Raw genomic sequence first — 114020 nt, forward strand, 5'->3', positions numbered from 1 at the left:
TTGCGACGCGCACTTCACGCATGCCTGCGCCCGGCGAGTAGGAGATGTACGTGGAAGAGTCCCGGAGCCCGATACCCCCGATGGTGAATGAACCCGTCGACCCCGACGTCGATCTCCACAGTCCCGCGCAACACAGAGAACTCCGGCTGCGCCAGGGCCCCGTGGTGGCCGCTGTCGCGCTCGGCGGCGGGGTGGGGGCGGCCGCACGGTACGGGGCCTCGCTCCTGTGGCCCACCGCGGCCGATGCCTTCCCGTGGACGACCTTGGCCGTCAACACCATCGGCTGCGCCATCATCGGCGTCTTCATGGTCGTGATCACCGACGTCTGGGCGGCCCACCGGCTCGTACGACCCTTCTTCGGCACCGGTGTCCTCGGCGGCTTCACCACCTTCTCCACCTACGCCGCCGACATCCAACGCCTCGTGGACGGGCGCGAAGCACGCACGGGCCTGGCGTACCTGGCCCTCACGCTGCTCGCCGCCCTGGCCTCCGTGTGGATCGCGGTCACCGTGACGCGACGTGTCATCGAATGGAGGCAGCCATGAGGCTCACCGGTTCCGCGCTGCGCGTCACCATCTTCATCGGCGAGAACGACATGTGGCACCACAAGCCCGTGTTCACCGAGATCGTCCACCGGGCCCGCAGGGCCGGTCTGGCCGGCGCCTCCGTCTTTCGCGGTATCGAAGGCTTCGGCGCCTCCTCCCTGATCCATACAACGCGGTTGCTGTCCCTGAGCGAGGACCTGCCGGTCGCCATCGTGATCGTCGACACCGATGACCGGATCCGGGCCTTCCTGCCGCAACTGGACGAACTCGTCACCGAGGGGCTCGTCGTCCTCGATGACTGCGAAGTCATCCGCTGCACGGGACGGCACGGCCGCGCCGAGGAGGGGCAGTGAACTGGCTGCTCGTCATCGCGGGCGCCATGGTCGGAGCCCCCCTGCGCTACCTGACCGACCGCACGGTCCAGTCCCGGCACGACAGCCTCTTCCCGTGGGGAACTTTCACGGTCAACGTCGTCGGCTGCCTGGTCCTCGGGCTGCTCACCGGCATGGTCACGGCCAAAGCCGTCTCCTCCGAAGTACAACTGCTTGTCGGCCCCGGCCTGTGCGGGGCGCTCTCGACGTACTCCACCTTCTCCTACGAAACGCTGCGCCTGGCGGAGGACGGAGCCCGGTTCTACGCCGCGGCGAACATCGCGGCGAGTGTGGTGGCCGGGCTCGGAGCCACGTTCACCGGTACGGCGCTCGCCCAGGCCGTCTGGGGATAGCCGCTCCTCTGGCAGGACCCTGCTGCGGGGCAGAAGCGCCCGCCGCCGGAGGAGACCGGAGAGGTACGTGAACGCGAATGCTCCGGTGGCGTGGGTGCTCCGGGGCCGCGCCCGGTCCGGGTGTGTCAGGCGCGGGTACGGAGGGTGCCCCTGGTGAGGCCGAGCAGGCGTTCGGCCGTTGTGATGGCCATGTCTTCGAGCACCGGATGGTCCACCTGTGTGTCGTCGTCGGCGTACGCGCCAAGACCGTCGACGGTGACCAGGAGCCTCACGGGCCACCTCGTGACAGGGGACGGTGAGCCGCCGGTGACCTGCCTGCCCGACCTGGACAAACCGCTCGGCCGACGCTGGGCGAGCCTCGCGGCCGTCGCCCTCGAACCAGCGTCGCGCACCGCCGGAATCCTCGACGGCACACCCGTCGACATCGGCGCGCGCGACTGGCGCATCCTCACCGCCGGCTGATCCGGACGCGGGCCGCCCGTGGACGGCATGGGCAGGCTGCGCAAACCCGCGCGCACCCAGTTCTGGTCAAGGTCCGCCAGGCGCTGTGCGGCGAGGTCGCCGGCCCGGTTCCTGGCGTGATCTCGTGGCCCGCGAGGGCGGGAACGGCGGTCGGCGCGGCCGGCCCGTCCGGGCCCGTGAAGGGACCTGTCAGGGCCGGTGCCGTTGTGCCCCAGGGCACGTCGCCGCTTCCACCAGGTCGGTTCACCTGAATTGCGACGTGGTCTTGCTGACCCACTGGGCCAGTGTGATCTGCGTCGTCGGGGCGGCCCCGCCCGACCCGGGGTAACGGGAGGACCCGTGGCCGCGTTCGGCCCGGGTGGCCGCGCACGCCCGCCTGTTCCGGCCCTGGCCGCAAGCCAGGGCGTCGCGCAGCAGGGTCAGGTGTGCGGGCACCGCCGCACGGCGGTCGCGCTCGTCCCGGCACGTGTCGCAGGTCGCCAGGTGAGCCGCCACGGCGCTCGCCTCATCGGGTGCGAGGAACTCGAGTGCGTTTTTGGCCAGTAGTCCACGGATCCTGCGGCATTCCTCGACGACGGGCTTCTCGCCGGACATCTTGGTCGAGCAGTGGGCTTCGATCATGGCGAAACCTCCGTTTCTTGGTCTCACCTTCGCCCATCGGCGGCCCCTGGCGCGTCGTCCCCACACGGTGATTCCCGACTACCACGGCTGCGGTATCCGGTACGTCGGACTACTGCTGGGACCCCACGCGGAACAGCGTGTGGACGATCACGCGGGCACCTCCGGGGGATTCGGCTCGGCAGCCGGACTGACCAGCCCGCACTGATAGGCGACGACCACGAGCTGGGCGCGGTCACGAGCCGCCAGCTTGGTCATCGCCCGGTTGACGTGGGTCTTGGCGGTCAGCGGGCTGACGAACAGACGATCGGCGATCTCGTCGTTCGACAGGCCCAGTGCTACGAGGATCATGACGTCGCGCTCCCGCGGCGTCAGGCACTCCAGCCGCTCGTGCACGGCCACTGGACACGGATCCGGCTGGGACAGAAACCGAGTGATCAACGCCCGTGTCGCCGTCGGCGACAGCAACGCCTCGCCGCCCGCGACCGTGCGGACGGCTTCGAGAAGCTCCTCCGGTCGCGCCCCCTTGCCGAGAAAGCCGCTCGCACCCGCGCGCAGCGCCTCGGCGACGTGCACGTCGTTCTCGAAGGTGGTCAGGATGAGTACCTTCACACCTGCGAGGTCCTCGGACTCGCTGATGAGCTGTGTCGCCTCCAGGCCGTCCATCTCCGGCATGCGGATGTCCATCAGGACCACGTCCGGGCGCTGTGCGCCGGCCAGCTCGACCGCCTCGCGTCCGTTGGACGCCTCCGCCACGGTCTCCATGTCGTCCGTGGCGTCGAACAGCATTCTGAAGGTGCCCCGTAGCAGGGCCTGATCATCGGCAAGCAGTACGCGAATCGTCATGCCCATCTCTCCGATCCCATGCCGGACCGGGGCGGCTGGGGCGCAGCGGTAGTTCGGCCGTCACGGTGAATCCGCCCTCGGGACGTGGTCCCGCGTGCAGCCTGCCCCCGATCGTGGCAGCCCGCTCACGCATGCCGATCAGCCCGTGACCGACCCCTGGCTGAGGAGGGTGCGCTCCGGCGGACCCGTCGTCCTCGACGGTGATCGTAAGCCGTTCACGGTGGTAGTGCAGGAACAGCCGCGCATGGTCGGCTCCGGCGTGCTTGCGCACATTGGTCAGGGACTCCTGCACGATGCGGTACGCGGCCAGGTCGACCGCCGGCTCCAGCGGTTCGGTGTCGCCGCACCGGGTGTGGCTCACGGCGAGCCCGGCGCGTTCGAACGACGCCAGCAGGGCCGGTATCTGCGCAAGGCCCGGCATCGGATCGCGCAGCGCCACCGGGTCGTCGGACTGCCGGAGCAGGCCCACGGTCACCCGTAGTTCGTCCAGGGCGGAGCGGCTGGTGTCCCTGATGTCCTCCAGAGCCTTGAGGATCTGTTCCGGTCGCTGGTCCACCAGATGGACGGCGACGCCCGCCTGCGCGTTGATCAAGGCGATGTGATGCGCGACGATGTCGTGCAGTTCGCGTGCGATCCGGACACGTTCGGCCGCCACTCGCTGCCGTGCCTCCTGCTCTCGGGTGCGCTCCGCGTGCTCCGCCCGTTCCTCCACGGCCGCCACATAGGCGCGGCGTGAGCGCACCCCGTCCCCGACGGCGGCCGGCAGTGCCGTCCAGGCCAGCATCGCGACCGTGTCCGGCTCCAGCCACGACTTCCCGGTGAACACCGTGGCGGCGCTGATCAGGGTGGCGGCCGAGACGCATGCCGCGGTCCAGGCGGTACGCCGGTCGGTCCGCACAGCCACGTTGTAGACGGACACCAGAACCGGACTTGCGACCAGCGGGCTGTCCCGAATCCCGAGTACCTGAAAGGCCACCCCGCAGCTAATAGTGACGACCAGTACGCCGAACGGGTGACGGTGCCGCCACACCAGCGCGGAGCAGCCGACGGCTGCCACCAGCACTGCGGGCCAGCGCAACAAGAATTGATGCTGGTGCGGTACGACCGAGGCAGCCACGACCGACAGCACGAACAGCACCGCCGCGCCCACCGCGTCCACCACGCGGATCCGGGCTTGCGCTCCCGGCCTCCAACCATTGATCACCGCCATGTCCCCACCGTAGGGTCGACCGCCGAATCAGGCATCGTCGCGCCACGGCAGGGGCTCGCCGAACAGGGAACGGCTTGGCCTCTTCCCCCACCTTGAGGGCATCGTCGGACACGCCCTTGGGACCCGTCGAGCCCTGAGGCGTACGTCCGGCCCGGATGACGCGGCAGGATCCGGGAACTACATGGTCACGGTGCAGTCCTTCGTCGGTTTCGGGGAACAGCAGCCGTCCGGACCGAAGGCTGCCCCGCTGTTCCCCGGATGTTCCCCGAAACCGTGTTCAGGGTGCAGCATCATGTCGCCGGCCCCCCGGACACCGTCGAGCCGACGGAGGGATTCTCCCGCGGCATGCGCGGTGTCGAACACCTCGGGACCCTCGCGCCGGACTGCGCCAGGAGGCGCTGGAGCCAGCGGGTACGGGCGTTGCGTGCGTCCTGGCTGAGGGCCGCCCGCGGTGCCAAGCCGTCGAAGCCGTGGTAGGCACCGGGCCATACATGCAGTTCGGCCTCGCCGCCGGCCTGCCAGATCGCGTTCGCGTAGGCCACGTCCTCGTCCCGGAGCATCTCGGCCGACCCGACGTCGATATAGGCCGGGGGGAGTCCGGAAAGATCCCTGGCGCGGGCGGGAGCCGCGTAGGGCGGCAGGTCCGCGGCACCGTAGCGGTCACCCAGCAGTGCCTTCCACGCGGTCGTATTGGAGGTGAGGTCCCACACGTCGAGGCCCGTCATCTGATGGCTGGAGAAGGTGCTGCCGCGGTCGTCGAGCATCGGGCACAGCAGCAGTTGCCCCAGTGCCCCGGGACCGCCGCGGTCACGGACCAGCAGGGCGAGGGCCGCGGCGAGTCCGCCGCCGTCGGCGCTCTTCCCTCCGATGACGACGCGGTCCACGTCGATGTCCAGTTCGGCCGCGTGCCCGGCCGCCCAGACGAGTCCTGCGTAGCAGTCCTCCAGCGGTCCCGGGTACTGCGCCCGCGGCGCCAGCCGGTACTCGACCGAGATGACGGCCAGTCCCAGCGGGAGCGCCCACTCGCGCAGAATCCGCGGAAGCACGGACCACGCGTTGCCCATGACCATCGCACCTCCGTGCATGTAGTACAGGAGAGGCAGCGGCCCGACGAGCCCGGCCGGCCGTGCGCTCACGAGCGTGACGTCCGGCCCGCCCGGCGGTCCCGGCACGCAGAACTCCGCCACGTCGAAACGGCCGTCGGCGCGAAGGCCCTCGGCCGTCGGCCTGGGCCGGCTCGCGGCATCCCGCTCTTGGCGGGCCTCAAGATTGCCCGGGGTGAGCGGCTCCCTCGACTCCTTACCCAACGCAGCCAGCGCAACGCTCAGTTCGGGGTCGAACGGAGGCACTGCCTTCGGTGTCGGGACACGGCGGGCCTCCGACGGCGTACGGCGGACACTCATCGCCTGCCCTCCCCGGTCGAACGGCGGGATGCCGTCGGGCAGTCCCGCGGAAACTGTTCGGCTGCGCACACACGCACCCCGGGAACACTCGCCTGAGACCCATACGGCGTAGCCAATCACGTCGTCGGGCGACACCGCTGCCCGGACCACGGGCCGAGGCCGTGGCCCCATCGATCCGGGCATCAAGCTGTCGACGTCGCGGGGCACGGATCTTGTTCAGGACGGGCGGCCCACGGATCTCTGGGGCACTCTCGGCCTTGCCGTCGTGTGCACTCCAACCCCCAGTGTGCTCAGGCATGGAGAACAGGACGCCGGGAAACAGCGGGATCGAGGTCAGTGCGCTGGGATTCGGGTGCTGGGCGATCGGCGGTGAGTGGCAGGACGCCGACGGAAACCCTCTCGGATGGGGCACGGTCGATGACGAGGAGTCCGTCGCGGCGATCCGGCGGGCGATGGAGCTCGGGGTTGCTTTCTTCGACACTGCGGACGTGTACGGCACCGGCCACAGCGAGCGGGTACTGGGGCGGGCGCTCGCGGGCCGGCGGGACGAGGTGGTCATCGCCACCAAGTGGGGCAATGTCTTCAACGAGGAAACGCGCACGCTGATCGGTGAGGACACGACGGCCGCCTACGCGCGCCGGGCGCTGACCGCGTCATTGCGGCGACTGGGCACCGATTGGATTGACGTGTACCAGCTGCACCTGAGCGACGCACCATGGGGCGCGGCGGCTGAACTAAGCGACGTATGTGAGGAGTTCGTACGAGAGGGGCTCATCCGCGCGTACGCCTGGAGTACCGATGATCCCGGCCGAGCCGCGCTCTTCGCTCAGGGGGAACACTGCGCGGGCGTCCAGCACGCGTGCAATGTGCTGGTGGACGCGCCCGAGACGCTGGCGTTGTGCGAGCAACGTGGACTCGCGTCCATCATTCGCAGCCCGCTCGCCATGGGCCTGCTCACCGGAAAGCAGGGATCTCCCGGCCGCGGTTCAGCGGGCGACATCCGATCGCTGCCGCCCGCGTGGCTGCGCTGGTTCGACGAAGGTAGCGTGCCCGCACCCCAATGGAGGGCGCGCGTCGATGCGGTACGGGACGTCCTCACCGCCGACGGCCGCACGCTTGCACAGGGTGCCCTCGCGTGGCTGTGGGCACGCAGCCCGCGGACGGTACCGATCCCCGGTTTCCGTAGCGTCGCCCAGGCCGAGGAGAATGCCATGGCCCTCCAGCGCGGCCCCCCTTTCCGACGCCCAGCTCTCCGAGGTCGCCGAGCTGCTGCGGTGAGAGGTCCGGCCGTGGCCGAGCTCCGTGCCGCTCGCGCCGCCCGGCCAAGTGACCGAACTTCCCGCCGACTTGTGGCCCTGACCCGTGGTGCCGGAACGGTCGGATCGGGGCACCGTCAGGGCGGGCGGCGCGGGTGCTGAGTCCTCGTCCCGGAAGGGGAAGTCGGTCAGGTACTCAGCAGTGATGGAGCACGCCTGGGGCAGGTATCCGTCCTCGTCACTGGTAGGCGGCGAGGAGGAAGAGCCAGATCTCGCTGACGGTCGGGAAGCAGGCGATCGCGTGCCTGAGCCGCTTGAGCGGGACCTCGCCGACAACAGCGACGGTCGCCGAGTGCAGCAGTTCGCCGACTCCGGGACCGACGAAGGTCACCCCGAGCAGGACTTCCCGGTCGAGGTCGATCACCATCCGTGCGTGGCCGCGGTAGTTGTCGGCGTAGAGGTTGGCGCCCTGAACAGTGTCGAAGTCGAGGTCGACGGTCTTGATGCGGTGGCCGGCCCGGGCCGCCTGTTCGGCGGTCAGGCCCACTGCGGCCGCCTCGGGGTCGGTGAAGAAGACCTGTGGTACGGCGTGCTGGTCGGCGGTGGTGGCGTGGTCGCCCCACGGGCCATCGTCCACGGGGAGGCCTGCTGCGCGGGCAGCGATGGCATCGCCGGCGGTCCGCGCCTGGTACTTGCCCTGGTGGGTGAGCAGGGCCCGGTGGTTGACGTCGCCGACGGCGTACAACCACGTGCCGTCGACCCTGCGGACCAGACAGGTGGTGTCCACGTCCAGCCATGCGCCGGAGGTGAGGCCGACCGTGTCCAGGCCGATGTCGTCGGTCGCGGGGGTCCGGCCGGTGGCGAACATGACCTCGTCGGCCTGCAGGTCGCTGCCGTCGTCGAGGGTGAGGGTGACAGGCCCCGTGGGGTCCGGGCGGCGCGCTGCGGTGACCTGGGTGCCGATCCGTACGTCCGCGCCCGCCTCGGTGAGGCTGCGTGCGACGAGCTCGCCCGCGAAGGGTTCCATGCGCGGGATCAGGCGGCGGCGGGTGAGCAGGGTGACCTGGGAGCCGAGACCCTGCCAGAGGGTTGCCATCTCGACGCCGACTCCGCCGCCACCGACGATGGCGAGGCGGCCGGGCACAGTACTGGAGTCGGTGCCGTGCCGGTTCGTCCAGGGCCGGGCCTCAAGGATGCCGGGGATGTCGGGCAGGAGCGGCCGGCTGCCGGTGGCGACGGCCACCGCGTGACGGGCGATGAGACCGTGGCGTGCGCCGTCGTCCCTGGTGACCGTAATGCGGCGGGGGCCGTCGATGCGGCCGTGGCCGCGGTACAGGTCGGCGCCTGTGGACTTCACCCACTCGGCCTGTCCGGTGTCGTCCCAGTCGGTGACGTAGTGGTCTCGGCGGGCGAAGACCCGATCGTCGTCGAGCCGGCCGGTGACGGCCTGCCGGGCGCCGTCCACCCGGCGGGCGTCGGCGACCGCGATGACCGGCCGCAGCAGCGCCTTACTGGGGACACAGGCCCAGTAGGAGCATTCGCCGCCGACCAGTTCACGTTCCACGACGGCGACGGCGAGGCCGGCGGCGCGGGCGCGGTCGGCGACGTTCTGGCCGACCGGTCCGGCGCCCAGCACGACCACGTCGTAGGTGCCGTTCGCCTGATTCTCGCGTGCTTCGCTCATTGCTCCCTCGCATCTCATCGGGGCTGACGGGGCCGCATCACCGGCTCATGTAACCGCGTGATGCGCGTCGGCGGTCATACCCTGGCCGTACGGGTCACCGAGAGCGGCCGTCCGTGCCGCTTATGGCCGCATGCGGACCGTGGCCGGCCTCGGGTGGTCCGGTGCCTCCCGCGAGGGCCGCCGCCGTCCAGAACACCCCCGCGCGGGGTGCGGGTCAACGCCGTGCGCTCCGGCCCGGCACGCACGGAGGGCACGCAGGGCATGGGCGAGGACCTCGACGCCCTGGCCGCCCGGGCCCCGGCCGGCCGACCGGCCGAGCCGGCGGAGATCGCCGAGGCGATCGCCTACCTGGCCAGCGACGCGGCGAGCTTCGTCCACGGCGCCGTGCTGCCCGTGGACGGTGGCCGTACAGCGGTCTGACCCGTCGGCGGCGTGCCGGGCCTTCCCTGCCGCACAACACCGGACGGGGCGCCCGGCAGGACACCTGCATTACCGTCGATGCGCCGTAGCTTCAAGGCTGGGAAGCCAGGAGCGCCCAGCCCGGCGGGAAAGGCATGTACGCCGAATGGGTGTCTGCGGACACTGTGCGGCCAGTCGGTGGGCGGTGGGGCTGGACCGCGGTTCAGATGAGGAACGGGGATACCCGGAGTGGACGCGGAAGCAAGGCGGTGGCGATGGCGGAGGACCGGCAGGAACCGGGCGGCCGGGATGACGACGCCCCGCAGGACCAGGACGCCGCACGGGGGGAGACACCGGCGGGGGCGTCCTACATGTCGCTGCTGAACCTGCCGCTCAGCTCGGACCTCGACCGCATCGGCGAACAACTGCACGCCCTGGCTCGCGCTCAGGGCACACTCCAGGGGTTGCTTCAGGCGGTGCTGAGCATCACCGGCGAACTGGAACTGGCCGCCGTCCTGCGCCGCATCGTCAGCACCGCGATGGAACTGGCGGGTGCCCGCTACGGAGCCATGGGAGTGCTCGACGAGGAGGGCAGGTTCCTGGCCGAGTTCATCCCGCTGGGACTCACCGCGAAGGAGCTGGCACATCTGGAAGGAGTCGAGCTCCCCCGCGGACGGGGCCTGCTGGGCCACCTGATCCACCACCCTGAGCCGCTGCGGGTGAAGAACATCGCCACGCACCCGGAATCGGCCGGTTTCCCGCCCGGCCACCCTCCCATGCACTCCCTGCTCGGCGTCGCCATCAGCGTCCGCGGACGGATCTACGGCAACCTCTACCTCTCCGAACGCAAGGACGGACGGCCCTTCGACCGGCACGACGAGGGCGTGATCCTGGCACTCGCCGGCACAGCCGGGGTGGCCATCGAGAACGCCCGTCTCTACCAGCAGGTCCGCCACAGCGCCGAGCAGTTCCAGCGGCTGCTGCTGCCCCGTCTGCCGGACCTGCACCCCTTCACGGCGGGAGCTGTCTACCGCCCCGCCAGTGCCCCCGCCGCACTGGGCGGGGACTGGTACGACGCCATGCTGCTGCCCGACGGCGCCTGCGTGGCGCTGATCGGGGATGTGGTCGGGCACGACATGATGGCCGCGGCCAACATGTCGCAGATCCGCAGCATGCTGCGGGCCCTGTGCCACGACGGGCGCACCGCGCCCAGCACCGTCCTCACCCGGCTGGACCGCATTCTGGCCTCCCTGGGCGAGGTCCCCTTCACCACCGTCCTGGTAGCCCGCCTGGAGCCGGTCGGCGGCGGCTGGCAGCTGCACTGGAGCAGCGCCGGGCACCCGTCGCCGCTGTTGCTGCTGCCCGACGGCCGCGTGCGCTACCTGGAGACCGATCCCGGGGTTCCCCTCGGGGTCGCGCCCGAGCTGCCTCGTCCCGACCACTGCCAGGTGCTGCCCGTCGACAGCACCGTCGTCCTCTACACCGACGGCCTGGTGGAATTCCCCGGCCGGCCGCTGGACCAGGGCCTGGACGCGCTGGCGGTCACCGCCTCCCAGCACGCGGGCCGGCCCCCGGAGGAGCTGTGCCGGGCACTGGCCGACCACCACCCCAGCGACGGCCACGACGACCTGGCGGTCATCGCCCTGCGCACCCCGCCCCTCACCGGCTACGCCCGCTCCTGACACGCGGTCCACTTCGCCCCGGGCGCCCGCACCGCCTGGCACTCCCACGGCCTGGGCCAGACCCGCTACGTCGTCGAGGGCATCGCGCTGATCAAGTCCCGCGGCGGCGAGGTCCTCGAAGCCCGCCCCGGGGACGTGATCTGGCCCCCGGCCGGTGAGGAGCACTGGCACGGGGCCGCCGCCGACCACTTCATGACCCACATCGCCCGGTGGGAGACCGACGAGGCCGACTGGCGCGAGCACGTCACGGACGCCGAGTACGACGGCACCCGCCGCAGCACCCGCACCACCTGATGCCCCGGCACCACTTGAAGGAAGTCGTCATCCTGAGCGGAGCCGTCGTTCACGCTTCCGGGGACGCGCGCTTCGAGGAGCGCGCAGACTCGGAGATCGTCAACCCCACCGACGCCGTCATCCGCACCGAGGCAACGGCCTTACTCACCTTGCCCGGCAGTGGAAAGTAAATGCGTCGACAGTGCCGTGCCGCGCCCGGCAGAATGACCGCCCATGACGAGCAGCGAGCTGTGGACCCGTGCGACCGCCGACCGCTACGACGCCGAGGAGAGCGACAAGTCCTCGGCGACGTTTCTCGGACCGGCTCTCGACTTCCTCGCGGGACTTGCCGGAGACGGCCGGGCACTGGAATTCGCCATCGGAACCGGACGCGTGGGTATCCCGCTCCGGGAACGCGGCGTGCCAGTGACGGGCATCGAACTGTCCGAACACATGGCAGCGGTCCTGCGGCGCAAGATCGACGAGGACGCACTCCCGGTCGCCATCGGGGACATGGCGACGACCGCCGTCCCCGGCACGTTCGCCCTGGTGTATCTCGTCTACAACACCATCACGAATCTGCTCACGCAGGACGAGCAGGTCGAGTGCTTCCGCAACGCCGCGCGTCACCTGGCGCCCGGCGGCCGATTCGTCATCGAACTGGGCGTGCCGCCGCTGCGGTTCCTGCCGCCCGGGCAGGTCGCGGTGCCGTTCGACGTCTCCGAGCGGCATCTCGGCTTCGACACCTTCGACCTGGTCGAGCAGATCCTCGTCTCGCACCACTTCGCCCGCGACGGCGACGACGGCCACTACCACCGCACCAACTCCCGGCACCGGTACGCCTGGCCGGCGGAGCTCGACCTCATGGCACGGATCGCGGGGCTGGAGCTCGAACTGCGCGTCGCGGACTGGGACAGGGCGCCCTTCACCCAGGACTCCGCGAAGCACATCTCCGTGTGGCGCAAGCCGGCCTGATGCGGCCGCGCCCATGGGCCCGGCCGGGAACATCTGTCCGGCGGTTCGGCGGCGGGGGTCAGGTCAGCAGCCACACCGCCGTGTCCTGCGGGAGGCGGCCCCCTTCGTCCAGGGAACCGCCGGCGAGCAGGACGTCTGTGTGGGCCGGGAGCTCTGCGGGCTCCACGTCGAGGTTGACGACACAGGTCGGGCCAGGGCCCCGGCCGGAGGCGATGACCCCCGTCGCAGACGGCAGCCAGGTCAGCGACTCGTCCCCGAAGCCGGCGACGGTCCGTCGCAGCCGCAGCGCCTCGCGGTACAACGTCAGCATCGAGGCGGGGTCGGTGCTCTGCGGGTCGGCGGCGTAGGCCGGCCAGTCCTCCGGTTGTGACAGCCAGGGTTCGCCCCGCGCACCGAAACCGCAGTTCGGCGCGTCGGTGACCCACGCGACCCCGTCCGATGCGGGAGGCTCGGGTCCGTGGCCTGCACGCGGCCACTCCCGGACAGGCGCCGAAGAGGCCTGGTCGCAACGGGCACGGCGAGTCCGTCTTCGCCTTCGATGACAAGATCTGCCACAGCTGCCGATGACAGGGCGGACGTTGCCTGTCGGGGCACTGGTGACCTGGGGCAGAGATTCGCCGTCCGGGCTGCTCAGCCGGAGCGGGCGTGGCGCACCAGGGTATCGAACAGGTTCTGCTGGAGGGGGTCTTGGTGCGCCGTGTCCTCCGGGTGCCACTGCACCGCCACGAACCAGCCTCCTGCGGAGGGCAGTTCGAGGGCTTCGATGGTGCCGTCGCCGGCTGTGGCGGTCGCGGTCAGACCGTCGCCCAGGCGGTCGGCCCGTTGGTGGTGGTAGCAAGACGCCTCGAGCTTGTCGGCGCCCAGCGCACGCGCCGTCCGCGTTCCGGGGCGGATCGCCACCGGGTGCAGCAGATGGCAGTGCTCGTGGCCGGGGCCGCCCATGTCCTGCTGGAGGCTGCCGCCGAGGGCGACGTTGACGACCTGCAGGCCGCGGCAGATCGCCAACAGCGGCATCCCCGACTGCAGAGCTCGCCGGGCTACTTCAATGTCAAAGACGTCCTGGAGGCCGTCGACGTCGTAGACGCTGTCGTGGGTGTCGGCGGCGCCGTAGCGGTACGGGGCGATGTCGCCACCGCCGGGGAGCAGTACGGCGTCGAAGCGGGCGAGTCGGGCGGCGACGTCCTCTTCGGCCGGGTCGGCCGGATGAACGCTCGCCGGTTCGCCGCCGGCCCGCCAGACGGCCTCGACGAGCGCGCGGGCGTTGACCTCGGCGGCGTACCGCAGCGCGGAGGTGGTGGCGGAGAAGCGGGCCGGGATGGCTATCAACGGGCGCGTCACAGCTGAATCCAGGTGGTCTTGAGGTCGGTGTACTTCTCCAGGGCGTGGACGGACTTGTCCCGACCGTTACCGGACTGCTTCATTCCGCCGAAGGGCACCGTCAGGTCGCCCTCCTCGTCACAGTTGACCCAGACCGTCCCGGCCCTCAGCGCGCGCGAGACCTGGTGGGCGGTGGACAGGTCGGAGGTCCACAGGCCGGCGGCGAGGTCGTACTCGGTCGCGTTGGCGAGGCGTACGGCCTCGTCGAGGCCGTCGAAGGCGAGTACGGACAGGACGGGGCCGAAGATCTCCTCGCGGGCCAGCCGCATGTCCGGGTCGACACGGTCGAAGACGGTGGGCTGGAGAAAGCTGCCGCCGGTGGCGTTCATGGTGCGGTCCCCGCCAGTGAGCAGGCGGGCGCCCTCCGCCCGGCCGGTGGCGATGTGGTCGAGGACGCGCTCCAGGTGGGTTTCCGAGACCAGGGCGCCCATCTCCGTCGCCGGGTCCAGCGGGTCGCCGACCTTCAGTTCCCGCGCCCGCCGGATGACGGCCTCGGTGACCTGCTCGGCGATGGAGGAGTGCACGAGGAGCCGGGAGGGGGCGGTGCACATCTCGCCCTGGTTGAAGAAGATGCCCCAGGCGGCGGTGGCGGCGGCGGCCTTCTCCAGGTCGGGCGCGTCGGGCAGGATGATGTTGGGTGACTTGCCGCCCAGCTCCAGCCAGACCCGCTTGAGGTTCGAGTCGGCGGCGTAGTGCAGGAAGTGGCGGCCGACGGCGGTGCAGCCGGTGAAGGCCAGCACGTCGACGTCCGTGTGCAGGCCGATCGCACGGCCGGCGGCCGGGCCGTCACCGGTGACGACGTTGAGGACGCCCGGGGGCAGTCCGGCCTCGGTGCCGATGCGGCCCAGCAGCAGAGCCGACAGCGGGGACGACTCGGACGGTTTCGGTACGACGGTGCAGCCCGCGGCAAGGGCCGGGGCGACTTTCCAACTCGCCAGCGTGAGAGGGAAGTTCCATGGCACGACCGCACCGACCACGCCGGCCGGCTCCCGTGTTACGAGGGCGAGGGCGTCGGGGGCGGTGTGCGGGGAGGAGTCGGCAAGCTTGTCGGCCAGCTGCCCGTACCAGCGGAACGTGCTGATGACGGCACGCAGTTCGATGTCGTACGCGTCGGTGATGGGCTTGCCCATCTCCAGGCTGACCGTGAGCGCCAGTTCCTCCCGTCGCTCTTCGAGGAGTTCGGCGATCCGCAGCAGGGTCCGGCCGCGTTCGACGGGGGCCAGGCGTGGCCAGGGGCCGGAGTCGAAGGCGCGGCGTGCGGCCGCGACCGCGAGATCGGCATCGGCCTCACCCGCGTCGGCCACGTGGGTGAGAATCCGCCCGTTGCGGGGTGCGACGACGGCGAACGTTGCGCCACTGCCGCTTTCGGCCCGGCTGTCGATGTGGTGCCGGGTGGGCGGGCCGAGCTCCTCGGCCCGGGTCAGCAGTTCCTCATGGGTGACGTTGCGCATGGGTGTCTCCGGCTGCCCCGTCACTCGGCGCCGGAGGTGCCGGACTCCAGAAGCCGCCCCCCGTCCCAGACCACGCCGACCTGGCGGTAGTACGCGGCGATCGGCTCGCGGATCTCCAGGCGGGCCAGCTCCTCGGTGGGCGAGGCGAACAGTTCCAGGTCGGCGTCGCCGACCCAGGGCTGACCGCCCTCGAAGGAGGCGGCGCCGGACTCGATCAGTTCGTCCAGCGCGAGCCCCTTGCCGTTCTCGATGGACGGCAGCCAGCGGTGGTGGGCCATCGGATGGGCGTTGACGAATCCGTTCGTCTCCGACGGCTCGCGCAGGGTCACCACGGCCTGCGCCAGACGCCGGTCGGCGGCGGCGAGGGTCGCACCGAACCGTGCCCCGGCCTGGATCCGGGGCGCCGGCCCGTAGGGGTGCGGGCGGGTCTGGTGGATGGAGCCGAGCTTCTTCGGGTAGCCCTGGTGCAGTCCGCGGGCGATCGCGAAGTCCTTGTCGACCCAGATGTACACGCAGCGGGTGTAGGTCCGGCCCCGGTACTTGCAGCGGACGACGGCGAACGCCTCCTTGTACTGTGCGAGCACCGGGTCCAGAAGTTCCTCCCCCGACGCCGAGCAGGACTGCCAGTCGGCCCAGATCAGCGCGACGGCACCGGGGGCCTCGTCGGCGAGCTCCAGCGGCTCGGGCAGCAGTTCACGCACCCGGGCGGGTTCGGTGCGGTACTCGACGGTGAGCAGGTCACCGGAGTAGCGCCACGGCGGGGAGGGGATCAGCGACGAGGCGCCCGTCGCCGTCTTGGGGTGGAAGTAGCCACGGACACTGGCCATGTCGTCACGCTCCAGAGAGATCAGCAGGGGCGGGCACGCCTCCTGCGCGGGACGCGGCGGCCGGGGGAAGGGGTGCGCCACCGTGTGAGATTCGGGTCGGATGCCGGGCTTCCGGCTCACCGTCGGCCGGGCCGTGGTGAGCCGGAAGCACCCGGGACGGTCATGAGCGGACGAGCCGCTCCAGCCGCTGGTGCAGGTCCTCGACATACGTCTCGGATTCGGGCTTCATCAGCACGCTGCGCAGGATCCGTGCGCCATCGGCGTCGGCGGTGATCTTCGGGTGGCGGGCAGTGAAGCGCTCGGCGCCGACGCGGAGGGTGCTGAGGAAGACCGGATCCTGGCTGTCGGTCATCCCTTCCCGCATGATCCGGTCGCTGGCCGCGTCGATCTTCGACAGACTGGTGCCTTCGGTCAGCGGGAAGTAGCTGACGATGTCGAGTTGCGGGGGCTGGTAGAGCTCCAGGTGTTCGGAGCCCTCGATCAGTTCCGCCCAGCGCAGTGCGGCGCGTCGGCCGGCCGCCAGCACCTGGCCCAGCCCCTCGCGGGTGGGCGGCAGCATCTGGAAGGTGAGCCACAGCGCGGCAGCCGCCGCACCCGCCCGGGAGCACTCCAGGCTGATCTCGCCCAGATGCAGTTCCTCGGAGGTGAAGTAGGTGTACGGCGAGTCGTGCAGGTAGAACCGGCCGACCGAGGGGTCGCGGAAGAGGACGGCTCCGCAGCCGTACGGCTGGAGACCGTGCTTGTGCGGGTCCACCACGATGGAGTCGGCCTCGGCGATCGCCCGCCAGGGCTCGGCCGGCAGGCCCTCGGGGCCGTCCGCGTCGGCCAGCAGCGTGAAGAATCCGCCATAGGCGGCGTCGACGTGGATCCGCACGCCGTACCGTTCACGCAGTGCCAGCGCCTCGTGGACCGGCTCGATCGCGCCGAGGCCGGTGGTACCGGCAGTGAGCACCACCGTGCCGACCCGCCCGCCGCGCAGCAGTTCCTCCAGCGCGTCGAGGTCCATGCGGCCGAGGTCGTCGGTGGGGACGGGGAAGCCTTCCACACCGAGAACGCCGCACATGCGGCCGTGGGTGTAATGGGCCTCGGTGCTGTAGGCGATGCCCTTCCCGGGGTGCAGTTCGCGGGCCACGAAGAGGGCTTCGAGGTTGGCGATGGTGCCGCTGGTGGTCAGGTGCCCCAGGTGGGTTCCGTAGCCGAACATGGTGGCCAGCTGCTGGACGACCTCACGCTCCATGTCGGCGGTGGCCGGCCCGCCGTCCAGGGCGTGGTTGTTCGGGTTGATCAGCATGGCGGTCAGGTAGCCCACCACGGCCGCCGGGTGGGGCGGCTTGAGCATCTGGCCCGCGTAACGGGGGTGGAAGAAGGGGTAGTTGTCCTTCAGCCGCTCGGTGAAGGTCTCGAACGCGGCGGCGAACCGGTTGTCGTCGACGGCCAGCGCCGGGTGCGGGTCGAAGGGGCCGAAGGCCTTCGCCCACTCGGCGTTCGATTGGACGGCCGCGGCCAGCCACTTGGTCAGGTCCATTCGGTCGCTCTCCTTGATCTGGTGCGTTGTTGTGGTTCGGGATCAGCGCTTGGGCGGGCGGACACCGCGGAACTCCCAGTCGCCACCGAGCGCGGTGGACAGCACTTCCTCGGACTCGGTGGGCTGGGCTCCGACGTCGGTGCGGATGGGGGTGGGGCCGGTGACGATGTGGTTGGTGAGGCGTCCAAGGCCTTCAACCTCGACCTCGACGACGTCGCCCGGCTGGACGGGGCGCGAGTTGGCCGGGGTGCCGGAGAGGAGAACATCGCCGGGGAAGAGGGTGATGGTGCGGGCGATGTCGGCGACGAGGTAGTGCATGTCCCACGTCATCTCGTCCGTCGAGCCGTCCTGGACGACCTGGCCGTTGACGTACGTGCGCAGCCGCTTGCCGTGGAAGTCCCAGTCGGTGACCAGGCCGGGGCCGAGCGGGCAGAGGGTGTCGGAGCCCTTGACGCGGAGCATGGAGCCGGCGTCGGTGTCGCGGAAGTCGTGCAGGCCGTAGTCGTTGGCGATGGTGTAGCCGGCGATGCACTCCCCCGCCTCGGCCGGGGAGACGTTCCGTGCCGTCCTGCCGATGACGATGGCGACCTCGCCCTCGTAGTTGAGCCACTTGCAGCCCTCGGGGCGCACGATCGCGCCTTTGTGGGAGTTCAGGGCCGAGGTCGGCTTGTGGAAGTACGTGGGGGTGTCGGGCAGGCCGATCTGGAACTCCTCGACCCGGCTGCGGTGGTTGAGGTGGACTGCGATGACCTTGGACGGGACGGCTGGAGGCAGGTGCTGCGCCTGCTCGGTCTTCACGCGGCGGCCGTCCGCGGCGACCAGTTCGTCCCCATCGACGGTGACCTGGACGGCCGCGCCGTCCAGCAGAATGCGGCGGTACTCAGGCATGACGGACTCCTAGATGGGGCTGCGCGAAGAGTGTGCGGACGGGGAGGCGGGCAGGTCGGTGCCGGTCCAGCCGTTGGCCGGGCGGTCGAACCAGAGGTGGGCCTGACCGGTACCGACGGAGTTCTCGTACTCGCCGTACTGGCGGGCCTTCGCCATGCACGCCTGCTCGCCGAGCGCGCCGGCCATCATCAGATAGTGGAAGAACTTCGCCTCCGGCTTGTACTTCCAGAACTCGTCCATGGTTTCGAGTACCCTGTCGTGCCGGCCCTCCTTGAACCAGGCGATCCGCTCCTCGTCGGCCGCCCGTGCCTCGGGCGTGAAGATGTGAACGGGATCGCTGGCCTCGTGATCACGAAGCTCGCGCAGCGGCCAGAAAGTGTGCGACAGCGCGCCGGAGGCGATCAGCATCACCCGGCGGCCCGGGGTGGCGGCGATACCGTCCGCGAGCGCGCGGCCCAGGCGCAGATGGTCCTCCATGTCGCCGGTCTGACAGACCCCGATGGTCACCCACCGCTTGTCGGGCAGACCCTCACCGAGAAACTTCCACAGGTTGATGGTGGCGTAGTAGACCGGCAGGTACGCGTCGTCGATCGGCGTGATGAACGTACCGTGCTTGTCGGCGAACGAGGCGATGTTGTGGGCGAGTTCGGGGTCGCCGGGAAAGTCGTACGGCATGCGGCACATGCCGCGCGGCAGCTCCTCGGAGGTGAACAGGCCCGCCCGCCGGTCCTGCGCGGCGACGACGAACTCGACGGTGGTCGCCCAGTGAGAGTCCAGGACGACGACGGTGTCGTAGTCGTCGCGCTCGAAGACGTCCCGGCGCAGCTGCTCCAGGCCGGTGACGAGGGTGATCTCCTTGCCCTCGTTCAGCTCCAGCCGCTCCTCCTCGGGGAGCACGATGGTGGGGACGTGGGCGAGCAGGCCCGCCCCGACGATCTCACCCATGGTTCTTCCATCCCTGCGGGGCGGCGACGGTGTTCTTCACGTCGCAGTAGAAGTCGAAGCTCCAGGTGCCGCCTTCTCGGCCGACCCCGGACTGGCGGGAGCCGCCGAACGGGGCCTGGAGGTCGCGCACGAAGAAGCAGTTGACCCACACGGTGCCCGCGACGAGCTGTCCGCTGACGCGTTCGGCGCGCTCCGGGTCGCCGGTGGCGACGGTGGCGGCCAGCCCGAAGCGGGTGTCGTCGGCCAGACGGACGGCTTCCGCCTCGGTGGTGAAGGTCTGCAGGGTCAGTACCGGGCCGAAGACCTCCTCCTGCACGATCTCCGAGTTCTGGGCAACGTCCGTGAGGAGGGTCGGCGCGTAGTACCGGCCCTCTTTGCGGTGACCGCCGATGACCGCGCGGGCCCCCGCCTCGACGGCCCGCTCCACGAAGCCGTCGATCTTCTCCAGTTGCCGGACGTGGATGTTGGGGCCGATGTCGGTGGCCTCGTCGCGCGGGTCGCCCTGTTTCAGCGCGCTCGCCTTCTGCACGAAGCGACGGGTGAACTCCTCCGCGACGGACTCCTCGACCAGCAGTCGAGTGGCCGCCAGGCACACCTGGCCGGCGTTGTCGAACTGCTCCACCGCCAGGCCCACGGCCAGGTCCAGGTCCGCATCGGCGAACACCAGCAGCGGTGATTTGCCGCCGAGTTCGAGGCTGAGCGGGGTGAGGTTGGCGGCGGCCGACGCGGCGATCCGCCGGGCCGTCGGCACGGAGCCCGTGAAGCTGATCCGCCGCACGTCCGGATGCGAGGTCAGCGCGTCGCCGATCTCGGCGCCGTAGCCCTGGACGACGTTGAGGACACCGGCGGGCAGTCCTGCCTCGGCGGCGATGTCCGCGAGCAGCGAGGCGGTCAGCGGGGACCACTCGGCGGGCTTGAGGACCACTGTGTTGCCGGCGGCCAGGGCCGGGGCGACCTTCCAGGTGGCCAGCATCAGCGGGGCGTTCCACGGGGTGATCAGTACGCAGGGGCCGGCGGGGTCCCAGCTGACGTGGTTGGTATGGCCCCGGGTCTCGAAGTCCTCGTGGCCCAGCTTCAGCAGCCGGTCCGCGAAGAAGCGGAAGTTGTGCGCGACCCGGGGCATCACGCCGCGCCGGTGGGAGCGGAGCAGGGCGCCATTGTCGGCGGTCTCAACGATCGCCAGGTCCTCGATGCGCTTCTCCACACCGTCGGCGATCGCGTGCAGGATCCGGGCGCGTTCGGCGCGCGGGGTGGCGGCCCAGCCGGGGAAGGCGGCCTTCGCGGCAGCCATCGCGGCCGCCGCCTCCCTCGTGGTGCCCCGGGAGATCTCACCCAGAACGCCGCCGTCGATCGGTGAGATGTCGGTGAACGTCTCGGCGGAGGCAACGCGTTCGCCTCCGATCCAGTGCCGGGTGTCTACCGGCACCCCGGCGACGACAGCTGCTTGGGGCTCGCGGGTCATGTCCCAACCTCCAGTTCGTTTGAGTCCAAATAACCAGCCCACTCGCCGGAGCGTCAAGGGATTCCGCACTTTATTTGGGGTCAAACGTTTTCCCCGGATTGCCGTGCCTCCGGGAGACAGCGGACCCGACGGAGTGCGGGTACCACCGTCTCCGGTCATGAGCGCGATGCCCGGCGGACACACCGACGGGAGCCCGGGCCCCGACGGTCCGGCTACGGGCGCGGGCGGCGGCCCGAGCGACGCGGGGCGAGCTTCTCGCCGTCGAGCAGTTCCCGCCTGCGCTGCTCGCCGTGCTCCTCGAGACGGCTGACGATGGCGCGCAGACTGTCGGCGAGCTGGAGGCACTCCTGGGCACTGAGCGGGGCGGCGACGAACGCCTCTTCCGCGTTGAACGCCGGGAACAGCCCCTCCATGAGCTTCTCCCCCTGAGGGGTCAGCGAGAGGAGGACCCGGCGGCGGTCCTCGTGGTGAGCGGAACGGGAAACGAGGCCGCGCGATTCGAGGGTGCGGGAGATGCCGGTCAGCGTGCCCTTGGAGATGCCCGCCTCCTCGGCCACCGACCAGGTCTCCGCCTCGCCCCAGATCCACAGCACCCACAGCACCACGAAGCCGGTCCACGTCAGTTCGTGCGGACGCAGCACCGAGTTCTCCAGATGCTGACGGACGGCCGCGGCGGCCCGGTGGATGTTGCCCACCGCGGCCATGGCCTCGTGCTGCAACGCGAGACCGCCCAGCCGCCGCCGCACGGCCTGCTCGGTCTCGGTGATGGATCGGCGGGGCCCGGACACAGGCTTCTCCTCAACTGTCGGGGGCGGCAAGGACCGCCGATGCATTCGTTCGCGGCCAAAGGTATCTCCGCAGCCCCTGGACCCGACGGCCTCCGACCCGTACGGGGATACACAAATTCTCCTCGACCCCCTTGTGGGCACCGCACCCGACTCTTATCGTTTGGCATCAAATGATTGCCCTGGCCCAAGCCGGCCGGCCCACAGACCGCATCATCGCCGCGCGGGCAAATCGAACCGTATGCACGTCTCGCCGCACCCCTGGAGTATCCCTTGAGCGCCCATACCGACGCCCAGGTCCGACAGATGATGGAGACGCTCGACGCCGAGGGGATCGATGTCCTCCGCGTCACCTACCCGGACCTGATGGGGTCCGACCGCAGCCGGGACATCATGCTGCACCATCTGCTGCACGCGGCCGGACACGGCCTCGCCTTCAGCCGCGCCGTCTATCACACCGGCGCCCTGGGCGATCACTCCGACATCGCCGGCGGCCTCGAAGCCGGCATGCCCGACGTCCTGGTGCGCCCGGACCTGGACACCGTCGTCCCGCTGCCGTGGGAGCCGAACGCGGCCTGGTGCATCGGCGACGTACGGGACCCGGCTACCGGCCGGAGCGTGCCCGAATCCCCCAGGGACCTGCTGCGCCAGGTCCTCACCCACCTCAACGACGCGGGCCTGACCGCGCTCGTCGGCCCGGAACTGGAATACGTCCTGCTCGAGCCGGACGCCGTTGCACTCACCGGGTGGCGGCGCTACGCCCCCGCCCCGGGCAACGTCTACACCACCGGCCGCCGCGCCGACCCGGACGGCCACCTCCTGCGCACCATGCGCGCCCTGCACAAACTCGGTCTGGACGTCAGCGGCGGCAACCGCGAGTTCGACGGCGGGCAGTTCGAGATCAACCTCAACCACTCCGAAGCACTCCACGCCGCGGACCGTGCCTTCCGGTTCAAGGTCGCGGTCAAGGAACTCGCCCGTGCCGAGGGCCGGCTGGCGACGTTCATGGCCAAGCCGTCCAACGACGGCGGCGGATCGGGTTTCCACCTGCACGTCTCCCTGATCGACGCGGACGGAACCAATGTCTTCGACGCCCCCCACGAGGCCCACGGACTCTCAGCCACGGCCCGCCACGCCCTGGCCGGCGTCCTCGCACACGCGCCCGCGCTGTCCGCCCTGCTCAACCCCACCGTCAACTCCTACAAGCGGTTCGGCCCCGACACCACCGCCCCGTGGCTGATCAACTGGGGCCTGGACAACCGCAACGCCATGGTGCGCATCCCGCCGGAGCGCGGTGCCGCCTCCCGGCTGGAGGTCCGCCTCGGCGACGCCACGGCCAACTCGTACCTCGCCACCGCCGGCCTCCTGGCCGCCGTCCACCTCGGCATCACCGCCGCCGCCGAGCCCCCCGCACCGGCGACCGGCCACGCCGCCGACACCGGCGCCGCCGACCGGCTGCCCACCGACCTCGGCCAGGCCCTGGACGCCCTCGAGGCCGACGCCCAGCTCACCGGCGTCCTCGGCAAGGCGTTCGTCGACGCCTTCCTGACCTTCAAGCGGGACGAACTCGCCCGGTTCCACAAGTACGTCACCGACTGGGAGTTCCGCGAGTACGCCCAGATCAACTGAGACCGCCCACTCCCCGCTTCCGTTCACCCGACTCAACCACCTGCTCGGCGCCTCACCGCGTTTCCACCCGACCCCGCACGGCGCCCCACCCCGCCTCCGCCTGGTCCAGCACGGCGCCCCACCCTCTCCGCCTGATCCAGCACGGCGCCTCGCCCCCTCCGTCTGATCCAGCACGGCGCCCACCCCGCCTCCGCCGCCTGGTCCAGCACGGCGCCCCACCCTTCCTCCGCCGCTTCCCGCAGGCCGGCCGTCGCCGCAGCGCTGCCACCACATTCCTTCCGCAGCCTCGCCCTGCCCCGCCACCATCCGCGCGGGCCGGGTCCTCGCTCATACCCCCGCCGGAGCGAGGTGCCGCGTCCGTACGTCAGCCCACTCCTTTGCGAGGGACCTCCCGATGGCATTTCGCACGTCGAACGACACCAGGACGTCCCGCCCGGCAGACCCACAGGCAGAAAGCTGCCCCCAGCCCGGCGCCCCCGCCCTGGGCGCCGGCCTCAAGCGACGCCACGTCACCATGCTGGCCATCAGCGGCGCCATCGGAGCCGGCCTCTTCCTCGGCGCCGGGGCAGGCATCCACACCGCCGGACCCGGCATCCTCATTTCCTATACGCTGGCCGGCCTGCTCATGGTCCTCGCCATGCGCATGCTCGCGGAAATGGCCGTCGCCCAGCCCAACAGCGGCTCCTTCTCCGTCTACGCCGAAAAGGCCTTCGGCCGCTGGGCCGGCTTCACCGTCGGCTGGCTGTACTGGTGGCTCCTGGCCGTCGTCGTAGCGGCCGAGGCCACTGGAGCGGCCGCCATCGCCCACAGCTGGCTGCCGCCATTCCCCAGTGGGCCTTCGTCCTCGCCTTCATGGCAGCCCTCACCGGCGTCAACCTCTTCAGCGTCGGCCGCTTCGGCGAGTTCGAGTTCTGGTTCGGCGCCATCAAGGTCACCGCGGTCGTCGCCTTCCTCGTCCTCGGCTCCCTCGCCGTCTTCGGCCTGCTGCCCGGAGCCCAGGCGGTGGGGATGACCAACCTGACCGACCACGGCGTCTTTCTCCCGCACGGCGTGAACGGCGTACTGACTGGGCTGCTCGCGGTCGTCTTCTCCTTCGGCGGCATGGAACTCGTCACCATCGCCGCCGCCGAGTCCCCGACCCCTCCCAGGCAGTCGCCAAGACCACCCGCACCGTCATCGTCCGCCTGCTGATCTTCTACATCGGCTCCGTCGCCCTCATGGTGCTGCTGCCCTGGAGTTCCGCCTCCGCCGCCACCAGCCCGTTCGTCAGCGTCCTGCGGCAGATCGGCATCCCGGCCTCCGCGGCGCTGATGAACGTCATCGTTCTCACGTCCCTGCTCTCGGCCCTGAACTCCAACCTTTACGGCGCCTCCCGCATGGCCTTCTCCCTGGCCCAGCGCCGCGAGGCACCCCAGGTCCTGCTTCCGACCTGGTTCGCCACCTCGGCCACGGAGCCCGGCTGCTCAGCTCCCTGCTGTCCCGGCCTGCGGCCTGGCGTTGGACGGCCTGGCCTGGTCACCGCCGCCATGCTCACGATGGGCCGGCTGCTGCCGGCCGGCGCCCGACCGCCCCGCGTTCCGCACCGCTTTGCGCTCGTCGAGCTCCATCGCCCCCGGGGGCGCGCATCATCGAAGGAGGGGAGAGACCAACGACGAGGAGTGGCGATGAGGTTGTCGTTCCTTGAACCCCTCTACGCGGAGCCGGGCCCGTTCGCCTCCGTATACCTGGACACCTCCCGAGACGTCGAGCATCCCGAGCGGACGATCGCGCTGCGCTGGCGGCGGCTGCGCGAGAGCCTGTCCCGTCAGGGCTCGGACCGGGCGCTGCTGAACGCACTGGAGGAGGCGGTCGGTACCGACACGGGGGTTCCGGGGGTGCACGGTCAGGCCATCTTCGCCGCCCACGGCACACTCGTCCTGGACGGGGAGCTGCCCAGGCCGCCCGAGCGCGACTCCGCGCGCTACAGCACCCTGCCGGACACGATGCCCCTGGTCACCCAGTACGTTCCGGAGATCCCCTACATGGCCGTGGTCGTCCACTACCGCGGCCTTCCGACCGCCGAGACCCACGGCTGGGTAACTCTGGAGGCGGAGACCGGCACCTGGCCCGCGTCCACCGTCACCCCGGGTGAGCGGCTGCACCGCAGGGTCGAGGTGGCGACCTGGCACCGCACCTCCCTCCGGCTCGGCCACCGGCTGGACGAACGGGCGCGGCGCGCCCATGCCGACGCCGTCGTCGTGGGCGGGGACGAGTGGGCGTGCAACGTACTGATCCGCCGCCTGCCGCACACCCTGCGGGACAAGGTCGTACGCGTGGGCGGCCGGACCCCCACCGACACCGGACGCGCCCTGTTGGAGCCGCAGCTCGACGGCGTCTTCCGCGGCCGCATGGCCGCGCACGACCGGGAACTCGTGGACATCTTCATCGGCCGGCGTGCCCTGGACGGACCCATGACGGAGGGGCTGGCCGCGACCGTCGCCGCCCTCCAGCGCGGCCAGGTCGCGGCACTGCTGCTGAACCGGCCGCCAGGATCTTCACTGCAGCTCTGGGCGGGCTCCCAGCCCACTCACCTCGCCCTGACCGAGGCGGAGCTGATGTCCTTCGGCGTTCGGGCCCCGCGCGAGGAACGTGCCGACGAGGCCCTCGTCCGGGCCCTCGTCGGCACCGGTGCCGAGCTGGTCGTCGTACCGGAGAACGAGCTGAGGCTGTACGAGGGCGTGGGCGCCCTGCTGCGGTACACCGACCCGGGGACCCCGTCCTGACGCCGGCGCGCTGCGCCTCCCGGTTCACGGGTCGCCCCTTGCGCCCGACCGCCCCGGATCGCGCCGCGCGCGGAACGTGCCGACACTGGGCTGGAGCGGCAGCGCGGCGGATGAGCGACGGATGGGGCACATGGACAGGAGCAGGAGCGGCACGGAGGAGACGGACGTCTCGATCACCCCGCCCAAGAGCCGGGCGGTAGCGTTGCCGACGGTGGCCCACGCGCTGGGGTACTCCCTGAGACAGACGACGGTCCGCCGTACGGCGCCGACGCTGATCGACCTCAACCACGCCAAGGGCGTCGACTGCCCGGGCTGCGCCCGGCCGGAACCGGACCCCGCTCAGCGGTGCCGGCACCGGCACCGCAACGAGTATTGCGAGAACGGCGCCGAGCACATGAGCGACGAGGCGACGTCACGACGGATCACGGCCGGGTTCTTCCGGAAGCCCCCGGTCTCCGAGCCGGCCGAACGATCCGCCCGGTGGCTCAACCAGCAGGGCCGGCTCACCGAGCCGATGGTCGAGCGGCCCGGCTCGGACCACTACGAACCCATCGGCTGTGACGCGGCCCCGCAGTCCGATGACCCATGAAGGAACCCCCGAGGACCTGGTCCGCGCGGCCCACGCCGCGGGCGTGACCGACGACCGTCTCCTGGAGGCCGTACGGAGCATCCCCCGGGCGGAATTCGTCCCCGCGGCCGAGGTGGCATCCGCGTACCGGGACACGCCCGTGCCGCTCCCCCACGGGCAGGTGACCACCCAGCCCTCGCTGATCGCCATGATGGTCTCCGCTTTCGGCCTCACCGGAGACGAACAGGTCCTGGAGGTCGGGACCGGATACGGCTGGCAGACCGCGCTGCTGGCCCGATTGGCCGCGTACGTCGTCAGCGTCGAGCGCTGGCCCGACCTGGTCGACGAGGCCCGCTTGCGGCTGGCCGGGCAGGGCGTCGGCAATGCCGAGGTCGTACTCGGCGACGGGACCCTCGGGATGCCGGCCCGTGCCCCGTACGACGCCGTCATCGTCTGCGCGGCCTTCCCGCGAGTGCCTGAGCCGCTCGTGGATCAGCTCCGCACCGGTGGCCGGCTCGTCCAGCCGATCGGGCAGGGCGGGCAGGAGCGCGTCGAGCTGTACGAGCGGCGGGCCCGCGGCCTGGTGCAACGCAGGACGGTCACCGCGGCCCGGTTCGTCCGGCTGTACGGCGCCCATGGCTACAACCAGCGGTGACGCGCTCAGCGCTGATAGGTCCCGACCAGAGTGCCGGAGGCCAGCTCCCTGCCCTTCAGGGCACGGTGCACGTCCTCGGCGCCCGGGTGGTCGTGCAGCGGCAGCGGCTCGGACAGGGCGTACAGGCGGAAGAAGTAGCGGTGCGGCCCGTGCCCCGGTGGAGGCATCGGCCCTCCCCAGCCCACGCGGCCGAAGCCATTGGGCCACGGCAGGCCCCCCTGGGGCTTCTGACCCTCCGCCGCCCCGGTGGCCCTCGGATCGATGCCGGTCACCAGCCAGTGCAGGAAGGTCGTCCCCGGCGCGTCCGGGTCCTCGCACAGGAGCACCAGCTCCGTGGTCTCGTTAGGCACCCCCGACCAGGTCAGGGGCGGTGAGATGTTCTCACCCTCGCCACTGTACCGACGGGGGATCACTGTTTTGTCGTCGAACGCGGTGCTGCTGAGTTCAATTCCGCTCATGCGCGCCGCCATACCCGCAACGGCGGCACCGGCACCGGTTCGCACCCCAAATCCCCCGTTCGGCCGAGCCCACCCGGGCCGCTTCCGAAAGCGGGAGCGAAGATGGCAGTGTGCCGACAAGGATCCTGCTCGAGGGCCGCCCTGGCGCGGGCAAGACGACCGCCCTCCGCCGGCTGGCCGCGCTGCTGCCCACTCACGCGGCCACCGGCTTCACCACGGAGGAGATCCGGCAATCCGGCGCCCGCGTCGGATTCGCCCTGGAGACCCTGGCAGGCCGGCGGGAGGTGCTCGCCCATGTGGATCTGCCTGGTCCGCCACTGGTAGGGAAATACGGCGTCGACCTGGGCGTCATGGAAGGACTGGCGCTGCCATCGCTTCGGCCGGCAGCAACCGAGGAGGCAACAGGGCGGCTGGTGCTCATCGACGAGCTGGGGCGGATGGAACTGGCGTGCACGGCGTTCCGGCACGCGGTCGGCGCGCTGTTCGTCGCAGAGGTCGACGTCGTCGCCACGGTCCACACGCACCGCGATCCGTTCACCGACGCCCTCAAGCGGCGCGCCGACATCGAGGTCGTCCAGCTCACTCCGGCAAACCGGGACGTCCTGCCGGAGGAGCTCGCGGCCCGGCTGCAGCAGCCCCGGACGCACGGGAGGCCTCCCTCTCACGGATGAGAGACCGGTCTCCGACCCCCTCCTCGGTCGTGCGGATCCATGGTGGCCTGGTACTCGGCGACGCGCTCGACGAGACGAAGAGGGCTGCGGGATCGTTTCCGGCGTGACTGCTCCGGTAGTCGCGGGGGCGGGGACGCTGTCGGGTGTCCCGGTCGCGGGTACGTCGGCCAGTGCGACTGTGATCCGTGCGAGGAGGGTCTCCCGGGGGCTCATTTCGCCGCTCCTTCTCGGGTGCGGCGCCACCTGGCCCGGAAGGACTCGCGGGGCTGTACGGGTGTGTCACGGGTGTCCGGCCAACGGCTCAGGGGGCCTGGCAGCCGGCCGCTGGTGCCGCCCGCGCCCAGCCGGCCGTGGCTGGTGCGTCGCGCCGGCAGCCCGAGAGCCTGGCCGGACGCCCGATCAGGAGTCGTAGCGCTCGGTTACCACCATCGTCGTCCCCGCGAGCGCCGTTCCCACCGGTGTAGTCGCCTTCGACGGCCGGCTCACCGCCGGACGCCGATAGAAGAAACCAACCGAGTCCCACCGTCCGCCGGTCCGCCGTACACACCCTGCCACCGCTGCGGTTCCTGCCGCCCGGGCAGGTCGCGGTGCCGTTCGACGTCTCCGAGCGGCGTCTCGGCTTCGACACCTTCGACCTGCTCGAACAGATCCTCGTCTCGCGCCAACTCACCCGCGACGGCGACGACGGCCACTACCACCGCACGAACTCCCGGCACCGGTACGCCTGGCCGACCAAGCTCGACCTCGTGGCACGGGTCGCAGGGCTCGAGCCGGAACGGCGCGTCGCGGACTGGGACGGGGCGCCGTTCACCCAGGCTCCGCGAAGCACATCTCCGTGTGGCGCAAGTCGGCTTGAGTCACGCACACAGCGTGCGAGGGCACCGTTGCCGAGCTATGCGCCACGACGGACCCGGGCGGCCATGCGGGCCTCGGCGATCTGGCGGGCCTCAGCAGACCGGCGAGACTCGCCACCGCCGCCGGCCCGCCCCGGGCGGGTGCCCAGACCGCGGAAGGGGGCGCCGCCGCGCTTCGGGCTCTCCGTGACCGGCCCGCTGCCGCCGACGGGGACACCGGAGGGAGCCTGGGCGCCAGTGATGCGGCTCAGCTCGGCCTCGCCGGAGCGGACCTGCGTGATCTGCGGCCTGATGCCCGCGTCGGACATGAGACGGGCCATGTCCCGGCGCTGGCCGGGGAGGACCAGTGTGACGACACTGCCGGACGCGCCGGCGCGGGCTGTACGGCCGCCGCGGTGCAGGTAGTCCTTGTGGTCGCCGGGCGGGTCGACGTTGACGACGAGATCGAGGTCGTCGATGTGGATGCCCCGAGCCGCGACGTTGGTGGCCACGAGGGCCGTGACGTCGCCGGTCTTGAACTGTGCCAGGGTGCGGGTGCGCTGGGGCTGCGACTTGCCGCCGTGCAGCGCCGCGGCCTTCACGCCGCTGCTCAGCAGGTGCTTGGTGAACTGGTCGACAGCATGCTTGGTGTCCAGGAACATGATCACGCGCCCGTCGCGGGCCGCGATCTCGGTGGCGGTGGCGTACTTGTCGGCGCCGTGCACCTGCAGCACGTGATGCTCCATCGTGGTGACCGCACCCGCCGACGGGTCGACCGAATGGACCACCGGGTCATGGAGGTAACGACGGACAAGAAGGTCGATGTTACGGTCCAGCGTGGCCGAGAACAGCATGCGCTGGCCGTCGGGACGTACCTGGTCCAGCAATTCGGTGACCTGCGGCATGAAGCCCATGTCCGCCATCTGGTCGGCCTCGTCCAGGACGGTGATGTTCACCCGGTCCAGGCGGCAGCTCTTGCGCTCGATGAGATCCGCGAGGCGGCCAGGAGTCGCAACGACCACCTCGGCCCCGGTACGCAGTGCGCCGGCCTGCCTGCCGATCGACATGCCGCCGACCACAGTGGCCAGCCGCAGCTTCAGCAACCGGGCGTACGGGGCGAGCACATCGGTGACCTGCTGGGCCAGCTCGCGCGTGGGGACGAGGATCAGGGCCAGTGGCTTCCGCGACTCCGCACGCTGCCCGGCCGTCCGCACCAGGAGCGCCAGACCGAAGGCGAGCGTCTTGCCCGATCCGGTGCGCCCGCGGCCCAGGACGTCACGCCCTGCGAGGGAGTTCGGCAACGTGGCGGCCTGGATCGGGAACGGCTCGTTCAGGCCGAGGCTGGTGAGCATCTTCAGCAACTCGACTGGCATGTCCAGTTCACCGAAGGTCGCGGCCGCAGAGAGGGCCGGGGTGACGGTGACCGGCAGCGCGAACTCCCCCTGTGGTGCGGAGGAGCGGCGCCCGGTATCGCCTGGACTGACGCCAGGGCGCCTCTGGTCCTGTGGGCGGAAACGGTCGTTCGTGCGAGCTGAACGGCTCATGGAGAACCTTCCTCGACAGGGCGCGCATCGAGGAATTTCCGACAGGATGAGCCGGATGAATTGCAAGAACGAGCCGAATGTGAGACTAAAAGAATTCCGCCGGAATACAGGAAGCAGAAAGCCAGGGCCCCAACGCAAGGCGGAGCCCCGGCTACTTCATACGCTTCGGCGTCAGGCGGGAGTAATGTTCTCCGCCTGCGGACCCTTCTGGCCCTGCACGACGTCGAAATTCACCTTCTGGCCTTCCTGAAGCTCACGGAAGCCCTGCGTGGCGATGTTCGAGTAGTGGGCGAAGACATCCGGGCCGCCACCGTCCTGCTCTATGAAGCCGAAGCCCTTTTCCGAGTTGAACCACTTGACGGTGCCAGTAGCCATGTCACATCTCCTTGGGGGCAGTGCCCGCGGGCCCACACCGTGTGAACCCCTGCGTTGCCACAATGAACCCCGTCCGGATAAGCACCGGAGATACAAAAATGCCCAACGACATACAACCGCCAGAGCATTTGAAGTTTCGGGAACCACAACTGCAACTACGACTTAAGTCTAGCACGGCAGAGACATCCGAACTACTTTCAACCGCGACGTAAAGCCTCAGCCTCGCGGCAGTATCTGATCGATATGCCGACCGGCGCCAACTCGAGTACATACGGAAGGTGAATTTTCAGATTACTCAAGGTGTGACCCATGAGAAATCATCCTATCCAGCGACGAGCACCTGACCTCCACGATCCTTTCCTTGTGCGAGCAAAGCCAATCGCACCTCTCGACTCGGATTATCTCGATTCATTTACACAGAAGAAAGGCCCGGAATTATTCGGTGTCGAGCTGCTCCCCCCGCTCTGGCGTGACACCCGAGCTGGCGGCGCGGGGTCTGCTGTCGACCGTACCGGCGTCGCCGCGGCTCGGCGTGGCTGCCGCGACGGGCCGGCCCGCGTCCGCGCCCGGCGGGGCTCCGCTGCTCGTCGCGGGCGGTCGCTGAGCTCCCGAGCTCCGAGAGCCTGTGCGTCTGTGCGTCTGTGCGCGAGCTTCACGGCCGATCGCGGGAAGATCCGCACCCTCGAAGAAGTTAGTAGAAGCGTGAACAACTTTGGGGTGGCCGCAGCGCGCACGGTCGAAGTCGTCGTGGTAGGCGCCGGACAGGCGGGACTGTCCGGCGCCTACCATCTGGGGCGCGCCGGTCTGGAGCCCGACCGTGACTTCGTCGTGCTCGACCACGCTCCGCGTCCCGGCGGCGCCTGGCAGTTCCGCTGGCCCTCACTGACGTACGGCAAGGTGCACGGCATGCACGCGCTACCCGGCATGGAACTCACCGGAGCGGACGACAGCCGGCCCTCCTCCGAGGTGATCGGCGCGTACTTCGACACGTACGAGCGCACCTTCGACCTGCGGGTTCACCGGCCGGTCGAGGTGCACGCCGTGCGCGAGGGCGATGACGGACGACTGCTCGTCGAAACGTCCGAGGGTACGTACGCCACCCGCGCCCTGATCAACGCCACCGGCACCTGGGACCGGCCGTTCTGGCCGCGTTACCCGGGTCAGGAGAGCTTCCGGGGGCGGCAGCTGCACACCGCGAACTACCCGGGGCCCGCGGAGTTCGCCGGGCAGCGCGTGGTGGTGGTCGGTGGCGGTGCCTCCGGTACGCAGCATCTGATGGAGATCGCCGAGGTGGCGGCCGAGACGTACTGGGTGACCCGTCGGCCGCCGGTCTTCCGGGAGGGGCCGTTCGACGCGGACCGGGGACGAGCCGCCGTGGCAATGGTGGAGGAGCGAGTACGACGGGGGCTGCCGCCGCAGAGTGTGGTGAGCGTGACGGGGCTGCCGCTCACCGACACGGTCCGGCTCGCCCGCGAGGAAGGCGTGCTCGACCGGCTGCCGATGTTCGAGCGGATCACGCCGACCGGGGTCGCCTGGGGCGACGGCCGGACGGTCGAGGCGGACGTCATCCTGTGGGCGACCGGATTCCGGGCCGCCATCGATCATCTCGCCCCGCTGAAGCTGCGCGAGCCGGGCGGCGGCATTCGCGTCGACGGCACCCGGGCCGTACGGGACGGACGCATCCATCTCGTCGGCTACGGACCGTCCGCCAGCACGATCGGGGCCAACCGGGCCGGGCGGGCCGCAGTGCGTGCGATCACGCGCCTGCTGCACGAGACCGGGACCGCGGCCGGAACCGCGACCGATGTGGAGGCAGAAGCAGAGACGGGGGCGGAGGCCGAAGCAGAGGCGGGAACGGGGGCCGGGGCGGGGGCGGACGCGACGCTCGCGTCCGCCGCGGTGTGATCGGGCGGGTGCTCAGCCACCGGACGCGCTGCGGCGCCTGCGGTTGAACTCCTCCACATTCCTCTGCTGTTCCGTATAGCTGGTGGTGAAGCGGGTGTCCCCCGGCGCGACCGTGACGAAGTACAGCCATGGTCCGGGCGTGGGCGTGATCGCCGCCACCATCGCCTGCTCCCCCGGGTTCCCGATGGGCGTCGGCGGCAGGCCCTTGCGCTCATAGCTGTTGTAGGGGCTGTCGATCTTCGTGTCACCGGTGGTGGTGTGCAGGGTGCTGCGGTTCAGCGCGTAGTTGAGCGTGGAGTCCATCTGGAGCGGCATGCCCCGGTAGAGGCGGTTGTAGATGACTCGGGCGACCTTGCCCATGTCGCGCTCGGTGTCCGCTTCCGCCTGCACGATGCTCGCGATCGTCACCGTCTGGTACCCCGAGACGCCGTTGCGCCGCGCGCCCGCGGTGATGTGGTCCGCGCCGAATCGCTCGACCGCCGTGTCGGCCATGTACCTGAGCAGGCTCTGCGGGGTGGTGTCGGACGTGATGGGGTACGTCGCCGGGAAGAGGTAGCCCTCGGGATTCCCCTTCGCCGCGGCCGGGAGCGGCAGATCCGCCGTGCCGACGGCCTTCTCGGTGGTGCCGGGTGCGACGGCCAGGGTCTTGTCCACCGCGGCGTACACCTGAGACGCCCGCCGGCCCTCGGGGACCACCAAGGGGTGAACCCGTTCGATCTTCGGCCCCCGCAGGAGCAGTGGTACGAGGACGGCGGCCGCCACGGCAAGGACGAGGACGAAGCCGATGAGCAGCACCAGACGGCTGCGCCGGCTCGGGCGGAGAGCGCGGCCAGGCGGGGTGTCCGGGGACTGGTTCACCATGCGGGCACGCTATCCCGCTGTCCAGAACGCCCACCTGGACGACACGAACCGGACTCACGAACAGAACACACGAACAGGGGATCGGATGTTCGCTCGAACGTGTGATCGTTTCGCCATTCGTTGCTCAACTCCCCTGCGACGGATGATGATTACAGGGCGCAAGCGACGGGCTGCAGACCGCGACTGCGTTGTCCCACAGATGCACCATGTACAAGGAGAATCACCGAATGAACCTCATCACCAACCTGCTCGCCGGCATCGTCCACTTCGTGGGTTGGCTCGTCTGACCATCGCTTCGCCCGGCGCCGTCGCTCCCCGTCCCACGGGAGCGGCGGCGTCGCCGCATGTACGGCCTCGGCGGGGCACGCCCGAACCCGCCGATCAGCCTGTCGTGGGCTCCAGTTGGGTGTCCCGACGGACCAGGGCGGCGTAGCGCCCGGCCTGGTTGAGAAGTTCGTCATGGCTGCCGCGCTCCGCGGTGCGACCGCCGTCCAGGACGACGATCTGGTCTGCGTCGCGGACGGTGGAGAGACGGTGCGCGATGGTGATAGTGGTGCGTCCCGCGGAGAGCGCGTCGATCGCTTCCTGCACGGCGAATTCCGTATGGGTGTCGAGGGCGCTCGTCGCCTCGTCGAGCACGAGGACGGGCGGGTCGCGCAGGATCGTACGGGCGATGGCCAGGCGCTGTTTCTCGCCGCCCGAGAAGCGGTAGCCGCGTTCACCGACCAGGGTGTCGTACGCGTCGGGCAGTGAGGCGATGTGGTCGTGGATCTGCGCCGCGCGGGCAGCCGCCTCTATTTGGGCGTCGGTCGCGTCCGGCTTGGCGAAGCGCAGGTTGTCGGCGACCGAGGCGTGGAAGAGGTAGGTCTCCTGGGAGACCACGCCCACGGCCCGGGCCAGGGTGTCGAAGTCCAGATCGCGTACGTCGACGCCGTCGAGCGTGACCCGGCCGCCGGTGACGTCGTAGAGCCTGGGCACCAGATAGCTGAGCGTGGACTTGCCGGACCCGGTGGGGCCGACGACCGCCAGGCTGCCGCCGGCCGGAACGGTCACATCGATGCCGCTCAGGGTCGGACCGCTCTTCTCGTCGTAGCTGAAGTCGACGTCCTCGAAGCGGATCTCTCCGCGGATCTCGTCCAGCCGGACGGGGTCCTCGGGCTCGGCGATGTCCACTTCGAGGTCGAGGTACTCGAAGATCCGCTGGAAGAGCGCGAGGGACGTCTGCATCTGCACGCCGGTGGAGAGCAGGCTCACCGCGGGCCGGAAGAGGCCCTGCTGGAGGGAGACGAAGGCGACGAGTGTGCCGATGGAGACGGCGGGGCCGCCGGACTGCAGGGCGAGGCCCGCTGCCCAGTAGATGACGGCGGGCATGGCCGCCATGACGATGCCGATCGTCGACATCCGCCACCGCCCGGCCATGCTGGAGCGCACTTCGAGATCGGCCAGCTTCTCGGACTCTTCGGCGAAACCCTGGGTGAGGGAGTCCGCCCGGCCCATCGTCCGGCCCAGCAGGATGCCGCTGACGGAGAGCGATTCGGTGACCGTGGCCGCCATGGCCGCCATCTGCTTCTGCCGCCGGGTGGTGATCTTCTTGCGCTCGCGGCCGACCCGACGGCTGATCCAGACGAAGACCGGCAGCAGGAGGAGCGAGACGAGGGTGAGCCGCCAGTCGAGCGCCAGCATGGCGACGACCGTGGCGATGACCGCGGTGAGGTTGGAGACCAGTGACGTCGCGGTGGAGGTGACGGTCGCCTGCATGCCGCCGATGTCATTGGCTATACGGGACTGCACCTCGCCGGTACGGGTCCTGGTGAAGAAGGCGAGCGGCATCCGCTGCAGCTGGGCGTAGACGGCGGTGCGCAGATCATGCATGACGCGCTGGCCGACCGTGGTGGAGATCAGGGTCTGCAGGACGCCGAAGACGCTGTTCATCACGGCGGTGAGGATCATGCCGAGGGCGAGCAGCGACAGCAGTCCCGTACGCCCCTGCGGGATGGCGGTGTCCAGGATTTCGCGCAGCAGGAACGGCGAGGCGACCGAAACCAGCGATGAGGCGCCGACGAGCAGTCCGACCAGGGCCAGGCGGCCTCGGTAGGGGTGGAAGAGGCGCAGGATGCGGCGCAGCTCGGGGGGTGGGACGCTTTTGTCCCGGGGCGGGGGCGTCCAGGTGATTTCGTCGGGTTTCATGGGCTCCTTCGTCAGACGTGCGTCGGGCATGCGGCAACTCGTCCCGCATCCGGGAACTGGAAGTCCGGGACTCGAGGTCCGGGGACTCGAAGCCTTTGAGAGCATAGCTCATTGTTACCTATACTCACAATGCACAAGGTCCTGATACTGTTCGACCATGGACTCCTCCGACGCCGATGGCGTGCTCGCCGAGCAGTTGCTGCGGGTGACCCGCAGACTCCAGCGGATCCAGAGCCGCCAGTTGGAGCCGATCGGCATCACTCCCGCACAGTTCCGACTGCTCCGCACCGTCGCGCATTACGACGGCCCTCCCCGGATGGCCGATCTCGCGCAGCGGCTGGACGTCGTCCCGCGCGCCGTGACCAGCCTGGTCGACGGCCTGGAGGCCAGTGGCCGGGTGCGCCGCGCCCCCGATCCGGACAGCCGGCGGGTGGTCCGGATCGAGATCACCGAGGAGGGTCTCGCCACCCTCCGGTCGCTGCGCGACGCGCGCCGGGCCGCAGCAGAGGAGATCCTGGCTCCATTGACTGCGGATCAGCGCGAGGTGCTCGGCGGGCTGTTGTCCGCCCTGGTCAACGGAATGCCGGAGCGCCGCTGCTGAACCGGCGGGGACGCGCGTTCGCCCGATGGGTGCCGCGTACTTGCCATCGCTGTCCGGAACCGCACCGTACAAGCGCAAACCACACAGGCACACACAAGTACAGAACAGAACCGCCGAGGAGAGCGCCATGCCGCTGTTGGAGCCGAAGCCGGAAGCACTCCGCCCCACCGAGGTGCGCGCCCCGTCCGTGGACCGGGTCCCCGACCGGCAGGCTCCGGGGACGCCCGAACCGCTGCGCGGCGACCTGATCGACCTACTGGGCCCGGAGAAGGTGCTGTGGAAGGTCTCCGACCTGGTGAAGTACGCCTCCGACGCCAGTCCCTACCGGTTCGTCCCCCAGGTCGTCGTGGTCCCGGAGGACATCGACGACATCTCGGCGATCCTGTCGTACGCGCACGGCAAGGGCCGCGAGGTCGTCTTCCGCGCGGCCGGCACCAGCCTGAACGGCCAGGCCCAGGGCGAGGACATCCTCGTCGACGTACGCCACCACTGGGCGGGCATCGAGGTCCTGGACGGCGGCGCGCGGGCCCGCATCCGGCCCGGGACGACGATCCTGCGCGCCAACGCCACCCTCGCCCGGCACGGCCGGCTGCTGGGCCCCGACCCGGCCAGCGCCATCGCGTGCACCATCGGCGGAGTCGTCGCCAACAACGCCTCCGGTATGACCGCGGGGACGACGCGCAATTCGTACCGCACCGTCTCCTCCCTCACCTTCGTGCTGCCGAGCGGCACGGTCGTCGACACCGGGGACCCCGCGGCGGACGAGGACCTGGCCCGTGCCGAGCCGCGGCTGTGCGAGGGGCTGCTGGCGCTGAAGGCGGAGATCGAGGCGGATGCCGGGCTCACCGCCCGGATCCGCGCCAAGTACGAGATCAAGAACACCAACGGCTACCGGCTCGACGCCTTCCTGGACGGCTCGACGCCCGTGCAGATCCTGCGCGGTCTGATGGTCGGCTCCGAGGGGACCTTCGGCTTCATCTCCGAGGTCGTCTTCGACACCCTGCCGCTGGACCGCCGCGTCTCCACCGCCCTGCTGTTCTTCCCCTCGCTGACCGCGGCGGCGGCCGCCGTGCCCGGCTTCAACGAGGCGGGGGCGATCGCCGTCGAGCTGATGGACGGCAATACGCTGCGCGCGTCGGTGAGCGTCCAGGGCGTGCCCGCCGACTGGGCCGAGCTGCCCAAGGAGACCACGGCGCTGCTGGTGGAGTTCCGAGCTCCGGACGAGACGGGCCAGGAGGCCTACGAGCGGGCGGCTGCAGCGGTCGTCGAAGAACTCGACCTGGTGGCCCCCGTGGCGTCGGTGACCAATGAGTTCACCCGCGACGCCAAGGTCATCGCGGGCTACTGGAAGGCCCGCAAGGCATTCGTCACCGCGGTCGGCGGCTCCCGGCCCTCGGGTACGACGCTGATCACCGAGGACTTCGCGGTGCCGCCCTCCCGGCTGGCCGACGCCTGCGAGGCCCTGCTCGGACTTCAGGCGGAGCACGGCTTCGACGCCGCCGTCGCCGGTCACGCGGCGCACGGCAATCTGCACTTCCTGCTCGCATTCGACGCGGCGAAGCCGTCCGACGTCGACCGCTACGCCGCGTTCATGGACGACTTCTGCCGGCTGACGGTGGACCGCTTCGACGGCTCCCTGAAGGCGGAGCACGCCACCGGCCGTAATATCGCCCCCTTCCTGGAGCTGGAGTGGGGTCCGAAGGCCACCGGACTGATGTGGCGCACGAAGCAGATCATCGACCCCGACGGGGTGCTGGCACCCCGCATCGTCCTCGACCGCGACCCGAAGGCCCACCTGCGCGGGCTGAAGACCATCCCCGAGGTCGAGCCGATCGCCGATCCCTGCATCGAGTGCGGCTTCTGCGAACCCACCTGTCCCAGCCATGACCTGACCACCTCGCCGCGCCAACGGATCGTGCTGCGCCGGGAGATGATGCGGCAGCCCGGCGGCTCCCCGGTGGAGGCACAACTGCTCGACGCGTACGGCTACGACGCCGTCGATACGTGCGCGGGCGACTCGACCTGCAAGCTGGCCTGTCCGGTCGGCATCGACACCGGCGCCATGATGAAGGACTTCCGCCACCAGCGGCACTCGCCGCGCGAGGAGCGCATCGCGGCACTCACGGCGAAGAACTTCAAGGCGGTGGAGGCGGCGGCCCGGATCGCGGTCGCCGCGGCCGACCGGATCGGCGACCGGCTCGGCGACGGGCCGCTGGAGACCATCACCGCGCTCGCCCGCAAGGCCGTACGCCCCGATCTGGTGCCCGAGTGGCTGCCCGAGATCCCCGGTGCCGCCGCCCGGAAGCTGCCCCGCACCTCCCGTGTCGGGGCGAGCGCCGTCTATTACCCGGCGTGTGTGAACCGTATCTTCGGCGAGCCCGAGGGCCATCGTGGCCCGTCGCTGCCGCAGGCGGTCGTCGCCGTCTCCGCCCGCGCCGGAAAGCCGGTATGGATCCCGGACGATGTCGCGGGCACGTGCTGCGCGACGATCTGGCACTCCAAGGGGTACGACGAGGGCAATGCAGTGATGGCCAACCGCATCGTGGCGGCGGCCTGGGGCTGGACCGCGGGCGGAAAGCTGCCGCTGGTCGTCGACGCCTCGTCGTGCACGCTGGGCATCGCCCATGAGGTGGAGCCGTATCTCACCGACGAAAACCGGGAGTTGCACGGGGAGCTGACCATTGTCGACTCCCTCGTCTGGGCGGCCGACGAACTGCTTCCCGAGCTGTCCATCCTCCGGAAGGTCGGTTCGGCGGTCCTGCATCCGACGTGTTCCATGCAACATCTGGACGACGTGGAGCAGTTGCGCGCGGTCGCGGAGGCCTGCGCGGAGGAGGTCGTGATCCCCGACGACGCCGGGTGCTGCGCCTTCGCCGGCGACCGCGGCATGCTGCACAAGGAGTTGACGGCCTCCGCGACGGCGAAGGAGGCCGCCGAGGTGAACACGCGGGAGTACGACGCGTATCTCTCGGCCAACCGGATGTGCGAGATCGGAATGGACCGGGCCACGGGACACTCGTACTACTCGGTGCTGATGGAGCTGGAGCGTGCGACGCGCCCGGGGGCCGTAGTGCGCTGATCTCGGGCCGTCCGGTGACCGCCCGTCCTCGGTCGCCTGACGGTACAGATCGTCCTGACCCGGACTGACAAGGCCTGCCACCGGCTGCCTCGGGCCGCCCCGAACCACCGCTTTCTTCCCTGGACCATCGGCCGCTGTACCCAATCGCCGGGCGTGCTCGGAATCCGAGCACGCCCGGCTTCTGCGTGCCCACAAAAGTCCATGGTTTCGGCGCAGGAGTCCAATCACTCCCCTTGCGCATCAGCAATACCAACTACCAGGGTCTTTAACGAGGTTCACTCAACAGCCGCGCACGTCAGACCCCTCTCCTGGAGGATCGATGAACGACGCAGCACAGCAGAACGACGACGGTACGCGGGACGGCGAAGACGGCTCGGTGAGCCGCCGCTCGGTCCTGTGGACGACCGCCACGGTGGCCGGTGCCGGGATCGGACTCGGCGGTCTCGGAAGCAGCACCGCGGCCGCCGCCATCCCCGGCCGGAGTCCGGAGACCGCTGCCGCGGCACAGCCGGATCAGGCGGCCGCCCCGAAGCGCCAGGGACGCACCATGGTGGGGGTGCCGTTCGACCGGCGTTCCACCGTACGGGTCGGCCTGGTCGGCCTCGGCAACCGCGGTGGCAGCATGATCGACCTCTTTCTCGCCGTCGGCGGCGTGCAGGTCGTCGCCGTCTGCGACCCGGTCAAGGCCAAGGCGGAACGGGCGGCTGCGAAGGTGACCGCCGCAGGGCAGCCGGCCCCCGCCGTCTACACCAATGGCGAGGACGACTACGAGAACCTCTGCAAGCGCGGGGACATCGACTTCGTCTATGTGGCGACGCCCTGGGACTTCCACTTCGAGATGGCGAAGACCGCCCTGCTGAACGGCAAGCATGTCGGCGTGGAGTGTCCCATCGCTCTCCAGCTCGACCAGCTGTGGGAGTTGGTCGATCTCTCGGAGCGCACCAGACGCCACTGCATGCAGCTGGAGAACTGCTGTTACGGACGCAACGAGATGCGGGTACTGCGCATGGCGCATGCCGGGCTCTTCGGTGATCTGTTGCATGGCGCGGGCGCGTACAACCACGATCTGCGTGGCCTGATGTTCGATCCGGGGTACTACGAAGGGCCCTGGCGCAGGCTGTGGCACACCCGGTTGCGTGGCGATCTCTACCCCAACCACGGCTTCGGTCCGGTCGCCAACTACATGGACATCAACCGTGGTGACCGTGCGGTGAGCATCACCAGTGTGGGCTCACCGTCCCTGGGGCTCGCCGAGTACCGCGAGAAACACATGCCGGCCGGTGATCCGAGCTGGAAGGAGACCTATATCGAGAGCGACCGGACGATCAGTCTCGTCCAGACCGCCAAGGGACGGGTCATCCGGCTGGAGCACGATGTGTCCACTCCGCATCCGTACTCGCGGATCAACAGCCTCGGCGGTACGAAGGGTGTCTTCGAGGACTATCCGGCCCGTATCTACATCGAGCCCGACCACACCGACGACAACTGGGGCGACTTCTCGAAGTACACGCAGTGGGACCACTGGCTGTGGAAGGAGCATGCCAACCCGCCCGGCGGTCACGGCGGCATGGACTACATGCTGGTGTTCCGGCTGATGCAGTGCATGCGGCTCGGTCTCGTCCCCGACTTCGATGTGTACGACGCGGCGACATGGACGTCGCCCGTGCCCCTCAGCCATCTGTCCATCAAGGCGAAGGGCGCGCCGCAGCAGATTCCGGACTTCACGCGCGGTGAGTGGAAGAAGGCCCGCTCCGGCATGGATTCGAAGGATCCGGAAGGTCCGGGGAAGGCCTGACCGTCCGACGCGAGGGATGAGAGGAAGTGTGGGGTCCGGGCCGGCTCGGTTGAGCCGGCCCGGACCCCGCAGTGCTTCCCCCCTCCCGCCCGCCCACTCGCGACCATGGCGTGAAAGGTGCCGTTCGTGGAGAAATTCGATTGCTCCGACGGGCCTTCCGGGGTGAACCTTGCACGGTTTGAGTCATTCACCGAACAAACCGGCACACACCGACCCATGGGACGTCATGCAGATTCGCGATCTTCCGTACTCGGATCCTGGCGATCCCGATGTCCGGTCGGGCCCACGCTTCCTGATCTGGCTCGGCCGCAATCAGCTCCGCGGTCAGCTCAAGGCCCTTTCCTGGGGGCTGTTGCACCAGTGTTCCCTGGCCGGACTGCCACCTGCCGTCGGCTTCGCCGTGCAGGCCGTCGTCGACCGTTCCGGCAGCCGCCTCGCGTGGGCGGGCGGACTGATCGCGGTCCTGGGTGTGCTGATCGCGCTGGGCGACACCATGCTTCACCGGAGCGCCATCACCAACTGGATCACCGCCGCCGCGCGCGTGCAGCAACTGCTGGCCCGTAAGACCGCGGAGCTCGGCTCGGCGCTGACCCGCCGGGTCGCCGCGGGCGAGGTCGTCGCGGTCTCCACCGGTGACGTGGAGAAGATCGGCTGGTTCGTCGAGGCACTCTCCCGCTTCGCCGCGGCCGCTGCCGCCCTCGTGCTGATCTGCGCGGGGCTCGTCCTCTATCTGCCCTCGCTGGGCATCCTGGTGACACTCGCCATGCCGTTGCTGGCCCTGGCCGTGCTGCCGCTGCTCCCCCGGGCCACCCGGCGCGCCGACCTCCAGCGCGAGAAGGCGGGCAAGGCCACCGAGCTGGCCTCGGACACCGTCGCCGGGCTGCGGGTACTGCGCGGCATCGGCGGCGAGGAGCTGTTCCTCGGCCGCTACCGGCGCGCCTCGCAGGAGGTCCGCAAGGCCGCGGTGCGCAGTGCGCGGATGTGGTCCCTGATCTCGGCCATCCAGGTGCTCCTGCCCGGCGTGCTGCTCATCTCGCTGGTCGTGCACGGGGCGACGCTGGCCCGCGACGGCCGGATCGAGGTCGGTCAGCTGGTCACGGTGTACAGCGCGGCGACGCTGTTGCTGTTCCCGCTGCGCCACTTCGAGGAGATCGCGATGGCGTACTCCTTCTCACGGCCCTCCGCCAGGCGTGCGGTCCGGGTGCTGTCGCTGCACCGCACGGACCGGCCCTCGACCGTCGACGCCGTGCCGACCGGCGATCTGTACGACCCGGTCACCGGGCTGATGGCCCCGGAGGGTCTGTTCACCGCGGTGGTCTGCGGCGACCCGGACGAGGCGGGCCGGCTGGCCGAACGGCTCGGCGGACACGCGCACGTGGACAAGGACAAGGACAAGGACAAGGACACGACCGGAATCCGGAACGAGGACGGGAACGAGGACGGGAACGCGTCGAAGTACCCGACGCGCGGGACGGACCACAACAGGCCGGAGAACGGCGGGCGGGCCGCCACGGACGGCGTCACGACGGAGCCGATGCATCTGTCCGTCCTGCTCGGTGGCGTACCGCTGGACGAACTCCCGCTGGACTCTGCCCGGACCGCGGTTCTGGTCCAGGACAAGGACCCGGTCCTGCTCTCCGGCACGCTGCGCGAGCTGCTCGATGTTCCGGCCTCGGAGCGGGTGTCCGCCGAGGACGCGCTGTCCGCCGCCCAGTGCGGTGACGTACTGGACTCGTTGGCGCAGGCGTCCGTCGCCACGGACGGCGACCCCATGACGACGCGCATCACCGAACGCGGGCGTTCGCTCTCCGGTGGCCAACGCCAGCGACTCGCCCTGGCCCGCTCCTTGGTGACCGACCCGGAGGTGCTGGTTCTCGACGAGCCGACCTCCGCCGTCGACTCGCACACCGAGGCCCGGGTCGCCGCCGGAATCAAGGGGCTGCGTCAGGGCCGTACAACCGTGGCGTTCGCCTCGTCGCCGCTGCTGCTCGACCTGGCGGACCGGGTGGTGCTGGTGCACGGCGGCACGGTCGTCGCGGTCGGCGCACACCGTGAACTACTGCGTACGGACCTCCGTTACCGGGCGGTCGTGACACGCGAGACGGACGACGAGACCGCCGTCACGGCCGCTCAAGGCACACTCAGGACCACCGAGGAAATCGAGGAACGGGCATGATCGGCGTCGCAGAACCGGCGTACGACCCGGCCGCACCGGAGTCGGCGACGACCCTGCCGGTCGGCACCTCCGCCACCGTACGGAGTTATGTACGGGAGCTGCTGCGGCGCCACCGCAGGCCGTTCGCCGTGCTCATCACGTTCAACGCCATCGCGGTGATCGCCTCGATCACCGGACCGTATCTGCTGGGCGGGCTGGTCGAGGATCTCTCCGACGGCGTCACCGACCTCCATCTGGAGCGCACCGCCGGGGTGTTCGCGCTCGCACTGATCGTGCAGACAGTCTTCACCCGGTCGATGCGTCTGCGCAGCGCGATGCTCGGTGAGGAGATGCTGGCCGATCTGCGCGAGGACTTCCTCGTGCGGTCGGTCGGGCTGCCGCCGGGCGTGCTGGAGCGGGCCGGGACGGGTGATCTGCTCTCCAGGATCACCACGGACATCGACCGGCTGGCCAACGCGATGCGCGAGGCCGTGCCGCAGCTGGCGATCGGTGTGGTGTGGGCGGGGCTGTTGCTGGCCGCGCTCACCGCGACGGCTCCGCCGCTGGCGCTCTCGGTGCTGATCGCCCTGCCCGTCCTGCTCATCGGCTGCCGCTGGTACTTCAAGCGGGCTCCGTCCGCGTACCGTTCGGAAGCCGCCGGATACGCCGCGGTCGCGGCGATGCTCGCGGAGACCGTGGATGCCGGGCGGACCGTGGAAGCGCACCGGCTGGGTGCGCGCCGGGTGGCGCTGTCGGACACGCGCATCCGGCAATGGACCGCGTGGGAGCGGTACACACTCTTCCTGCGTTCCGTGCTCTTCCCCGTCATCAACGCCACCTACGTGACGATTCTCGGCGCGGTCCTGATGCTCGGCGGCTGGTTCGTCATCGAGGGCTGGCTGACCGTGGGACAGCTGACGACGGGGGCGCTGCTGGCGCAGATGATGGTCGATCCGATCGGGCTGATCCTGCGCTGGTACGACGAGCTGCAGATCGCTCAGGTGTCGCTGGCCCGGCTGGTGGGCGTCCGGGACATCGAACCGGACGCCGGCGACGCGGAGGTGGTCCCGGACGGCCGGGACGTACGCGCCGAGGAGGTCCGCTTCGGCTACCGCGCCGGGCTGGATGTCCTGCACCGGGTGTCGTTGGACGTCGCGCCGGGTACGCGCCTGGCGCTGGTCGGCCCGTCCGGGGCCGGAAAGTCCACGCTGGGCCGGCTCCTTGCCGGGATCTACGCGCCGCGCACGGGTGAAGTGACGCTCGGTGGTGCGGAGTTGTCGCGGATGAAGGCGGAGCAGGTACGTACGCATGTGGCGCTGGTCAACCAGGAGCACCATGTGTTCGTGGGTTCGCTGCGGGACAACCTCCTGCTGGCCCGCGCCGGTGCCGGGGACGCCGAGCTGTGGGCGTCGCTCGCGGCGGTCGACGCGGACGGCTGGGCGAGGGGCCTGGCGGAGGGGCTGGACTCCGAGGTCGGCTCCGGCGGTCTGGCGCTGACCCCCGCTCAGGCCCAGCAGATCGCCCTGGCCCGGCTGGTCCTGGCCGATCCGCACACGTTGGTGCTGGACGAGGCGACGTCCTTGCTGGACCCGCGGGCCGCCCGGCATCTGGAGCGGTCGCTGGCCCGGGTGCTGGACGGCCGTACGGTCGTGGCGATCGCCCACCGGCTGCACACCGCACACGACGCGGATGTGATCGCGGTCGTCGAGAGCGGCCGGATCAGTGAACTGGGCAGCCATGACGATCTGGTGGCGGCGGACGGCGCCTACGCGGCGCTGTGGCGGTCCTGGCACGGCTGAGGAGCGAGGGGCCCGCCGGTCGGGCCAGGCAAGAAGTGCGCGCGACGCGTACAACGTCGCCGTCATCACGACTGCCCTTGAACACCCCGACTGCGAGGAACTGTTCACCCGGCTTCACCACACTTCCGGGCGGCCCGTTTCCATTCCGCGCGAGCACCCCACCTCGAACCGGTGCTGCAGCAGAAGGACATCGGGGAGCTCGCCGGACGCAGCCCCGGGGGCATCCGCTACTCCTTGGAACAGGCTCGCGTCCCCCTGTGAGTGCGGCGCGGCGCGACGAGGCAGGAATCGATGTCGTACAGGGCGTCATAAACCTTCACGGAGGTGCTTCAGACTCCCGTCGACACCGGCCTCTCGAAGAACGTCTCCAGGGCCACCGTCGCCTGAGTGCCACTGACGCCTTCGATCTCGTACAACCGCCTTAGTACGTCCTGAAGTTGCTCGGTCGTCCCGGTCCTGACCTTGACCAGGACCGATGCGCTGCCCGCGATGATGTGGGCCTCCTGCAGTTCGGGGATCGCGGCGAAGCGCTTGCCGGAGTCGCCCATCCAGGCCGACGAGTCGACCATGACGAAGGCCAGCACCCCGCCGCCTACGGCGGCGGGGTCCACCTCGACCGTCGTGCGGCGGATCACCCCCGACTCGCGCAGCTTGCGCACCCGCTCATGGGCCGCGCCCGCCGAGAGCCCGACGGCCTTGCCCAGGGCGGTGTACGCCTGCGTGGCGTCCTCCTGCAGCAGGTTCAGCAGCTTCCGGTCCACATCATCCATAACACTCTCCTCCGAACCGGCTCCAGCAAATGGCTTCGCCCACCATATGACATCCTGCAATACTCACTTTCGGCAGGATGCTGTTCACAACTTAGATGCTGTTCATAACTTGGAACGCAGGACTACTGAAGGAGAACGGACATGGCCACCGGCCGCTCCGCGCTGCACGAAGTGCTCGACGACAGGTTCCGTACGGAGAAGTGCACCGTGGGTGATGGGCAACTGGAGACGCTCCACGTGGGCTCCCGCTGGGCGGAGGGGCCGCTGTACATACCGGCCTGGCGCCAGCTGATCTGGAGTGACATCCCGAACGACCGGATGCTGCGCTGGGACGAGATGACCGGGGCCGTCAGCGTCTTCCGCTCACCCGCGGGGCACTCCAACGGCAACACCTTGGACCGGGAGGGCCGTCTGATCACGTGTGAGCAGGGCAACCGCCGGGTCACCCGCACCGAGCACGACGGCTCGGTCACCGTGCTCGCCGACCGCTACCGGGGCAAGCGGCTCAACAGCCCGAACGACGCGGCCGTGAAGTCCGATGGCTCGATCTGGTTCTCGGATCCGGACTTCGGGATCACCAGCGACTACGAGGGCCACCGCGCCGAGAGCGAGATCGGCTCCAACAACGTCTACCGAATCGCCCCGGACACCGGCGAGGTGCGGCTCGCGGCCGACGGCTTCGGCGCCCCCAACGGCCTTGTCTTCTCAGCCGACGAGAGCGAGCTGTACGTCTCCGACACCCGGGCCAACCGGATCCGCGTCTTCGAGGTACGCGCGGACGGCACCCTCTCCGAGGGCAAGGTTTTCGCCGACGGGACCAAGGAGGGCCGCTTCGACAATATCCGCTTCGACGACCGGGGCCATCTCTGGGCCGCGGCCATGGACGACGGAGTGCACTGCTACGCCCTGGACGGGACCCTGCTCGGCCGCATCCTGGTGCCCAACACGGTCTCCAATATCCGCTTCGGCGGCCCGAAGAGGAACCGCCTCTTCATCACGGCGAACGACACGCTCTATTCGCTGCTCATGGGGGTCACGGCGGCACCGAGGGCGGTTTGAACCCCAGTTCTCGGAACTGCCCCCCATTACCTAATGGGCGGTGAAGCCGGTGGATCGCTACCCGTTACCCGGCCCATGAGGTCTACAAAAAGAGTGCGACCTCCGGCTTCACCTCGTGTTCGTGGTGGTGGTGGCGGTCGGTGCCGGGGAAGTCGTCAGGCACCCCCGGGATCCGATCCCTTGGTCAAGAGCCGACCTCCGGTCCCGTCCGCTGCCACCACGGCGACCACGCCGCATCCAGTCCGATGATCGGATCGTTGAAGTTCTTGGTCCGAGCCGTTCGCAGGGGTCACCTCTCAAAGAGCCAGGAGCCGTACGAGCTCCCTCACAGACCGAGGGCCCTGTGGATCGCTGGGGTCACGAACGGCTAATCGGATGCAGGGCCATCGAGCCCTTCCATTAGGGAGACGCGTGCCCCCGCACGGCTGCGACCAGCAGCAACCCGCCCCGACCGAGAGGACCTCAACCACACGATGAAAGTGTTCTGCGGCATCGACTGGGCCAGCGACCACCACGACGTCGCCTTGGTCGACCACGAAGGAACCCTGTTAGGCCGGGCCCGAATCGACGACGATGCCACGGGCCTGCAACAGCTCCTCGACCTGCTCACCACACACGGCGACACCGCGGAAACACCGATCCCGGTGGCCATCGAGACCTCCCGCGGGCTGCTGGTCTCCTGCCTCCGGGCAACCGGACGGCCCGTCTACGCCATCAACCCGATGGCCGCAGCACGGTATCGAGAACGTTACGCGGTCGCCCGCAAGAAGTCCGACCACCTCGACGCCATGGTCCTGGCGAACATCCTGCGCACGGACAAGGCCGCCCACCGGCCGCTGCCCGCCGACAGCGAACTCGTCCAGTCCATCGCCATCCTCGCCCGCGCCCAGCAGGACGCGGTCTGGGACCGGATCCAGGCCGCCAACAAGCTCCGCTCACACCTGCGGGAGTACTTCCCCGGATTCCTCGCCGCCTTCGCAAACGCCCGCGAAGGACTATGCCTTCCGCTCGCCCGGACCGTCCTGACCGCGGCACCCACCCCGGCCCAGGCCGCCAGACTCACCCGCAGCCAGCTGCGGTCCCTGGTGAAGAAGGCCGGCCGCAAGCGCGGTATCGACGCCGAAGCGGACCGCCTCCGCGAAGCCTTCCGCACCCCGCAGATGAGACACCTGCCCCAGGTCGAGCAAGCGATGGGCCTGCGAACCGTCGCGCTGCTGCGGCAACTCGCGGCTACCTGCGAGAGCGTCGAGGAACTCACCACCGCGACGGTGGAGTCTTTTGAGACGCACCCGGACGCCGAGATCATCATCAGCTTCCCAGGGCTCGGATCTCTCACCGGCGCCCGGGTGCTCGCCGAGATCGGCGACGACCGATCCCGCTTCACCGACGCCAAGGGCCTCAAGGCCTTCGCCGGGGCCGCACCAGTCACCCGGGCGTCAGGCAAGAGCCTGTCCGTCATGGCCCGCCGGGTCAAGAACCAACGACTCGCCGCAGCCGGCTACCTCTGGGCCTTCTCCGCCCTCTCATCACCCGGCGCACGAGCCCACTACGACCGCCGACGCGAAGCCGGAGAACGGCACACCGCCGCCCAACGCAACCTGTTCAACCGCCTGCTCGGCTGCCTCCACCACTGCCTCACCAACAACGTCCCCTACGACGAGACCACCGCCTTCCCACCCCCACAGATCCCCGTCATGGCCGTGGCCGCTTGACGGAAAACTGCATCGGATGTCTTCTTGGCGGCCATTACCTTCTTGGCGGCCCCGCAATGGGGCGCCACCTCGGCACAGTGATCGGGTTCTCGGTCCCAGCCGTTTCAGTACGGGTGCTTGTCGGGCTTGTTCACCCATGCCTCGTAGGAAGTGGCCCCCAGCTCGGGAAGGAGCTGTTCGAGAGTGATGCTCCGCCGGTCCGGGGGTTTCTCGAAGTCGCGGCACCGGGGGCGACGGCGAGGTGGTGTCCGGCGAGGGCGCCGGGCCGAGGCACGAGGCGGACCGGAGCAGGTCATCGCCGTAGACGGTGGTGACGCCCGGTGTAGCCGATGCTGCGCGGCCTGCTCGACGGGAACGGTCCAGGGGCGGCCGGGGAGATCGTTCCGGCTCAGCGTCCGGTGCAGCGCGACTCTGCCTGGTCGGCCGTTCCCCGTCCCGGCCGTCGGGCCCGGCTTGTCGGCACCGGCCATCGGTACCGACGGTCAGATGAAGTTCAGCGCCACTGCCCCGCTCAGTCCCCCGAGCACCATGAACACCGGCATCAGCACCTTCAGCTCCACCCAGCTCCCGGCCCGGAACCGCATGCCCTTCGGCGGCCCGATCGGGTACCAGCGCTTGCGTCCCAGCGGTATGGGCCACAGGATCGGGCAGCCGGAGACGGTCAGTGCGTCGCCGATGTCGTGGACGAGCGCACCGAGCACGATCGGCAGCCCCAGCCACAGGTACTCCTGCCCGGGGGCGCTGAACAGCCAGTCCGAGCCGTTGCCCGGCTTGTCCAGGACGCCGGCCAGTATCCAGGCGCTCGTCGCGCCGAGCAGCCACACCAGGACGTCACTGGACATCCGGGCCGCCCGCCACAGCAGTCCTTCGACGGCGAGCACCAGGTGGACGAAGAGGATCGCCAGGACCGCCCACCGGCCGCCGGTGATCGCCGCGGCGGAGGCGCCGGCGCCGATCAGGACCGCCCAGAGCCAGGTGTGCGTCAGGGTCCGGTGGCCGCCGTTGCGGTGCGAGTCGCCACGCATCCTGGTCGCCTTGTAGACGGCGTGCGAGAGCTTGTCGACGATCTCGCAGAGACCCCGGGAGACCGGACCGAAGGCGCGCGAGATGGTCGCGGACTTGTGGTCGAGGTCCGGGGCCAGCGCGGCTCCGGCGGTGATCAGCGCGCCGACGACCAGGACGGGCCACGGCATCGCGTGGCCGGCGGCCGCCGCCGCCGCGCCCACCCCCAGCCAGGCCGCTGCCCCTGACAGAGAGTGTGCCGGTCCCATCATGGTTCTTCCCGCCCCCAAAATCGCATCGCTGCCATTGCCGCCCAGGCACGGCCGAGTTGAGTGGGCAGCGTATCGCCCGTGATCTTCATACAGTCGTCCGGTTCCCTCATCCGGGCGGAAGGCAGGCAAGATGGGGGCGTGACCCTTATCGATCAGCTGCCCCCGACCGACGACCCCGACACCCTCTTCGAGGCTTTCTCGTCATGGACGAAGACGCAGGGCATCACCCTCTATCCCGCTCAGGAGGAGGCGCTGATCGAGGTGGTCTCCGGCGCGAATGTGATCCTTTCCACCCCGACCGGCTCCGGAAAGAGCCTGGTCGCGGCGGCCGCGCACTTCACGGCGCTGGCCCAGGACAAGGTCACCTTCTACACGGCGCCGATCAAGGCACTGGTCTCGGAGAAGTTCTTCGACCTGTGCAAGCTGTTCGGTACGGAGAACGTCGGCATGCTCACCGGCGACGCCTCCGTCAACGCGGACGCCCCGGTGATCTGCTGCACGGCCGAGGTGCTGGCGTCCATCGCGCTGCGTGACGGGAAGTACGCCGACATCGGCCAGGTCGTGATGGACGAGTTCCACTTCTACGCCGAGTCGGACCGCGGCTGGGCCTGGCAGATCCCGCTCCTGGAGCTGCCGCAGGCCCAGTTCGTCCTGATGTCGGCCACGCTCGGTGACGTCAGGATGTTCGAGGAGGACCTGACCCGTCGCACCGGCCGCCCCACGTCCGTGGTGCGCTCCGCGACCCGGCCGGTGCCGCTCAGTTACGAGTACCGGCTGACCCCGATCACCGAGACCCTCACCGAACTCCTGGAGACCAGGCAGTCGCCGGTGTACATCGTGCACTTCACCCAGGCCGCGGCCGTCGAGCGGGCGCAGTCGCTGATGAGCATCAACATGTGCACCAAGGAGGAGAAGGAGAAGATCGCCGATCTGATCGGCAACTTCCGCTTCACCACCAAGTTCGGCCAGAACCTCTCCCGCTATGTGCGCCACGGCATCGGGGTGCATCACGCGGGCATGCTCCCGAAGTACCGGCGCCTGGTGGAGAAGCTCGCCCAGGCCGGTCTCCTGAAGGTGATCTGCGGTACGGACACCCTCGGCGTCGGCGTCAACGTACCCATCCGCACGGTGCTGTTCACGGCGCTCACCAAGTACGACGGCACCCGCGTTCGTACGCTGCGCGCCCGTGAGTTCCACCAGATCGCGGGCCGGGCGGGCCGGGCCGGATTCGACACGGCGGGCTTCGTCGTGGCACAGGCGCCCGAGCACGTCATCGAGAACGAGAAGGCCGTCAAGAAGGCGGGCGACGACCCGAAGAAGAAGCGCAAGGTGGTCCGCAAGAAGGCCCCCGAGGGCTTCGTCGCCTGGTCGGAGACCACCTTCGACAAGCTGATCCAGTCCGATCCGGAGCCACTGACCTCCCGCTTCCGGGTCACGCACACGATGCTGCTGTCCGTGATCGCGCGTCCCGGCAACGCCTTCGAGGCGATGCGGCATCTGCTGGAGGACAACCACGAGCCGCGCAGGGCACAGCTGCGGCACATCCGCCGCGCCATCGCGATCTACCGCTCGCTGCTGGACGGCGGTGTCGTGGAGCAGCTCGACAAGCCGGACGCGGAGGGCCGTATCGTCCGGCTCACCGTCGATCTCCAGCAGGACTTCGCCCTCAACCAGCCGCTGTCCACCTTCGCGTTGGCCGCGTTCGACCTGCTGGACCCCGACTCCCCTTCGTACGCGCTGGACATGGTCTCCGTCGTCGAGTCGACGCTCGACGACCCGCGGCAGATCCTCGCCGCGCAGCAGAACAAGGCGCGCGGCGAAGCGGTCGGGCAGATGAAGGCGGACGGTGTCGAGTACGAGGAGCGGATGGAACTGCTCCAGGACGTCACGTATCCGAAACCGCTGAGCGAGCTGCTGTGGCACGCGTACGACGTGTACCGCAGGAGCCACCCGTGGGTGGGCGACCACCCGGTGTCACCGAAGTCCGTGATCCGTGACATGTACGAACGCGCCATGACGTTCACGGAGTTCACCTCGAACTACGAGCTGGCCCGCACCGAGGGCATCGTGCTGCGCTATCTGGCGGGTGCGTACAAGGCTCTTGAGCACACCATCCCGGACGACATCAAGTCCGAGGACCTTCAGGACCTGATCGCCTGGCTCGGCGAGATGGTCCGCCAGGTGGACTCCAGTCTCCTCGACGAGTGGGAGCAGCTCGCCAACCCGGAGGTGGAGACCGCCGAGGAGGCTCAGGAGCGGGCCGACGAGGTGAAGCCGGTCACGGCCAACGCCCGTGCCTTCCGGGTGCTGGTGCGCAACGCGTTGTTCCGCCGGGTGGAGCTGGCCGCGCTGGACAAGGTCCACGAGCTCGGTGAGCTGGACGGCGACACGGGCTGGGACGAGGACGCGTGGGGCGACGCCATGGACGCCTACTGGGACGAGTACGACGATCTGGGCACCGGTCCGGACGCGCGCGGGCCGAAGCTGCTGAAGATCGACGAGGACGCCGCGCACGGTCTGTGGCGGGCGCGGCAGACCTTCGCCGACCCGAACGGCGACCACGACTGGGGCTTCAGCGCGGAGATCGACCTGGCGGCCTCCGACGAGGAGGGCCGGGCGGTCGTCAGGGTCACCTCGGTCGGCCAGCTGTGACCGCGCTCATACCCACGGCACCCCCGCGAGAGTGGAGACGAACCGCATGACGAACCCTGCCGAGCGGCTGGTCGATCTGCTCGACCTGGAGCGGATCGAGGTCAACATCTTCCGTGGGCGCAGCCCCCAGGAGTCCCTGCAGCGGGTCTTCGGCGGGCAGGTCGCCGGACAGGCCCTGGTGGCGGCCGGCCGTACCACCGACGGGGACCGGCCGGTCCATTCGCTGCACGCCTACTTCCTGCGTCCGGGGCGTCCGGGTGTGCCGATCGTCTACGACGTCGAGCGCATCCGCGACGGCCGGTCGTTCACCACCCGCCGGGTCACGGCCGTCCAGCAGGGCCGGACGATCTTCAATCTGACGGCGTCGTTCCACCGGCCGGAGGAGTCGGGCTTCGAGCACCAGCTGCCGCCCGCCCGTGAGGTCCCCGATCCCGAGGAGCTGCCGACCGTCGCCGAGGAGGTGCGCGAGCACCTGGGGGTGCTTCCGGAGGCGCTGGAGCGGATGGCCCGTCGGCAGCCGTTCGACATCAGATACGTGGACCGGCTGCGCTGGACGCGGGACGAGGTCAAGGGCGCGGACCCGCGCAGCGCGGTCTGGATGCGCGCGGTCGGCCCGCTGGGCGACGACCCGCTGGTGCACACCTGCGCGCTGACGTACGCCAGCGACATGACGCTGCTCGACGCGGTCCGTATCCCGGTGGAGCCGCTGTGGGGTCCGCGTGGTTTCGACATGGCGTCGCTGGACCACGCGATGTGGTTCCACCGGCCGTTCCGGGCGGACGAATGGTTCCTCTACGACCAGGAGTCACCGATCGCCACCGGCGGACGGGGGCTGGCGCGCGGCCGGATCTACGACCGCGGGGGCAACCTGCTGGTGTCCGTGGTGCAGGAGGGGCTGTTCCGCCGCCTGGGCGAGTAGCCGTGCCCGGGCTCAGATGCCGAAAAGCGGGTCCTGTTCGACCTCGTGGCGGCGGGTGCGGATATCCGGGCCCGCGGGGTGCAGTTTGGCGTCGCAGGCGGGGCCGAGTCCGGTGCGGCGGGACTCCGTACCGGTGAGTGGCCGGCCGCACATGCGGCAGCGCACCACCCGCCGCCGGGCGGACGGGCCGCCCGGACCGTCCTCGGGCGAGGGCTCGGGCAGTGGCTCGGGAAGACCGGACTCGGGCAGGCGTTCGCGGAGCGGTTCGGCGGAGTCCACGGATCGATCTTCTCAGGGCGCCCGTCCACCCTGCGACTTCGCATGTCGAACAGCACACGACGGAGGTGTTCGCGCGACCCGGGTACGACCCCGACCGCGTGTCCCGACCGGTCAGGAGGCGAGGATTCTGGCCTTCTGTGCCTCGAACTCGCTGTCGCTCAGCACTCCTTGGCTCCTGAGGTCACCGAGCTCCTTGAGCTGGGCGATCTTGTTGCTCATCTCTTCCTCCGGCGCCAGGGCGGTGGGAGCGGGAGCCGGCTGGGCCCGGGTGGCTTCCTGCTGTGCCCAGCGGCCCGCCTGCCGCCGGGAGACCCGGTTGGAGACCGAGGTGGCGGTGCCGGCGATCACCGCCGTGCGGGCGACGCCGCGAAGAAGGCCTGGCATGTTGCATCTCCTTTGACTGGCTCTGCGGGAACGGGCGGCCCGACGGGACCGCGAACGGGTTCGGACCCGGGACTCGGCCGCGTCGTCAGGCCCTGGACTCGGCCACGTCGAGCGAGGCCAGAACCTCGTGGACCGGGATCCGCCCGTTGGCGACGAGGCGTCCGCCGGAGCGGCGCAGGGCTGCCGCGAACGGTGCCGCCCACACGTTCTCGTAGACGAGGATTCCGGCAGCGCTGCCGGGTTCGAGGATCGCGCTCGCCTCATCGATGTCGTCCTGGCCGATCAGGCCCGAGGACACCCCCTCGAACACGGCGAGGTCCACGCCTCCGTCCCCGGTCAGCTCGGAGAGTTCCACGCCGTCGACGGTGCCGTCGCGATTCTTCCTGACGAAGGTCAGATCCAGGATCCGGATGATGCCCCGGTCGACCAGGTCGACCAGCAGGAGCAGTCCTTGTCCCGTGATCCGGCTTCCCGCCGGAAACTCGACCACCAGGTAGTCGATCGGTCCTGTCTCGTCGCTCTCGACGCTCACGTCAGCTCCTTCCGACATCTCGACTGCCCCGGTTCCGTCGAGGCCACGTCCTTCGCCATTGCAGCAGCGGTGGGACCGGAACGCATCTCGGCCACGGCCCCGGGAGGACCCGGTCCCGTTACGCCATTGGACTGACAGCCGTCCACTCCCCCGGCCGGCCGGTGAGAGCCGTACCCCTGTGGTCCCCCGCCGCCACGGATGATGGTCGCGCTCTGGCCTGCGAGCGTCAGGTCCACTCATCCTGCTGCGGACCCGCGCAGAGTGCCCAGAGGATGAAGACGTCGATGGCGATGAGCACGATGGACCAGAACGGGTAGAAGGGCAGCCACAGGAAGTGGGCGAGTGCACCCAGGCCCACGAGCACGATACCCACGACGCGCGCCCAGGTGGCTCCGCTGATCAGCAGCGCACAGCCGGCGAGGACGATGACGATGCCCAGGATGAGGTGGATCCAGCCCCAGCCCACGAGGCTGAACCGGTACACGTAGTTGTCGCTTGCGACGAACACGATGTCCCTGGTGATGGCCGCGATCCCCTCGAAGGTCGCCATCGCGCCTCCGAAGATCATCAGAACCGCGGCGAAGGTGGTCCACCCGTACCGGAAGGGATGACGTGCAGCCGGGGTGGTGTCACGCGCCACACTCGGCCCGTTGCTGGCACTGGCCATGTCGGCCTCCTCCGGTAGCAGAGCGACCCGGCGGACCCGAGTGGGCTCGCCGGGATTTCGCCGAACCAGCGTGGCACGACGACTCCCGGTCAGCAGAAGAACGACGTCCCGGCCATGGCTTCCCAGAATTTCTCGCAACAGGGATATCATCCCCGATGTGAGAGATTCCGAACGGGCGGAGCCGGGCTCCATCGCCGCCCGGCTCGCCGCGCGGCTGGGCGAACTGCGTACCGGACGCGGCTGGTCGCTGGACGAACTGTCCCGGCGCAGCGGGGTGAGCCGCTCCACGCTGTCCCGGCTGGAGCGGGGCGAGCTGAGCCCGACCACCGCCCTGCTCGGCACGTTGTGCACGGTCTACGGGCGGACGATGTCGCGACTGCTGATGGAGGTCGAGGCGGAAGCACCGCAACTGGTGCCCGCCGCGCGGCAATCGGTGTGGCGGGACGAGGCGTCGGGCTTCGTACGCCGCTCGGTCTCGCCGCCCCACACCGGCCTGCGCGCGGAGGTTGTCGAGGGCACCCTCGACGCGGGGGCCGCCGTCGCGTACGAGAGCGCGCCGGTGCCCGGCGTGGAGCAGCACGTCTGGGTGCTGGAGGGGACGGTCGAGATCACCGTCGACGGCGCCGTGCACACCGTGGGCAGTGGAGACTGCCTGCGTTTCCTGCTGCACGGCCCCTCGCACTTCCGCTGTCCGGGGCCGGAGCAGGTCCGCTACGTGCTGGTGGTCGTCCTGCCGTGAATGACGCGAAGACCACCACGAAGACCGCGAGAGCCAGTGACAGCCGTGACAGCCGTGACAGCCGTGAAAGGACCTGCTTCATGATCGGGACCGTTGCGGTCTCCGGACCCGAACTGGTCACCTACGCCGATGAGTTGGCCGCGCTCCTGGTGGAGACCGTGAACGGCGGATCGTCGGTGGGTTTCCTCGCTCCGCTGGACCGCGGCGCGGCTGCCGACTGGTGGCGGAAGAGAGCCGGCGCCGTCGACGCCGGAGACCTCCGGGTCTGGATCGCCCGGGACGCGGAACGGGTGGCCGGGACCATCGGCCTGGTCCGGTCTCCGCTGCCGAATGCCCGTCATCGCGCGGAGATCGCCAAGCTGATGGTCCGTCCGTCGTGCCGCGGCCAGGGGCTCGGGCGGTCGCTGCTGGCCGCCGCCGAGCGGTCGGCCGCCGAGGCGGGGATCACGCTGCTGGTGCTGGACACCGAGAGCGACAGCCCCGCCGAACGGCTCTACCGTTCGGCGGGCTGGACGGAGTGCGGCTCGATTCCGGAGTACGCCGCCGACCCGGCCGGGACCCTGAAACCGACGACGCTCTACTACAAGGCGATCAGCGCCGCGCCGGAGTCGTCGGATCGGGCGGTGAGCCCGTCCACGTCCTCGTAGGCCACGCCGTCGGCGCGTCGTTGATCCCCGTTGTTCGGACGTCGGCCGTTCGAGTTCGTGACGATCAGCCAGTGGGCACGACAATGGCGGTGGAAGCCACCCTCACAAGGAGAGCCTCATGACGCTGTACGACATCCCCCTGCGCACACTCACCGGCGAGCCCGCATCCCTGGCCGACTACCGCGGCCGGGCGGTCCTGTTGGTGAACGTCGCGTCGAAGTGCGGGCTCACCCCGCAGTACGCGGGCCTGGAACGGCTCCAGAACGCGTACGGGGACCGCGGCTTCACCGTGCTCGGTGTGCCGTGCAACCAGTTCGCCGGCCAGGAGCCGGGGAGCGCGGAGGAGATCCGGTCCTTCTGCTCGACGACGTACGGTGTCAGCTTCCCGCTGCTGGAGAAGACCGACGTGAACGGCGAGGGCCGCCACCCGCTCTACGCCGAGCTGACCGCTCTCGCGGACGAGGACGGCGAGGCCGGTGACGTCCAGTGGAACTTCGAGAAGTTCCTCATCTCACCGGCGGGCGAGCCGGTCGCGCGCCTCCGCCCGCGCACGGAGCCGGAGGCCCCGGAGCTCATCGCCGCGATCGAGGCCCAGCTGCCCGCCTGACCGGTTCCGTCGTCGATACCGGACAGCCGAAGCGGGGGGGCGGGCCGCACGGGCGTGAACCGTGCACACCACCACCCCCGCCCCGCGCTAGCGGATCGGCATGCCCGAGAGGGTGCGGGCGATCACCAGGCGCTGGATCTCGCTCGTGCCCTCGAAGATCGTGTAGATCGCCGCGTCCCGGTGCATCCGCTCCACCGGGTACTCACGGGTGAAGCCGTTGCCGCCGAGGATCTGGACGGCCTGCGCGGTGACCTTCTTCGCCGTCTCGCTCGCGTACAGCTTGGACATGGAGCCCTCGGCCGAGGTGAACGGCTTGCCGGTGGCCGCCATCCAGGAAGCGCGCCAGACCAGCAGCCGGGCCGCGTCGATCTGCGTACGCATGTCGGCGAGCTGGAAGGCGACGCCCTGGTTGTCGATGATCGGCCGGCCGAACTGGGTGCGGGTCTTCGCGTACTCCAGCGCGACCTCGTACGCGGCACGGGCGGTGCCGACCGCCATGGCGCCGACCGCGGGGCGGGAGGCCTCGAAGGTGGCCATCGCCGCGTTCTTCACCCGCTCCCCGCCGGACGCGGCGCGCTCACGGGCCCGGGCCAGGCGCTGGTCGAGCTTCTCCTTGCCGCCGAGCAGGCAGTGGCCGGGGACGCGGACGTCCTCCAGCACGACCTCGGCGGTGTGCGAGGCACGGATGCCGTGCTTCTTGAACTTCTGGCCCTGGGAGAGGCCGGGGGTGTCCGGCGGCACGATGAACGAGGCGTGCCCCTTGGAACCGAGCTCCGGGTCGACCACGGCGACGACGACATGGACGCCCGCGATGCCGCCGTTGGTCGCCCAGGTCTTGGTGCCGTTCAGCACCCACTCGTCCTTGGCCTGGTCGTACACCGCGCGGGTGCGCATCGAGGCGACGTCGGAACCCGCGTCCGGCTCGGAGGAGCAGAAGGCCGCGACCTTGACGTCGTCGGCGTCGCCGTACATCTGCGGGATCCAGGTGCCGATCTGCTCCTCGGTGCCGTTGGCGAGGACGCCCACGGCCGCCAGGCCCGTACCGACGATCGAGAGGGCTATGCCCGCGTCCCCCCAGAAGAGCTCCTCCATCGCCATCGGGATGCCGAGGCCCGTCGGGTCGAAGAACTGCTGGGCATAGAAGTCGAGGGAGTAGATGCCGACCTTGGCCGCCTCCTGAATGACGGGCCAGGGCGTTTCCTCGCGCTCGTCCCACTCGGAAGCCGCCGGACGGATCACGTCCGCGGCGAAGCCGTGAAGCCAGTCACGCACCTGCTTCTGGTCGTCGTTGAGTTCGAGCGTGAACTCCGCCATGTTCCCCTCCACGTACTGCCCTGAAAAATCCACTGGTTACTTGCGGTAACCGCAGTCTGTTACCGGCAAGTAGCCTCTGTCAACCGCCCAGGTGCCGATCCACACGCCGCGGGACAGGGTGTTACGTTGCGCAGGCAGGACGCAATGTGCATGGCCAGGGCGGGGAGACGCGACATGGAGACCACACAACAGGCCGAGCGGCAGCGGACAGCGGCCGAGAGCCGCCGCCGCGAGCTGCTCGAAGCCGCCGACCGCGTGGTGCTCAGGGACGGGCCGGGCGCCTCGATGAACGCCATCGCGGCGGAGGCCGGAATCACCAAGCCCATCCTCTACCGGCACTTCGGTGACAAGGGCGGCCTCTACCGCGCCCTCGCCAAGCGCCACACCGACGCCCTGCTGATCGCTCTGCGGACGGCGCTGGACGCACCGGCCGAGCGCCGTCGGCGCGTGGAGTCGACGCTCGACACGTATCTCGCGGCGATCGAGGCCCGCCCGCAGGTCTACCGCTTCCTGATGCACCCGTCCGACGACTCCGCGCCCTCGACGGAGCAGGGTTTCGACGTCGGGCGGCACTCCGCGCCACTGCTGCGCAGGCTCGGCGAGGAACTCGCCCTGGTCATCGCCGAGCGGGTCGACCTGGGCCCCGACAGCGAGGCCATGGCCCGCATCTGGGGCCACGGCATCGTCGGCATGATGCATGCCGCGGGCGACTGGTGGCTCGGCGAACGCCCTTGCTCCCGCGAGCAGTTGGTGCGCAGCCTGGCAGATCTGCTGTGGGGCAGGCTGGCCGACGCGGGCGACCGGCCCGGCGGCCCGGGGTTCTGAGGCGCGCGCGGTCAGCCGCCCCGCGCCCAGGGCGCCCGGCGGGCCGCGCGCAGCGCCCTCGACCGGCGCAACCCGGTCAGCCGGTCCGTGTAGACCGTGCCTTCGAGATGATCGCACTCGTGCTGCAGGCAACGGGCGAAGAAGCCGGTCCCGGTGACCCGTACCGGCTCGCCCTCGACGGTCACGCCCTCGACGACGGCCCGGTCGAAGCGCGGGGTGCCCGCCTCGATGCCGGGGAGCGAGAGGCAGCCCTCCGGGCCGCGTACGGTGATGCCGTCCGCCTCGACCAGCTTCGGGTTGACGAGATGTCCGAGGTGTCGGACATCGTCGTCGTCCGGACAGTCGTAGACGAACACCCGCAGCGGAACGCCGACCTGATTGGCCGCGAGCCCGACGCCCTGGGCCGCGTACATGGTGGCGTACATGTCCTCGACGAGGCGGGCGAGCGAGGGGCCGAAGTCCGTGACGGGTTCGCAGGCGCCGTGCAGCACCGGATCACCGAGCAGACTCATGGCACGAATCAGTCCGGAACTGCCGGGGATCGGGCGGTTTCGCATGGCGGCAATCGTACGTTCCACGTGACCTCCGCCTCCCCGGCGGTGCCGCGGTGCGGTCGCCGCGCCGGACATCGATAGGCTGGGCGTGGACCGATGCAAGGAGGATCTAGGACGATGGCAGGCAACACGGAGCCGCTGTCGCCGCGGGCCAAGCTGGCCGTGACGGCGGGTAAGGCCGCGGCGGCGGTGTCGCGCGCTGCGGGGCGCGGCAGCGGATCGGTGATCGGCGGCCGGGTGGCACTCAAGCTCGACCCCGACCTGCTGGGGCGGCTGGCGCAGCACCTGGACGTGATCCTCGTGTCGGCGACGAACGGCAAGACGACGACGACCCGGCTGATCGCCGAGGCGCTGCGGGCCGCGGGCCCGGTCGTGTCGAACGCTCTCGGCGCGAACATGCCGGCGGGCATCACCTCGGCACTGGCGGGCGGCTCGGACTCGAAGTACGGCGTCATAGAGGTCGACGAGAAGTACCTCGCCGGGGTCGCGCGCGATACGACGCCCAAGGTGATCGCACTCCTCAATCTCTCCCGCGACCAGCTGGACCGCGCCGCGGAGACCCGGATGCTCGCGGAGAAGTGGCGTGAGGGGCTGTCCGGTTCGAAGGCTGTGATCGTTGCGAACGCCGACGACCCGCTGATCGTCTGGGCGGCGTCCTCGTCCCCCAATGTGGTGTGGGTCGCGGCCGGCCAGGCGTGGAAGGACGACGCCTGGTCCTGCCCGTCCTGCGGCGGTGTGATGCAGCGCCCGGGCGACGACTGGTTCTGCGGCGAGTGCGGTTTCCGCCGCCCCGCGCCGAGCTGGGTGCTGCACGGCGACTACGTCCTGGACCCGCACGGTTCGGCGTGGCCGATCCACCTCCAGCTGCCCGGCCGCGCCAACAAGGCCAACGCCACCAGCTCCGCCGCCGTGGCCGCCGTCTTCGGTGTGCCGCCGCAGGTCGCGCTGGAGCGCATGTACCAGGTGCAGGCCGTCGCGGGCCGCTACGACGTGGTCGGCTTCCTCGGCCGTGAGCTGCGGCTGCTGCTGGCGAAGAATCCCGCGGGCTGGCTGGAGACGTTCTCCCTGATCGACCCGCCGCCCACCCCGGTGATCCTCTCCGTCAACGCCCGGGGCGCGGACGGCACGGACACCTCCTGGCTGTGGGACGTCGACTACACCCAGCTCGCCGGTCACCCGATCTTCGTGCTCGGCGACCGCAAGCTGGACCTCGCGGTCCGTCTCGAAGTGGCCGGTCTCGACTTCCGGGTCTGCGAGAACCTCGACGAGGCCGTGCAGCAGGCCCCGCCCGGCCGCATCGAGGTCATCGCCAACTACACCGCCTTCCAGGATCTGCGCCGTCGTGTCGGCAACTGACCCCGGCCCCGGCCACCTCCGGAGAGGACGAAGCATGAGCAACAACGGTCTGCGTCTGGTCTGGGTCTACCCCGACCTCCTCAGCACCTACGGCGACCAGGGCAACGCGCTCGTGGTGGAGCGCCGGGCCCGGCAGCGCGGTCTCGAGGTGCAGCGCGTCGACGTCCGCAGCGACCAGCCGGTGCCGACGTCCGGTGACATCTATCTGATCGGCGGCGGTGAGGACCGGCCGCAGCGGCTCGCCGCGGAGCGGCTGCGCCGCGACGGCGGGCTCAGCCGGGCCGCGTCCAACGGCGCGATCATCTTCTCGGTCTGCGCCGGGTACCAGATCCTCGGCCATGAGTTCATCAACGACCTCGGTGAGCGCGAGGCCGGTCTCGGGCTGCTCGACGTGGTCTCCACCCGCGGCGAGGGGGCCCGGTGCGTCGGAGACGTACTGGCCGACATCGACCCGCGCCTCGGCCTGCCGCCGCTGACCGGTTTCGAGAACCACCAGGGCATCACCCATCTCGGCCCGACGGCACGGCCGTTCGCCCGGGTGCAGTTCGGCCGGGGCAACGGCACCGGCGACGGCACGGAGGGTGCGTACAACGACACCGTCTTCGGTACGTACATGCACGGCCCCGTCATGGCACGCAACCCGCTGATCGCGGATCTGCTGCTGAAGCTGGCCCTCGATGTCAACGCCCTGCCGCCGACGGACGACCGCTGGTACGAGGCGCTGCGCGCCGAGCGCATCGCCTCGGCGACCCAGCCCGCCTGATGAGGCACATCCGGCTCAGCTGAGCGGCGTCCAGCAGGCGGACGTCCGGTTCGGTCCCGCCACCCTGCGCCGGTAGGGTGGCGGGATCCAACCGGACGACGTGGTCCGGTCGTCGGCCCACGTTGTAAAGGTTTCCCGGGCAATGCGAATTGGTGTGCTCACCTCCGGCGGCGACTGCCCCGGCCTGAACGCCGTCATCCGTTCCGTCGTACATCGCGCGGTGGTCGACCACGGCGACGAGGTCATCGGCTTCCACGACGGATGGAAGGGTCTCCTCGAGTGCGACTACCGCAAGCTCGACCTCGACGCGGTCGGTGGCATTCTCGCCCGCGGCGGTACGATCCTCGGCTCCTCCCGGGTCCAGCCCGCTCATCTGCGGGGCGGCGTCGAGCAGGCCAGGGGCCATGTCGCCGAGCTCGGTCTCGACGTGATCATCCCGATCGGCGGCGAGGGCACGCTGAAGGCGGCCCATCTGCTCTCCGAGGCGGGCCTGCCGATCGTCGGCGTACCGAAGACGATCGACAACGACATCGCCTCCACCGACGTGACCTTCGGCTTCGACACCGCCGTCGGTGTCGCGACGGAGGCGCTGGACCGGCTGAAGACGACCGCCGAATCGCACCAGCGGGTGCTGATCGTCGAGGTCATGGGCCGCCACACCGGCTGGATCGCCCTGCACTCGGGCATGGCGGCCGGCGCGCACGCCATCGTCGTGCCGGAGCGCCCCTTCGACATCGACGAGCTGACCGAGGTGGTCGGCAGGCGTTTCTCGGCCGGCAAGAAGTTCGCGATCGTCGTCGTCGCCGAGGGCGCCAAGCCCCGCGAGGGCTCGTCCATGGAGATCGAGCAGGGCACCAAGGACATCTACGGGCACGAGCGGTTCGCCGGCATGGCCACGCAGCTCTCCACCGAGCTGGAGCAGCGCCTCGGCAAGGAGGCCCGACCGGTGATTCTCGGCCATGTGCAGCGCGGCGGAACGCCGACCGCGTACGACCGGGTGCTCGCCACCCGTTTCGGCTGGCACGCGGTGGAGGCCGCGCACCGCGGCGAGTTCGGCAAGATGACGGCGCTGCACGGCACGGACATCGTGATGGTGCCGCTGAGCGGTGCCGTGGAGACCCTGAAGACGGTCCCGGCCGAGCGGTACGCCGAGGCGGAATGCGTGCTCTGAGCGACACTCTGTCCGACGAACTGCCCCCGGCCGCAGCTGCGGCCGGGGGCAGTTCTACTCTGGTCGGGACAACCGGCACGAAACGGGGACGTCCCCAGCGGGAGTGAACAGATGGATCACAGCGGGCACGGCATGAACATGAATCTGCCGCCGTTCACGCTGGGACGTGGACTTCAGTTCTCCGCGGACCCGTTCTTCCTCATCGGCTGTGTTCTCGCCATCGGCCTGTACGGGTACGCCGTGCTGCGACTGCGCCGACGCGGGGACACCTGGCCGGCCGGCCGCATCGTCTTCTTCGTCGTGGGCGTGCTGTCCATCGCCCTGGTGATGTGCACGAAACTGAACGACTACGGCATGGTCATGTTCAGCGTGCACATGGTGCAGCACATGGTGATCAGCATGCTGTCGCCGATCCTGCTGCTGCTGGGCGCTCCGGTGACCCTGGCGCTGCGCGCGCTCCCGGTCGCGGGACGTGGCCGCACCGGCCCGCGCGAGCTGCTCCTCATGCTGCTGCACAGCCGCTACATGAGGATCATCACGCACCCGGTCTTCACGATTCCGCTCTTCATCGCCAGCCTGTACGCGCTGTACTTCACCCCGCTCTTCGACTTCCTGATGGGTTCGAAGACCGGGCACATCGCGATGATGGTGCACTTCCTCGCCGTAGGTCTGGTGTTCTTCTGGCCGATCATGGGCGTCGACCCGGGGCCGCACCGGCCCGGCTATGTGATGCGGATGCTGGAACTGTTCGCGGGGATGCCGTTCCACGCGTTCTTCGGTATCGCGCTGATGATGGCGACGACACCGATGGTGGAGACGTACAAGAATCCGCCGGCCTCGCTCGGCATCGACGCGCTGAGCGACCAGAACTGGGCGGGCGGTATCGCCTGGGCCTTCAGCGAGATCCCGTCGGTGCTGGTGCTGATCGCGCTGGTCTTCCAGTGGTACCGCTCCGAGCAGCGGACGGCGAAGCGCTCGGACCGGGCGGCGGACCGGGACGGGGACCAGGAGCTGCAGGCGTACAACGCCTATCTCGCCTCGTTGCAGGCGCGCGGGCAGTAGCGGTGGACATGCCTCCGGGGTGACGATGGCATCCACGGCCACCCGGCCGATGAGGAGGGTACGGGCATGTCCGGATCCACGAAGACCATGGGTGTGATCACCGTGGCGGCCCTGGTGGCGGTCACCGCCTACACGGTGGCGCTGGGGAGCAGTGGCTGGCTCTGGTTCGGCTGGGTGGTGCTCGGGCTGATCACCGCAGGGATGGCCGCGACGCGCGAGCCCTGAGCCGGGCGGGCCGCCCGGCTCGGGACGGCCGGGCTCAGAAGCGGAAGACCGGTCCGGTGGCCGCGTCCATCACACAGGCGTTGGGGAACGTCTTCTGCCAGGAGACGGGGCGCCCGTCCCGCTTGCCGGTGACGGTGGCCGTCACCGGGTCGTACTCCTGACTGCACGGGTGCGGGTCGCCGGGCAGGTTGTCCGGATCTCCTGCCGCCTCGTCCATCGCCGCACAGGCGGCGGCCGCCTCGGGGTGGTGGGCGTCCGGGGCGGGCGGGCAGAACAGTGCGAGGCCACGGATCCAGGTGTTCTCACTCCCGGAGACGGTGAGGAAGAGCCCGCGGTCCGGCACCGGGTCGTCGGACCGGGCGGCCGCGGCGGGCACCGCGGCGGTGAGGGTGAACAGGGCGGCGGCGAAAGCGGTGCTCAGGCGCATCGGGAGAACTCCTGGGGCTCGGGGGCTGCGCGGTGTCCCGCCAAACGAACCGGGGACGTCCTGACAAGGGACCGGCGACGTCGCGGCAACGAACGGGGGACGTCCTGACAACGGGCCGGGGCGCGCGTCCCGGGCGTCCCGCATGTCCTGAACATCCCTCCCGCCCCGGATGCCCCGTGTCCGGGAACCCGGCAAGACGATCTTGGAATGCGGCACCGGGCAAGGCGCCGCGCCGCAGGTCCCACCCTCCGGGGCAGTCGGCGAGTCCGGCTGGAGTACCGGCGGACGGCAGACCCGCACCCGGATGGATCCGACCGCCGGGTCATCCCGAGCGCCTGCCTTCCCCCCGGCCGAACAGCACCTAACGTTCGGGCCAGAGTGCCGCCGGAGCGGCGGCCCGATCCGAGGAGCTCTTGTGATGGGGAACCATGCGAGGACAGCCGCGGCCGTGATCGCGGTGGGGCTGTGCGCCGCCGCTGTCGGCGGCTGTTCGAACAGCGGCGGTACGAAGTCGACGGCGTCGAAATCCGCAGCGGTGAGCACCCCTGCGGCATCCGGAAGCTCCTCCCCCGCGGCCCCGGCCTCCCCGTCGGAAACGGCTTCCGCCACGGCAACCGTGGCCGCCGCGTCAAGCCCGCTCGGGACCATCCTGGTCGACGGCAAGGGCCGGACCCTCTACCTCTGGGTCGCCGACACCACGTCCAAGTCGAACTGCTCCGGAGAATGCGCCAAGGAGTGGCCGCCGCTGACGGTCAGCGGTGCGCCGGTCGCCGGCAAGGGCGTGAAGGCCGGTCTGCTGGGTACGACGAAGCGCGGCGACGGCAGCAGGGAAGTCACGTACAACGGACACCCGCTGTACTACTTCGCCGGCGACAGAAAGGCCGGAGAAACCAACGGCCAAGGGGTGAACGATTCCGGCGCCAAGTGGTACGTACTCGATACGTCCGGCAACAAAGTGCTGGGCACAGCCAAGTCCGGCACGCCGCAAGCAGGCTCGCTCGGTGACGGTCGCTGACACCATGCCCACTTCGCTTCTGCACGGCCGGGCAGGTGTCACCGCGGCCGCCGCGATCGTCTTCGCGAGCGCCCTCGTCGGCTGTTCGCACAACGGTGGCACCGGCTCGTCGCCCACCAGTGCCACACCCTCCGCCTCCGCCACTCCCTCGCCCTCGGCCTCCGTGTCCCCTTCGCCGTCCCCGGTCGGCAGGACACGGATCACGATCAAGAACTTCGCGTTCGCACCGGCCCAACTGACGGTCCCCGCAGGCGCCCTGATCACCGTCGTCAACGAGGACGCCGTGGCCCATACGGTGACCGCCACCGCCGGTGCCACCAACGGGAAGACGTTCGACACCGGTGATATCGCGCCCGGGAAGACGGCCACGTTCACCGCCCCAACCAAGCCCGGCACCTACCCGTACATCTGCACCATTCATCCGTACATGAAGGGTGCGCTCACCGTTCGGTGACGCGCGCGATCCCACGCCGACGGAACACATGATTCCGGTCCGGGCGCACCGTATGTCACCAGCGGTTGTGCGCCACGGGCCGGGCCCGCGTCGGAACATCAAGTCAACGAAGCCGTAAAGCAGTTGCGATTTGAGTCTTGACAGGTGCGCATCACCACGCCACCTTGGGAGCGCTCCCACAATCAAGACTTGCACACAATGGCCATCGCGCACCCTGCGGTGATCCCGCCCCGGGCATCGGGCCCGTACGTCGCCCGGACCCGTTCCGCACCACCGCGCCGCCGCCTCCATGCCTCCGCTCCTCCCCCACGACACCCCGCCACTGGAGGATTTGTGTCGGTATCCCGTAGAACGTTCAGCAGCGCCCTGGGCGGCGGTCTGCTCGCCATGGGCCTGGCCCAGGGCGCCGCCGCAGCCGCAACCGCCGCACCGGCGGCCGGCGGCGCCGCCCGGGACGCCGCGGCCGACGACCCGTACACCCAGGCGTTCCTCAGCCAGTACGGCAAGATCAAGGCGGCGGCCAACGGCTACTTCAGCCCGGCGGGCCTGCCGTACCACTCGGTCGAGACCCTGATGGTCGAGGCTCCGGACCACGGTCACGAGACCACTTCGGAGGCCGTCAGCTTCTGGATGTGGCTGGAGGCGGCGTACGGGCGGGTGACCGGTGACTGGGCCCCGTTCAACCAGGCCTGGGCGGTGGCGGAGAAGACGATCATCCCGCAACACGCCGACCCCCTCTTCCAGGTGGTCATCTACGACCTGCCGGGACGGGACTGCGCCGCACTGGCGTCCAACGGCGAACTCGGCCCCACCGAACTCGACCGGTACAAGACCGAGTACATCGACCCCATCGCCGCCATCCTCGCCGACCCGGCTTACGCGAGTCTGCGCATCGTCACCATCATCGAGCCGGACTCACTGCCGAACCTGGTCACCAACGCCGGTGGCACGGAAGGGTCCACCGACGCGTGCGCAACGATGAAGGCGAACGGCAACTACGAGAAGGGTGTCGGCTACGCCCTGCACACCTTCGGTGCCATTTCCAACGTCTACAACTACGTCGATGCCGCCCACCACGGCTGGCTGGGCTGGGACTCCAACTTCGTCCCGGCGGCGCAGGAATTCAAGAAGGCCGCGACGTCGGAGGGCGCCACGGTCGCCGATGTCCAGGGCTTCATCGTCAACACGGCCAACTACTCGGCCCTGAAGGAGCCGAACTTCAAGGTCACCGACACGGTGAACGGCACCACGGTGCGCCAGTCCAAGTGGGTGGACTGGAACTACTACGTCGATGAGCTGTCGTTCGCGCAGGCGCTGCGCACCGAGCTGGTCAGCCAGGGCTTCGCCTCGAACATCGGCATGCTGATCGACACGGCCCGCAACGGCTGGGGCGGTTCCGCCCGGCCCACCGCCGCAGGACCGCTGACCAATGTGGACGACTATGTCAACGGAGGCCGTGTCGACCGGCGCATCCACGCGGGCAACTGGTGCAACCAGAGCGGCGCGGGTATCGGTGAGCGGCCCACCAGCGCCCCCGAACCGGGCATCGACGCGTACGTCTGGGCGAAGCCCCCGGGCGAGTCGGACGGCAACAGCCAGCCCGTCGACAACGACGAGGGCAAGGGCTTCGACCGGATGTGCGACCCCACGTACACGGGTAACGGCCGCAACGGCAACAACCTGACCGGTGCCCTGTCGAACTCCCCGCTCGCGGGCCACTGGTTCTCCGCGCAGTTCCAGGAGCTGGTACGCAACGCCTACCCGCCGCTGAACGGCGGCGGCGGTGCCGACACCCAGGCGCCCACCGTGCCCACGGGTCTGAAGGTCACGGGGAAGACCAGTGGCAGCGTCTCACTGTCGTGGACGGCGTCGACCGACGACACCGGCGTGAGCGCGTACGACGTCTACCGCGCGGGAACGAAGGTGGGTTCCTCCGCGTCGACGTCCTATACGGACACGGGCCTGACGGCCTCGACCACGTACAGCTACACCGTCAGGGCGCGGGATGCGGCCGGTAATGTCTCGGCGGCCTCCGCGGCGGTCTCGGCCACGACCGACCAGGGCGGCGGCACCGGGACCGGGACGCTCAAGGTCCAGTACAAGAACACCGACTCCTCGGCCACCGACAATCAGATCCGGATGGGTCTGCAACTGGTCAACACCGGGTCCGCCGCGGTAAATCTGTCCACGGTGAAGATCCGGTACTGGTTCACTCCGGAGGCCGGCTCGAGCACCTTCGACACCGCGTGCGACTACGCGGTCATCGGCTGCTCCAACGTGACCCGCGGGGTGTCCTCGTCGGGCAGTTCCGCCGCCGGGGCCAGCCACTACCTGGAGGTCGGCTTCTCCAGCGGCACGCTGGCCGCCGGAGCCTCCACCGGGGAGATCCAGCTGCGGCTGAACAAGAGCGACTGGTCGAACTTCGACGAGACGGACGACTACAGCCGCGGCTCCAACACGGCCTACGCCGACGCCTCGAAGATCGCCGTCTACGCGGGCGGCACCCTCTCCTGGGGCACCGCTCCCTGACCGGGCGTCATCCCCGTCGCCGTCCGCGCGGACGGCGACGGGCCGGGTGCCGGACGAGGGACGCGCCCGGCACGATCCGCCCCCTGCCGCTCTCCCGGCAGGGGGCGGCCGGCGTTTCTCGGGCGGGCTGGAATCCGGGGCGGAAAACGGGAGTGACTGTGGTGCGAACTGCCGCCCAGGACCACCCGGTTGACCGTGTACGTGCACGGCGGAGCGACGGTCTTCGTGGACGGCGCCGAGTACCCCGCGCCCGTCGTCGCCGTCGATGCCCGGGGCGTTCGGACCGTGGCGGTCGATCTGCGGGCCGGCGGCCCGTCCGGACCGCGGCCCTGCGGATCCGGACCCGTCCCGGGTTCGAGGGGGGCGCCGCGCCGGCCGACCCGGTGCTGCGAGGCCGGCCCCGGGCGGATCCGCGTCGGCGACCGGGAGACGCACGGCCTGGCCGAGTACAGCGGCGGTGTGCGGTACCGCCGCGTGGTGACCCTGCCCGCCGAGGCCGCCACGGGGCGCGTGCGGCTCGACCTCGGACGGATTCGCGGGACGGCGGAGGTGTGACGGTCGACGGCGCGGCCGCCGGGGTGCGGGTGTGCTCCCCGTACGTATTCGATCTGACGGGCCTGGCCGGGCCCGGGGCCCACACCCTCGACATCGCGGTGTTCGGGACGCCGGCACCCCGCCTGGACGCGACGAGCCCGACCCACTTCGTCTTCCCGGGCCAGCGGGTCAACGGCCTGCTGGGTCCGGTACGGTGGCGGGCTGCCGGCTTGACGAATATCACATGCCGACATGTCACCTCATACCGGACATTTCCCCCACTGTGGCCAACAGGGCTGGCTCCCGGGCGCGTAGGGTCGGCCTGGCTCATGAATGGGGATCCGGTCCGGTACGGCTGAGCCCCGCCCCCCTTCGTCACATCTCCGCGGCCGAAGACACCAGGACAGCGACCTGCTGCGGCCGGCTCGTTGCGTGGTTGCAGGCAATACGCGACGTAAGCGCGACTCTCAGCCGGCCAGAGCGAGGTCCCGCGAGACGGCCTCCGACACAGCGTGGGACAGGAGACAGCCTTCATGTACCGATCACCCCTATCGGCCGGCGCTCGGCGCGGCCTGGCCGCCGCCCTGGCCGCATGCTCCATGCTCACCGCGTTCGCACTGGCCACCCCGGCCTCCGCCGACACGGCCAGTGCCACGGCGGCCGGTTCGAAGGTCGTCTGCACGTCGAAGAAGCCGGGCCTGGCCGCCGCGCTGTCCCACGACATTGCCGGCGCCCTCGACAGTCGCCAGGGAACATCGTCGCTGGCCCTCTACGACCGGAACACCCGGACCACCTGCGAGCTCAACGCCGGCACCCACTTCGACTCCGCCAGCGTCGTCAAGGTCTCGGTGCTCGGAGCACTGCTGCGGCAGGCCGAGGAAGCACACCGGAAGCTGACTCCGCGGGAGGTGGAACTGACCACCGCGATGATCACCACGTCGGACAACGACTCGACCTCCGCCCTCTGGCGCCAGATCGGTGCCGCCGGGTTCCAGAGGTTCCTCACCCTGGCCGACATGCGGCACACCGTTCCCGGTGCGGGTGTGAGCTGGGGTCTCACCCGGACGACCGCCGGCGACCAGCTCCGGCTGCTGCAGCTACTGACGACGCAGAACGCCGTACTCACGCCGGCGTCGCGCGCGTACGCCCTCGACCTGATGCATCGGGTCGCCCCCGACCAGAGGTGGGGCGTGCCCGCCGGATCGCCCGCCACGGCAAGGGTGCAGGTCAAGAACGGCTGGCTGCCGCGCGCCACCGGCGGGTGGCGGGTGCACAGCTTGGGCGCCTTCACCGAAAACGGTCACGACTACGGCCTGGCCGTCCTCTCCAGCGACAACCGCACCATGGACTACGGCGTCGCCACCATCGAAGGAGCGGCCCGCGTCATCCACCACGACCTGACCGGTGCGGCGGCAGCGGGCCACTGACCGGGACATGTGACCGCCCCTCCCCCGCGCGCCCTTCCCGGCACCGCGCCACTCAGGCGACAGCTACGCCGTAGTCGGTGGCGATACCCGCCAGTCCCTGTGCATAGCCTTGGCCGATGGCGCGGAACTTCCACTCCCCGCCCCTGCGGTACAGGGCGCCGAAGACCATCGCCGTCTCACCGGCGGCGTCATAGGAGAGCTCGTAGCGACACATCTCACGGCCGGTGAGGTTGTCCACCACGCGGATGAAGGCTTCGTCGACCTGCCCGAAGTTCTGGCCGCGCCGTTCCGCGTCGTGGATGGAGACCGCGAAGACGACCTGCCGCACTTTTTCGCCCAGCCCGTCGAGGTCGACGAGGATCTGTTCGTCGTCCCCGTCGCCTTCACCGGTCGTGTTGTCGCCCGTGTGCCGAACGGCACCATCGGGGCTGATGAGGTTGTTGTAGAAGACGAAGTGCTCGTCGGAGATCACCTTCATCTCAGGGCCGCAGATGATCGCGGACGCGTCGAGGTCGAAGTCGGCGGCGCCGACCGGCCGTGCGTCCCAGCCCAATCCGACCGTGACGTCCGCGAGTGGGGTGCCGTCCTGGTTGAGGACGACGTTCTGGCCCTTGGTGAGGCTGACGCCCATGTGTACTGCTTCTCCCCATGGTCGAGTTGCGTCAGGGCTCGCGGTCGAGCCCCGGAGTGACGCGTTTCACAATAGTTTAAAGCTTGCGCAATAATTAAAGTATGAACATGGATGCGAACGACTTGACCGGCTGGGAGCGCGCGAAGCTCGAAGGCGGCCCTGCGGACGGGGCATGGATGCGGGTCACCGACCGGCCCGCGGTGCTGCAGGTCACCTACCCCTGCCAACTGGATTCCTCGCCCGGGGACATGCGCGTGGAGGCCCTCTACGTCTATCGCCGGGATCCCCGGGTGCAAAGTGAGCCGCTGAGGTACGGCTTCGATGGCGCCAGCCCCTGATGGTGCCGCCTCGCCCGGTTCAGCGGGCGGCGTCGTTGCTTTCCGCGGCCGGGCGGGCCGGAGCCGGCTCGCCCGCGGCCGGGATCACCGAAGGCGCGACCCGCACGGACGGGCCGGGATCGGCGGCGGGACCCGGTGCGTCATCCTCCTTCATGGCCTTGGTCTCGCTCTTGAGGATGCGGAGCGACTTCCCCACGGCTCGCGCGGTGTCCGGCGGTTTCTTCGACCCGAACAGCACGATGACGACGATCGCCACAATCAGCAGATGCCAAGGCTCCAGCCCATTACGCAACATTTCCCGCCCTGCCCTTCACCTCATCGACCAGGGTGCGCACCCAGGAGTGGCCCCCACCGGAAAGCTTGCTACATTGCGCAACTGTACAACCTTGGGGTGGGGCGAGTCGTCCCTCTGTATCAACCGGACGGATGAGGGGCGTACACATGGCAGGCACCCGCCGGCAGATGGCGTCTCCGCGTCACGACGACGCTCGATCCGCCGTACGCGGACGGCGGCGCAAGCGCAGCCGGGCGCGACTCGTGCTGGTGACGGCTCTGTCCCTGCTCGTGCTGGTGACGGCGGGAGCGGGGTGGATCTACCTCCGGCTGGGCGGCAACATCGAAACCTTCAGCTCGGACGGTATATCCGACGACCGGCCGGATGCCGCCGCCTCGAAGGGGGAGAACGTTCTGGTCATCGGCTCGGACGCGCGCACCGGCGGGAACGGTGATCTGGGCGGCGGCGACAAGAGCGACGTCGGCCGCTCGGACACCGCCTTCCTGCTCCACATCTATGCCGATCACCAGCACGCCGTCGCCGTGTCCATCCCGCGTGACACCCTGGTCGACATCCCGCCCTGCAGGCTCCCGGACGGGAGTTGGTCCAAGACGCAGACCAACACCCTGTTCAACGGGGCGTACTCCATGGGCCAGACCGCCAAGGGCAACCCGGCCTGCACCCAGAACACCGTCGAGAAGCTGACCGGACTACGTGTCGACCACACCGTCGTCGTCGACTTCAAGGGCTTCTCGGAACTGACCAAGGTCGTCGGTGGCGTCCAGGTGTGTCTGCCGCAGGACATCTACCAGCGGGATCTCAATCCCAACCGCACCACGCGCGGCAAGCTCCTCTTCGCCAAGGGCGAGCAGAAGGTCGCGGGGCAGCAGGCACTGGACTACGTGCGCATTCGGCACGGCATCGGCGACGGCTCCGACATAGGCCGCATCAAACGCCAACAGGCCTTCGTCGCAAGCCTGATCAAGAAAGTGAAGAGCGACGGTCTCACCCCCACCAAGCTCCTGCCGCTCGCGGACGCCGCAACCCGGTCCATGACCGTCGACCCCGGCCTGGGATCAGCCGACAAGCTGTTGTCCTTCGCGATGACGATGAAGGACATCGACCTGCACAACACCAAGTTCGTGACCGTTCCCTGGCGGTACCAGGGGGCACGGGTCGCCATCGTCGAACCGGACGCCCACGCCCTGTGGGCGGCGCTGAAAGTCGACCGGACCATCGACGGCACGGATGCCAGCAGCAAGGAAGCCGGCGGCAAAGCCCCGGACGAGACGGCCTCGGCCGCCCCCTCGGCGGCTGCCGATGAAGGGTTCTCCGGGGACGGCATCGATGTCGCCGTCTACAACGGCACCACCGTCACCGGACTCGCCGCCGACGCGGCGCTGCCCCTCAAGGACCACGGCTTCACCGTCACCGGCACCGCCACGGCCGGAAGTCAGGACCACAGCACCACAGTGATCGAGTACGGACCGGGGGAGGAGGACCGGGCGAAGACGGTCGCCCGCCTCTTCCCCGACGCGGAACTCCGGGCGGCTGCCACAACAGGTATCGATGTGATCCTCGGCCGGGACTACGCGGACAACCCCGCAGCCACCGGCACCGCCGAGCCGGCCTCCGTACCCGCCGAAGTGGCTGACGGTGCCCGCTCCGCCGACGACGACCTCTGCGCCGACCTCTCCTACGGCTGAGCTGAAGCCGCCTTCGCGGCCCCTCAGTGGTCTCAGGCGCCGGTCCCGCGGACCGCGCGCACCGGTGCGGACGCAGCATCGGCGCGCGCGGTCAACTGGCCGACCATCAGCCGCACCACGGTCACGGTATCGGGGTCGTCCACGAAGTAGACCATCCGTCGGCCCTCGCGACGGGAGCGCACGAGACCGGCGAGCTTCAGCTTCGTCAGGTGCTGACTGACGGCGGGCAGCGCGCCGCCCACCCGCTCCGCGAGTCCGCTCACATCACTCTCGCCCCGGGCCAGCGTCCACATGATGTGCAGCCGCGCCGAGGACGCCAGCAGCCCGAAGGCCGAGGCCGCCGCCGCGAGTACCTCGGCAGGCGGGTCCTCGAAGCTGTCGACGCCTGTCGTCACCGTCGTCCCTCCCATGTCCCGGGGTCGCTTGCGAACCTTCCCAGTTTAGACCGCAGTCCAGAACCCCGAACGACGTCGGCCGCCCGCCGATGAGCCGGTCCATGCCCACCGGCCGCCAGACGTTCCGGCGCAACCAGCACCGCCCGCGCCGCGTCTTCACCCTTATCTGTACGGTTGCGCAACCGCGCAATGCATCGCTGTCGGCTGGAGGAGCCTCCGCCCGGCGCGATCCGAGAAAGGGAACAACGAACGTGGGCATCATCAGCTGGATCATCCTCGGGCTCGTCGCCGGAGTCATCGCCAAGGTCCTGCTCCCCGGGCGCGATCCCGGTGGCCTGATCGGTACCACTCTCATCGGCATCGCCGGCGCCTTCGTCGGCGGCTGGCTTTCGGCGCACTTTCTCGACCGTCCCGTGGAGAACGACTTCTTCGACCTGACCACATGGGGCGCGGCGATCGGCGGCTCCCTCGTCCTGCTCATCGGCTACCGCCTGCTCTTCGGCAACTCGCGGGACTGACGCAAGCCCGGAACTCCGTCGGCACTTCTCCCACTCCTTGCAGGTTTCCGCGTTGCTGTGGAAGCCAGCGAGGAAGCCGGGAGGTGAACGTCTGCCGGGGCGGGCCGAAATCAGTCACGTCGATCAACTCGCCTGGATCTCGGCCGTACCGAGCGCGCCGGCATCCGGCCCCGCGCCGCGCGCGAAATGCGTCACCGTGCTGCGCATGGAGGCCGCCCGTACGCCTCACGACCCCGCGCTGACCGCACTGGCCGCACTGGCCGCACTGGCCGCACTGGCCGGCGAACTCGGCGTCCGCAACCGGGATTCCGTGGGTGGTGGGCCGGCCACCAGGTGCGCGGTCCACGGCAACTCACCACGACCTGTGTCCACCCGGTCGTCGGCGTCCTCACGCTCGACGTCCAGCAGTTCTCCGTCGAAACCCACCCCGGCCAACAGCTCATCACCTGCACCACGGAACCCGGCTCGTTTTCCCACGAGGCACTCCGGCTCCTCCTGCAGTGGTCCGCAGCCGGCACCGGCCACCAGGACGACCGGTGAAGCTCTCCCGGGCGAAGAACAGGGCACCATTGAGCGTCAGCACCAACCCGCCCGCAGACCGGTACACAAGACGACGGCTGCACCTAGGCTGTCCTCCCCTGATGTGTCCGCCGACCTCGCGGAATGCAGCCCTGGAGCCGATCCGACCGAGCTGGGAGCCGCCCCGTGTTCTACTACGTGCTCAAATACGCCATTATCGGGCCGCTTCTCCGGCTGTTCTTCCGTCCCAGAATCGAGGGTCCGGAGCACATCCCGGAGCACGGCGCGGCCATCGTCGCCGGTAACCATCTGTCGTTCTCCGACCATTTCCTGATGCCCGCGATCCTCAAACGGCGCATCACGTTCCTCGCCAAGGCGGAGTACTTCACCGGGCCGGGAGTGAAGGGGCGGCTGACCGCGGCCTTCTTCCACAGCATCGGTCAGATTCCGGTGGACCGGTCCGGCAAGGACGCGGGGCAGGCGGCGATCCGTGAAGGGCTCGGGGTGCTGGGCAGGGGCGAGCTGCTGGGGATCTATCCGGAGGGCACCCGTTCGCACGACGGCCGGCTCTACAAGGGCAAGGTCGGTGTGGCCGTGATGGCGATCAGGGCGCAGGTGCCGGTGGTGCCGTGCGCGATGGTCGGCACGTTCGAGATCCAGCCGCCGGGACAGGTCGTTCCGCGCATCAAGCGGGTCACCATCCGCTTCGGCGAGCCGCTGGACTTCTCCCGCTATGCCGGTCTGGAGGACCAGAAGGCGGCGATCCGGGCCGTCACCGACGAGATCATGTACGCCATCCTCACGCTCTCCGGCCAGGAGTACGTCGACGAGTACGCGGCCAAGGTGAAGGCCGCGCAGGCCGAGCAGACCAGGCAGACCGGGCCGTCGAAGAAGTTCCCGAAACTGCGACGCTGACGGCGGATCCGCGCAGGGTGAACTCCTCTCGTCCGGGCCGCGGTCCCCGCCTAGCGTGCCTCTCATGACCAACGGAAACGCATGGGTTCTGGGAGCGACGGGACAGATCGGGCGAGCGGCCGTGCAGGCGCTCGTCGAGGACGGCTGGGAGGTGACGGCCGCTTCCCGCGGCGGCGGCCGGGACGCGCGGTGGGACGACGCGGTGCGCACGACGGCTCTCGACCGGAACGAGGACGGGGCGCTCGCGGCCGCGCTGGGCGACGGCTGTGACGTACTGGTCGACATGGTGGCGTACGGGGCGGGCCACGCCCGGCAGCTGACCGGCCTCGCGGGCCGGATCGGTTCGGCGGTGGTCATCTCCAGCGGTGCGGTGTACGAGGACGATCGTGGGCGCAGCTTCGATACGCAGGACGAGCCCGATGGATTTCCCCGGTACCCCGTGCCGATCCCGGAGGCCCGGCGCACGGTTCCGGCCGGTGATGCCACCTACGGGACGCGGAAGGTCCAGCTGGAGCAGGACCTGCTGGCGGCGGGGGACGCGCTGCCGGTGACACTCTTGCGCGCGGGGGCGATTCATGGGCCGTACTGCCGCTCCCCGCGCGAGCTGTACTTCGTGAAGAGGCTCCTGGACGGCCGGGAGCGACGGGTGCTCTCGTACGGCGGTACGTCCCGTTTCCATCCGGTTCATTCCACCAACCTGGCCGAGCTGATCCGGCTCGCCGCCGGGCGGCCGGGTTCACGGGTGCTCAATGCCGGGGATCCACAGGCGCCGACGGTCGCGGAGATCGGCGCGGCCGTCGACGCGGTGCTCGGCCGGAGCACCGAGACCGCGCTGATGGCGGGCGCGCCAGGGGAGGACGGCGTCGGGGAGACGCCGTGGAGCTGCCCCCATCCCGTCGTCTACGACATGACGGCCGCCGAGCGGGAGCTCGGGTACCGGCCGGTGACGGGCTACGCTCAGTCGCTTCCGGAGACGGTCGAGTGGATCGCCGCGCAACTGGCGGGCAGGGACTGGACGGAGGCCTACCCCGCCATGCTGCGGTCGTACGGGAGGAAGCTCTTCGACTACGCGGCGGAGGACGCCTGGCTGGAGGCGTACGACCGGCAGGCATGAGGCGGATCCGGTAACGCGAGAACGGGCGGCCGGTGGATCCGGGGTCGCCCGTTCCCGTTACTCGGGACCGCTGGGTGTGACCGTTACGGCTTGGGTGTGGCGTGCGGGGCGCACGTCACGTCGTCGCGGTCGGTGCTGCCCGTGAGCAGGTAGGCGTCCACCCGCTCGTTGATGCAGGGGTTGACCAGACCGGTGACACCGTGCGAACCGGCGTCCCGTTCCGTGATGAGGCGCGAGCCCTTGAAGCGCTTGTGCAGTTCGACGGCGCCCTGGTACGGGGTGGCGGCGTCACGCGTGGACTGCACGATCAGCACCGGGGGCAGGCCCTTGCCGGTCTTGACGTTCACCGGGTTCTGCTGCTTGGCCGACCATGTCGCACAGGGCAGGTTCATCCAGGCGTTGGCCCAGGTCATGAACGGGTAGTCCTTGTGCAGCCGGGTGTTGTCGTGGTCCCACTTCTGCCAACTGGTGGGCCATTTGGCGTCAGTGCACTCGACGGCCGCGTACACGGCGTTGTCGTTCTCCGAGGAGATGTTCCCCGCGGTGTCCGACATGTCCGGGGCCGCCTCGTCGACCAGGGCCTGGGTGTCGCCACCCAGGTAGTCGCTCCAGGTCTGGGCGACGAGTGCCCAGGTGGAGTCGTAGTACGGCGCGTTCTGGAAGAAGCCGATGAGTTCGGCGGGGCCGACGACGCCACCGATCGGGTTCTTCTTGGCACTGGCGCGCAGCTTCAGCCACGCCTGCTCGACCTTCTCGGGGGTGTTGCCGATGTGGAAGGCGGAGTCGTTCTTGGCGACCCATGCCTTCCAGTCGTCCCAGCGCTTCTGGAAGGCGATGTCCTGGTTGAGGTTGGCCTGGTACCAGATGTTGTCCTTCGACGGGTCGACGACACTGTCGACGACCATGCGGCGGACGTGGGTCGGGAAGAGTGTGCCGTAGACCGCGCCGAGATAGGTGCCGTAGGAGACGCCCAGGTAGTTGAGCTTCTTCTCACCGAGCGCGGCGCGGGTGACGTCCAGGTCGCGTGCGGTGTTCGGCGTGGTCATGTGCGGCAGCATGTCGGCCCGTACGCGACCTGCTGGTCGATCAGCGGACGGCCGGCGCGACGCACGGTGAGGCGACTGGTGAAGGTGCCGGTCCTCTCGCCGTGCCGGCCGAGGATCTACGCCTCGCGCAGCACCAGCCCTGCGGTGGGGGCGAGTTCGACGCGCGTGGTCATGCGCAGGGCACTGCCGTGCGCCGAGACGAGTTGCTCCGGCAGCCGGCAGAGCCCGGCCCGCTCCCCCACGCTCAACTCGATGTCATACGTGGTGGGTTCGGCGGCCGGCCCGGGCCCCGGCCCCGGCCCCGGCCCCGGCAGGGCGATGGTCTCCGCCGCCGAGCCGACGGTGAGCCGGGCGCCGTCCCCGACCCACGCCTCAATAGCGAGCCGGTTGACGGCGAGCGGTGCGCTCATGACTCCAACGACGGTGACCCGGGCGTACGGGCCGCTTCCGGCCCGGGTCCGGCGGACCGGGGACGATGCGCCGTCCGGCGAGGGGGACGAGTTCGACGTCGACGGGTATGCCGGGTTCGAAGCGCACGGTCGTTCCGGCGGCGAAGTGGAGACGCAGACCGTGGTCGGCCGCGTCGGCCGCACCACACACCCCGCCCGCGAACAGCCCACGCAGCACCCGGCCGAGCGGCACATCGGGGGCCTGCGCCCCCGAGCCACCCTGGCAGCCCGGCCCCCGTTCAGGCATGCCGCAGCGCCCCGGAAGCCCCGCCACGGCCGGGGGCGCTGCGGCATTCCACGTCACGGGTCGTCGGCGGCACCTCAGGCGCCGGGCTCGTGCTGCGCGCTCAGGCGTCAGGCCCGGACGCCGCACTCAGGCGCCGGGCTCGGAATGCCCCCGGTGTTCCGCCGCGATACCGAAACGCCTCGGTTCGCCGGGAGCGGACACGGAGGAGCCGATCGAGGAGACCGAGCTGATCACCTGCTCCTCGTCCGCCACCCCTCCGTTTTCGAGTCGCTCCAGGTCAGCGGCCGAAACGAGCGCCACGAGCGGCTTGCCGTGCCGCGTCACGACCACTCGCTCGCCACCGTAGACAACGCGGTTGATCAGTTCGGCGAGCTCAGCTCGGGCTTGCGTCACCGGAATCTCGTAGGCCATGTTCCCTAGCCTATGTAATGTCCACCTGGTCCGCCGTGGTCCGTGGCGACAGCGATTGCCCAGGTCAGAGGCTCTCGTGTGCTCCCGTGCGCTGTCGTTTGTGAGAAATGTGTGAGACGGGGTGAGACGAAGAGTTAGCTGGTCGCCCTGAATCCTGGCGGGTCTCAGCGGGGATCGACGCCTCACATGACGCGATCGTGCTGGTGCAGCCAGACGTCCTGGCCGTGAGATCTCCCGGCCAGCCCGAAGGCGTCGGCGGGCGGCTCACCGAGACCGACATACCGCGCACACAGCCTCGCTCTGGTCCCAGAAGCAGCGCGGCCCGCGCCCGCCGCCGTCGCCGCGTGTGCCCTGTTCTCCCGAAGCTGCCGCGAAGCGAAAAGTAACTATCTGTAATCAAAGTGACGCTCAGCCACGGAGAGTGAGGCGGGGTCCGGGGACTTCGCCGCCTTCCAGGCTGGCGAAGTCGGCGTGGGCCTGGCCGCTGGTGGAGAGGGTCTGCGCCGGACTGGGCATCCCCACCAGCGCCTTCGGATCGCCCTTGGGACGGTAGGTGCGGCCGGGACGAGCGAACTCGCCGATCGGTTCCTTCTGCTTCGCGTCCACACTCACCACCGGCAGACCACGGGCCAGGAAGCTCTCGGCAGCCGCGTTGATATGCCGGAACTGGGCGTCACGGTCCCGGGACTGCGAGCCGGCTCGGGTCTTGGTCATGCCCTGCAGACTGAACCCCATCTCCCGCAGGAGCCCGCCGACCACCGGAGCACTGACCGGATGCCCCGCATCGCTCAGCTCTCGGGCCAGGTCCCGCAACGACGCCGTTGTCCAGCGCAACGGTGAAACCGGATCGCCCACCTCCCGCGGCTCGATCAACGCCTCAAGCACGGGCCGGAGACCAGGGTCCCGCTCAGGAACCGATCTACGGCCACCGCCTGGCCGCCGCACCCGACCCAACGGCTCAGCCCCGCCGGCGAGTTCGACGCGTCCCCGCGCGACGGTCGACTCCGATACCTCCGCCAGCCGACGGCGAACGCGGCGGTGCAGCCCGGCTCCTGCAGGAGTCTGATCGTGCCGTCAGGGGCCCAGCTCCCATTGCTGTGCGTTTGATCCGCCACATCCGTGGATGCACGTCGACGTGCACGCCTGCAACCGAAACGGCCCTCAGCGTCGTCCAGGGCTGCGGCCCGCCGCCGACCACCCGGCTCCCGCAGGGGCTGTTGAGGGGAGAAGACCTGTTGTCGGGCTGGGACGAGGAATGGGTGCTGCTGGAGCGCGAACGCCTGCAGCAACTGCGGCTGCACGTCTTCAACGCGCCGGCCGAGACGCTCGTACGAGTGGGAAAGCCGGCGCTCGCCCTCGAGGCGGCGTGGGAGAGCGTGCGCACGGAGCCGCTTCGGGAGAGCGCGCACCGGGCCGCCCGCCGGTGCTGCGGCACCGTCGCGAAGCCCACCTGGTGAACCGCGGAGCCCAACCGGACAACCGCGGGCCGCCGGGGACGTCCCACGTTCGGGGGCCCACTGGTGGCGACCTGGTGGATCACCTCGGACGATGGTGCTCGAACCCAGGGCACGACCGGCGTCCTCAGGAGGTGATCGCGTGCGAGCTCGGCCCAGGCCGCACCCCGGCTCGCACCCGAGGGTGCGACGACCCTCGCTGACGACCTGGCCGTCGCGAGTGGCCCTGGTGGTGATCCTGCTGGTCCTCCTCATGACGACTCTGTTGCTGGCCCGGTTCGGTCGCGAGGACTTCGTCCATGCTCTGACCTTCCCGGGCCGGATCACCGGTGCCGTTCTTCTCGCGGTCGCGTTCACCACGCTGCTGGGCGCCGCCGCCGCCCTGGACCACTGGGTCTGGCACCGCTTCCTCTACTCCGGCCTGGTCGCGCTGATCGGCACATTCGCGGCCTTCCTGACCAACGCCATGCTCCTGGCCGAGACGTGGAAGGACGGCGATTCCCTGGCCTACCCGGCCTTGTTCGGCGCGCTCGCGGCGGGTTCGGTATGGGCTTCCTTCGCGGTGTGGCGGACGTCGGTCGCGATCCCCGCTCCCAAGCGGCTGGCCGTCGCGGTGATCGTTCCCTCGGTCCTCGCGGTCGCCAATTTCGGCTACCAGAACCTCTATCAGCCGTACCAGCGGGAAACCAGGCCAGTCATCACGTTGTCCATCGGGAAGGCGGTGCTGAGCAAGGACCGGAAGGCATTCGCCTTACCGGTCGACCTCACCCTCCAGAACCACAGTGACGTGGGTTTCTACGTGCTCCAAACCGAAGTCCACGCGATGGGGCAGCGGGTGCCGCTCAGCCCGAAGGACCGGCTGCGCCAGCAGTGGCGAGCCGATGCCGAGCAGTGGACCGGATCCTCGGAAATGAACCCCCTCTCCCGCAGAGAGATCCACCAGCCCGGCGAGCTGGTGGAGGCACAACCGTGGATGCCCTATGGACAGTGGATCGAGTCGAGCGACACCTTCGCCACACGTGTGGTGGTTCAACTGCCCATCGACACGCCGTACGACCAGGTCGCGTTCTATGCCAGCGCGAGCCTGGCGCGCAAGGACCGGCTCGTGCTGCAGCCACCGCTGCAGTTCGTGGCGAAATCCTGGGGCCGGGGCGAGGTCCCCGGATGGGTGAAGCAACAACAGAAAAGTGGCCAAGACTCCCTCATCTACCGTGCCAGGGTGCACGAGAACAACGCGATCGACGAGTACACGAGGGATGCGCGTTTCGTAACCGTCTACTGGATGTTCGGCACGGGCGGCGCGAAAGTGGCGACGTCCATTGGGCGCAAGGGAGAGGAGAACCGCGCCCCCCAGACCCCGGCGGAATTTCGCGAGACGGTGAATCGGTACGGCCTCGTCGACCTCCTGACGGGCCCTTACGTGCGGACCCTGTGGGACATCAAGAGCCAGCGCTGACGGGCACCGCCGCGCCGAGCGCGCCGGAGCCCCGGCCCAGTCGCTCCAGCCAGACCACCAGGGCGAGCGAGCTGTTCAGCCGGTCCAAGGAGTGCGCGTCCCCCAGGCCGAGCTGCGCCTCCCGCACCGCCCGGCACAGCATCTCGACGTCGAACATCTCCGCGATCAGCGGATGCTGGGCGGAGCGGCACAGGGCGACGAGTTCGTCGCCGTGTGTCCGCAGGCCGCGGGCATAGAGGTCGTCGAAGGGGACCTTGACCACCCTGCCGCTGATCGGGGCAGGGAGCAGGTCCGCCATGGCCTCGCGGAGAACGGCCTTCGGAAGGCCCTGCCGGAACGTGGCCGCGACGGGGAGGCGGCTCATCGTGGCGACGACCTCCGGGTCGAGGAAGGGGTTTGAGAGGAAGAACCCGTCCTCACTCGCGCGATGCCAGGACAGCGGGTCGGGAGCGGCGACGTAATTGGCGGCATCGTACAGCGACTGTTCCGGCCTGCGCCCGAACACGAAGCGGCTCTCGGCGATACCGGCCTCCCGATAGCCGTGCGCCCGTGCGAATCCGGAGCGCAGCCATCGGGGGCGATTGAAGGTGCCGAGGCCGCCGAGCACCGTCCCGCCGCGGAACAGTGCGGTGAACCGTTCGGCCACGAGCGGAAAAGCCGGCCGGACCACGTAGGCGTGGACGACGTCCCGCAGACCCCGCTCGTTCCCCTCGGCCCAGGCACGTGCCTGCCGGGTCATCTGCCGTAGCTGGCCCGTACGGGCGAGCCTGTGCAGGTGGAACGGGTTGGCGTCGGCGATGGGATCGGCTCCGCAGCCGGTCAGGAGGGTGTCACAGCCAAGTTCCGCGGCCTCGGAGTGGAGTCTGCCCCAGAACGGGGCGCGGAACGCGTGCGCATGAGGCTCGTCCACGTCTCCCGCGTGGTGCTCGAAGTCGTCGAAGTCGGCCACGTCGTCGGCATCGACGATCACCGGGCGCGCTGCGGCTGCGTGCCGGCGGATCTCCTCCATCGCGATGTCGAGGTACGGCTGCTCCGCGGCCAGCTCTCCGCGGGAGAAACGCCCGGCGAGCAGGACGAGGTTCCCGGGGCCGGCTCGCCTCTCGACCAGCAGACGTGCGGCAAGCAGCGCGACGCTGGTGGAGTCGATGCCGCCCGAGACATGGCATGCCGTCGTCGTGCCCATACGGCGTCCGACGGCGTTCTCAAGCGCCAGGCGCAACTCCTGCGCGGCCTCACCGAGGTGGGGTCCGTCAGCCGTCGGCGCGGGCGGGGCGGTGGCCCGACGGACGGGTCGCGGCGTACGACGGCGCAGCTGCCCGGTGAGGGAAAGCTCCACCACCTCTCCGCCGAGCACGCGGTGCACCCCGGCGAACGGCGTGAGGTCCGTGTGCGGTTGCGCCATGTTCCCGGTGAGGTATCGGCAGAAGTAGCGGGGATCCAACTCTGTGGCGTTCCCCAGGCTGCGGGCGGAGGTGCTCACGGCATTCACTCGGCCACCCGACGCCCGGAAGAACAGGGGGATGCGTGCCTGTTCGTCGCGGATCAGAAGGATGCGGTCGCGGCACACCAGAACGGCCGCGTAGTCGCCCACCGGCAGCGGCGGGACGGCTCCGTTCCGGCCGAAGGCGTCGAGCAGGCCGTGCGCGCCCGCCGACCGGTCGCGGGCCGAGCCGACCCAGCCGACGACGGCCGCGGTGCCGGCCGGCGAGGAGACAGTCGTCACGAGTCCCTGACGCGTCATGGCATCGGAGGTCCGGAACCTCGGTGTGCCATCGGACCACTCAAGGCCGAGCGCATCCATGTCACTGTCCCCCGCAGCCGATCGAGAGCACCGGTGTGAAGGCGTGCCCTCGCGGATCGGCGTCCGGGATGCACACTCCGGCCGAAACCGTCCAGGCGTGCAGGGCGAAGGGGTGTTCGCGGACACCGACGTGGAGTACGGCCTCCATGCCGGACCGCCGCAGCAAGAGGAAGGCCGTAACGGCCTCGGACTTGCAGTCGCCGTTGACGAACCAATTGCTGCGGCTGTGAGTCTGTACCGCTCGTTTCAGGCGTCCGAGCTCCTGCGCGGAAGGGAGGTCGGCACGGGCGTAACCCGGGGCAGCCAAGGACAACAGCCGGAGGACACGCCCGAATCCCAGGGTCCGGATGAGCAGGTGCACGCCATGCAGCCAGAGCCCGACGGCGCCGGATTCCACGTGCTTCTTCCGGCGGCCCGTCGCGCATCCGGCCCGCACGAGAACGGTGACGAGCTCGGCGCGTTCCTCAGGGCTTCCCTCGGCGAACTTCCGGACGTCCTCTGCCGTCATCCCGAGAAAACGCGTCCGTCTCCAGTCGGCGATCAGCGCTCCATCGGACATCCGGCTGACACGGCAATGCGGTGACAGGATCCTTGCCATGGCTGCCAGGGCATCTGTGTTATCCGCCACCACATACCCTCCGGGATTTCACCGTGGACGGTGTCAGGACTGGTATCCGTGACCGTCGTAGAGTCCGCCGCTGAAACCCCGGATCAGACGGCCGTTGCCGAGAAGAACCAGTCGAAGCGGCTTACGACGCCGCAGCAATCGGAGAAACATCGCCCACCTCCAGAGTCAGTCACAACCGATCAACTCCAGGCTACGCCGCCACGAATGGCCCGCAACCGGGCTGCCGCTCGCTACGTGCGGTCCGCGATCGCGTGCCGTCGGCGAACGCACCTGAACGGTCGTGCCGACATCCATGGCCGGTGTGGGGCACTGGCCGTGGAGTGGTGCCTCCGAGGGGCACCGGCGGTACGCAGCCGCCCGAGGACCTCGTCCGCGATCGCGCGGCGAGGCGGGATGCGGCCCCGTGACCAGCGAAATCAGGATGAAATTTTCTCATTCCGGAAGCCGTGACAGATCACGAGTGAGGTGTCATGCGAGGACGACCGGCCCTGGTCCTGGTGCACAGCCTCTCGTGGGGGCCCTGACCTGGCAGCCCGTCGCGAGAGTGCTGCACGCCCGAAGGCACGTGACGACCGTGCCCTCGTTGGCGAAGGCATTCGTGGGCACCACACCGTACTACCCGAGGCTTGCTGCGGCCGTCGCGGAAGAGATCGACCGACGGCGGCGCTGCGTTGCGGGTCTCCGTGCCCAATGCGACGGTGTACGAGGGGCAATGCCGACGGCCCTGGCAAGGGACAGCCTTGGAGTCGGCGGCACCACGCGTCGATAGACGGCTGAACCGCGCCCCACCATCCTTGGCGCCTGACACTCCGTGAATCAGCGCGTGTCCACGAACCGGAAGAAGCGCACAGGAAGCGGGAACTTCAATGGCGAACGGCCCCATGGACGGGCGAGCATTCGGTGGGCAGCCCAATCGACCCAATGGCCCCGTCACGGGCCAACGTACGGAGTACACCGGTCGGTACGTGGTCCTGCTCGACCCGAGCAATCAGGAGAGCGGACTCAACGCGCTGCGTTCCTCCGCCGACATCGCGCCCGTCGAACGTGTCCGAGGAACCGAGGCCGCGAACGTCGCCGAAATCCTCGAGCGCCCCGACGTCTCGGTGCTCTTCGAAGAACTCGGCGCCGCCGTCGTCGAAGTGCGGCCCGAGATGCGCCACGCGCTGGTGACCACGGCCGAGGCGGAATCCTCGATCATCGCGGCCGAGCCGGAGCGCATGGTCTACGCCATGCCGATCACCGCCCCGCAGGAGGCGCCGACCGAGTTCTTCCCGGCCTACCGCAGCGACGAGGAAGTGGTTGCCCGCCACTCCAGAGCCGAAATCGCTGCTGCCCAGGGCGCGGCCTGGGACGAGCAGAACTGCACCTGGGGCCTGCAGGCGATCCGGGCCAACCTGTCCAGCCTGACCGGACGCGATGTGAAGATCGCCGTCCTCGACACCGGCGTGGACACCGACCACCCGGACCTGGTCGGGCGCATCGAGGCGACGACCTCCTTCGTGCTCGGCGAGGCCGTTGAGGACGGCAATGGCCACGGCACGCACTGCATCGGCACGGCTGCCGGTCCGGCCAACCCCCAGCAGGGACCCCGCTACGGCGTGGCCTGCGACGCCCGCATCCTCGCGGTGAAGGTGCTCAGCAACGCAGGCAGCGGCACCGACGGCCAGATCCTGGCGGGCATGGCCTGGGCCATCGCCCGCGGCGCGCGGGTGATCTCCCTGTCGCTCGGCTCTCGGGTCCGACCGGGTGAGCTCTTCCCGCAGACGTACGAGAAGCTGGCCCAGCGCGCGCTCGAGCGCGGGACAGTGATCGTCGCTGCCGCGGGCAACGACAGCACTCGACCCCCGCGCATCGAGCCCGTCAGCCGGCCCGCCAACTGCCCCTCCATCCTCGCGGTGAGCGCGCTCGACAAGGCACTCACGCCGTCGTTCTTCTCCAACGGCGGCATCAACAGCCAGGGCGGCGAGGTCAACATTGCCGCGCCCGGCATGGACGTGCGCTCGGCTGCCCCTAACGGCGGGTACCAGAACTTGAGCGGCACCAGCATGGCCACGCCGCACGTCGCGGGTGTCCTCGCAATGCTCGCCCAGGCGAACCCCAACGCTTCCGCGGCCGATCTCAAGGCCAGTCTGTTGTCCGGTGCGTTCCCGCTGACGCAGCCCGTCAGGGACATCGGCTCGGGTCTTCTCCAGTCGCCGTGAGCGAGTTGTCCAACTCTGCGCCGGTCGGGGTCATCCTTGCGGTCGCCCCCGACCGGTTCGCGGAAGTGGTCGAGGCCTTGCGCCGGGCCGGGCTGACGGTCACGGGCGAGCAGCCGATCCTCGGCACGCTCTCCGGCACCGTCGCGGAGGACCGGATCCCGGCCCTGGAAGCGGTCGACGGCGTCGAATCCGTCGACCGGGAGCGCACCATCCAACTCCCCCCGCCCGACTCCCCGATCCAGTGAGTCCGAGAAACGGCGCCCGGGCCTGTTCGTCTCCGTGCCGTCCTCCTCCTCCGGGAACGGCGGCATGTCGGCCGGTGGCTGTGCGAGCAGCAGCGCCCGGTGGGCGTCGCCGTGACCGTCACAGCCGCCAGTCTGTCGGAGAACGCCCTGGGAATACGCCTCCTCGCGACCAGGCCAAGAAGACGACCTATCCGACCATCGCCAAGAGCTGGGGCGACACCGGCTTCAAGAAAGCCGGTGTCGAGCACGGAGCGCAGCTCGGAATCGACGTCGAAGTCGTCAACAGAAACCCTGGAGTTCGCGGTTTTCACGTCGTGAAAAGGCGCTGGGTAGACGAGACCCGCTCCGAAGCCATGATCCACGTTGCGTGGCCGCCGGCCAATGAATGGCCCCCCGTACGGCGGAGCCGACGAGGGGCCGGTGGTTCGACTGACGGGCCGCGGGTCAGTACTTGGCGGCCAGACTGACCTGAGTGTCGCCTCCGGCGCCCTCGAGCCGCCACCGCAGCCACTTGCGGTCGGGCGCGTTCGTGTTCACCGAGAGCCAGTGTCCCGGAACGACCGTGCCCTGCCAGTTCTGGACCCAGAAGCACTCCTGGCCGCTGCACTCCCACACGTCGACGAAGAGCTGGGCGTTGCGCGACCCCTCGCGACCGACCATCGCGATCCCCGTCCCGAATCCCACGGCCCGATCCGTCCCGCAGATCGCCCAGTCCCAACCCTGTACGCACGCCTGGGCGCCGTTGCAGAACGTGTTCCGGAACCAGACCTGCTCGTCCGTGGTGAGCACCGTCGACTCGTCGTAGCCGGCCCGCTCACCACTCGCCTGCTCTCCGGTCTCGGGCGGTCCCTCGACCTCGCCGGGAGTGGCAGGAAGATGGTCGACCGCGCGACCGCCCTCCACGATCGCCTTCGTACCGTCGGAGAACTCGAGGAACTGGATGGCGCGGTCGTCCCCCAGCGCCATCGTCGTCCGAAGGCGCGGAGGCAGCGCCTGCTTTATGTTCGTGGACGTCGTTGTCATCTCAGACTTCCTCTCTTTGGCCAAGGGACGCGCAGTGACGCGCCCTGCCAAGGCGAGTGCGTGCTGAAGGGGGATTGCGGGCCGCCGGTGCGTCCGATAAGGGACTTCCATCCCGTGCGACCCCGCTCGTTCTCAGTCTGTCACAGCGTCTGCTGATGCGCTCGCCCACTGCCCGGGCCGTCGGGCCGCCTCAGCACTCCCTTTGAGCCGGGCGAGGTCGGCGGCAACGGCAGCGGCGTCGGCCGCGAACCCGGCATCACTCATCCCGGGCCGCCGACGCTTGTAGCGGTCTCGGCGGGCAGCCCACAAACCAGCGCCTTGACCTGGACGGCCTGCAGCGCGGTGAACGCCGGCGGGCGGCCGGGGCGCTTGCGGTCGGTCAGCCCGGGCCTGCCTTCCTCGGCGAACCGGCTCCGCCAGGTGCGCACAGTGTCCAGGTGCAGGCCCGTCTCCCGAGCGATGCGCGCGTTCGAGCGGCCCCTGGCTGCATGAAGCACGACGTGCACACGTATCCGGGCCTGGTGGGGAGTCTTGTGGCCATGGGCCATCTCCTTCAACCGATGCCTCTGCGTGGCGGTCAGTGATATCGGGAAGGCGGGGGCAACGGGCAAGGAAGTCCGGCCGATCAGCAGAAGTGGATCTTACGGCCGGATCCTGCCGCAGCACGCCCTACCGCGACCGGCAGGATGGCCCCACGCCCACCGGGCCGGAGTCGACCAAGTCCTCCCTCGCCCAAAAGCTGACCGCGTGAGCCCGCACCGCTTGGCCCGAGTTGGCCGCCGTGATCCGCCCCCGGCCCGGCGGGGCTCACGGGACGACGCTGAGAGAGTTCACGGCCCGGTGATCGTGTGTGGCCAGGGACGGAAGGGCCCTGGTCCCACACGATCACGCATTTCCGGTCCGGCCTACCGGTCTCCGGGAGCGCGACGGTCGCTGCACGTGAATCATGATCACCCCAACGGCCGATCAGCACACAGCATGTGATCCATGAGCGCGGTCCGTCTTCGGCGTGTCGCCGAGGGAGTCGCACAGGGGGAGCAAGGGGGCATGAGCCGGCAAGGCTCCGCACGTGCGCCACGCGTTTCGAGTGGCGAACTGCATCGCCAGGTTGTCCACTGAGTCCCGTTGGCGAAGCCGCCAAGCCGCCCGACAGGGCAGCCACAGCACCGCCGGTTCTCCCGGCCTGCTTCGCCCCCACCTTCCCCCGACGTGCGAAAGGCGTCCGCATGCCCGTAAACGAACCCATCGATCTGGCGGAGCTCAGAGCAACTCTGGAACGCGCCGGCAATCCCTGGCGATCGACCAGCAACTCCATGACGCGACTGATCGAGCAAGAGCGCGTCAACCGGCTCGGCGTACCGGTCGACGAAACCGAGCACGCCGAAATCATGGCTGCTCGGGAGCAGTACATTGCCGCCGCCCAGGAAGCCGCGGTGCAGGCGGCGGACCTGCCCTCGGCGTTCGACCTGCGCAATATCGGAGGCCTGGACTACACGACCCCCGTGAAGGACCAGAAGAACTGCGGATCCTGTGTCGCGTTCGGCACGGTGGCGACCATGGAACACGTGGCCCGCTATGTCGACCGTGCGCCCTACCTGCCGGCTGACCTCTCCGAGGCCCACGCCTTCTACGGGTACGGCCGCGAGGCCGGGGTCACCTGCGACACCGGCTGGCTTCCGGAACCGCTGCTGGAGAAGGCCCGCGACTCGGGCATCACCTTCGAGGACTACTTCCCCTACACACCGGGGAACCAGGACAGCAGCAAGCTCAACCCGGACTGGCCCAACCGCCGCGCCAACGTGGTGAACTGGACGAACGACACCAACGATCCAGCCGCGATCAAGCGCAGCATCGCCACCTACGGGTCCGCCATCGCCTGCTTCTACGTCTACCAGGACTTCTTCAGCTACGGGGGCGGTGTCTACCGGCCGCAGACCGACAAGCTCGCCGGTGGTCACTGCGTCTCCCTGGTCGGCTACGACGACGCGCAGTCCTGCTGGATCGCCAAGAACAGCTGGGGCACCGACTGGGGGGAGCACGGCTTCTTCCGGATCGGCTACGGCGAGTGCGGCATCGAGAGGTGGCACGCCTGCGGCATCCAAGGCGTCAGCCTCCGCGCCTGGCTTGCCGACCAGCGCATCCTCGGACTGTGGAGCAACGAGGTGGACGCCAACGTGTGGGCCTACGGAGAGCTCCGCGGCTGGCTGAGCCTCGGCAGCAACGTGTCCGCGACCGACGCAGCGATGCTCGCCGAACTCGCTGCCTCCAAGTCGGCCGGCGCCAAGGTGGGACTGTTCGAGGACAACGGCAGCGTCCAGCAGATCTACGCCTGGTGAGACCCGAATGAGCAACGAGACGGCACGCGACCTCAGGAGTGGTACTGGATGAGTCCGCAGAAGATGAGCACGATGGAGGCGCTCTCCGCCAGGGCCCGCAACGGGTACAGCGGAATGGCGGCCGTGGACGGCGGCGGCGGCAAGCCGGTTATGCCGCCGCCGGGCGTGGAGGTAGGTCTCTCGGCGATCCCGGTGACCGAGTTCGGAAAGCCGAAGACCGACGCCAGGGCGGTCCGGTTCGAGGAGACGGTCGCAGGCGAGGCCCGGCCGGTGGTTCACCCGGACATCAGGGCGACCGAGCAGGCCATCCAGGCCATCGAGGCCGGCGGATCCGTCACGGGTGTCTGGACCCAGAACGTGATGGTCGACGGCATGTGGTCGATGGACCAGATCAGGAACGCCTACCTGCATGTCAAGGGCGGCACGTGGAAGAGGATCCACAACGGTTCCGACGCCGCCTTCACGGCGCTGACCACGCTGGCGTCCCAGGCACGTCAGACGGGACGGCCGATCACCTTCCGCGAGGAGACGGACGGGATGGTCCACGAGATCTACTTGTGGTGAGCTGACTCACCACCTCCAGCAGGGCCGTCCCGCAACCGGGGCGGCCCTGCCCGCGCGTGTCGCGGAAACGTCCGTCCGTCGCCCGCGCGCTCCGCCGAAAGAGAGGGTCAGCCTCCGGCCTCAGATCCGCTGACCGAGATCCGGACACTTAGCCGGTCCTGCACGTCATCCTCCCAGGGCCGCTTCAGCACCAGCTGCACCAGCCCCTCGCCGGCTGCTGTCGGTCGGACGCGCACGACCCGCTTCCCCCCAGCACCGGGCAACGGTTGCCCGGGGGCCTCGTACTCGTTGCCGGTCACCTCAAGACCGTCGTCTACGCGCTGCACCGACCAGAGATAGCCCGTAGTGGCATTCTCCGGTAGCTGCACCACGACCTCATCGCCGAGCGACACGTGGACTTCGGAGTCCCGCGGTGAGACTCGTACCTCGACCATCGCCGCACCTCCTCCCAGGACGCCGCGTGGCCGTGTCAACGTTGTATTCCACGTGCTCGGGCGCCACGGCCGGGAGACCTCGCATGCCATCGCGGACGATCCCCATTCTCCTCTTGAACCCTGGGCCTCGCGCTCCCGGCCCCGTCCGGAGCAGCCGTGCTGTTCTGCGGCCGCCAGGGCGATGGGCACGAGATCTCACTGGCGTGCGACTCCGGCCGGACTTCTGTATTTCTCCTGTTCAACGGCCTGGCGGTGGGGAGTGTAGCGGCAGCGCGGCATGCGCGGGGCGGACTTGGAGAGGCCGTCCCACCAACGTGTGCCCGTCCCACCAGCGTGTGCCCGCGCCGCATGCAGTGACAACGCCCCGAGCCCACGACAGCCCCGGGCCCGCGTCATCAGCGCCGCACTCTACGGGAGGCCAGGAGCGAGGGAGCCGGCCCCTCGCTGACGCCCTCACCTCGGCGGATCGACGACGAAGATGCCCGGAGCGGGCCTCTTCTCGGCCATCGCCTCACCCGAGGCGGCCAGTCTGGCCCTGGCGCGGATGGTGGACCCCGGCACCGCGTCCGCCAGGAGTGGGCTGGGCACGGCGAGCAGCAGGCGCTGCCCGACGTTCTTGGACAGCAGGTCGGCGTAGCCGGCTACCGGCTCGGCTTCGAGTACGTCCACTTCTGCCCGGTCCCAACCCGCCAGCCGCGGATGGGGCTCTGTCCTGACCAGCCGCGCGGTCAGGACAGTGCGATTATCGGCCACCTGCACCATGGTCGGTCACCGGCGGGGCAGGCCCTCGTGCCGGTGCATGCGGTGCCCGTCACCCGTCTTGGTGAGAGGCTGCGGGCCGCCCGTCGTGCCCCTGGCCTCGGGCCGCAGAATCTGCTCGAGGAACGCCTCGGCGCCCGCCCAAGGCGCCACGGCCTGCTCCAGAGTGGCGAGCCGCTCCTGAAGATCGTGGATCGTCCTGACCAGCCCGGGTACGTCCTCCGTCTCGCGCATGGCCACGGCATGGACGGGCGCGCGCACGGCAGCCCCCGCCGAGACCGATACCGTGGCGGTCATCGTGGCGGCGGGCGCCGAGATGTCCGTGACGGAGACACCGGTCACAGCCCCGGTGTACGACTGGGAACTGGGCTTGCTCGACGGGCTGAACGAGCTGTTGCCGGTGCTCCCGGGGTAGGTGTCGCCGTCGTCACCACGGTTCGTCGCCCATTCCAGGTCGCGCTGGTTGTCCGCCTGGACCAGGCCCACCATGTAGTGGTCCTCGTTGGTGTTGTCCGACTGGCCGTCGTCGACGTGCCAGATCAGCATGCCCGGGGCGGGCAACGAGCTGTCGAACCCAGTCTGTTGGCGGTTCTCCACCAGGAAGTACTCGTTCCCCGGCAGACCATCCGTCCACAGCCGGTGCACCTCGAAGCTGCTCTTGACGTCGGGGATGGACAGCGTCCCGTTGCTCATGACGTTGACAGGCTTGGCCCAGCCCTGCTGGATCTTGCACCATGCCGACGGATGCGTCGGGATGTCACCGCCGCCGCCCCATGAACCGGCGCCCATCAAGCACCAGTTGCCGACCCCCTCCGACGATCCGTCGACGTCGTACAGGTCGGGGAAACCGAACAGGAGGTGCCCCAACTCGTGGGCACAGACCCCGATCTTCGCGTCCTCGGGAATCGTGAGGTAACCGTAGATCCGGGCGCCGTCGGCGTTGTACGCGCTCGGTAGGACCCACTTGTGCGACCAGATGTCCCCCGGGTCGCCGGTGGCTTCGCCCCCCAGGCCGGAGTGCAGGACGACGAAGGCGTCGACGAAGCCGTTGCCGTCGTTGTCGTACGGCGCGTAGTTGATGAGAGGGTCGGCGCTGACGGCGGCGTCCCGGGCCATGATCTGCGCGCGCGCCTGCCCTGTCGGGCGGCCGATGCCGAAGTTGTTGTTGGCGTACCAGGACAGCTTCTGCGGAAGCCGGACCGGACCGATGACCTCGCCGACGATGTCCACCAGACCGTGGGTCACTTCGCGGTAGTAGTCCCGGACACTGCCGTGCGGGAGCTCGCCGAGGGAGAAGAACAGCTTCTCGAAGTGCTCCTTGTCCGCGGTCATCGGCTTGTCCGCGAAGTCCGCCAGGACAACGACGACGCGTATCGCGCCGGTCAGCGGGGCACGCGCGGCAGCCGCGGCGCGGATGGCCTCGTGCGGTGTGCCCGGCGGGAATTCGTCGGCCGGGATGATGGCGCCGTCGTCGAAACCGAGCATGCGCGGGGCACCACCGGGCCGGAACGTACGCGCCACATCCGATTCGCCGCGGACCCGCTCCAGTTCCTGCAGCATCCTGCCGCGCAGTTCCGGACTGGGTGCGATGGCGCAGAACTCCGACCAGACGGCGACCGCGGAATCCCGCGCAGTAGAAAGGTCAACCATGCCGAATCCTCCAAGAAGGGATGTTTGGTTGTTTCCACGGCCAGTGACGCATGCGGGTAGGACGCCTGCAAGACGATCACTCGTCCGGCGGGAGGAAGAGGCGATGGCTCGGTGCCGATCGGGTGAGTGGTATCTGCGGCGGACGGGGCGGGCGGTGAACTCGAAGAGGGTCGAGGCCGACTCAGCCCGTGGGTACGCCGACCGCATCCCACGCCTGGACTACCGCATCGCGCTCCTGCGGCCCGTAGGCATCGGCGGCGTCCGCCGTCAGCCGTGCGAAGGACGCGAAGTCGGCGTCGCTGGCGAGCGTGCCACTGGTGAGCACGTCGTACCAGATACGGCCGGCGCCATCCCAGGCGTGGGCGCCAAGCTGGGTGGCGGCTAGGTAGAAAGCGTGGTTGGGGATGCCCGAGTTGATGTGCACGCCGCCATTGTCGGCGAAGGTCTGCACAAAGTCGTTCATGTGGGCAGGCTGCGGATCCTTGCCGAGCTCATCGTCGTCGTACGCGGTGCCGGGCGCCTTCATCGAGCGCAGCGCGACGCCCTGTACTCCGGGGCGCAGCAGTTCCTCTCCGATCAGCCAGTTTGCTTCCTCGGTTGTCTCGCCCTTGGCGTACTGCTCGACCAGGGAGCCGAATACGTCGGACATGTGCTCGTTCAGAGCTCCGGACTGGCCCACGTATGCCAGGTTGGCGGTGTATTGGGTGACGCCATGGGTGAGCTCGTGGCCGATGACGTCGGGGGACTGTGTGAAGTCGCCGAAGATACGCCCGTCCCCGTCGCCGAAGACCATCTGCTCGCCGTCCCAGAAGGCATTGTCGTAGTCCCGGCGGTAGTGAACGCTGGCGTCCAGCGGGAGGCCGGCCCCGTCGATGGACGAGCGGGACAGGGTCTGCAGATAGAAGTCGAAGGTGGCTCCAAGGCCGTCGTAGGCGTGATTGACCGAGGTGTCCGCTACGTCGGCCTCGCCCTCTCCGCGTATGCGTCTGCCGGGCAACTCCTGCCGGTGCTCGACATCGCAGACGGTGCGTTTGGAGTGGTCGGGGCCGCTCGTCGGCAGGGCGGCGGTCGGGCCGATCTCGGCCGTCAGCCTGCGTTGGACGCGTTGTGCCGCGTCGAGCGCAAGGGTGCGGCGGGCAGGCTCGTGCACGGTCGGGTCCTCGGCTCGGGCCAGCCGGTTGAGCAGATGCGGTGGCACGATCGCACACGGCGTCGTGGCCACGGACCTGAGCGAGGAGCCTCGGATGTCGTTGGTCATGGGATGTGCTCCGATCGGTGCGGTAGCGCACCTCATCCGCCTGACGTTCGCGCTTTTCGCGGGTGGTGGTACGCGTGCCGACATTGGGCTGAAGTGGTTGACGAACAGCGTCACCGTCGTCTGATCCGAGACCCGTATGTCCACCTCGAGGCAGTCCCGTGAAAACAGTGCTGCCGGTGCTGGTACGAGCCGTCGACGCCTGCGACGCACGTAACACGCTTTCCCCGCGATCCCGGGTACGGACATACTCAAGAGGGTCGACGGGATCAACTATCTGAAGAGCACGCATGTCCGCCTTGAGATGCCGCGGCGCGAAGACGTCTTCATGTCGAACGCGGCCAATTGCTGTGCCGAGCATCGAGTTCTCTCCCTGGGGGGAAAGAGCTTTCGGTTTCAACGGGCGATCCATGCGCGCGCGTGCTATGAATTCAGTTTCCGCCCGTCACCAGAGGCCTGCAACTCAGCATCCAGCAGCTCCGGCCGTGGCCCGTCGCTACAGCCAGGTCTCACCGAGGCGGGCGGCATTGACCTCGGCGCCGGCACCGAGGTCAATGCCCCAAAGCCAGGGCACGTTGGCGCAGCTCGGCGTGGGTTTCCGGACGAGGCTCCACGGCGTGAAACGGTCTCAGGTCGCGCGCTGGGCTGCTCCGGCAGTGCCACCAACGGCATCCCTGGCAAAGCGAGCTGCGACAGGCTGCGCATCCCCAACGTCTGACGGCAGTCTCCAGGGCCCCGCGGCGGACTCGGTGCGTTGCTCCGTTTGCGGGACAGGTCCAGTCGGCGCACGCTGCAATTTGAGCGCAACGGAATCGCGGAAAAGAAAATCTCCGCGCAGTATCGCGCGCGGAGTACCCGTGCGTGGGCGCTGTGCGAAGCCTGACCGGGACTGTGCGAACCACTTGATTGACCTCCAAGCCGAGGAGGAGCACGGTGATCTCCCTATTCGAACGTGCGATTCGGCAAGACCAACAACGACGTAAAAGCCTTGCAGAGCGCACTGATCGAAGCCGGTTTCAGTATCCCTTCAGGAGCCACAGGATTGTTCGGCCCGCAGACGAAGTCCGCCTATGCTGCCTGGCAGCGGTCGATCGGCCTCAACGGCTCGGATGCGGACGGATTTCCCGGCTGCTCCTCTCTGAGGAATCTCGGCGACACGGCTGGGTTCAGTGTGGATTGTCGGAATACCAGGTCTCTCGCTAAGAGTTCCGTCCTGTGCGCAAAGAATTCCGGGATCAGTAGGGACAGGGGCACCGCCCGCACGTTTGCGCTGGAGGCGTGCAAGCGAACAGGTGCCCCGAAGGAGTGGGTCACCGGGGTCGGTAATGACGCGAACCTGCTCACCCTCATCCTGGATCCACCGGCTTGACGTCTGTGGATGACTCTCACGGAAACGAGGAAGTGCCTTGTGACCTGCGATGATGGGGTTTCTCTAGGACCACATCAGGCACGATCGACAAGGCACTTCCGAGATGCAATCTTCCCATGCCGCCGCGATGGTCTCCGCACGGTTCGATGACCCGAATCTCGTCGCGTACGGCGGGCTTGAGCCGGTGGCGCGTCTGGCCGAGCGGTGCGGACTGCCCGCGCTGGTCGAGGGCCTGGTGAAGCTGCCGGTCTCGAGGGACGGCACGGGTTCTTTCCCGGCGGCGAAGGTGATGTCGCTGGTCGGCGGCATGGTCGCGGGTGCGGACAGCTTCGATGACATGGACCGGTTGCGGCACGGCGGACTGTCCCGGCTGTTCACCGGGGTGCGGGCGCCGTCCACGCTGGGCTCGTTCCTGCGTTCCTTCACCCACGGTCATGTGAAGCAACTGCATGCCGTGGCCCGGCGGTTCCTACCCGCCCTGGCCGCGCACACCGGGCTGCTGCCCGGCGCGCAGGCGGTGGCTTATGTGGACATTGACGACACGATCCGCCGTACCTACGGCTATGCCAAGCAGGGTGCCGGTTACGGATACAGCAAGGTCAAGGGCCTGAACGCGCTGCTCGGGATCATCTCCACCCCGCTCGCCGCACCGGTGATCGCTGCCACCCGCCTGCGCAAGGGGCCCACGAACTCGGCACGCGGTGCGGCCGGGTTCGTTGCCGAGACCATCCGCGCCGCCCGCACCTGCGGGGCCGGCGGCCTGCTGATCGTGCGTGCCGACTCCGCGTTCTACGGCGCTGACGTGGTGAACGCCTGCCGGGCCGCGGACGCCCGGTTCTCCGTCACGGCGCGGATGAACGCCTCGGTCAAGACCGCCATCGCGGCCATCGGCGAGAGCGCGTGGACGGCGATCAAGTACCCCAAGGCGGTCTGGGACGAGGAGGGACAGTGCTGGATCTCGGACGCGGAGATAGCCGAGACCACCTACACCGCCTTCACCTCCAAGCCAAAGAAACAGCAGGTCACCGCCCGATTGATCGTGCGCAGGGTGAAGCGGCTCAACCCCGCGGCCCTGCCCGAGGGACAGGGCACGCTCTTCGATACCTGGCGCTACCACGCCGCGTTCACCGACTCCCCGCTCACCCTGATCGACGCCGAGCGTGATCACCGACGGCACGCCGTGGTGGAGCAGGTGATCGCGGACGTCAAGAACAGCGCCTTCGCGCACGCCCCCTCCGGGCACTTCCAGGCGAACGCCGCCTGGCTCACGCTCGCCGCCCTCGCCCACAACCTGACCCGCGCCGCCGGGGCCCTGGCCTGCGCGTTCCATGCCCGCGCGACCACCGCGACGATCCGCGACCACCTGATCAACGTCCCCGCACGTCTGGCCCGCTCAGCACGCCACCTCACCCTCCACCTGCCCCAACACTGGCCCTGGGAAAGCGAGTTCATCCAGCTGTTCACCGCCACGCACGCGCCACCACCAGTCGGCTGACGCTCCCTGAAACGACCCGCCCGAGAGGGCCCGATACCTGCAGACACGTGGAAAAGCTGGGCAGACCAGCGGACACCCGACACCCGAAACCACCGGTCAACTCCGCGAGGACCAAAAATCCGCCGAAACCCTCACCCCGAAATCCACCCGGTGGATCCAGGCTCATACAGCGGGAGTCGGGTTTCGATGCCAACGCGGTGAATCAGGACGACGTGAACGCCACGGGGCCGCGGCAGGTGGACGGAGCAAGACTCAACTGCTCCCGCGGGTATGCGCAGGTGATTCCCGGCACCTTCGCCGAAGATCACCAGGAAGGTACGACGAACCGAATCTATCCGTTCGGGCCGGGCAACGGGTCGCCGAAGTAGGCTCGACCGGGAACGCCACCGGACCCCATCTGCACTTCGAAAAGCGCCCGGCCGGTGGTCGTTTCGGGTCCGACGTTGTGATCCCCACTGGTGACGTCCGACGTTGCCTGCCGTCCTGCGCTGCCGGGCGGCAGGCGCCGACCTGATTGCTCGTCTCGTCCCGTCGAGGCAGATGACGATCCTGCGGCGCGTGACGATCCTGCGGCGCGGCCGGCGCGGCATATCGGCTCCTCGTCCGGCGGGCCTGGGCCTAGCGGGAACCTCGGCCGTTTCCGCGCGCCCGGCCCGTAGCCAGGGCGCCGGCCGCGGTGCGTCGTCCGGGGTCGATCTGCTCGGCGAACGCTTGGAGCGCGGCGGAGCTGTTCGGCGGCAGGACCGCCATCAGCCCCTGCTCCTGCGCCTCGGCCACTGTCTCCGCCGCCCTGCTGCCCTCAGGGACGTGCACCAGGCGGACGTGTCCGTCTCCGGAACCCCGCCGGTCCACCGGAGCGACGGCACCGTGGGTACCGTCAGGCAGGGTCACCCACAGCTGGAAGTCGTCGTACCGGACGAAGTCCGCCCCCTTGACGGGCCAGGGGTAGTGGTGCTCACCGGGCACATTGGGCAGAATCCCCTGATGGTTGCCGTGGGTCATGGGCACGCACGCGTTGAACAGCGAGTCGGTCCACGCCTCCACACCGTCCGCGTCCTTGATCGGGGTGCGCAGCAGTGCGTCGGCCTCCTCGTATCCCAGCTCGGCGAGGGCGGGCAGGGTCAGTGGGAAGGCATCGATGAGTTCGGCCGCCTCGTTCCTGAGCCGGTCGACCTTCACCGGCTCAGCGCAGAACTGCATGCTCCACTCGATGCCCACCCGGGCCCGGTACATCCGCCAGCCGCCCGCTCCCTTGACCCAGAGGCTGCCTCCGTGGTGCATCTCCCAGTGCTCGGAGCCGACGGGCCGGGACCCGTACGGCAGATCCGTGTCGCTGATCTCGTCGAGAATCTTGTGCGCCGTCTTTTTCGCGGCGCGGAAGAACGACGACTCGAAGCGCTTGGGGTGCTCGACCAGCCGTATCTTCCAGGGATGGTTCTCCGACTCGATCCCGCCGGGCTTGAGCGAATCGGGAATCGGGGACGATGCAAGGGAACCGGCTCGAGCCATGTCCGACCTCCACGTGCCGACCGCGGTCCGTGTCCGGCCCACGGCGCCGAGTGCCCCCCTCTTCATCGTCCGCCAAGGTCGGAGGTACGCCAACCCGAGCAGCCGATGATCCAGCGGTGGTTCGTTGGACCGGGGGGTGGAGATCGAGAGGTCTGCCGCTGCCGACGATGTTGATCGGTTCCCGGAGGGCCTGACAGAGCGTCAGTATCGAGTGGCGGCTCAACCGGAACCAACCCGGCTGTCTCGACCTGGCCGGCCAGGTCCGCCGCGATCGGCAGCATCCTGACGTCACAGCGCCACCATGAGGTTCATGCCGACCGGCGCCCTGAACGCCACGGCTGCAGACCTTGCGTCTGGGCTCGATCGAACAGGTAAGCCGGCTGTGCCGCACAAAGCTCGGCCGGGACAAGGTCGTTCGGCATCCCGCATCGAGGCCTGCCTGCGCAACCCCGCGCCGGTCGCCGCTTGCGCGGCCCTTGACGTCGATGATCGGGGCGAGGCCGTCTTCACGATACCTGCCGCCTCCCTTGTTCGAATAAATCGGTCGCCTGCAGACGCCACCGCTCCGCCTCAACCAGGCTGAGCCGCCTGCCAGTTCGATTCCCCATACATCTGGCATTGCCGCACATAGCCGACTCGTCAACCACGGCCTCCAAGGTCAGCACGCGTTCCAGCTTCGAAACCCCGTTCCGGGCCACGCACGTTTCCCAGCACTTTGTTTCCTTGAGCGTCGATCAATCGCGTAACCGACTCCTGCGCGATTCCGAATATAATTGCCCAGGCGGCAATCTGGGGAGTGGAGTCCAAATTCGAGAGGCCAGGAATAACTTCACCATTGATGAGCATTATTCCGAACAAGGCCGACAGGGCCCCGATGGGGAGCCTCAGGAGGATGAGCATAGCGGGAATTGAATATGGAGTGTTTGTGCCTCGGATTTTTCGAATTGCGAGCGATCCCGCCAAGCCTGCTGCGCCGGCACCGATACCCTCCACAAGCAGGACATCGATCCTGCTTTCACTTTTACCCGTTGGACAAACTTGCCCAGTAGAGGGACTGAAGCAAAGGAGAGCAGATATTGTCATATTGCCCCTGAAATTCCACACGATGAACAGCGCAGCTACGACGCTGGTGGCCATGAATGTAACCAGGAGGATATTAAGGAAGCTCCGGGCCTGGGCTCTTTCTGCTTCTTCCGCTTCGTGTGCAGCAAGTAGGGTGGCGATGGCCAGCTCTTTCAAGTCCGGCCCCATTTCCTGCCCGTTGTTCTTCAAGCGATCTTCCAGCGCCACCAGCCTGGGATCGCTCGGACCGAGGTGCTGCCTGGCCTGAGCAAGGACAACGATCCCAGCCCACTTCAGTTCACCTTCATCTGCATCTGCAGGCACCAGCTTAAGGAGCTTCACCTCAGCCTTGTGCACGTTGGAGTATGCTCGATCGACGCGAGAACCGGTCAACGTTGAAATGGGAGTCTTCCAGCCTCCGGCCGCATTTCGTGCCACAGTGAGATGGGTTTTTATTTTCTCCGCTATCTTTTTATCACCGCACGAAAGTTCAGATACCTCTTCCCTCCTGTTGAGTAGCGCCTGGAGATGGGCCACGTGTGCGGTGATGCGTTGCGCCCAGGATGACTTTCCTTTTCCAGCCACGTCATCATCGGAGTCAAGCTCTCCCTTTTCCATAGCCCCATTGGAGGCTTTAAGGTGGGCTGAGGCCACTGGAATTGGGCCGTTAGGGTGGCACGACTCCGGACCCCCGCAGCCACCCAAGCCGGCTGCCCGGCCGCGAGGCGGCCTGGACGTACCGCGGCCGGATCACCCCGGCCAACCGGCTGATCCGGGTGGACATAGACATCGTGGAGAGCGGCACAGACACGCGGGGCCCCATGCCGTGGCGGACGCGTCGCTGTGGGGCGACGACATGTGCATCTACCGGGTGCGGGGGCTGGGTATGCGCGTAGTGCCGGAGGCAGCGCCCGTGCTGTGAGACGTTCCGGGACGGAACCGTCGCGTTGATCACGCTCGGCACCACGCCGTCCGGACGGCGTGGTGCTCCGTGTACGTGCGCGCGGCGTCGGCGAGACCGGCCTGCCACCTAGCCGGAGCCTCTCCAACAACTGCGCGCCCCCCTTTGGATCGCGCACGAGCACCGGACCCGTGCCGAACTGATCGCCAACCTCGCCAGGCGCGACGGATCACCTTGAGGTGAGTCCGCGGAGCCGACTGTCCGAAAGAAGAGCCTGCCGTGCGGGGTCGCACGAAGTCGGAGGCCGGGCGGAAGTGGCGGATTTACCCGCCTACTTCAGCGTGTTCCGAGCCTTCGGTCCGTCAGCGACTCCTGGACGCGTGACTGATGCGGACCGTAGAAAAAAAGTCAACCGCTCTTCATTGATCGACCGAAAAAGCTCGCTAACATGACGATGCATCATGCGGCGCACACGCAACCTTCACCTGGCGGGGGATGAGTAGCTCATATGACGGTGGCCGGCGAGCGCAGCGGAAGAGAACCTCTGGACATATGCATCCTGGGGCACTTGGATGTCTCGTCCTCAGGACGCACGGTCCCGCTCGGCGGCACGCGCGAGCGGACCGTTCTGGCGTTGCTGCTCCTTGAGGCAGGGCACGTGGTGCCCGTATGCCGGCTGATCGACGCGGTCTGGGACGACGAGCCGCCCGCCACCGCCCGGGGCCAGATCCAGTTCTGCGTCTCCGCGTTGCGCCGCCGCCTCGACGAGGTCGGTGCCGGGGACCTGATAGAGACCCGCCGCCCCGGCTATCTGCTCCGCGTCACCGGACACCACTTCGATGTGAACGACTTCGAGGCGCGCGCCCGCGAGGCGCGGGCCGCGCGGGTGGAGGCCGACCTGGCGCGCGCCATGGGCCTGTTCCGCTCGGCGCTGGCGCTGTGGCGGGGCCCCGCATTCGCTGATGTCGACAGCCCCCTGGTGCGTCAGGCCGTGAGCCGGCTCGACGAGCGGCGGCTGTCCGTGACCGGGGAGTGCCTCGAGTGCGCTCTGGACGCCGGTGAACATCACGAGGTGATCGGCGAATTACGCGCCCTGGTCGCCGAGCACCCCCTGCACGAGCGCTTCTGGGCGCTGCTGATGAGCGCCCTGCACGCCTCGGGACGCAAGGCGGAGGCGCTGGACGCCTACCGGGCCGCGTACAAGGTTCTCCGCAACGAGCTGGGGATCACCCCCGGCGGCGAACTCCGCGCCCTGCACGCGGGGCTGCTGTCCGGCGACGGCGCCGTCGGCCCGAGGAGCCACGCGGCGTCCGGCCCCGACTCCGCCCGTCCCGAAGCGCCCCACGGCGGGGCCACCCACGCCGCCCCGCATCCCGTCGACGCGCCGGCCCCGGACCACTCCACGCGCGACGCCGCGGGCACGCCGGGGGGCGCCACGGAGCCGTCCCCGGGCCAGGACGCCGCCCTGTCCCCCTGGGCGGTCCTTCCGTCCGCTCCCGCGTTCCGAAGACCGAACCTCCTGCCCGCCGCCATACCGGACTTCACCGGACGGGCGGAGGCTGTCGACACCATCCTGACGCGGCTGACACCCCGCCAGGCCGGTCGGACGGCCCCGGGTCCTGGGCAGGTCGTCGGCTTCGACAACGCCGTTCCGGTCTGTGTGGTCTTCGGGCCCGGCGGCGCGGGCAAATCGACGCTCGCCGTGCACGTCGCCCACCGCCTCGCGGCCCAGTTCCCGGACGGCTGCCTCTACGCGGAACTGCGCTCCGGGGACCGGCCGGTGAGCCCCTCGGTCGTCCTGGAGCGGTTCCTGCGGGCGCTGGGCGTGGTCGGTCTGAGCCTGCCGAAGACCCTGGAGGAACGGGCCGAACTGTTCCGCAACCTGGTCAGCGGCCGCCGTATTCTGACCGTCCTGGACGACGCCATGACGGTACGGCAGGTGTCCGCCCTCCTGCCCGGCACGGCCGACTGCGCGGTCCTGGTGACCAGTCGGCGTCGCCTGACCGGGCTGCCTTCGACCAGACAGCTGGAGCTCGACACGCTGAACGAACAGGGAGCGGTGGATCTGCTCACCCGGTTCATCGGTCCGGAGCGGGTGACCGACCCGGAGAGCGTGGCGGAGCTGGCCCGGCTGTGCGGCGGACTGCCGCTGGCGCTGCGGATCTGCGCGGCCCGGCTGGCGGCCCGGCCGCACTGGACGGTCGCCGCCCTGGTGCACCGTCTGATGGACGAGTCCCACCGCCTGGACGAGCTGAGCCACGGCGAGATGACGGTACGGGCCAGTACCTCGCTCACCTATGACAGCCTGCCCGACGACGCCAGACTGCTGTTCCGCCGGCTGGCTCTGCTCGACGTACCGAACTTCCCCGCCTGGGTCGGCTCCCCGCTGCTGGACGTCGACGCGCTGCGCGCGCAGGAAGCTCTGGAGGTCCTCGCGGAGGCCTATCTCATCAAAGCGACCCCGGTCCCCGACGGCGAGGTCCGGTACGGCTTCCACGACATCACCCGCCCGTTCGCACAGGAGCAGCTGGCCGAGGAGAGCGCGCAGGAGCGCGGCGCCGCGCTCGAACGCTGGCTGGGCGCGCTGCTCTCGCTCGCCCGGGAGGCGCACCGGCGCGAGTACGCGGGCGGCTTCCTGGAGCAACCCAGCGGGGCCAGTCGCTGGCCGCTGCCGGAACGGCTGGTGGAGCGTCTGCTGTCCGACCCGCTGGACTGGTTCGAGCAGGAGCGCTCCACGATCGTCGCGGCGGTACGGCACGCGGCCGCGGCGGGACTGGTGGAGCACAGCTGGGATCTGGCGCTCAGCGCGGTCACGCTCTTCGAGGCGCGCTGTTACTTCGACGACTGGCGGGAGACGCACGAGGTCGCCCTGGAGGCCGTGTGCCAGGCGGGGAACACCTACGGTGAGGCCGCGATGCGGTACTCGCTGGGCTCCCTGCACATGTTCGAGCAGTCGGCGGAGCCCGGGCGGCGGCAACTGGACCGGGCGTACGAGCTCTACCGGGAGCTGGGCGACGAGTCCGGGGCGGCGCTGACGCTGCGCAACAGCGCGTACCTGGACCGGCTGACCGGCGACCTGCTCTCCGCTCAGGTCCGCTGGGAGGCGGCACTGGCGGTGTTCCAGGAGTCGGGCGATCGCGTCGCCGAGGCCCATGTGTTGAACAGCCTGGCGCAGACCCGGCTGGACATGGGCGAGCCGGACACCGCGCTGGCGCTGCTGAACCGGGCGGACGCCATCTGCGTGGCCGTGGGCAACCGGCGGGTCGCGGCGCAGGTGCGCAACCGGATGGGCGGGCTGCACCTGGCCATGGGACGGCTGTCCGAGGCCGCCGAGGCGTACGCGTTCGTGCTGTCGAGCGCGCGGGCGGCCCGGGACCGGGTCGGGGAGTGCTACGCGCTGCTGGGCCTGGCCACGGTCGAAGTGCGTCGGGGCCGCCAGGGCAAGGCCCGGGCGGTGCTGGTGGAGGCGCGGGAGCTGGCAACGGTGTCCGGCGCACGACTGGCGGAGTCCAAGATCGCGCTGGCGCTGAGTTCGGCATCGCTGCCGGACGACGTCCAGGCGGCACGCGCGTACGCGGAGCGGGCGCTGGCCGGCTTCGAGGCCATCGGGGCGCCGCTGCAGCGGGCGGAGGCCATGGTGGCGCGGGGCAGGGCCCGGGCGGCGGCCGGGGAAGCCGCCGCGGCGAGGGCGGACTGGCTGACCGCGCGGGACATCCTGGTGAAGCTGCGGGTGGGCAGCGGCTGCGTGGAGCTGTCGGACGAGATAGGTCTTTTGCTGGGCGACCGGCCGTGTTCGTCCGGAGCGACGGGCAGCGCCGTGACCGAGGCGGCCGGGCACTGACTCCCCCGGGCTCCGGCCGCCGGCTTCCCGCTCCCGGCACACCGCTTGCCCCCGGGCGCGCGGTGCGCCGGGGGCAAGCGGCAGGGAGCGGTCCGAAGCGGTCAGTCCCAGATGGTGTTGGAGATGCGGTCGATCGGGGTGTGGTCGGCCGCGACGACCGTCGTCGGAGCGGTGGGCGCTGTCGCGGCGGCACCGCCCGTAAGGAGGGCCACGAGGGCCAGCGTGCCGGGCGTGACACGGCGGAGCAGGAAGTGAGCCGTCATGGTGCCATCTCCTTGAGACCGTTCCGGGTGCCGCCGCCCCGGGTGGGCCGGCCGCCTTTGATGACACCGATCGTGGGGCAGGTCGCTTTCGGACCGACTCCCACTGGGCATCGGTCCGCCGCCGCTCCGCTGTTTGCCTCTTCCCCACGAAACAGCGGACCGACAGCGCGACGATGCCGGCCCTTCCTAGCCTGCTGGCAGGGCCCGTCCGGCTGGCGGCGGCCGCCCCGGATCGGAAGTGGTGAGCGCATGACTGTGGATGTCCGCATCGTGGACACGTCGTTCGGTGTCCCGGCGGCCGACGTCGATGTCCTGTTGAGCCGTCGCGCGGAGGACGGCTGGCAGGAAGTGGTGCGGGGGCGCACCGACCCGGAGGGGGTGCTGGTGGTGCCGCCCCCGTCCGAAGTGCGGTCCGGTTCGGCGGTCTACCGGATCGAGTGCGATCTCGACGCCTATTACGCGGCGCTCGGTGTGGTTCCTCTCTTTCCGCGGCTCACCGTGGAGGTGAGGGTGGTGGAGCCGGATGTGCGGCTGTCCCTGCCGCTGGTGATCTCCGCCCACTCCATCGTCGCCTATCGAGGCAACTGAGCGCGGCGGGCCGCCGTACCCGACCGGTCAGCGGGGCAGGGCGACCAGGTCACGTACGTCGTGCCCGGCGGGCGGGCACGGATCCGGTGCGGCGGGGAAGAGGGCCGGGCCGAGCCGCTCGCCCGCCACGCCGTCGGTGAGCGCGCCCAGCGTGGTGTCCGGCTCGACGAGCAGCCGCCGCACACCCACCACGACGGTGCGCAGCAGCCGGGACACCGCCTGGGGGGAGATCAGGTCCGGATCCACCCGCATGGTCATCTCCATGTATCGCGCCCCGTCGCTGTTGACCCGCAGATAGAACGGGTGCCCGGCGTGCCGGGGCGGCGAGGACCACTCCAGCACGGCGTCGGGCACCGGGGCGTCGCCCGTGGCGAGCGGAGCGGTGCCCGGGTCCTCCGGCGGGGCCGGGGAGGTGACGTAGTTGAACCAGCAGTCGTGGCGGAAGAGCGTGTCGTCCCCCACCGCGGCCTCGGCGCCCAGACGGGCGGCGCTGTCCACGTCGTAGCAGCCGTGCCGGTAGGCCAGCAGGGCTGTCAGATGGGCGCGTTTGACGAACGCCGACACCGGGGTGTCCCGGTCCACGGCGAGTGTCAGCGGCACCAGCTGGTTCATGGTGCTGACCAGGGGCAGCCACGCGGGGTCGAACCGGTTGGCGCACATCACGCTGAGGGTCACCCGGTCGTGGTCGAGGTGGCCGGCGAGGGCGAGCGCAGTCAGTGCGGTGAGCAGGCTCTGCGGGGAGACCTTGTGCGTGCGGGACGACTCCGCCACCAGGGCGGCCAGGACGTGGGAGGAGAAGGTGGCCTGCACCCGGCGTTCGTCCGGGCCCCTGGCCGGCCCGAGCGGCAGGTTGTGCGGAAGGGCGGTGTCCAGCACCTTCTGCCAGTAGCGGTCCGCGCCGCGGCGGCGGGAGGCCCACTTCTCGCCGTGCTGGAGCAGCGCGAGCTCCCGGGGAACGGGGGCGGGTCCGGGTTGCGCGCCCTCGGCGAGGGCGCGGAGTTCGGTCTCCAGCGCCCGGACCGCCCAGACGTCGACCACCATGTGGGACATCGACACGGCCAGCCAGGCGGGCCGTCCGGCGACCCGGATCAAGGTGGCGTGGCGTCCGAGGTCGCCGACGACCGGGAAGGGCGTCGCGTACAGGTCCCGCAGCACCCGCATCGCCGCGGCGCCGTCGAGGCGGGGCAGGTCGACCCGGGTGAGCGGAAAGGGCGTTTCGTCGTGCACCCGCTGGAAGGGCCGGCCGGCCGAGTCCGTGTGGAAGGTGGTGCGCAGCGCCTCGTGACGGGCGGTCAGGGCGCGCAGGGCACGCTCGACACCGTCCTCGGTGAGGCCGCTGATGTTCCACAGGGCGGGGACGTTGACCTCCATCAGCCGGTCGGCGGAAAAGGTCTCGATCGAACGCCAAGTGGACAACTGCCCGAACGTGAGGGGCGCGTCGGCGGCCATGGGTTCTCCATGAGGTAGGGCGGACCGGTGGGGAGGGGCGCGGTGCGCCCGCGTTCCGGCCCGGGGGCCGGGCGCGCGGGCCGCACTCTCCATGCTGCGTCTTCGCGGTGTCAGGTGCAGACGACCTTGCGCATGTGCTTCGCCCCCTCTCCTGCCAGATTTCCGGTACCTTCCCGGGAATTCCCGGACGGGTCGTCGTCCCATTGACGAACGGCCGCCGGTCAGCGTCAACGCACGTGCGTTGGCAGCAAATGACAGCCACTCATTGCCATCGCATCCACGCTGAACATTCTTGACCCAGCAGGGGCGATGCCTGTCTTCTAGCGATCTCGGAAAACCGGATCCCGGTCGGCCGCGAACACCGTTCCCGGTAAATTCGTTCATTTCCTCATGGGCTTGTCTATGCGCTTGTTCTCTCGAATCGGCGAGCAGTATTCAGCGCCCACAAAAGGAAGGTGGGTCATGTCCGTTCCCCCCGCACGGTCCTCGGCCGCACGGCCTGCGGCCGGCGAGCCGATCGCCGTCGTCGGCATGGCCTGTCGTCTGCCGGGCGCGGGCACCCCCGAGGCGTACTGGTCGCTGCTGAGCGAGGGCCGGGATGCCGTGGGCATGGCTCCGGCGGACCGCCGGACGGACGGTCCCCGCTTGGGTGCCTTCCTCCCGGAGGTGGACCGGTTCGACGCGGCCTTCTTCGGGATCTCGCCGGCCGAGGCCGCCGCCATGGACCCGCAGCAACGTCTCGTACTGGAGCTGGCCTGGGAGGCGCTGGAGCAGGCGCGGATCGTGCCCGCCACGCTGGAGGGCAGCCCGGCCGGGGTGTTCGTCGGCGCGATCACCGGCGAGTACGCCCTGCTGCACGACCGTGCCGGGGGCGGTGGGCGGCACGACGTCACGGGCACGCACCGCAGCCTGATCGCCAACCGCGTCTCGCACCTGCTCGGACTGCGGGGCCCGAGCCTGACCGTCGACTCCGGTCAGTCCTCATCGCTGGTCGCGGTCCAGCTGGCCTGTGAGGAACTGCGGCGCGGCACTGTGTCCATGGCCCTGGCCGGCGGCGTCAACCTCAATCTCCTGGCGGAGACCGACGAGGCGCTGGACCGGTTCGGCGCGCTCTCCCCGGACGGCCGCTGCCACACCTTCGACGACCGGGCCAACGGCTACGTACGCGGTGAGGGCGGCGGCCTCGTCGTCCTCAAGCCGCTGTCGGCGGCGCTCGCCGACGGGGACGGCGTGCACTGCCTGATCCTGGGCGGCGCGGTCAACAACGGCACCGGCGAACACCTGACGGTCCCGGACGCGGACGCGCAGCGGCAGGTGGTCGAGCAGGCCTGCGCGGCGGCGGGCGTGCGCCCGGCCGACGTGGCGTACGTGGAGCTGCACGGCACCGGCACGGCGGTCGGTGACCCGGTGGAGGCGGCGGCGCTCGGCGCGGTCTTCGGCGCCGGGCTGACCGCCGGCGGCGACGAGCCGTCCGAGCCCTTGCTGGTCGGCTCGGTCAAGACCAACATCGGTCATCTGGAGGGCGCTGCGGGCATCGCCGGGCTGCTCAAGACGGCCCTGTCGCTGCGCCACGGTGTGCTGCCGGCCAGCCTCAACTTCCTCTCCCCCAACCCCCGCATCCCGCTGGCCGAGCTGGGCCTGGAGGTCGTGGCCGGCGCCCGACCCTGGCCGGCCGGGCGCGTGGCGGGGGTCAGCGCGTTCGGGATGGGCGGCACCAACGCCCACCTGATCGTGGCCCCCGCCCCGCATGCGGCGGCGCCCGCGACGGCCGTCGCGCCCGAGGCGGCACGGCCGGCGGAGGGTCCCACGGTGTGGACGCTGTCGGCCCGTTCGGCCGCCGCGCTGCGGGGCCAGGCCGGCCGGCTGGCCGAGCACCTGGACACCCGTCCCGGTCTGCGGGCCGAGGACGTGGCGGTGTCCCTGCTGCGCACCCGGTCCCGGTTCGAACACCGCGCGGTGATCATTGGCTCCGGCCCCGACGCGCATACGGAACTCGGCGCGGGTGCGGAAGAGTTGGCCGCGGGTCTGCCGGGGGCGGCGGTGGTCGAGGGACGTGTGCTCGGCGGCCGGCGGGTGTTCGTCTTCTCCGGGCAGGGCTCGCAGTGGGCCGGGATGGCCCGCGAACTCATGGACGTACCGGGCCCGTTCGCCGACCGGCTGGCCGACTGCGCCCGCGCGCTCGCCCCGTACACCGACTTCGACCTGCGCGATGTACTGCGTGAGGCCCCCGGATCGCCCGGTCTCGACGGGGACGACGTCGTGCAGCCCGCGCTGTGGGCGGTGACCGTCTCGCTCGCCGCGCTGTGGCGCTCGCGCGGCGTGGAACCGGACGCGGTGCTGGGCCACTCGCAGGGTGAGATCGCCGCCGCCACCGTGATCGGCGCCCTCGGCCTGGACGACGCCGCCCGGATCGTCGCGGTCCGCAGCCGGCTGCTGCGCGCCCTCGACGGGGGCGGCATGCTCTCGGCGGCCCTGTCCGCGGAGCAGGTCCAGGCGCGCCTCGACCGCACGTCGGCCTACGGCGGTCTGTGCGTGAGCGTCGTCAACAGCCCGTCGGCGACCGTGGTCTCCGGACCGGTGGACGATCTGAACGCGTTCGCCGCCGCGCTGGACGCGGACGGCGTCCGGGTGCGGATCCTGCCCGTCGCCTACGCCTCCCACTCCCCCGCCGTGGAAGCGATCCGCGACGAGCTCCTCGAAGCCCTTGCCCCGGTCCGCCCGCGCCCGGTGTCCGTGCCGTTCTACTCCTCGCTGACCGGTGGCCTGCTGAACACCGCCGGTCTGGACGCCGAGCACTGGTACCGCAGCCTGCGCTCGCCGGTACGGTTCGCCGACGCCACCCGGGCCGCGCTCGCCGACGGGTGCGCGCTCTTCGTGGAGTGCACCCCGCACCCCGTGCTCTGCGGCGCGATCGAGCAGACGGCGGAGGCGGAGGGGCGGGAGGCCGCCGCCGTCGGCACGCTGCGCCGTGACGCGGGCGGCCCCGCGCAGCTGCTGCGCGCCCTCGCCGAGGCCCACGTCCGGGGGGCGGACGTCGACTGGGCGCCGGAGGCGGCCCCGGCGGGCTCGGCCGTGGTGGACCTGCCCACCTATGCCTTCCAGCGGGAACGGCACTGGCTGGACGGCGCGCCCGGCACCCGTCGCCGTACGGCCCGGCGGGACCCGGCGACGGCGCCGGTTCCCTTGGCGCCGGCCGCCGTCCTCGCGGGGCGGGCCTCCACCGCCGTACGCGAGCTCGTGGTGACCGCCACCGCCGTCGTCCTGGGCCACGCGGACGCCTCCGTCATCGACCCCGGCCGCAGCTTCAGGGACCTGGGCCTCGACTCCCAGGGCACCGTCGACCTGCGCAACCGGCTCGGGGCCGCGACCGGGCTGCCCCTGCCCAGCACCCTGATCTTCGAATACCCGACGCCCGCCCGGCTCGCCGCCCATCTGGCCGTTCTCGTCGCCGGGCAGGCGGACGACACCGCCCCGGCCGAGGACGTCCACGACGCCCCCGGCACCGAGGACGGCGACGACGCCGAGCCGATCGCGATCGTGGCGATGGGCTGCCGCTACCCGGGCGGGGCGGACACCCCGGAGAAGCTGTGGCGGCTGGTCGCCGACGGCACGGAGGCCGTCGGCCCGCTGCCGGACGACCGCGGGTGGGACCTGGACGCCCTCACCGGAGAGCGACCCGGTCGGCCCGGTCCGTGCGCCACCACGGCAGGCGGGTTCCTCCGCGAGGCCTCGCTCTTCGACGCCGCCTTCTTCGGCATCGGCCCGCGCGAGGCCCTGGCCATGGATCCGCAGCAGCGGTTGCTCCTGGAGACCTGCTGGGAAGCTCTGGAGCGGGCCGGGATCGACCCGGCGTCACTGGAGGGGCGGCCGGTCGGCGTGTTCGCCGGCGCGATGGCCTCCGACTACGGCCCCCGGCTGCACCAGCCGGCCGGCGGGACCGACGGCCACCTGCTCACCGGCACCGCGTCCAGCGTGGTCTCCGGCCGGATCGCCTACAGCCTCGGCCTGCGTGGCCCCGCCCTCACCGTGGACACCGCCTGCTCCTCGTCCCTGGTCGCCGTTCACCTGGCGGTACGGGCGCTGCGTGCCGGGGAGTGCCCGCTGGCGCTGGCCGGCGGTGTCACCGTGATGTCCACCCCGGGCCTGCTGGTCGAGTTCAGCAAGCAGGGCGGTCTCGCCGCCGACGGCCGGGCCAAGCCGTTCTCCGACGCCGCCGACGGCACCTCCTTCGGTGAGGGCGCCGGCGTGCTGGTGCTGGAGCGGCTCTGCGACGCCCGCCGCAACGGGCACCCGGTACTGGCGGTGATCCGGGGCACCGCCGTCAACCAGGACGGCGCCAGCAACGGCCTGACCGCCCCCGACGGCCAGGCCCAGCGCCAGGTGGTGCTCGGCGCGCTCGCCGACGCCGGGCTCACCACCGACGACGTGGACGCCGTCGAGGCCCACGGCACCGGCACCAAGCTGGGCGACCCGGTCGAGGCCAACGCCCTGATCGACACCTACGGACGACCGGCCGCCGACCAGACATCGCACCCGGTGTGGCTGGGCTCGGTGAAGTCCAACATCGGGCACACCCAGGCTGCGGCCGGCGTGGCCGGTGTCATCAAGATGGTCCAGGCCCTGCGGCACGAGCTGCTGCCGGCCGGCCTGCACGCCGAGCGGCCCACGCCCCGCGCCGACTGGGCGAAGGGCCGGGTACGGCTCCTCACCGCGGACCGGCCGTGGCCGCGCGGCGAGCGCACGCGGAGGGCCTCCGTCTCCTCGTTCGGCATCAGCGGTACGAACGCGCATCTGATCGTGGAGGAGTCCCCCGCCCAGGCCGGTCCGGCCGCGGACGCCCACGACGAGCCCGCCGGTACGCCCCTGGTCTGGCCGGTGAGCGCGCAGAGCGAAGCCTCGCTGCGCGCGCAGGCGGCACGCCTCGCCGAGGCCGCCGCCGCGCCGCACCCGGCAGACACGGCCCGTGCCTTGGCCGGCCGGACCGTCTTCCCGCACCGCGCCGTGGTGGTCGGCACCGGCCGCGACGAGCCGCGCGAGGCCCTCGCCGCGCTGGCGGCCGGGAACTCCGCACCCGGTCTGGTCACCGGCACGGCCCGCCGACCGGCCCGCACCGCGGTGCTGTTCACCGGTCAGGGATCGCAACGGCCGGGAATGGGGCGCGAGTTGTACGCGGTCCAGCCCGTGTTCGCGGCCGCCCTGGACGAGATCTGCGCCGCCCTCGACCCGCATCTGGAGCGCCCGCTGCGCGATCTGATGTGGGCCGGGCCGGGCACGCCCGAGGCCGCGCTGCTCGACCGGACCCGGTACGCCCAACCGGCCCTCTTCGCCTTCGAGGCGGCCTCCTGGCGGCTGCTGCGGGAACTGGGCGTCTCCGTGGACGCCGTCGCCGGGCACTCGGTCGGCGAGTTCGCCGCCGCGTACGCAGCCGGTGTGTGGGAACTGGGCGACGTGGCGGGACTGGTGGCGGCCCGGGGCCGTCTGATGGACGAACTCCCCGAGGGCGGGGCGATGTTCGCGATCTCCGCGACGGCGGAGGAGGTCCTCGCGACCCTCGTCGGCCGGGAGGACGAGGCATCCCTCGCCGCGGTCAACGGGCCGCACGCGGTGGTCGTCTCCGGCACGCTCGACGCCTGCGAAGCGATCGCGGCGCACTGGGCCGGTCTGGGGCGGCGCACCAAGCGGCTGACCGTCAGCCACGCCTTCCACTCCCCTCTGATGGAGCCGGTGCTCGACCGCTTCCGCGAGGAGGCGGAACGCGTCTCCTATGCCGAGCCACGCCTCGCGCACGAGCGGGCGACGGACGGCGGGCGTCGCTGGACCGACCCCGAGTACTGGGTGGAACAGGTCCGCGCGACCGTACTGTTCGCTCCGCTGACCGAGCGCCTGGCACAGGCGGGCACCGGTGTCTTCCTCGAGGTCGGGCCGCAGGCGCAGCTGGCCGGACCGCTGCGCGAGTGCCTCGCGGAACGCGGACCGGACAGGTCGGCGGGCCCGGCGGACAGGGCGGCGGCCGTCGTCGCGACCGCCCGGCGCGGACGCGACGAGCACACGGCGCTGCTGCAC

At 69.9% G+C, this 114020-nt stretch carries 100 protein-coding genes and 8 pseudogenes (1 of these 108 running past the window's edge); 59 read left to right on the forward strand and 49 right to left on the reverse strand.

The annotated features are described in order from the left end of the window. Positions 1-80: 80 nt before the first annotated feature. From crcB (OG936_RS02430) to crcB (OG936_RS02440), 3 genes are read left to right on the forward strand one after another with little or no spacing between them, the layout of a single operon-like run. A complete protein-coding gene (crcB, locus tag OG936_RS02430; RefSeq protein ID WP_406492194.1) occupies positions 81-545 on the forward strand; it encodes a fluoride efflux transporter CrcB in 465 nt (154 codons plus the stop codon). Then, positions 542-898 carry a DUF190 domain-containing protein gene (locus OG936_RS02435; RefSeq protein ID WP_383760488.1) on the forward strand — a complete coding sequence of 119 codons (357 nt, stop codon included), beginning with the start codon at positions 542-544 and terminating at the stop codon, positions 896-898. Before crcB (OG936_RS02430) ends, OG936_RS02435 begins: the two co-directional genes overlap by 4 nt. Then, positions 895-1269 (forward strand): fluoride efflux transporter CrcB, encoded by a 375-nt coding sequence (gene crcB, locus OG936_RS02440; RefSeq protein ID WP_406492196.1) that lies wholly within the window; start codon positions 895-897, stop codon positions 1267-1269. The genes OG936_RS02435 and crcB (OG936_RS02440) overlap by 4 nt, the downstream gene beginning before the upstream one ends. Before the next feature lie 125 nt (positions 1270-1394). On the opposite strand, the gene OG936_RS02445 is transcribed toward crcB (OG936_RS02440), so the two are convergent. Further along, a complete protein-coding gene (locus OG936_RS02445; RefSeq protein WP_406492198.1) occupies positions 1395-1541 on the reverse strand; it encodes a hypothetical protein in 147 nt (48 codons plus the stop codon). A gap of 10 nt (positions 1542-1551) precedes the next feature. On the opposite strand from OG936_RS02445, the gene OG936_RS02450 reads away from it, so the two are divergent. After that, positions 1552-1731, forward strand: a complete 180-nt coding sequence (locus OG936_RS02450) for a hypothetical protein (protein ID WP_406492199.1) — start codon at positions 1552-1554, stop codon at positions 1729-1731. Between the two features lie 243 nt (positions 1732-1974). On the opposite strand, the gene OG936_RS02455 is transcribed toward OG936_RS02450, so the two are convergent. From OG936_RS02455 to OG936_RS02470, 4 genes are all read right to left on the reverse strand, one after another. Continuing rightward, a complete protein-coding gene (locus OG936_RS02455; RefSeq protein WP_406492200.1) occupies positions 1975-2352 on the reverse strand; it encodes a zf-HC2 domain-containing protein in 378 nt (125 codons plus the stop codon). A gap of 147 nt (positions 2353-2499) precedes the next feature. Continuing rightward, positions 2500-3195: a response regulator gene (locus OG936_RS02460; RefSeq protein WP_383760481.1), complete on the reverse strand. Its 696-nt coding sequence runs from the start codon at positions 3193-3195 to the stop codon at positions 2500-2502. Then, entirely contained in the window at positions 3167-4405 is a 1239-nt protein-coding gene (locus OG936_RS02465) for a sensor histidine kinase (RefSeq protein ID WP_406492202.1), read from the reverse strand. Before OG936_RS02465 ends, OG936_RS02460 begins: the two co-directional genes overlap by 29 nt. A gap of 290 nt (positions 4406-4695) precedes the next feature. Then, positions 4696-5808 (reverse strand): alpha/beta hydrolase, encoded by a 1113-nt coding sequence (locus OG936_RS02470; RefSeq protein ID WP_406492204.1) that lies wholly within the window; start codon positions 5806-5808, stop codon positions 4696-4698. A gap of 296 nt (positions 5809-6104) precedes the next feature. On the opposite strand from OG936_RS02470, the gene OG936_RS02475 reads away from it, so the two are divergent. Next, positions 6105-7226, forward strand: coding sequence for an aldo/keto reductase (locus tag OG936_RS02475; RefSeq protein WP_406492206.1), 1122 nt, complete (start codon positions 6105-6107; stop codon positions 7224-7226). 76 nt (positions 7227-7302) lie between these two features. On the opposite strand, the gene OG936_RS02480 is transcribed toward OG936_RS02475, so the two are convergent. Then, positions 7303-8748, reverse strand: a complete 1446-nt coding sequence (locus OG936_RS02480; RefSeq protein WP_406492208.1) for a dihydrolipoyl dehydrogenase family protein — start codon at positions 8746-8748, stop codon at positions 7303-7305. Positions 8749-8955: 207 nt separating this feature from the next. Between OG936_RS02480 and OG936_RS02485 the strand changes: the two genes are divergently transcribed. The 4 genes and pseudogenes from OG936_RS02485 (at position 8956) to OG936_RS02500 (ending at position 12077) form a co-directional block, all read left to right on the forward strand. Continuing rightward, positions 8956-9168 (forward strand): SDR family oxidoreductase, encoded by a 213-nt coding sequence (locus OG936_RS02485; RefSeq protein ID WP_406492209.1) that lies wholly within the window; start codon positions 8956-8958, stop codon positions 9166-9168. Between the two features lie 254 nt (positions 9169-9422). Further along, a complete protein-coding gene (locus OG936_RS02490) occupies positions 9423-10829 on the forward strand; it encodes a PP2C family protein-serine/threonine phosphatase (protein ID WP_406492211.1) in 1407 nt (468 codons plus the stop codon). Positions 10830-10847: 18 nt separating this feature from the next. Then, positions 10848-11123: pseudogene (locus tag OG936_RS02495) on the forward strand (cupin domain-containing protein); the annotation flags it as partial. 213 nt (positions 11124-11336) lie between these two features. After that, on the forward strand, positions 11337-12077 hold the full coding sequence (locus OG936_RS02500) for a class I SAM-dependent DNA methyltransferase (protein WP_406492212.1): 741 nt from the start codon (positions 11337-11339) through the stop codon (positions 12075-12077). A gap of 58 nt (positions 12078-12135) precedes the next feature. On the opposite strand, the gene OG936_RS02505 is transcribed toward OG936_RS02500, so the two are convergent. From OG936_RS02505 to OG936_RS02545, 9 genes are all read right to left on the reverse strand, one after another. Continuing rightward, positions 12136-12387, reverse strand: a complete 252-nt coding sequence (locus OG936_RS02505; RefSeq protein ID WP_406492213.1) for a DUF3459 domain-containing protein — start codon at positions 12385-12387, stop codon at positions 12136-12138. Between the two features lie 320 nt (positions 12388-12707). Further along, entirely contained in the window at positions 12708-13415 is a 708-nt protein-coding gene (locus tag OG936_RS02510; protein ID WP_406492214.1) for a gamma-glutamyl-gamma-aminobutyrate hydrolase family protein, read from the reverse strand. Continuing rightward, positions 13412-14905 (reverse strand): aldehyde dehydrogenase, encoded by a 1494-nt coding sequence (locus OG936_RS02515; RefSeq protein WP_406492216.1) that lies wholly within the window; start codon positions 14903-14905, stop codon positions 13412-13414. Before OG936_RS02515 ends, OG936_RS02510 begins: the two co-directional genes overlap by 4 nt. 20 nt (positions 14906-14925) lie before the next feature. Then, positions 14926-15732: an acetoacetate decarboxylase family protein gene (locus OG936_RS02520; protein WP_406492218.1), complete on the reverse strand. Its 807-nt coding sequence runs from the start codon at positions 15730-15732 to the stop codon at positions 14926-14928. A 160-nt stretch (positions 15733-15892) separates the two neighbouring features. Continuing rightward, on the reverse strand, positions 15893-17257 hold the full coding sequence (locus tag OG936_RS02525; RefSeq protein WP_406492220.1) for a pyridoxal phosphate-dependent decarboxylase family protein: 1365 nt from the start codon (positions 17255-17257) through the stop codon (positions 15893-15895). Positions 17258-17299: 42 nt separating this feature from the next. Continuing rightward, positions 17300-18145, reverse strand: coding sequence for a fumarylacetoacetate hydrolase family protein (locus OG936_RS02530; RefSeq protein ID WP_406492222.1), 846 nt, complete (start codon positions 18143-18145; stop codon positions 17300-17302). A 9-nt stretch (positions 18146-18154) separates the two neighbouring features. Next, the gene (locus OG936_RS02535; protein ID WP_406492224.1) at positions 18155-19090 is read right to left on the reverse strand and encodes a 3,4-dihydroxyphenylacetate 2,3-dioxygenase; all 936 of its coding nucleotides are present in this window, start codon (positions 19088-19090) and stop codon (positions 18155-18157) included. Beyond that, positions 19083-20552 carry an aldehyde dehydrogenase gene (locus tag OG936_RS02540; RefSeq protein WP_406492226.1) on the reverse strand — a complete coding sequence of 490 codons (1470 nt, stop codon included), beginning with the start codon at positions 20550-20552 and terminating at the stop codon, positions 19083-19085. The genes OG936_RS02535 and OG936_RS02540 overlap by 8 nt, the downstream gene beginning before the upstream one ends. 212 nt (positions 20553-20764) lie before the next feature. Further along, complete coding sequence (locus OG936_RS02545) at positions 20765-21385, reverse strand: MarR family winged helix-turn-helix transcriptional regulator (protein WP_406492227.1); 621 nt, start codon at positions 21383-21385, stop codon at positions 20765-20767. A gap of 225 nt (positions 21386-21610) precedes the next feature. Between OG936_RS02545 and OG936_RS02550 the strand changes: the two genes are divergently transcribed. The 5 genes and pseudogenes from OG936_RS02550 to OG936_RS02570 all read left to right on the forward strand — a co-directional run bounded on the left by OG936_RS02550 (position 21611) and on the right by OG936_RS02570 (position 26951). Beyond that, a complete protein-coding gene (locus OG936_RS02550) occupies positions 21611-22966 on the forward strand; it encodes a glutamine synthetase family protein (RefSeq protein WP_406492229.1) in 1356 nt (451 codons plus the stop codon). Between the two features lie 394 nt (positions 22967-23360). Continuing rightward, positions 23361-24390 (forward strand): annotated as a pseudogene (locus tag OG936_RS02555) (amino acid permease); the annotation flags it as partial. A gap of 597 nt (positions 24391-24987) precedes the next feature. Further along, positions 24988-25728: a hypothetical protein gene (locus tag OG936_RS02560; protein ID WP_406500302.1), complete on the forward strand. Its 741-nt coding sequence runs from the start codon at positions 24988-24990 to the stop codon at positions 25726-25728. A gap of 130 nt (positions 25729-25858) precedes the next feature. Continuing rightward, positions 25859-26296, forward strand: a pseudogene (locus OG936_RS02565) (hypothetical protein); the annotation flags it as partial. A 10-nt stretch (positions 26297-26306) separates the two neighbouring features. Next, positions 26307-26951 carry a protein-L-isoaspartate(D-aspartate) O-methyltransferase gene (locus OG936_RS02570; protein ID WP_406492230.1) on the forward strand — a complete coding sequence of 215 codons (645 nt, stop codon included), beginning with the start codon at positions 26307-26309 and terminating at the stop codon, positions 26949-26951. A gap of 5 nt (positions 26952-26956) precedes the next feature. On the opposite strand, the gene OG936_RS02575 is transcribed toward OG936_RS02570, so the two are convergent. Further along, a complete protein-coding gene (locus OG936_RS02575; protein WP_406492232.1) occupies positions 26957-27409 on the reverse strand; it encodes a YbhB/YbcL family Raf kinase inhibitor-like protein in 453 nt (150 codons plus the stop codon). 110 nt (positions 27410-27519) lie between these two features. Between OG936_RS02575 and OG936_RS02580 the strand changes: the two genes are divergently transcribed. Together OG936_RS02580 and OG936_RS02585 are read left to right on the forward strand one after the other, a co-directional pair. Then, positions 27520-28080: a nucleoside-triphosphatase gene (locus tag OG936_RS02580; RefSeq protein WP_406492233.1), complete on the forward strand. Its 561-nt coding sequence runs from the start codon at positions 27520-27522 to the stop codon at positions 28078-28080. Positions 28081-28628: 548 nt separating this feature from the next. Next, positions 28629-28936, forward strand: a pseudogene (locus OG936_RS02585) (SAM-dependent methyltransferase); the annotation flags it as partial. A gap of 36 nt (positions 28937-28972) precedes the next feature. On the opposite strand, the gene OG936_RS02590 reads toward OG936_RS02585, so the two are convergent. Together OG936_RS02590 and OG936_RS02595 are read right to left on the reverse strand one after the other, a co-directional pair. Then, the gene (locus OG936_RS02590; RefSeq protein WP_406492234.1) at positions 28973-30457 is read right to left on the reverse strand and encodes a DEAD/DEAH box helicase; all 1485 of its coding nucleotides are present in this window, start codon (positions 30455-30457) and stop codon (positions 28973-28975) included. Between the two features lie 171 nt (positions 30458-30628). After that, complete coding sequence (locus tag OG936_RS02595; RefSeq protein WP_361458513.1) at positions 30629-30832, reverse strand: cold-shock protein; 204 nt, start codon at positions 30830-30832, stop codon at positions 30629-30631. Between the two features lie 702 nt (positions 30833-31534). Between OG936_RS02595 and OG936_RS02600 the strand changes: the two genes are divergently transcribed. Beyond that, positions 31535-32737 (forward strand): NAD(P)-binding domain-containing protein, encoded by a 1203-nt coding sequence (locus OG936_RS02600; RefSeq protein ID WP_406492236.1) that lies wholly within the window; start codon positions 31535-31537, stop codon positions 32735-32737. A gap of 12 nt (positions 32738-32749) precedes the next feature. Here the strand turns inward: OG936_RS02600 and mltG are convergent, their stop codons facing one another. After that, on the reverse strand, positions 32750-33598 hold the full coding sequence (mltG, locus tag OG936_RS02605; RefSeq protein ID WP_406492237.1) for an endolytic transglycosylase MltG: 849 nt from the start codon (positions 33596-33598) through the stop codon (positions 32750-32752). A 381-nt stretch (positions 33599-33979) separates the two neighbouring features. Further along, positions 33980-35785 (reverse strand): ABC transporter ATP-binding protein, encoded by a 1806-nt coding sequence (locus OG936_RS02610; protein WP_406492239.1) that lies wholly within the window; start codon positions 35783-35785, stop codon positions 33980-33982. A gap of 157 nt (positions 35786-35942) precedes the next feature. On the opposite strand from OG936_RS02610, the gene OG936_RS02615 reads away from it, so the two are divergent. The 5 genes from OG936_RS02615 (at position 35943) to OG936_RS02635 (ending at position 45214) form a co-directional block, all read left to right on the forward strand. Further along, positions 35943-36386 carry a MarR family winged helix-turn-helix transcriptional regulator gene (locus tag OG936_RS02615; protein ID WP_189280113.1) on the forward strand — a complete coding sequence of 148 codons (444 nt, stop codon included), beginning with the start codon at positions 35943-35945 and terminating at the stop codon, positions 36384-36386. Positions 36387-36513: 127 nt separating this feature from the next. Then, positions 36514-39465, forward strand: a complete 2952-nt coding sequence (locus tag OG936_RS02620; RefSeq protein WP_406492241.1) for an FAD-binding and (Fe-S)-binding domain-containing protein — start codon at positions 36514-36516, stop codon at positions 39463-39465. A 319-nt stretch (positions 39466-39784) separates the two neighbouring features. Continuing rightward, on the forward strand, positions 39785-41260 hold the full coding sequence (locus OG936_RS02625) for a Gfo/Idh/MocA family protein (protein ID WP_406492242.1): 1476 nt from the start codon (positions 39785-39787) through the stop codon (positions 41258-41260). A 226-nt stretch (positions 41261-41486) separates the two neighbouring features. Further along, positions 41487-43436 carry an ABC transporter transmembrane domain-containing protein gene (locus OG936_RS02630; RefSeq protein WP_406492243.1) on the forward strand — a complete coding sequence of 650 codons (1950 nt, stop codon included), beginning with the start codon at positions 41487-41489 and terminating at the stop codon, positions 43434-43436. Further along, entirely contained in the window at positions 43433-45214 is a 1782-nt protein-coding gene (locus OG936_RS02635; RefSeq protein WP_406492245.1) for an ABC transporter ATP-binding protein, read from the forward strand. The genes OG936_RS02630 and OG936_RS02635 overlap by 4 nt, the downstream gene beginning before the upstream one ends. A 329-nt stretch (positions 45215-45543) precedes the next feature. Here the strand turns inward: OG936_RS02635 and OG936_RS02640 are convergent, their stop codons facing one another. Then, positions 45544-45984, reverse strand: a complete 441-nt coding sequence (locus OG936_RS02640) for an Lrp/AsnC family transcriptional regulator (RefSeq protein ID WP_371665145.1) — start codon at positions 45982-45984, stop codon at positions 45544-45546. Positions 45985-46125: 141 nt separating this feature from the next. On the opposite strand from OG936_RS02640, the gene OG936_RS02645 reads away from it, so the two are divergent. Together OG936_RS02645 and OG936_RS02650 are read left to right on the forward strand one after the other, a co-directional pair. After that, a complete protein-coding gene (locus OG936_RS02645; protein WP_371665146.1) occupies positions 46126-47043 on the forward strand; it encodes an SMP-30/gluconolactonase/LRE family protein in 918 nt (305 codons plus the stop codon). A 473-nt stretch (positions 47044-47516) separates the two neighbouring features. Next, positions 47517-48755 (forward strand): IS110 family transposase, encoded by a 1239-nt coding sequence (locus OG936_RS02650; protein WP_331755202.1) that lies wholly within the window; start codon positions 47517-47519, stop codon positions 48753-48755. Between the two features lie 482 nt (positions 48756-49237). Here the strand turns inward: OG936_RS02650 and OG936_RS02655 are convergent, their stop codons facing one another. Then, positions 49238-50029, reverse strand: a complete 792-nt coding sequence (locus OG936_RS02655) for a metal-dependent hydrolase (protein WP_371665147.1) — start codon at positions 50027-50029, stop codon at positions 49238-49240. A gap of 138 nt (positions 50030-50167) precedes the next feature. Between OG936_RS02655 and OG936_RS02660 the strand changes: the two genes are divergently transcribed. Then, positions 50168-52681: a DEAD/DEAH box helicase gene (locus OG936_RS02660; RefSeq protein WP_406492248.1), complete on the forward strand. Its 2514-nt coding sequence runs from the start codon at positions 50168-50170 to the stop codon at positions 52679-52681. A 46-nt stretch (positions 52682-52727) separates the two neighbouring features. Further along, positions 52728-53600, forward strand: coding sequence for an acyl-CoA thioesterase (locus tag OG936_RS02665; RefSeq protein WP_371665149.1), 873 nt, complete (start codon positions 52728-52730; stop codon positions 53598-53600). A gap of 12 nt (positions 53601-53612) precedes the next feature. Here OG936_RS02665 and OG936_RS02670 read toward each other — a convergent pair whose 3' ends face one another. The 4 genes from OG936_RS02670 to OG936_RS02685 all read right to left on the reverse strand — a co-directional run bounded on the left by OG936_RS02670 (position 53613) and on the right by OG936_RS02685 (position 55462). Then, positions 53613-53879: a DUF6011 domain-containing protein gene (locus OG936_RS02670; RefSeq protein WP_406492249.1), complete on the reverse strand. Its 267-nt coding sequence runs from the start codon at positions 53877-53879 to the stop codon at positions 53613-53615. A gap of 111 nt (positions 53880-53990) precedes the next feature. Continuing rightward, the gene (locus OG936_RS02675) at positions 53991-54263 is read right to left on the reverse strand and encodes an SHOCT domain-containing protein (protein WP_406492250.1); all 273 of its coding nucleotides are present in this window, start codon (positions 54261-54263) and stop codon (positions 53991-53993) included. 85 nt (positions 54264-54348) lie between these two features. Further along, positions 54349-54813, reverse strand: a complete 465-nt coding sequence (locus OG936_RS02680; protein ID WP_406492251.1) for a DUF6325 family protein — start codon at positions 54811-54813, stop codon at positions 54349-54351. Between the two features lie 208 nt (positions 54814-55021). After that, positions 55022-55462, reverse strand: coding sequence for a hypothetical protein (locus tag OG936_RS02685; protein WP_406492253.1), 441 nt, complete (start codon positions 55460-55462; stop codon positions 55022-55024). A gap of 157 nt (positions 55463-55619) precedes the next feature. On the opposite strand from OG936_RS02685, the gene OG936_RS02690 reads away from it, so the two are divergent. The 3 genes from OG936_RS02690 (at position 55620) to OG936_RS02700 (ending at position 57455) form a co-directional block, all read left to right on the forward strand. Next, positions 55620-56201, forward strand: a complete 582-nt coding sequence (locus OG936_RS02690; RefSeq protein WP_406492255.1) for a helix-turn-helix domain-containing protein — start codon at positions 55620-55622, stop codon at positions 56199-56201. Between the two features lie 80 nt (positions 56202-56281). Next, positions 56282-56848, forward strand: coding sequence for a GNAT family N-acetyltransferase (locus tag OG936_RS02695; protein ID WP_406492257.1), 567 nt, complete (start codon positions 56282-56284; stop codon positions 56846-56848). Positions 56849-56966: 118 nt separating this feature from the next. Continuing rightward, positions 56967-57455, forward strand: coding sequence for a glutathione peroxidase (locus OG936_RS02700; protein ID WP_371665156.1), 489 nt, complete (start codon positions 56967-56969; stop codon positions 57453-57455). An 87-nt stretch (positions 57456-57542) separates the two neighbouring features. Here the strand turns inward: OG936_RS02700 and OG936_RS02705 are convergent, their stop codons facing one another. Continuing rightward, a complete protein-coding gene (locus tag OG936_RS02705) occupies positions 57543-58769 on the reverse strand; it encodes an acyl-CoA dehydrogenase family protein (RefSeq protein WP_406492259.1) in 1227 nt (408 codons plus the stop codon). Positions 58770-58943: 174 nt separating this feature from the next. On the opposite strand from OG936_RS02705, the gene OG936_RS02710 reads away from it, so the two are divergent. Then, positions 58944-59594, forward strand: a complete 651-nt coding sequence (locus tag OG936_RS02710) for a TetR family transcriptional regulator (RefSeq protein WP_371665158.1) — start codon at positions 58944-58946, stop codon at positions 59592-59594. An 11-nt stretch (positions 59595-59605) separates the two neighbouring features. Here the strand turns inward: OG936_RS02710 and def are convergent, their stop codons facing one another. Then, positions 59606-60151, reverse strand: coding sequence for a peptide deformylase (gene def / locus OG936_RS02715; protein WP_266744810.1), 546 nt, complete (start codon positions 60149-60151; stop codon positions 59606-59608). A 114-nt stretch (positions 60152-60265) separates the two neighbouring features. Between def and OG936_RS02720 the strand changes: the two genes are divergently transcribed. The 5 genes from OG936_RS02720 to OG936_RS02740 all read left to right on the forward strand — a co-directional run bounded on the left by OG936_RS02720 (position 60266) and on the right by OG936_RS02740 (position 64725). Further along, on the forward strand, positions 60266-61504 hold the full coding sequence (locus OG936_RS02720) for a MurT ligase domain-containing protein (protein ID WP_266744811.1): 1239 nt from the start codon (positions 60266-60268) through the stop codon (positions 61502-61504). A gap of 34 nt (positions 61505-61538) precedes the next feature. Then, a complete protein-coding gene (locus tag OG936_RS02725; RefSeq protein ID WP_266744812.1) occupies positions 61539-62267 on the forward strand; it encodes a type 1 glutamine amidotransferase in 729 nt (242 codons plus the stop codon). A 142-nt stretch (positions 62268-62409) separates the two neighbouring features. Continuing rightward, entirely contained in the window at positions 62410-63438 is a 1029-nt protein-coding gene (locus tag OG936_RS02730; protein ID WP_406492260.1) for a 6-phosphofructokinase, read from the forward strand. Between the two features lie 111 nt (positions 63439-63549). After that, entirely contained in the window at positions 63550-64500 is a 951-nt protein-coding gene (locus OG936_RS02735) for a cytochrome c oxidase assembly protein (RefSeq protein ID WP_406492261.1), read from the forward strand. A 66-nt stretch (positions 64501-64566) separates the two neighbouring features. Continuing rightward, complete coding sequence (locus OG936_RS02740) at positions 64567-64725, forward strand: hypothetical protein (RefSeq protein ID WP_383759473.1); 159 nt, start codon at positions 64567-64569, stop codon at positions 64723-64725. A 34-nt stretch (positions 64726-64759) separates the two neighbouring features. On the opposite strand, the gene OG936_RS02745 is transcribed toward OG936_RS02740, so the two are convergent. Continuing rightward, positions 64760-65152 carry an SSI family serine proteinase inhibitor gene (locus tag OG936_RS02745; RefSeq protein WP_406492262.1) on the reverse strand — a complete coding sequence of 131 codons (393 nt, stop codon included), beginning with the start codon at positions 65150-65152 and terminating at the stop codon, positions 64760-64762. A 418-nt stretch (positions 65153-65570) separates the two neighbouring features. On the opposite strand from OG936_RS02745, the gene OG936_RS02750 reads away from it, so the two are divergent. From OG936_RS02750 to OG936_RS02770, 5 genes are all read left to right on the forward strand, one after another. Further along, positions 65571-66167 (forward strand): hypothetical protein, encoded by a 597-nt coding sequence (locus OG936_RS02750; protein ID WP_406492263.1) that lies wholly within the window; start codon positions 65571-65573, stop codon positions 66165-66167. Between the two features lie 4 nt (positions 66168-66171). Continuing rightward, positions 66172-66621, forward strand: coding sequence for a cupredoxin domain-containing protein (locus OG936_RS02755; RefSeq protein ID WP_406492264.1), 450 nt, complete (start codon positions 66172-66174; stop codon positions 66619-66621). A 387-nt stretch (positions 66622-67008) separates the two neighbouring features. Continuing rightward, on the forward strand, positions 67009-69150 hold the full coding sequence (locus OG936_RS02760) for a glycoside hydrolase family 6 protein (RefSeq protein ID WP_406500303.1): 2142 nt from the start codon (positions 67009-67011) through the stop codon (positions 69148-69150). Positions 69151-69339: 189 nt separating this feature from the next. Then, positions 69340-69705: a hypothetical protein gene (locus OG936_RS02765; RefSeq protein ID WP_406492266.1), complete on the forward strand. Its 366-nt coding sequence runs from the start codon at positions 69340-69342 to the stop codon at positions 69703-69705. A gap of 512 nt (positions 69706-70217) precedes the next feature. Beyond that, positions 70218-71111, forward strand: coding sequence for a serine hydrolase (locus OG936_RS02770; RefSeq protein ID WP_406492268.1), 894 nt, complete (start codon positions 70218-70220; stop codon positions 71109-71111). Positions 71112-71163: 52 nt separating this feature from the next. Here the strand turns inward: OG936_RS02770 and OG936_RS02775 are convergent, their stop codons facing one another. Further along, the gene (locus OG936_RS02775; RefSeq protein ID WP_406492270.1) at positions 71164-71742 is read right to left on the reverse strand and encodes a TerD family protein; all 579 of its coding nucleotides are present in this window, start codon (positions 71740-71742) and stop codon (positions 71164-71166) included. Positions 71743-71849: 107 nt separating this feature from the next. Here OG936_RS02775 and OG936_RS02780 point away from each other — a divergent pair, with 107 nt between their 5' ends. Continuing rightward, complete coding sequence (locus tag OG936_RS02780; RefSeq protein WP_383759488.1) at positions 71850-72080, forward strand: hypothetical protein; 231 nt, start codon at positions 71850-71852, stop codon at positions 72078-72080. Between the two features lie 19 nt (positions 72081-72099). Here OG936_RS02780 and tatA read toward each other — a convergent pair whose 3' ends face one another. Continuing rightward, positions 72100-72375, reverse strand: coding sequence for a Sec-independent protein translocase subunit TatA (gene tatA / locus OG936_RS02785; RefSeq protein ID WP_406492271.1), 276 nt, complete (start codon positions 72373-72375; stop codon positions 72100-72102). Positions 72376-72521: 146 nt separating this feature from the next. Between tatA and OG936_RS02790 the strand changes: the two genes are divergently transcribed. Beyond that, positions 72522-74060 carry an LCP family protein gene (locus OG936_RS02790; protein WP_406492273.1) on the forward strand — a complete coding sequence of 513 codons (1539 nt, stop codon included), beginning with the start codon at positions 72522-72524 and terminating at the stop codon, positions 74058-74060. Positions 74061-74092: 32 nt separating this feature from the next. On the opposite strand, the gene OG936_RS02795 is transcribed toward OG936_RS02790, so the two are convergent. Next, on the reverse strand, positions 74093-74470 hold the full coding sequence (locus OG936_RS02795) for an ArsR/SmtB family transcription factor (RefSeq protein WP_406492274.1): 378 nt from the start codon (positions 74468-74470) through the stop codon (positions 74093-74095). Between the two features lie 236 nt (positions 74471-74706). Between OG936_RS02795 and OG936_RS02800 the strand changes: the two genes are divergently transcribed. From OG936_RS02800 to OG936_RS02815, 4 genes are all read left to right on the forward strand, one after another. Further along, positions 74707-74973, forward strand: coding sequence for a GlsB/YeaQ/YmgE family stress response membrane protein (locus OG936_RS02800; RefSeq protein WP_266744827.1), 267 nt, complete (start codon positions 74707-74709; stop codon positions 74971-74973). Positions 74974-75159: 186 nt separating this feature from the next. Continuing rightward, positions 75160-75513, forward strand: a complete 354-nt coding sequence (locus OG936_RS02805) for a hypothetical protein (protein ID WP_406492275.1) — start codon at positions 75160-75162, stop codon at positions 75511-75513. Positions 75514-75678: 165 nt separating this feature from the next. After that, positions 75679-76407: a lysophospholipid acyltransferase family protein gene (locus OG936_RS02810; protein ID WP_406492276.1), complete on the forward strand. Its 729-nt coding sequence runs from the start codon at positions 75679-75681 to the stop codon at positions 76405-76407. Positions 76408-76471: 64 nt separating this feature from the next. After that, on the forward strand, positions 76472-77521 hold the full coding sequence (locus OG936_RS02815) for an NAD-dependent epimerase/dehydratase family protein (protein ID WP_406492278.1): 1050 nt from the start codon (positions 76472-76474) through the stop codon (positions 77519-77521). 83 nt (positions 77522-77604) lie between these two features. On the opposite strand, the pseudogene OG936_RS02820 reads toward OG936_RS02815, so the two are convergent. The 5 genes and pseudogenes from OG936_RS02820 to OG936_RS02840 all read right to left on the reverse strand — a co-directional run. After that, positions 77605-78579, reverse strand: a pseudogene (locus OG936_RS02820) (alpha/beta hydrolase); the annotation flags it as partial. A 2-nt stretch (positions 78580-78581) separates the two neighbouring features. Further along, positions 78582-79034 (reverse strand): annotated as a pseudogene (locus tag OG936_RS02825) (urease accessory protein UreD); the annotation flags it as partial. Continuing rightward, a complete protein-coding gene (locus tag OG936_RS02830; protein WP_406500304.1) occupies positions 78940-79263 on the reverse strand; it encodes an urease subunit beta in 324 nt (107 codons plus the stop codon). The pseudogene OG936_RS02825 and the gene OG936_RS02830, both read right to left, overlap by 95 nt. A 126-nt stretch (positions 79264-79389) precedes the next feature. Continuing rightward, positions 79390-79674 carry a type II toxin-antitoxin system Phd/YefM family antitoxin gene (locus OG936_RS02835; RefSeq protein WP_406492279.1) on the reverse strand — a complete coding sequence of 95 codons (285 nt, stop codon included), beginning with the start codon at positions 79672-79674 and terminating at the stop codon, positions 79390-79392. A gap of 531 nt (positions 79675-80205) precedes the next feature. Then, a pseudogene (locus OG936_RS02840) lies at positions 80206-80691 on the reverse strand (ISAzo13-like element transposase-related protein); the annotation flags it as partial. Positions 80692-80891: 200 nt separating this feature from the next. Between OG936_RS02840 and OG936_RS02845 the strand changes: the two are divergent. Together OG936_RS02845 and OG936_RS02850 are read left to right on the forward strand one after the other, a co-directional pair. Continuing rightward, positions 80892-81131, forward strand: a complete 240-nt coding sequence (locus OG936_RS02845) for a BTAD domain-containing putative transcriptional regulator (protein ID WP_406492281.1) — start codon at positions 80892-80894, stop codon at positions 81129-81131. 217 nt (positions 81132-81348) lie between these two features. Further along, complete coding sequence (locus OG936_RS02850; protein ID WP_406492283.1) at positions 81349-82584, forward strand: hypothetical protein; 1236 nt, start codon at positions 81349-81351, stop codon at positions 82582-82584. On the opposite strand, the gene OG936_RS02855 is transcribed toward OG936_RS02850, so the two are convergent. Beyond that, positions 82568-84307 carry an asparagine synthase-related protein gene (locus OG936_RS02855; RefSeq protein WP_406492284.1) on the reverse strand — a complete coding sequence of 580 codons (1740 nt, stop codon included), beginning with the start codon at positions 84305-84307 and terminating at the stop codon, positions 82568-82570. The genes OG936_RS02850 and OG936_RS02855 overlap by 17 nt on opposite strands. A gap of 79 nt (positions 84308-84386) precedes the next feature. After that, positions 84387-84893 carry a lasso peptide biosynthesis B2 protein gene (locus tag OG936_RS02860; RefSeq protein ID WP_406492286.1) on the reverse strand — a complete coding sequence of 169 codons (507 nt, stop codon included), beginning with the start codon at positions 84891-84893 and terminating at the stop codon, positions 84387-84389. Positions 84894-85978: 1085 nt separating this feature from the next. Between OG936_RS02860 and OG936_RS02865 the strand changes: the two genes are divergently transcribed. From OG936_RS02865 to OG936_RS02875, 3 genes and pseudogenes are all read left to right on the forward strand, one after another. Next, positions 85979-87214: a S8 family peptidase gene (locus OG936_RS02865; RefSeq protein ID WP_406492288.1), complete on the forward strand. Its 1236-nt coding sequence runs from the start codon at positions 85979-85981 to the stop codon at positions 87212-87214. Continuing rightward, positions 87211-87459 carry a hypothetical protein gene (locus OG936_RS02870; RefSeq protein ID WP_406492290.1) on the forward strand — a complete coding sequence of 83 codons (249 nt, stop codon included), beginning with the start codon at positions 87211-87213 and terminating at the stop codon, positions 87457-87459. Before OG936_RS02865 ends, OG936_RS02870 begins: the two co-directional genes overlap by 4 nt. A 105-nt stretch (positions 87460-87564) precedes the next feature. Further along, positions 87565-87926, forward strand: a pseudogene (locus OG936_RS02875) (hypothetical protein); the annotation flags it as partial. Here the strand turns inward: OG936_RS02875 and OG936_RS02880 are convergent. Further along, positions 87904-88482 (reverse strand): hypothetical protein, encoded by a 579-nt coding sequence (locus tag OG936_RS02880; protein ID WP_406492291.1) that lies wholly within the window; start codon positions 88480-88482, stop codon positions 87904-87906. The pseudogene OG936_RS02875 and the gene OG936_RS02880 sit on opposite strands and share 23 nt — an antisense overlap. Before the next feature lie 260 nt (positions 88483-88742). Then, a complete protein-coding gene (locus OG936_RS02885; protein ID WP_406492292.1) occupies positions 88743-89030 on the reverse strand; it encodes a helix-turn-helix domain-containing protein in 288 nt (95 codons plus the stop codon). A 678-nt stretch (positions 89031-89708) separates the two neighbouring features. Between OG936_RS02885 and OG936_RS02890 the strand changes: the two genes are divergently transcribed. Both OG936_RS02890 and OG936_RS02895 read left to right on the forward strand, forming a co-directional pair. Further along, complete coding sequence (locus OG936_RS02890; protein ID WP_406492293.1) at positions 89709-90818, forward strand: C1 family peptidase; 1110 nt, start codon at positions 89709-89711, stop codon at positions 90816-90818. A gap of 48 nt (positions 90819-90866) precedes the next feature. Further along, a complete protein-coding gene (locus OG936_RS02895) occupies positions 90867-91382 on the forward strand; it encodes a hypothetical protein (RefSeq protein WP_406492294.1) in 516 nt (171 codons plus the stop codon). Between the two features lie 107 nt (positions 91383-91489). Here the strand turns inward: OG936_RS02895 and OG936_RS02900 are convergent, their stop codons facing one another. The 4 genes from OG936_RS02900 to OG936_RS02915 all read right to left on the reverse strand — a co-directional run bounded on the left by OG936_RS02900 (position 91490) and on the right by OG936_RS02915 (position 95483). Further along, positions 91490-91816, reverse strand: a complete 327-nt coding sequence (locus tag OG936_RS02900) for a protease inhibitor I42 family protein (protein WP_406492295.1) — start codon at positions 91814-91816, stop codon at positions 91490-91492. Positions 91817-92269: 453 nt separating this feature from the next. Beyond that, positions 92270-92569, reverse strand: coding sequence for a hypothetical protein (locus OG936_RS02905; protein WP_406492297.1), 300 nt, complete (start codon positions 92567-92569; stop codon positions 92270-92272). Between the two features lie 15 nt (positions 92570-92584). Then, positions 92585-94225, reverse strand: coding sequence for a M6 family metalloprotease domain-containing protein (locus tag OG936_RS02910; protein WP_406492298.1), 1641 nt, complete (start codon positions 94223-94225; stop codon positions 92585-92587). Between the two features lie 181 nt (positions 94226-94406). Next, positions 94407-95483, reverse strand: coding sequence for a M4 family metallopeptidase (locus OG936_RS02915; protein WP_406492300.1), 1077 nt, complete (start codon positions 95481-95483; stop codon positions 94407-94409). Positions 95484-96432: 949 nt separating this feature from the next. Between OG936_RS02915 and OG936_RS02920 the strand changes: the two genes are divergently transcribed. From OG936_RS02920 to OG936_RS02930, 3 genes are all read left to right on the forward strand, one after another. Next, on the forward strand, positions 96433-96849 hold the full coding sequence (locus OG936_RS02920; protein ID WP_406492302.1) for a peptidoglycan-binding protein: 417 nt from the start codon (positions 96433-96435) through the stop codon (positions 96847-96849). A gap of 103 nt (positions 96850-96952) precedes the next feature. Further along, a complete protein-coding gene (locus OG936_RS02925) occupies positions 96953-98344 on the forward strand; it encodes an IS1380 family transposase (RefSeq protein WP_331746122.1) in 1392 nt (463 codons plus the stop codon). A gap of 256 nt (positions 98345-98600) precedes the next feature. Next, on the forward strand, positions 98601-98858 hold the full coding sequence (locus tag OG936_RS02930) for a M23 family metallopeptidase (protein ID WP_406500305.1): 258 nt from the start codon (positions 98601-98603) through the stop codon (positions 98856-98858). Positions 98859-98962: 104 nt separating this feature from the next. On the opposite strand, the gene OG936_RS02935 is transcribed toward OG936_RS02930, so the two are convergent. Beyond that, positions 98963-99853 carry a DUF6424 family protein gene (locus OG936_RS02935; protein WP_406492304.1) on the reverse strand — a complete coding sequence of 297 codons (891 nt, stop codon included), beginning with the start codon at positions 99851-99853 and terminating at the stop codon, positions 98963-98965. Positions 99854-100492: 639 nt separating this feature from the next. Further along, positions 100493-101533, reverse strand: coding sequence for a hypothetical protein (locus OG936_RS02940; protein WP_406492305.1), 1041 nt, complete (start codon positions 101531-101533; stop codon positions 100493-100495). A gap of 851 nt (positions 101534-102384) precedes the next feature. On the opposite strand from OG936_RS02940, the gene OG936_RS02945 reads away from it, so the two are divergent. Continuing rightward, positions 102385-105657, forward strand: coding sequence for a BTAD domain-containing putative transcriptional regulator (locus OG936_RS02945; protein WP_406492307.1), 3273 nt, complete (start codon positions 102385-102387; stop codon positions 105655-105657). 101 nt (positions 105658-105758) lie between these two features. On the opposite strand, the gene OG936_RS02950 is transcribed toward OG936_RS02945, so the two are convergent. Then, positions 105759-105920: a hypothetical protein gene (locus tag OG936_RS02950; protein WP_406492308.1), complete on the reverse strand. Its 162-nt coding sequence runs from the start codon at positions 105918-105920 to the stop codon at positions 105759-105761. Between the two features lie 249 nt (positions 105921-106169). Here OG936_RS02950 and OG936_RS02955 point away from each other — a divergent pair, with 249 nt between their 5' ends. Further along, positions 106170-106508: a hydroxyisourate hydrolase gene (locus tag OG936_RS02955; protein WP_406492309.1), complete on the forward strand. Its 339-nt coding sequence runs from the start codon at positions 106170-106172 to the stop codon at positions 106506-106508. A 27-nt stretch (positions 106509-106535) separates the two neighbouring features. On the opposite strand, the gene OG936_RS02960 is transcribed toward OG936_RS02955, so the two are convergent. Next, on the reverse strand, positions 106536-107957 hold the full coding sequence (locus OG936_RS02960; RefSeq protein ID WP_406492310.1) for a condensation domain-containing protein: 1422 nt from the start codon (positions 107955-107957) through the stop codon (positions 106536-106538). A 462-nt stretch (positions 107958-108419) separates the two neighbouring features. Between OG936_RS02960 and OG936_RS02965 the strand changes: the two genes are divergently transcribed. Beyond that, a protein-coding gene (locus OG936_RS02965) for a type I polyketide synthase (protein ID WP_406492312.1) crosses the window boundary here: on the forward strand, positions 108420-114020 show its 5' portion. Its footprint extends 1620 nt past the window's final position; 5601 of the gene's 7221 nt are visible here — the first part of the coding sequence; the start codon lies at positions 108420-108422; its stop codon lies off the right edge, out of view.

This window comes from Streptomyces sp. NBC_00846, assembly GCF_045207325.1.
Classification (GTDB): domain Bacteria; phylum Actinomycetota; class Actinomycetes; order Streptomycetales; family Streptomycetaceae; genus Streptomyces.

Excerpts from the sequence above, each read along its gene's own strand:
- OG936_RS02475 (WP_406492206.1), top strand. The coding sequence starts at position 6,105 with ATGGAGAACAGGACGCCGGGAAACAGCGGGATCGAGGTCAGTGCGCTG.
- OG936_RS02575 (WP_406492232.1), bottom strand. The coding sequence starts at position 27,409 with ATGAGCGGAATTGAACTCAGCAGCACCGCGTTCGACGACAAAACAGTG.
- OG936_RS02630 (WP_406492243.1), top strand. The coding sequence starts at position 41,487 with ATGCAGATTCGCGATCTTCCGTACTCGGATCCTGGCGATCCCGATGTC.
- mltG (WP_406492237.1), bottom strand. The coding sequence starts at position 33,598 with ATGGTGAACCAGTCCCCGGACACCCCGCCTGGCCGCGCTCTCCGCCCG.
- OG936_RS02895 (WP_406492294.1), top strand. The coding sequence starts at position 90,867 with ATGAGTCCGCAGAAGATGAGCACGATGGAGGCGCTCTCCGCCAGGGCC.
- OG936_RS02795 (WP_406492274.1), bottom strand. The coding sequence starts at position 74,470 with ATGGGAGGGACGACGGTGACGACAGGCGTCGACAGCTTCGAGGACCCG.
- OG936_RS02515 (WP_406492216.1), bottom strand. The coding sequence starts at position 14,905 with ATGCGCAACGTCACCCATGAGGAACTGCTGACCCGGGCCGAGGAGCTC.
- OG936_RS02645 (WP_371665146.1), top strand. The coding sequence starts at position 46,126 with ATGGCCACCGGCCGCTCCGCGCTGCACGAAGTGCTCGACGACAGGTTC.
- OG936_RS02900 (WP_406492295.1), bottom strand. The coding sequence starts at position 91,816 with ATGGTCGAGGTACGAGTCTCACCGCGGGACTCCGAAGTCCACGTGTCG.
- OG936_RS02725 (WP_266744812.1), top strand. The coding sequence starts at position 61,539 with ATGAGCAACAACGGTCTGCGTCTGGTCTGGGTCTACCCCGACCTCCTC.
- OG936_RS02595 (WP_361458513.1), bottom strand. The coding sequence starts at position 30,832 with ATGGCTACTGGCACCGTCAAGTGGTTCAACTCGGAAAAGGGCTTCGGC.
- OG936_RS02490 (WP_406492211.1), top strand. The coding sequence starts at position 9,423 with ATGGCGGAGGACCGGCAGGAACCGGGCGGCCGGGATGACGACGCCCCG.
- OG936_RS02625 (WP_406492242.1), top strand. The coding sequence starts at position 39,785 with ATGAACGACGCAGCACAGCAGAACGACGACGGTACGCGGGACGGCGAA.
- OG936_RS02860 (WP_406492286.1), bottom strand. The coding sequence starts at position 84,893 with ATGACGGCAGAGGACGTCCGGAAGTTCGCCGAGGGAAGCCCTGAGGAA.
- OG936_RS02790 (WP_406492273.1), top strand. The coding sequence starts at position 72,522 with ATGGCAGGCACCCGCCGGCAGATGGCGTCTCCGCGTCACGACGACGCT.
- OG936_RS02570 (WP_406492230.1), top strand. The coding sequence starts at position 26,307 with ATGACCCATGAAGGAACCCCCGAGGACCTGGTCCGCGCGGCCCACGCC.
- OG936_RS02525 (WP_406492220.1), bottom strand. The coding sequence starts at position 17,257 with ATGGACCTGACCAAGTGGCTGGCCGCGGCCGTCCAATCGAACGCCGAG.
- OG936_RS02805 (WP_406492275.1), top strand. The coding sequence starts at position 75,160 with ATGCGTCACCGTGCTGCGCATGGAGGCCGCCCGTACGCCTCACGACCC.
- OG936_RS02665 (WP_371665149.1), top strand. The coding sequence starts at position 52,728 with ATGACGAACCCTGCCGAGCGGCTGGTCGATCTGCTCGACCTGGAGCGG.
- OG936_RS02950 (WP_406492308.1), bottom strand. The coding sequence starts at position 105,920 with ATGACGGCTCACTTCCTGCTCCGCCGTGTCACGCCCGGCACGCTGGCC.
- OG936_RS02780 (WP_383759488.1), top strand. The coding sequence starts at position 71,850 with ATGGATGCGAACGACTTGACCGGCTGGGAGCGCGCGAAGCTCGAAGGC.
- OG936_RS02925 (WP_331746122.1), top strand. The coding sequence starts at position 96,953 with ATGCAATCTTCCCATGCCGCCGCGATGGTCTCCGCACGGTTCGATGAC.
- OG936_RS02480 (WP_406492208.1), bottom strand. The coding sequence starts at position 8,748 with ATGAGCGAAGCACGCGAGAATCAGGCGAACGGCACCTACGACGTGGTC.
- OG936_RS02535 (WP_406492224.1), bottom strand. The coding sequence starts at position 19,090 with ATGGGTGAGATCGTCGGGGCGGGCCTGCTCGCCCACGTCCCCACCATC.
- OG936_RS02505 (WP_406492213.1), bottom strand. The coding sequence starts at position 12,387 with ATGCTGACGTTGTACCGCGAGGCGCTGCGGCTGCGACGGACCGTCGCC.
- OG936_RS02455 (WP_406492200.1), bottom strand. The coding sequence starts at position 2,352 with ATGATCGAAGCCCACTGCTCGACCAAGATGTCCGGCGAGAAGCCCGTC.
- OG936_RS02655 (WP_371665147.1), bottom strand. The coding sequence starts at position 50,029 with ATGATGGGACCGGCACACTCTCTGTCAGGGGCAGCGGCCTGGCTGGGG.
- OG936_RS02435 (WP_383760488.1), top strand. The coding sequence starts at position 542 with ATGAGGCTCACCGGTTCCGCGCTGCGCGTCACCATCTTCATCGGCGAG.
- OG936_RS02610 (WP_406492239.1), bottom strand. The coding sequence starts at position 35,785 with ATGAAACCCGACGAAATCACCTGGACGCCCCCGCCCCGGGACAAAAGC.
- OG936_RS02915 (WP_406492300.1), bottom strand. The coding sequence starts at position 95,483 with ATGACCAACGACATCCGAGGCTCCTCGCTCAGGTCCGTGGCCACGACG.
- OG936_RS02775 (WP_406492270.1), bottom strand. The coding sequence starts at position 71,742 with ATGGGCGTCAGCCTCACCAAGGGCCAGAACGTCGTCCTCAACCAGGAC.
- OG936_RS02460 (WP_383760481.1), bottom strand. The coding sequence starts at position 3,195 with ATGACGATTCGCGTACTGCTTGCCGATGATCAGGCCCTGCTACGGGGC.
- OG936_RS02465 (WP_406492202.1), bottom strand. The coding sequence starts at position 4,405 with ATGGCGGTGATCAATGGTTGGAGGCCGGGAGCGCAAGCCCGGATCCGC.
- def (WP_266744810.1), bottom strand. The coding sequence starts at position 60,151 with ATGCGAAACCGCCCGATCCCCGGCAGTTCCGGACTGATTCGTGCCATG.
- OG936_RS02635 (WP_406492245.1), top strand. The coding sequence starts at position 43,433 with ATGATCGGCGTCGCAGAACCGGCGTACGACCCGGCCGCACCGGAGTCG.
- OG936_RS02750 (WP_406492263.1), top strand. The coding sequence starts at position 65,571 with ATGGGGAACCATGCGAGGACAGCCGCGGCCGTGATCGCGGTGGGGCTG.
- OG936_RS02830 (WP_406500304.1), bottom strand. The coding sequence starts at position 79,263 with ATGCCTGAACGGGGGCCGGGCTGCCAGGGTGGCTCGGGGGCGCAGGCC.
- OG936_RS02835 (WP_406492279.1), bottom strand. The coding sequence starts at position 79,674 with ATGGCCTACGAGATTCCGGTGACGCAAGCCCGAGCTGAGCTCGCCGAA.
- crcB (WP_406492194.1), top strand. The coding sequence starts at position 81 with ATGGTGAATGAACCCGTCGACCCCGACGTCGATCTCCACAGTCCCGCG.
- OG936_RS02755 (WP_406492264.1), top strand. The coding sequence starts at position 66,172 with ATGCCCACTTCGCTTCTGCACGGCCGGGCAGGTGTCACCGCGGCCGCC.
- OG936_RS02640 (WP_371665145.1), bottom strand. The coding sequence starts at position 45,984 with ATGGATGATGTGGACCGGAAGCTGCTGAACCTGCTGCAGGAGGACGCC.
- OG936_RS02545 (WP_406492227.1), bottom strand. The coding sequence starts at position 21,385 with ATGCATCGGCGGTCCTTGCCGCCCCCGACAGTTGAGGAGAAGCCTGTG.
- OG936_RS02615 (WP_189280113.1), top strand. The coding sequence starts at position 35,943 with ATGGACTCCTCCGACGCCGATGGCGTGCTCGCCGAGCAGTTGCTGCGG.
- OG936_RS02470 (WP_406492204.1), bottom strand. The coding sequence starts at position 5,808 with ATGAGTGTCCGCCGTACGCCGTCGGAGGCCCGCCGTGTCCCGACACCG.
- OG936_RS02720 (WP_266744811.1), top strand. The coding sequence starts at position 60,266 with ATGGCAGGCAACACGGAGCCGCTGTCGCCGCGGGCCAAGCTGGCCGTG.
- OG936_RS02890 (WP_406492293.1), top strand. The coding sequence starts at position 89,709 with ATGCCCGTAAACGAACCCATCGATCTGGCGGAGCTCAGAGCAACTCTG.
- OG936_RS02710 (WP_371665158.1), top strand. The coding sequence starts at position 58,944 with ATGGAGACCACACAACAGGCCGAGCGGCAGCGGACAGCGGCCGAGAGC.
- OG936_RS02740 (WP_383759473.1), top strand. The coding sequence starts at position 64,567 with ATGTCCGGATCCACGAAGACCATGGGTGTGATCACCGTGGCGGCCCTG.
- OG936_RS02730 (WP_406492260.1), top strand. The coding sequence starts at position 62,410 with ATGCGAATTGGTGTGCTCACCTCCGGCGGCGACTGCCCCGGCCTGAAC.
- OG936_RS02910 (WP_406492298.1), bottom strand. The coding sequence starts at position 94,225 with ATGGTTGACCTTTCTACTGCGCGGGATTCCGCGGTCGCCGTCTGGTCG.
- OG936_RS02650 (WP_331755202.1), top strand. The coding sequence starts at position 47,517 with ATGAAAGTGTTCTGCGGCATCGACTGGGCCAGCGACCACCACGACGTC.
- OG936_RS02520 (WP_406492218.1), bottom strand. The coding sequence starts at position 15,732 with ATGGCCAGTGTCCGTGGCTACTTCCACCCCAAGACGGCGACGGGCGCC.
- OG936_RS02760 (WP_406500303.1), top strand. The coding sequence starts at position 67,009 with ATGGGCCTGGCCCAGGGCGCCGCCGCAGCCGCAACCGCCGCACCGGCG.
- OG936_RS02590 (WP_406492234.1), bottom strand. The coding sequence starts at position 30,457 with ATGAGCCGTTCAGCTCGCACGAACGACCGTTTCCGCCCACAGGACCAG.
- OG936_RS02695 (WP_406492257.1), top strand. The coding sequence starts at position 56,282 with ATGATCGGGACCGTTGCGGTCTCCGGACCCGAACTGGTCACCTACGCC.
- OG936_RS02955 (WP_406492309.1), top strand. The coding sequence starts at position 106,170 with ATGACTGTGGATGTCCGCATCGTGGACACGTCGTTCGGTGTCCCGGCG.
- OG936_RS02675 (WP_406492250.1), bottom strand. The coding sequence starts at position 54,263 with ATGCCAGGCCTTCTTCGCGGCGTCGCCCGCACGGCGGTGATCGCCGGC.
- OG936_RS02620 (WP_406492241.1), top strand. The coding sequence starts at position 36,514 with ATGCCGCTGTTGGAGCCGAAGCCGGAAGCACTCCGCCCCACCGAGGTG.
- OG936_RS02685 (WP_406492253.1), bottom strand. The coding sequence starts at position 55,462 with ATGGCCAGTGCCAGCAACGGGCCGAGTGTGGCGCGTGACACCACCCCG.
- OG936_RS02880 (WP_406492291.1), bottom strand. The coding sequence starts at position 88,482 with ATGACAACGACGTCCACGAACATAAAGCAGGCGCTGCCTCCGCGCCTT.
- OG936_RS02960 (WP_406492310.1), bottom strand. The coding sequence starts at position 107,957 with ATGGCCGCCGACGCGCCCCTCACGTTCGGGCAGTTGTCCACTTGGCGT.
- OG936_RS02530 (WP_406492222.1), bottom strand. The coding sequence starts at position 18,145 with ATGCCTGAGTACCGCCGCATTCTGCTGGACGGCGCGGCCGTCCAGGTC.
- OG936_RS02560 (WP_406500302.1), top strand. The coding sequence starts at position 24,988 with ATGGCCGTGGTCGTCCACTACCGCGGCCTTCCGACCGCCGAGACCCAC.
- OG936_RS02500 (WP_406492212.1), top strand. The coding sequence starts at position 11,337 with ATGACGAGCAGCGAGCTGTGGACCCGTGCGACCGCCGACCGCTACGAC.
- tatA (WP_406492271.1), bottom strand. The coding sequence starts at position 72,375 with ATGTTGCGTAATGGGCTGGAGCCTTGGCATCTGCTGATTGTGGCGATC.
- OG936_RS02540 (WP_406492226.1), bottom strand. The coding sequence starts at position 20,552 with ATGACCCGCGAGCCCCAAGCAGCTGTCGTCGCCGGGGTGCCGGTAGAC.
- OG936_RS02705 (WP_406492259.1), bottom strand. The coding sequence starts at position 58,769 with ATGGCGGAGTTCACGCTCGAACTCAACGACGACCAGAAGCAGGTGCGT.
- OG936_RS02745 (WP_406492262.1), bottom strand. The coding sequence starts at position 65,152 with ATGCGCCTGAGCACCGCTTTCGCCGCCGCCCTGTTCACCCTCACCGCC.
- OG936_RS02735 (WP_406492261.1), top strand. The coding sequence starts at position 63,550 with ATGGATCACAGCGGGCACGGCATGAACATGAATCTGCCGCCGTTCACG.
- OG936_RS02940 (WP_406492305.1), bottom strand. The coding sequence starts at position 101,533 with ATGGAAAAGGGAGAGCTTGACTCCGATGATGACGTGGCTGGAAAAGGA.
- OG936_RS02885 (WP_406492292.1), bottom strand. The coding sequence starts at position 89,030 with ATGGCCCATGGCCACAAGACTCCCCACCAGGCCCGGATACGTGTGCAC.
- OG936_RS02935 (WP_406492304.1), bottom strand. The coding sequence starts at position 99,853 with ATGGCTCGAGCCGGTTCCCTTGCATCGTCCCCGATTCCCGATTCGCTC.
- OG936_RS02700 (WP_371665156.1), top strand. The coding sequence starts at position 56,967 with ATGACGCTGTACGACATCCCCCTGCGCACACTCACCGGCGAGCCCGCA.
- OG936_RS02770 (WP_406492268.1), top strand. The coding sequence starts at position 70,218 with ATGTACCGATCACCCCTATCGGCCGGCGCTCGGCGCGGCCTGGCCGCC.
- OG936_RS02680 (WP_406492251.1), bottom strand. The coding sequence starts at position 54,813 with ATGTCGGAAGGAGCTGACGTGAGCGTCGAGAGCGACGAGACAGGACCG.
- OG936_RS02815 (WP_406492278.1), top strand. The coding sequence starts at position 76,472 with ATGACCAACGGAAACGCATGGGTTCTGGGAGCGACGGGACAGATCGGG.